The organism is Krasilnikovia sp. MM14-A1259 (assembly GCF_047159535.1).
GTDB lineage: Bacteria > Actinomycetota > Actinomycetes > Mycobacteriales > Micromonosporaceae > Actinoplanes.
Genome location: NZ_BAAGAJ010000002.1, coordinates 3,933,191 through 4,047,508, shown reverse-complemented (window position 1 = coordinate 4,047,508; position 114,318 = coordinate 3,933,191). Strand labels below are relative to the sequence as shown.

Annotated in this window: 103 protein-coding genes, 2 tRNA genes and 3 pseudogenes (2 of these 108 only partly in view); 73 read left to right on the top strand and 35 right to left on the bottom strand. The window is 71.7% G+C overall.

Features of this window, described 5'->3' with window-relative positions; all coding sequences use genetic code 11:
• From ACMCNK_RS18155 to ACMCNK_RS18145, 3 genes are all read right to left on the bottom strand, one after another.
• Positions 1 to 323 carry the beginning of an Mrp/NBP35 family ATP-binding protein gene (locus ACMCNK_RS18155; RefSeq protein ID WP_412737594.1) on the bottom strand. It extends 832 nt beyond the left edge of the window, so the window shows 323 of its 1,155 coding nt (coding positions 1–323); the start codon lies at positions 321 to 323; its stop codon lies beyond the left edge, outside the window.
• A gap of 248 nt (positions 324 to 571) precedes the next feature.
• Positions 572 to 1,087 carry a DUF1003 domain-containing protein gene (locus ACMCNK_RS18150; protein ID WP_412737593.1) on the bottom strand — a complete coding sequence of 172 codons (516 nt, stop codon included), beginning with the start codon at positions 1,085 to 1,087 and terminating at the stop codon, positions 572 to 574.
• On the bottom strand, positions 1,080 to 2,393 hold the full coding sequence (locus ACMCNK_RS18145) for a magnesium transporter MgtE N-terminal domain-containing protein (protein WP_412737592.1): 1,314 nt from the start codon (positions 2,391 to 2,393) through the stop codon (positions 1,080 to 1,082). The genes ACMCNK_RS18150 and ACMCNK_RS18145 overlap by 8 nt, the downstream gene beginning before the upstream one ends.
• A 27-nt stretch (positions 2,394 to 2,420) precedes the next feature.
• Between ACMCNK_RS18145 and ACMCNK_RS18140 the strand changes: the two genes are divergently transcribed.
• Entirely contained in the window at positions 2,421 to 3,293 is an 873-nt protein-coding gene (locus ACMCNK_RS18140; protein WP_412737591.1) for a PhzF family phenazine biosynthesis protein, read from the top strand.
• Position 3,294: 1 nt separating this feature from the next.
• Here the strand turns inward: ACMCNK_RS18140 and ACMCNK_RS18135 are convergent, their stop codons facing one another.
• The gene (locus ACMCNK_RS18135) at positions 3,295 to 3,789 is read right to left on the bottom strand and encodes a hypothetical protein (RefSeq protein WP_412737590.1); all 495 of its coding nucleotides are present in this window, start codon (positions 3,787 to 3,789) and stop codon (positions 3,295 to 3,297) included.
• A 12-nt stretch (positions 3,790 to 3,801) separates the two neighbouring features.
• The gene (locus ACMCNK_RS18130; protein WP_412737589.1) at positions 3,802 to 4,518 is read right to left on the bottom strand and encodes an HAD family hydrolase; all 717 of its coding nucleotides are present in this window, start codon (positions 4,516 to 4,518) and stop codon (positions 3,802 to 3,804) included.
• 133 nt (positions 4,519 to 4,651) lie between these two features.
• Between ACMCNK_RS18130 and ACMCNK_RS18125 the strand changes: the two genes are divergently transcribed.
• The gene (locus ACMCNK_RS18125) at positions 4,652 to 5,626 is read left to right on the top strand and encodes a DMT family transporter (RefSeq protein ID WP_412737588.1); all 975 of its coding nucleotides are present in this window, start codon (positions 4,652 to 4,654) and stop codon (positions 5,624 to 5,626) included.
• A 163-nt stretch (positions 5,627 to 5,789) separates the two neighbouring features.
• On the opposite strand, the gene ACMCNK_RS18120 is transcribed toward ACMCNK_RS18125, so the two are convergent.
• A complete protein-coding gene (locus ACMCNK_RS18120) occupies positions 5,790 to 6,518 on the bottom strand; it encodes a DUF4190 domain-containing protein (protein WP_412737587.1) in 729 nt (242 codons plus the stop codon).
• Between the two features lie 158 nt (positions 6,519 to 6,676).
• Between ACMCNK_RS18120 and ACMCNK_RS18115 the strand changes: the two genes are divergently transcribed.
• Positions 6,677 to 7,618 (top strand): SDR family NAD(P)-dependent oxidoreductase, encoded by a 942-nt coding sequence (locus ACMCNK_RS18115; protein ID WP_412737586.1) that lies wholly within the window; start codon positions 6,677 to 6,679, stop codon positions 7,616 to 7,618.
• A gap of 69 nt (positions 7,619 to 7,687) precedes the next feature.
• On the opposite strand, the gene ACMCNK_RS18110 is transcribed toward ACMCNK_RS18115, so the two are convergent.
• The 4 genes from ACMCNK_RS18110 to trxA form a co-directional block, all read right to left on the bottom strand.
• On the bottom strand, positions 7,688 to 8,167 hold the full coding sequence (locus tag ACMCNK_RS18110) for a DUF4190 domain-containing protein (RefSeq protein ID WP_412737585.1): 480 nt from the start codon (positions 8,165 to 8,167) through the stop codon (positions 7,688 to 7,690).
• A gap of 115 nt (positions 8,168 to 8,282) precedes the next feature.
• Positions 8,283 to 8,690 (bottom strand): CoA-binding protein, encoded by a 408-nt coding sequence (locus tag ACMCNK_RS18105; RefSeq protein ID WP_412737584.1) that lies wholly within the window; start codon positions 8,688 to 8,690, stop codon positions 8,283 to 8,285.
• A gap of 20 nt (positions 8,691 to 8,710) precedes the next feature.
• Positions 8,711 to 9,838, bottom strand: a complete 1,128-nt coding sequence (locus ACMCNK_RS18100; protein ID WP_412737583.1) for an Rv2578c family radical SAM protein — start codon at positions 9,836 to 9,838, stop codon at positions 8,711 to 8,713.
• Between the two features lie 109 nt (positions 9,839 to 9,947).
• Entirely contained in the window at positions 9,948 to 10,310 is a 363-nt protein-coding gene (gene trxA, locus ACMCNK_RS18095) for a thioredoxin (RefSeq protein ID WP_412737582.1), read from the bottom strand.
• A gap of 505 nt (positions 10,311 to 10,815) precedes the next feature.
• Between trxA and ACMCNK_RS18090 the strand changes: the two genes are divergently transcribed.
• The 7 genes from ACMCNK_RS18090 (at position 10,816) to ACMCNK_RS18060 (ending at position 15,968) form a co-directional block, all read left to right on the top strand.
• On the top strand, positions 10,816 to 11,439 hold the full coding sequence (locus ACMCNK_RS18090) for a TrmH family RNA methyltransferase (RefSeq protein WP_412737581.1): 624 nt from the start codon (positions 10,816 to 10,818) through the stop codon (positions 11,437 to 11,439).
• A 161-nt stretch (positions 11,440 to 11,600) separates the two neighbouring features.
• The gene (locus ACMCNK_RS18085) at positions 11,601 to 12,272 is read left to right on the top strand and encodes a DUF6758 family protein (RefSeq protein ID WP_412737580.1); all 672 of its coding nucleotides are present in this window, start codon (positions 11,601 to 11,603) and stop codon (positions 12,270 to 12,272) included.
• 118 nt (positions 12,273 to 12,390) lie between these two features.
• Positions 12,391 to 12,549, top strand: a complete 159-nt coding sequence (locus ACMCNK_RS18080) for a hypothetical protein (RefSeq protein WP_165449439.1) — start codon at positions 12,391 to 12,393, stop codon at positions 12,547 to 12,549.
• A 9-nt stretch (positions 12,550 to 12,558) separates the two neighbouring features.
• On the top strand, positions 12,559 to 13,404 hold the full coding sequence (locus ACMCNK_RS18075) for a PH domain-containing protein (RefSeq protein WP_412737579.1): 846 nt from the start codon (positions 12,559 to 12,561) through the stop codon (positions 13,402 to 13,404).
• 43 nt (positions 13,405 to 13,447) lie between these two features.
• Positions 13,448 to 14,299, top strand: a complete 852-nt coding sequence (locus ACMCNK_RS18070; protein WP_412737578.1) for a PHP domain-containing protein — start codon at positions 13,448 to 13,450, stop codon at positions 14,297 to 14,299.
• Positions 14,300 to 14,351: 52 nt separating this feature from the next.
• Positions 14,352 to 14,963 carry a MarC family protein gene (locus ACMCNK_RS18065; protein WP_412737577.1) on the top strand — a complete coding sequence of 204 codons (612 nt, stop codon included), beginning with the start codon at positions 14,352 to 14,354 and terminating at the stop codon, positions 14,961 to 14,963.
• Between the two features lie 189 nt (positions 14,964 to 15,152).
• The gene (locus tag ACMCNK_RS18060; RefSeq protein WP_412740898.1) at positions 15,153 to 15,968 is read left to right on the top strand and encodes a RecB family exonuclease; all 816 of its coding nucleotides are present in this window, start codon (positions 15,153 to 15,155) and stop codon (positions 15,966 to 15,968) included.
• Here the strand turns inward: ACMCNK_RS18060 and ACMCNK_RS18055 are convergent.
• Entirely contained in the window at positions 15,965 to 16,828 is an 864-nt protein-coding gene (locus ACMCNK_RS18055) for an oxygenase MpaB family protein (protein WP_412737576.1), read from the bottom strand. The two genes, ACMCNK_RS18060 and ACMCNK_RS18055, sit on opposite strands and share 4 nt — an antisense overlap.
• A gap of 235 nt (positions 16,829 to 17,063) precedes the next feature.
• On the opposite strand from ACMCNK_RS18055, the gene ACMCNK_RS18050 reads away from it, so the two are divergent.
• A complete protein-coding gene (locus tag ACMCNK_RS18050) occupies positions 17,064 to 17,540 on the top strand; it encodes a DUF2231 domain-containing protein (protein WP_412737575.1) in 477 nt (158 codons plus the stop codon).
• Positions 17,541 to 17,593: 53 nt separating this feature from the next.
• Here ACMCNK_RS18050 and ACMCNK_RS18045 read toward each other — a convergent pair whose 3' ends face one another.
• Positions 17,594 to 17,914 carry a translation initiation factor 2 gene (locus ACMCNK_RS18045; protein ID WP_412737574.1) on the bottom strand — a complete coding sequence of 107 codons (321 nt, stop codon included), beginning with the start codon at positions 17,912 to 17,914 and terminating at the stop codon, positions 17,594 to 17,596.
• A 63-nt stretch (positions 17,915 to 17,977) separates the two neighbouring features.
• Here ACMCNK_RS18045 and ACMCNK_RS18040 point away from each other — a divergent pair, with 63 nt between their 5' ends.
• Complete coding sequence (locus tag ACMCNK_RS18040; protein WP_412737573.1) at positions 17,978 to 18,157, top strand: hypothetical protein; 180 nt, start codon at positions 17,978 to 17,980, stop codon at positions 18,155 to 18,157.
• 60 nt (positions 18,158 to 18,217) lie between these two features.
• Here the strand turns inward: ACMCNK_RS18040 and ACMCNK_RS18035 are convergent, their stop codons facing one another.
• The 3 genes from ACMCNK_RS18035 to ACMCNK_RS18025 form a co-directional block, all read right to left on the bottom strand.
• On the bottom strand, positions 18,218 to 18,472 hold the full coding sequence (locus ACMCNK_RS18035) for a hypothetical protein (RefSeq protein ID WP_412737572.1): 255 nt from the start codon (positions 18,470 to 18,472) through the stop codon (positions 18,218 to 18,220).
• A 720-nt stretch (positions 18,473 to 19,192) separates the two neighbouring features.
• Positions 19,193 to 19,549, bottom strand: coding sequence for an FmdB family zinc ribbon protein (locus ACMCNK_RS18030; RefSeq protein WP_412737571.1), 357 nt, complete (start codon positions 19,547 to 19,549; stop codon positions 19,193 to 19,195).
• An 83-nt stretch (positions 19,550 to 19,632) separates the two neighbouring features.
• A complete protein-coding gene (locus tag ACMCNK_RS18025; protein WP_412737570.1) occupies positions 19,633 to 20,286 on the bottom strand; it encodes a 5-formyltetrahydrofolate cyclo-ligase in 654 nt (217 codons plus the stop codon).
• 79 nt (positions 20,287 to 20,365) lie between these two features.
• Between ACMCNK_RS18025 and ACMCNK_RS18020 the strand changes: the two genes are divergently transcribed.
• The 6 genes from ACMCNK_RS18020 to ACMCNK_RS17995 all read left to right on the top strand — a co-directional run bounded on the left by ACMCNK_RS18020 (position 20,366) and on the right by ACMCNK_RS17995 (position 26,466).
• Positions 20,366 to 22,432, top strand: coding sequence for a diguanylate cyclase (locus tag ACMCNK_RS18020; protein WP_412737569.1), 2,067 nt, complete (start codon positions 20,366 to 20,368; stop codon positions 22,430 to 22,432).
• A 50-nt stretch (positions 22,433 to 22,482) separates the two neighbouring features.
• Complete coding sequence (locus ACMCNK_RS18015; protein WP_412737568.1) at positions 22,483 to 23,397, top strand: UTP--glucose-1-phosphate uridylyltransferase; 915 nt, start codon at positions 22,483 to 22,485, stop codon at positions 23,395 to 23,397.
• On the top strand, positions 23,394 to 24,695 hold the full coding sequence (glp, locus tag ACMCNK_RS18010; RefSeq protein ID WP_412737567.1) for a gephyrin-like molybdotransferase Glp: 1,302 nt from the start codon (positions 23,394 to 23,396) through the stop codon (positions 24,693 to 24,695). The genes ACMCNK_RS18015 and glp overlap by 4 nt, the downstream gene beginning before the upstream one ends.
• Positions 24,692 to 25,333 carry a GNAT family N-acetyltransferase gene (locus ACMCNK_RS18005; protein ID WP_412737566.1) on the top strand — a complete coding sequence of 214 codons (642 nt, stop codon included), beginning with the start codon at positions 24,692 to 24,694 and terminating at the stop codon, positions 25,331 to 25,333. The genes glp and ACMCNK_RS18005 overlap by 4 nt, the downstream gene beginning before the upstream one ends.
• A gap of 152 nt (positions 25,334 to 25,485) precedes the next feature.
• The gene (locus ACMCNK_RS18000; protein WP_412737565.1) at positions 25,486 to 26,280 is read left to right on the top strand and encodes a hypothetical protein; all 795 of its coding nucleotides are present in this window, start codon (positions 25,486 to 25,488) and stop codon (positions 26,278 to 26,280) included.
• A gap of 109 nt (positions 26,281 to 26,389) precedes the next feature.
• Positions 26,390 to 26,466: transfer RNA gene (locus ACMCNK_RS17995), tRNA-Ala, on the top strand.
• Positions 26,467 to 26,505: 39 nt separating this feature from the next.
• Here ACMCNK_RS17995 and ACMCNK_RS17990 read toward each other — a convergent pair.
• Positions 26,506 to 27,094, bottom strand: a pseudogene (locus ACMCNK_RS17990) (hypothetical protein); the annotation flags it as partial.
• A 129-nt stretch (positions 27,095 to 27,223) separates the two neighbouring features.
• Here ACMCNK_RS17990 and ACMCNK_RS17985 point away from each other — a divergent pair.
• Positions 27,224 to 27,488: pseudogene (locus ACMCNK_RS17985) on the top strand (cation acetate symporter); the annotation flags it as partial.
• A gap of 88 nt (positions 27,489 to 27,576) precedes the next feature.
• Complete coding sequence (locus tag ACMCNK_RS17980; protein WP_412737564.1) at positions 27,577 to 28,473, top strand: hypothetical protein; 897 nt, start codon at positions 27,577 to 27,579, stop codon at positions 28,471 to 28,473.
• 1,081 nt (positions 28,474 to 29,554) lie between these two features.
• On the opposite strand, the gene ACMCNK_RS17975 is transcribed toward ACMCNK_RS17980, so the two are convergent.
• On the bottom strand, positions 29,555 to 30,106 hold the full coding sequence (locus tag ACMCNK_RS17975) for a hypothetical protein (protein WP_412737563.1): 552 nt from the start codon (positions 30,104 to 30,106) through the stop codon (positions 29,555 to 29,557).
• A gap of 315 nt (positions 30,107 to 30,421) precedes the next feature.
• On the opposite strand from ACMCNK_RS17975, the gene ACMCNK_RS17970 reads away from it, so the two are divergent.
• From ACMCNK_RS17970 to ACMCNK_RS17960, 3 genes are all read left to right on the top strand, one after another.
• Positions 30,422 to 31,105, top strand: a complete 684-nt coding sequence (locus ACMCNK_RS17970; protein ID WP_412737562.1) for an alpha/beta fold hydrolase — start codon at positions 30,422 to 30,424, stop codon at positions 31,103 to 31,105.
• Positions 31,106 to 31,400: 295 nt separating this feature from the next.
• Positions 31,401 to 31,676, top strand: coding sequence for an excalibur calcium-binding domain-containing protein (locus ACMCNK_RS17965; RefSeq protein ID WP_412737561.1), 276 nt, complete (start codon positions 31,401 to 31,403; stop codon positions 31,674 to 31,676).
• Between the two features lie 85 nt (positions 31,677 to 31,761).
• Positions 31,762 to 32,271, top strand: a complete 510-nt coding sequence (locus ACMCNK_RS17960; protein WP_412737560.1) for an NUDIX hydrolase — start codon at positions 31,762 to 31,764, stop codon at positions 32,269 to 32,271.
• 192 nt (positions 32,272 to 32,463) lie between these two features.
• Here the strand turns inward: ACMCNK_RS17960 and ACMCNK_RS17955 are convergent, their stop codons facing one another.
• Positions 32,464 to 32,865, bottom strand: a complete 402-nt coding sequence (locus ACMCNK_RS17955; RefSeq protein WP_412737559.1) for a hypothetical protein — start codon at positions 32,863 to 32,865, stop codon at positions 32,464 to 32,466.
• A 43-nt stretch (positions 32,866 to 32,908) separates the two neighbouring features.
• Positions 32,909 to 33,412 (bottom strand): SSI family serine proteinase inhibitor, encoded by a 504-nt coding sequence (locus tag ACMCNK_RS17950; RefSeq protein WP_412737558.1) that lies wholly within the window; start codon positions 33,410 to 33,412, stop codon positions 32,909 to 32,911.
• Between the two features lie 202 nt (positions 33,413 to 33,614).
• On the opposite strand from ACMCNK_RS17950, the gene ACMCNK_RS17945 reads away from it, so the two are divergent.
• From ACMCNK_RS17945 to ACMCNK_RS17930, 4 genes are all read left to right on the top strand, one after another.
• Positions 33,615 to 34,004, top strand: a complete 390-nt coding sequence (locus ACMCNK_RS17945; protein WP_412737557.1) for a VOC family protein — start codon at positions 33,615 to 33,617, stop codon at positions 34,002 to 34,004.
• A gap of 103 nt (positions 34,005 to 34,107) precedes the next feature.
• A complete protein-coding gene (locus ACMCNK_RS17940) occupies positions 34,108 to 34,473 on the top strand; it encodes a VOC family protein (RefSeq protein ID WP_412737556.1) in 366 nt (121 codons plus the stop codon).
• 87 nt (positions 34,474 to 34,560) lie between these two features.
• Entirely contained in the window at positions 34,561 to 35,790 is a 1,230-nt protein-coding gene (locus ACMCNK_RS17935) for an ATP-binding protein (protein ID WP_412737555.1), read from the top strand.
• Between the two features lie 423 nt (positions 35,791 to 36,213).
• Positions 36,214 to 36,633, top strand: a complete 420-nt coding sequence (locus tag ACMCNK_RS17930) for a VOC family protein (protein WP_412737554.1) — start codon at positions 36,214 to 36,216, stop codon at positions 36,631 to 36,633.
• A gap of 154 nt (positions 36,634 to 36,787) precedes the next feature.
• Here ACMCNK_RS17930 and ACMCNK_RS17925 read toward each other — a convergent pair whose 3' ends face one another.
• Positions 36,788 to 38,362 (bottom strand): dolichyl-phosphate-mannose--protein mannosyltransferase, encoded by a 1,575-nt coding sequence (locus ACMCNK_RS17925; RefSeq protein ID WP_412737553.1) that lies wholly within the window; start codon positions 38,360 to 38,362, stop codon positions 36,788 to 36,790.
• 74 nt (positions 38,363 to 38,436) lie between these two features.
• Here ACMCNK_RS17925 and rsmI point away from each other — a divergent pair, with 74 nt between their 5' ends.
• Complete coding sequence (rsmI, locus tag ACMCNK_RS17920) at positions 38,437 to 39,285, top strand: 16S rRNA (cytidine(1402)-2'-O)-methyltransferase (RefSeq protein ID WP_412737552.1); 849 nt, start codon at positions 38,437 to 38,439, stop codon at positions 39,283 to 39,285.
• A gap of 30 nt (positions 39,286 to 39,315) precedes the next feature.
• Here rsmI and ACMCNK_RS17915 read toward each other — a convergent pair whose 3' ends face one another.
• The gene (locus tag ACMCNK_RS17915) at positions 39,316 to 40,062 is read right to left on the bottom strand and encodes a hypothetical protein (RefSeq protein WP_412737551.1); all 747 of its coding nucleotides are present in this window, start codon (positions 40,060 to 40,062) and stop codon (positions 39,316 to 39,318) included.
• 1,454 nt (positions 40,063 to 41,516) lie between these two features.
• On the opposite strand from ACMCNK_RS17915, the gene metG reads away from it, so the two are divergent.
• On the top strand, positions 41,517 to 43,319 hold the full coding sequence (metG, locus tag ACMCNK_RS17910) for a methionine--tRNA ligase (protein ID WP_412737550.1): 1,803 nt from the start codon (positions 41,517 to 41,519) through the stop codon (positions 43,317 to 43,319).
• Between the two features lie 4 nt (positions 43,320 to 43,323).
• On the opposite strand, the gene ACMCNK_RS17905 is transcribed toward metG, so the two are convergent.
• Positions 43,324 to 44,229, bottom strand: a complete 906-nt coding sequence (locus tag ACMCNK_RS17905; RefSeq protein ID WP_412737549.1) for a hypothetical protein — start codon at positions 44,227 to 44,229, stop codon at positions 43,324 to 43,326.
• A gap of 234 nt (positions 44,230 to 44,463) precedes the next feature.
• Here ACMCNK_RS17905 and ACMCNK_RS17900 point away from each other — a divergent pair, with 234 nt between their 5' ends.
• The 6 genes from ACMCNK_RS17900 (at position 44,464) to ACMCNK_RS17875 (ending at position 50,163) form a co-directional block, all read left to right on the top strand.
• The gene (locus tag ACMCNK_RS17900; protein ID WP_412737548.1) at positions 44,464 to 45,375 is read left to right on the top strand and encodes a TatD family hydrolase; all 912 of its coding nucleotides are present in this window, start codon (positions 44,464 to 44,466) and stop codon (positions 45,373 to 45,375) included.
• Between the two features lie 30 nt (positions 45,376 to 45,405).
• Positions 45,406 to 46,296, top strand: a complete 891-nt coding sequence (gene rsmA, locus ACMCNK_RS17895; RefSeq protein ID WP_412737547.1) for a 16S rRNA (adenine(1518)-N(6)/adenine(1519)-N(6))-dimethyltransferase RsmA — start codon at positions 45,406 to 45,408, stop codon at positions 46,294 to 46,296.
• A complete protein-coding gene (locus ACMCNK_RS17890) occupies positions 46,293 to 46,868 on the top strand; it encodes a Uma2 family endonuclease (RefSeq protein ID WP_412737546.1) in 576 nt (191 codons plus the stop codon). Before rsmA ends, ACMCNK_RS17890 begins: the two co-directional genes overlap by 4 nt.
• On the top strand, positions 46,865 to 47,794 hold the full coding sequence (locus tag ACMCNK_RS17885; RefSeq protein ID WP_412737545.1) for a 4-(cytidine 5'-diphospho)-2-C-methyl-D-erythritol kinase: 930 nt from the start codon (positions 46,865 to 46,867) through the stop codon (positions 47,792 to 47,794). Before ACMCNK_RS17890 ends, ACMCNK_RS17885 begins: the two co-directional genes overlap by 4 nt.
• Before the next feature lie 7 nt (positions 47,795 to 47,801).
• Complete coding sequence (locus tag ACMCNK_RS17880) at positions 47,802 to 49,619, top strand: ABC-F family ATP-binding cassette domain-containing protein (protein WP_412737544.1); 1,818 nt, start codon at positions 47,802 to 47,804, stop codon at positions 49,617 to 49,619.
• A gap of 82 nt (positions 49,620 to 49,701) precedes the next feature.
• Positions 49,702 to 50,163 (top strand): DUF4383 domain-containing protein, encoded by a 462-nt coding sequence (locus tag ACMCNK_RS17875; protein WP_412737543.1) that lies wholly within the window; start codon positions 49,702 to 49,704, stop codon positions 50,161 to 50,163.
• A gap of 46 nt (positions 50,164 to 50,209) precedes the next feature.
• Here ACMCNK_RS17875 and ACMCNK_RS17870 read toward each other — a convergent pair whose 3' ends face one another.
• Together ACMCNK_RS17870 and ACMCNK_RS17865 are read right to left on the bottom strand one after the other, a co-directional pair.
• The gene (locus ACMCNK_RS17870; RefSeq protein WP_412740897.1) at positions 50,210 to 50,812 is read right to left on the bottom strand and encodes a TetR family transcriptional regulator; all 603 of its coding nucleotides are present in this window, start codon (positions 50,810 to 50,812) and stop codon (positions 50,210 to 50,212) included.
• Positions 50,813 to 50,967: 155 nt separating this feature from the next.
• Positions 50,968 to 51,930, bottom strand: coding sequence for an acyl-CoA desaturase (locus tag ACMCNK_RS17865; protein ID WP_412737542.1), 963 nt, complete (start codon positions 51,928 to 51,930; stop codon positions 50,968 to 50,970).
• A 428-nt stretch (positions 51,931 to 52,358) separates the two neighbouring features.
• Here ACMCNK_RS17865 and ACMCNK_RS17860 point away from each other — a divergent pair, with 428 nt between their 5' ends.
• The 18 genes from ACMCNK_RS17860 (at position 52,359) to ACMCNK_RS17775 (ending at position 81,866) form a co-directional block, all read left to right on the top strand.
• A complete protein-coding gene (locus ACMCNK_RS17860) occupies positions 52,359 to 59,459 on the top strand; it encodes an SDR family oxidoreductase (RefSeq protein ID WP_412737541.1) in 7,101 nt (2,366 codons plus the stop codon).
• A gap of 4 nt (positions 59,460 to 59,463) precedes the next feature.
• Positions 59,464 to 64,116, top strand: coding sequence for a beta-ketoacyl synthase N-terminal-like domain-containing protein (locus ACMCNK_RS17855; protein ID WP_412737540.1), 4,653 nt, complete (start codon positions 59,464 to 59,466; stop codon positions 64,114 to 64,116).
• 21 nt (positions 64,117 to 64,137) lie between these two features.
• Complete coding sequence (locus tag ACMCNK_RS17850) at positions 64,138 to 64,434, top strand: acyl carrier protein (protein WP_412737539.1); 297 nt, start codon at positions 64,138 to 64,140, stop codon at positions 64,432 to 64,434.
• Positions 64,431 to 65,201: an alpha/beta fold hydrolase gene (locus ACMCNK_RS17845; protein WP_412737538.1), complete on the top strand. Its 771-nt coding sequence runs from the start codon at positions 64,431 to 64,433 to the stop codon at positions 65,199 to 65,201. The genes ACMCNK_RS17850 and ACMCNK_RS17845 overlap by 4 nt, the downstream gene beginning before the upstream one ends.
• Before the next feature lie 12 nt (positions 65,202 to 65,213).
• The gene (locus ACMCNK_RS17840) at positions 65,214 to 66,161 is read left to right on the top strand and encodes a sulfotransferase domain-containing protein (protein ID WP_412737537.1); all 948 of its coding nucleotides are present in this window, start codon (positions 65,214 to 65,216) and stop codon (positions 66,159 to 66,161) included.
• Between the two features lie 74 nt (positions 66,162 to 66,235).
• Positions 66,236 to 67,933, top strand: coding sequence for a hypothetical protein (locus ACMCNK_RS17835; protein ID WP_412737536.1), 1,698 nt, complete (start codon positions 66,236 to 66,238; stop codon positions 67,931 to 67,933).
• A 138-nt stretch (positions 67,934 to 68,071) separates the two neighbouring features.
• On the top strand, positions 68,072 to 69,946 hold the full coding sequence (locus ACMCNK_RS17830) for a hypothetical protein (RefSeq protein ID WP_412737535.1): 1,875 nt from the start codon (positions 68,072 to 68,074) through the stop codon (positions 69,944 to 69,946).
• A gap of 86 nt (positions 69,947 to 70,032) precedes the next feature.
• Positions 70,033 to 71,001: an alpha/beta hydrolase family esterase gene (locus tag ACMCNK_RS17825; protein ID WP_412737534.1), complete on the top strand. Its 969-nt coding sequence runs from the start codon at positions 70,033 to 70,035 to the stop codon at positions 70,999 to 71,001.
• 34 nt (positions 71,002 to 71,035) lie between these two features.
• Entirely contained in the window at positions 71,036 to 71,896 is an 861-nt protein-coding gene (locus ACMCNK_RS17820) for a resolvase (RefSeq protein ID WP_412737533.1), read from the top strand.
• 39 nt (positions 71,897 to 71,935) lie between these two features.
• Positions 71,936 to 72,006 (top strand) — tRNA-Gln (locus ACMCNK_RS17815).
• A gap of 64 nt (positions 72,007 to 72,070) precedes the next feature.
• Entirely contained in the window at positions 72,071 to 73,519 is a 1,449-nt protein-coding gene (gene glmU / locus ACMCNK_RS17810; protein ID WP_412737532.1) for a bifunctional UDP-N-acetylglucosamine diphosphorylase/glucosamine-1-phosphate N-acetyltransferase GlmU, read from the top strand.
• Between the two features lie 118 nt (positions 73,520 to 73,637).
• Complete coding sequence (locus tag ACMCNK_RS17805; RefSeq protein WP_412737531.1) at positions 73,638 to 74,618, top strand: ribose-phosphate diphosphokinase; 981 nt, start codon at positions 73,638 to 73,640, stop codon at positions 74,616 to 74,618.
• Between the two features lie 457 nt (positions 74,619 to 75,075).
• Positions 75,076 to 75,705, top strand: coding sequence for a 50S ribosomal protein L25/general stress protein Ctc (locus ACMCNK_RS17800; protein ID WP_412737530.1), 630 nt, complete (start codon positions 75,076 to 75,078; stop codon positions 75,703 to 75,705).
• Positions 75,706 to 75,791: 86 nt separating this feature from the next.
• Entirely contained in the window at positions 75,792 to 76,379 is a 588-nt protein-coding gene (gene pth, locus ACMCNK_RS17795; RefSeq protein WP_412737529.1) for an aminoacyl-tRNA hydrolase, read from the top strand.
• A gap of 872 nt (positions 76,380 to 77,251) precedes the next feature.
• Positions 77,252 to 78,652 carry a sugar transferase gene (locus ACMCNK_RS17790; RefSeq protein WP_412740896.1) on the top strand — a complete coding sequence of 467 codons (1,401 nt, stop codon included), beginning with the start codon at positions 77,252 to 77,254 and terminating at the stop codon, positions 78,650 to 78,652.
• A gap of 59 nt (positions 78,653 to 78,711) precedes the next feature.
• The gene (locus tag ACMCNK_RS17785) at positions 78,712 to 79,611 is read left to right on the top strand and encodes a 3'(2'),5'-bisphosphate nucleotidase CysQ (protein ID WP_412737528.1); all 900 of its coding nucleotides are present in this window, start codon (positions 78,712 to 78,714) and stop codon (positions 79,609 to 79,611) included.
• A gap of 45 nt (positions 79,612 to 79,656) precedes the next feature.
• Entirely contained in the window at positions 79,657 to 80,568 is a 912-nt protein-coding gene (gene cysD / locus ACMCNK_RS17780) for a sulfate adenylyltransferase subunit CysD (RefSeq protein WP_412737527.1), read from the top strand.
• Positions 80,568 to 81,866 (top strand): sulfate adenylyltransferase subunit 1, encoded by a 1,299-nt coding sequence (locus ACMCNK_RS17775; protein ID WP_412737526.1) that lies wholly within the window; start codon positions 80,568 to 80,570, stop codon positions 81,864 to 81,866. The genes cysD and ACMCNK_RS17775 overlap by 1 nt, the downstream gene beginning before the upstream one ends.
• Here the strand turns inward: ACMCNK_RS17775 and ACMCNK_RS17770 are convergent.
• From ACMCNK_RS17770 to galE, 4 genes are all read right to left on the bottom strand, one after another.
• A complete protein-coding gene (locus ACMCNK_RS17770; RefSeq protein WP_412737525.1) occupies positions 81,850 to 82,686 on the bottom strand; it encodes an ATP-binding protein in 837 nt (278 codons plus the stop codon). The genes ACMCNK_RS17775 and ACMCNK_RS17770 overlap by 17 nt on opposite strands.
• Positions 82,687 to 82,768: 82 nt before the next feature.
• Entirely contained in the window at positions 82,769 to 82,972 is a 204-nt protein-coding gene (locus ACMCNK_RS17765; protein ID WP_412737524.1) for a hypothetical protein, read from the bottom strand.
• A 36-nt stretch (positions 82,973 to 83,008) separates the two neighbouring features.
• Positions 83,009 to 84,184 (bottom strand): galactokinase, encoded by a 1,176-nt coding sequence (gene galK / locus ACMCNK_RS17760; RefSeq protein WP_412737523.1) that lies wholly within the window; start codon positions 84,182 to 84,184, stop codon positions 83,009 to 83,011.
• Positions 84,185 to 84,196: 12 nt separating this feature from the next.
• Positions 84,197 to 85,174, bottom strand: a complete 978-nt coding sequence (galE, locus tag ACMCNK_RS17755) for a UDP-glucose 4-epimerase GalE (RefSeq protein ID WP_412737522.1) — start codon at positions 85,172 to 85,174, stop codon at positions 84,197 to 84,199.
• A gap of 177 nt (positions 85,175 to 85,351) precedes the next feature.
• Between galE and trpS the strand changes: the two genes are divergently transcribed.
• The 12 genes from trpS to ACMCNK_RS17695 all read left to right on the top strand — a co-directional run bounded on the left by trpS (position 85,352) and on the right by ACMCNK_RS17695 (position 97,050).
• Positions 85,352 to 86,377: a tryptophan--tRNA ligase gene (trpS, locus tag ACMCNK_RS17750; protein WP_412737521.1), complete on the top strand. Its 1,026-nt coding sequence runs from the start codon at positions 85,352 to 85,354 to the stop codon at positions 86,375 to 86,377.
• Positions 86,378 to 86,381: 4 nt separating this feature from the next.
• Positions 86,382 to 86,957, top strand: a complete 576-nt coding sequence (locus ACMCNK_RS17745) for a 2'-5' RNA ligase family protein (RefSeq protein ID WP_412737520.1) — start codon at positions 86,382 to 86,384, stop codon at positions 86,955 to 86,957.
• A 22-nt stretch (positions 86,958 to 86,979) separates the two neighbouring features.
• Positions 86,980 to 87,900, top strand: a complete 921-nt coding sequence (locus tag ACMCNK_RS17740; RefSeq protein WP_412737519.1) for a YihY/virulence factor BrkB family protein — start codon at positions 86,980 to 86,982, stop codon at positions 87,898 to 87,900.
• A gap of 7 nt (positions 87,901 to 87,907) precedes the next feature.
• Complete coding sequence (locus ACMCNK_RS17735; protein ID WP_412737518.1) at positions 87,908 to 88,282, top strand: hypothetical protein; 375 nt, start codon at positions 87,908 to 87,910, stop codon at positions 88,280 to 88,282.
• A 23-nt stretch (positions 88,283 to 88,305) separates the two neighbouring features.
• Positions 88,306 to 88,539: an SCO4848 family membrane protein gene (locus ACMCNK_RS17730; protein ID WP_412737517.1), complete on the top strand. Its 234-nt coding sequence runs from the start codon at positions 88,306 to 88,308 to the stop codon at positions 88,537 to 88,539.
• A 243-nt stretch (positions 88,540 to 88,782) separates the two neighbouring features.
• Positions 88,783 to 89,874, top strand: coding sequence for a BMP family lipoprotein (locus tag ACMCNK_RS17725; RefSeq protein WP_412737516.1), 1,092 nt, complete (start codon positions 88,783 to 88,785; stop codon positions 89,872 to 89,874).
• A gap of 182 nt (positions 89,875 to 90,056) precedes the next feature.
• Positions 90,057 to 91,658: an ABC transporter ATP-binding protein gene (locus ACMCNK_RS17720; protein ID WP_412737515.1), complete on the top strand. Its 1,602-nt coding sequence runs from the start codon at positions 90,057 to 90,059 to the stop codon at positions 91,656 to 91,658.
• Between the two features lie 146 nt (positions 91,659 to 91,804).
• A complete protein-coding gene (locus ACMCNK_RS17715; RefSeq protein ID WP_412740895.1) occupies positions 91,805 to 93,007 on the top strand; it encodes an ABC transporter permease in 1,203 nt (400 codons plus the stop codon).
• Between the two features lie 4 nt (positions 93,008 to 93,011).
• Entirely contained in the window at positions 93,012 to 94,280 is a 1,269-nt protein-coding gene (locus ACMCNK_RS17710; protein WP_412737514.1) for an ABC transporter permease, read from the top strand.
• 43 nt (positions 94,281 to 94,323) lie between these two features.
• The gene (locus ACMCNK_RS17705; protein ID WP_412737513.1) at positions 94,324 to 95,037 is read left to right on the top strand and encodes a cytidine deaminase; all 714 of its coding nucleotides are present in this window, start codon (positions 94,324 to 94,326) and stop codon (positions 95,035 to 95,037) included.
• 46 nt (positions 95,038 to 95,083) lie between these two features.
• Positions 95,084 to 96,364, top strand: coding sequence for a thymidine phosphorylase (locus ACMCNK_RS17700; protein WP_412737512.1), 1,281 nt, complete (start codon positions 95,084 to 95,086; stop codon positions 96,362 to 96,364).
• A gap of 5 nt (positions 96,365 to 96,369) precedes the next feature.
• Positions 96,370 to 97,050: a DUF4272 domain-containing protein gene (locus ACMCNK_RS17695; protein WP_412737511.1), complete on the top strand. Its 681-nt coding sequence runs from the start codon at positions 96,370 to 96,372 to the stop codon at positions 97,048 to 97,050.
• Here ACMCNK_RS17695 and ACMCNK_RS17690 read toward each other — a convergent pair.
• A complete protein-coding gene (locus ACMCNK_RS17690) occupies positions 97,047 to 97,973 on the bottom strand; it encodes a methyltransferase domain-containing protein (RefSeq protein WP_412737510.1) in 927 nt (308 codons plus the stop codon). The genes ACMCNK_RS17695 and ACMCNK_RS17690 overlap by 4 nt on opposite strands.
• 26 nt (positions 97,974 to 97,999) lie before the next feature.
• Here ACMCNK_RS17690 and ACMCNK_RS17685 point away from each other — a divergent pair, with 26 nt between their 5' ends.
• The 6 genes from ACMCNK_RS17685 to ACMCNK_RS17660 all read left to right on the top strand — a co-directional run bounded on the left by ACMCNK_RS17685 (position 98,000) and on the right by ACMCNK_RS17660 (position 105,584).
• Positions 98,000 to 99,130: an adenosine deaminase gene (locus ACMCNK_RS17685; protein WP_412737509.1), complete on the top strand. Its 1,131-nt coding sequence runs from the start codon at positions 98,000 to 98,002 to the stop codon at positions 99,128 to 99,130.
• 450 nt (positions 99,131 to 99,580) lie between these two features.
• Positions 99,581 to 103,171 carry a nitrate- and nitrite sensing domain-containing protein gene (locus ACMCNK_RS17680; RefSeq protein ID WP_412737508.1) on the top strand — a complete coding sequence of 1,197 codons (3,591 nt, stop codon included), beginning with the start codon at positions 99,581 to 99,583 and terminating at the stop codon, positions 103,169 to 103,171.
• Complete coding sequence (locus ACMCNK_RS17675) at positions 103,168 to 103,569, top strand: roadblock/LC7 domain-containing protein (RefSeq protein ID WP_130509239.1); 402 nt, start codon at positions 103,168 to 103,170, stop codon at positions 103,567 to 103,569. Before ACMCNK_RS17680 ends, ACMCNK_RS17675 begins: the two co-directional genes overlap by 4 nt.
• Before the next feature lie 92 nt (positions 103,570 to 103,661).
• Positions 103,662 to 104,042, top strand: a complete 381-nt coding sequence (locus tag ACMCNK_RS17670; RefSeq protein ID WP_412740894.1) for a DUF742 domain-containing protein — start codon at positions 103,662 to 103,664, stop codon at positions 104,040 to 104,042.
• A gap of 1 nt (position 104,043) precedes the next feature.
• Entirely contained in the window at positions 104,044 to 104,631 is a 588-nt protein-coding gene (locus ACMCNK_RS17665; RefSeq protein ID WP_130509238.1) for a GTP-binding protein, read from the top strand.
• A gap of 83 nt (positions 104,632 to 104,714) precedes the next feature.
• On the top strand, positions 104,715 to 105,584 hold the full coding sequence (locus ACMCNK_RS17660; RefSeq protein ID WP_412737507.1) for an arylamine N-acetyltransferase family protein: 870 nt from the start codon (positions 104,715 to 104,717) through the stop codon (positions 105,582 to 105,584).
• Positions 105,585 to 105,591: 7 nt separating this feature from the next.
• Here ACMCNK_RS17660 and ACMCNK_RS17655 read toward each other — a convergent pair.
• From ACMCNK_RS17655 to deoC, 5 genes and pseudogenes are all read right to left on the bottom strand, one after another.
• A pseudogene (locus ACMCNK_RS17655) lies at positions 105,592 to 107,827 on the bottom strand (transposase).
• Between the two features lie 24 nt (positions 107,828 to 107,851).
• Positions 107,852 to 108,859 (bottom strand): DNA primase, encoded by a 1,008-nt coding sequence (locus ACMCNK_RS17650; protein ID WP_412737506.1) that lies wholly within the window; start codon positions 108,857 to 108,859, stop codon positions 107,852 to 107,854.
• 114 nt (positions 108,860 to 108,973) lie between these two features.
• Positions 108,974 to 109,846, bottom strand: a complete 873-nt coding sequence (locus ACMCNK_RS17645; protein ID WP_412737505.1) for an aldehyde dehydrogenase family protein — start codon at positions 109,844 to 109,846, stop codon at positions 108,974 to 108,976.
• On the bottom strand, positions 109,839 to 111,272 hold the full coding sequence (locus ACMCNK_RS17640; protein WP_412737504.1) for an aldehyde dehydrogenase family protein: 1,434 nt from the start codon (positions 111,270 to 111,272) through the stop codon (positions 109,839 to 109,841). Before ACMCNK_RS17640 ends, ACMCNK_RS17645 begins: the two co-directional genes overlap by 8 nt.
• Before the next feature lie 4 nt (positions 111,273 to 111,276).
• On the bottom strand, positions 111,277 to 112,248 hold the full coding sequence (gene deoC / locus ACMCNK_RS17635) for a deoxyribose-phosphate aldolase (RefSeq protein WP_412737503.1): 972 nt from the start codon (positions 112,246 to 112,248) through the stop codon (positions 111,277 to 111,279).
• 82 nt (positions 112,249 to 112,330) lie between these two features.
• Here deoC and upp point away from each other — a divergent pair, with 82 nt between their 5' ends.
• Positions 112,331 to 112,963, top strand: coding sequence for a uracil phosphoribosyltransferase (gene upp / locus ACMCNK_RS17630; protein WP_412737502.1), 633 nt, complete (start codon positions 112,331 to 112,333; stop codon positions 112,961 to 112,963).
• Between the two features lie 12 nt (positions 112,964 to 112,975).
• Here the strand turns inward: upp and ACMCNK_RS17625 are convergent, their stop codons facing one another.
• Positions 112,976 to 113,464, bottom strand: coding sequence for an NUDIX hydrolase (locus tag ACMCNK_RS17625; protein ID WP_412737501.1), 489 nt, complete (start codon positions 113,462 to 113,464; stop codon positions 112,976 to 112,978).
• A gap of 92 nt (positions 113,465 to 113,556) precedes the next feature.
• Here ACMCNK_RS17625 and ACMCNK_RS17620 point away from each other — a divergent pair, with 92 nt between their 5' ends.
• Positions 113,557 to 114,318, top strand: partial view of a CDP-glycerol glycerophosphotransferase family protein gene (locus tag ACMCNK_RS17620; RefSeq protein WP_412737500.1) — the 5' portion only. It continues 2,757 nt past the right edge of the window; 762 of the gene's 3,519 nt are visible here — the first part of the coding sequence; it begins with the start codon at positions 113,557 to 113,559; the stop codon falls past the right edge of the window.

The following is a 114,318-nucleotide window of genomic DNA, read 5'->3' as shown; positions in this document are numbered from 1 at the left end:
ACCGGCTCCGCGGCCGCGCTGCCGCCGCGAAGAGTGGCCTGCAACTGCTGGCGCTGCTCGGCGCTCATCACCCCGAAGTCGATCTCGACCGTGGTGATCCCCGGGATCCGGGTGAGCGCCGCGGTGATGTCGGTGTTGAGTTTGTCACGCAGGGGGCATCCGGCGACGGTGAGCAGCAGCTCCACCCGCACCCGCCCGTCCGCGACGGTGAAGCCCTTGACCATGCCGAGATCGGTGATCGGACGGCGGATCTCGGGGTCGTCGACCGTGGCGAGGGCGGCCTGAATGGCCTCTTCGAGCGTTGCTGCAGCGGGCGTTGCCATGGCGACGATGTTACTGCTCGGTCAGCCCCGGTCGTCCTCCCAGCCCGTGTGATGTGTCCGGGCCTTGCGCTGACCGGTCACGGGGCGTCGGCTGGGCGTGCCCTCGTGGCCCTCGCTTCGCTCGGTGCGCTCGGTCACGCGGTGTTGGCTGGGCGTGCCCTCGTGGCCCTCGCTTCGCTCGGTGCGCTCGGTCACGCGGTGTTGGCTGGGCGTGCCCTCGTGGCCCTCGCTTCGCTCGGTGCGCTCGGTCACGCGTCCTGGTCGCGGCGTTCCAGCTTCGCCCGGCGGGCCGCGGCCTCGTCCAGCTCGTCCGCGAGCCGGGCCAGCTCCGAGCGCAGGAAGTCGCGGGTCGCCACCTCGCCCAGCGCGATCCGCAGCGCCGCGATCTCCCGGGCCAGGTACTCCGTGTCGGCCTTCTGCATGGCCGCCCGCCGCCGGTCCTCCTCCATCGCCAGGCGATCCCGGTCGGCCTGCCGGTTCTGCGCCAGCAGGATGAGCGGCGCCGCGTACGACGCCTGCAGCGACAGCACCAGCGTCAGGAACGTGAACGTGTACGGGTCGAACCGCAGCGGCTTCGGGGCCAGCGTGTTCCAGGCGAACCAGGCCCCGATCACCACGGTCATGTAGACGATGAACTTCGCCGTACCCATGTACCGGGCGATGCTCTCCGACCAGCGCCCGAACGCCTCCGGGTCGAACCGGGGCAGACGCACCCGGCCCGGCTCGACGGGCTGGTCGAGCCGGTCGCGCCGCGGCTCACTCATCGCTGAGCCTCGGCAGGATCACGGCGGTCTCGCCCGTTGCGTGCTCGTCGTCCGGGGCGTCGCGGTCGCGCCAGTCCCGCGGCAGCGAATGGTCGAGCACGTCGTCGACCGTCACCGCGCCGAGCAGCCGGTGCGCGGGATCCACCACCGGCATGGCTACCAGGTCGTACGTCGCCATGCGCTTGGTGATCTCCGGCAGGGTGGCCTCGGGGCGCAGCGGGTCGAGATCGTTGTCCACGATGCCGCCGAGCAGGGAGGCGGGCGGTTCGCGCAGCAGACGCTGGAAGTGCACCATGCCCAGGTACTTACCCGTCGGGGTCGCCGACGGCGCCCGGGCGACGAACACCTGGGCCGCAACGACCGGCGACAGCTCGGGGTTGCGGATCCGGGCCAGTGCCTCGGCCACGGTCGCGTCGGGGGTGAGGATCACCGGCTCGGAGGTCATCACGCTGCCCGCGGTGCCGGGCCGGTAACTCATGAGCTGCCGGACCGGGGCGGCCTCCTCGGGCTCCATCAGATCGAGCAGTACCACCTGCTCCGCCTTGGGCAGCTCGGCGAGCAGGTCGGCCGCGTCGTCCGGGTCCATCCGTTCCAGTACGTCGGCCGCGCGCTCCCGGTCCAGCCGGGCCAGGATCTCCACCTGGTCGTGCTCGGGGAGCTCCTCCAGCACGTCGGCCAGCGTGCGGTCGCTGAGGGCGGCCGCCACCTCGTTGCGCCGGGAGTCGGACAGGTCCTGCAACGCGTTGGCCATGTCCGCCGGGCGCATCTGTTCCAGCAGGGCGAGCAGGTTCGACGTGCCCTGGGCGTCCGTGGTGCCGATGAGGCTGCGCACCCGGTCGTACTCGACCTGGTAGACGTGTCCGCGGCGGGTGAGCCGCCCGGCGTGCTCGCGGACCGCGACGCGGGTGACCAGCCATTCGTTGTTGCGGTTCAGTTCCATGCCGAGATCCACGACAGTGCCGGACTGGCCGGAGCCCTCGCCGTCCTCAGGCAGCACGGTCACCCGGCGGTCCAGCAGGTCACCGAGGACCAGCAGTTCGTTCTGGCGCTTTTCGAACCGGCGCAGATTCAGGGTGCCTGTACCGAGCACGACCGCCTCGGCGTCCATCGAGGTCACCCGGCCGATCGGCAGGAAGATCCGCCGCCGCAGGGCCATCTCGGCGACCAGGCCGACCACCTGCGGCGGTCGGTTCGTGGTGCGCAGGCGCACGACCGCGTCGCGGACCCGGCCGACTCGGTCGCCGTTGGGATCGAACACGGGCAGCGCGGCCAAGCGCGCGAGATACACCCTCGTCCCCATGGTCACGGGTTCAGCCTAGGTTAGCGTCGGGGCATGTCTACCGTGGTGTACGAGATCGTGGACGTGTTCACAGACCGGCCGTTCGCGGGGAACCCGTTGGCGGTCGTCTTCGGAGCCGAAGGGCTCGCCGGTGATCAGATGCAGGCGCTGGCGCGCGAGTTCAATCTGTCCGAGTCGGTGTTCGTGCTGCCCGCCGAGTCCGGCGGCAGCTACCGGGCGCGGATCTTCACCCCCGAGGCGGAGTTGCCGTTCGCCGGGCACCCGAGCGTCGGCGCCGCGGTGACCTCGGTCCGCCGCGGTCTGGCTGAGCCGGGCGTCCTCGTTCAGGAGTGCGGAGCCGGTTCGCTGCCCATCGAGGTCACCGGGGACGGCACCGCCACGCTCACCGGGGGCACCCCGACCCTGGGCGAGATGATGGACCCGGAGCCACTGCTGGCCATGGCCGGGCTCACCGCGGACGACCTGGCCGGGAAGGCGGCGCCGCGGCCCGCCGGGTGCGGTCTGGAGTTCGTCTTCCTTCCGGTACGCCACGACGCCCTCGCCCGTGCCCGCGTGGACCAGGCCGCGGCGGAACGGCTCGGCGTGTCGCAGATCAGCGTGTTCGCCTGGGACGAGACGCAGCGGACCGCGTATGCCCGGGTGTTCTGCCCGGGGGTGTCCGTGCCGGAGGACCCGGCCACCGGCTCGGCGGCACTCGGGCTCGGGGTGTGGCTGGTCGCGGCGGGGTGGCTGCCCGGTGCGGGCACCGCGGCGTACACCGTGCACCAGGGGATCGAGATGCGCCGGCCCTCGCTGCTGGCCTGCACGGTAACGGCCGCCGACGGTGCCGCGACCCGGGCCACGGTTGCCGGTCACGTCGTGCCGGTGGCGCGCGGCGAGATCGCCGTGCCGCCGTTTCGTGGCTGAGTCAGCGGCGGCGGACCCGATGCAACCGGAACGGGCGGCGGACCGGCACCCGCGCCGGCGTTTCCCGCGGCGGCGCCGCCTGGGCGTCGTCGGGCAGGGCCGGTGCGGCGGCCGGCTGGTCCGTCGCGGGCGTGAGCCGGACGATCGCGCAGCCGTCGTTCTCCCAGCGCGCGACCAGGTCATCAGCCGTGCCGGATGCGTTGAGGCGCTTCGCGGCGAGTTGCGGCGCGAGCGCAGCCCAGTCTTCCGAGCCGGGCGCGATCCGCGCGACCGCCGTCTCACAGATCACGATCAGCCCACCGGTGTCGCCGCGCAGCCGCACTGTCGCACGGGTCGCCTCGGGCAGCTCGGGGGCGGTCTGCTCACCGGGACCGCTGACCACGATCAGCGTGCCGTCCACCGGCAGGCACCACAGGGCGCGCGCCGGGCCGGCTCCCACGTTGATCCAGGCGACGGCCGCCTTCTTGACGGCTTCCTCCACGAGCGCAGCGGTCACCGGCCCATCCTGTCACGCCGCGGCGGACGATCCGGCCAGGGCAGGCTGACGGTCGATCAGGTGCACGACGTCGGTCAGCGAGGACACGGTCGCGCCGGTGAAGCCGTCGTCGCGGTCGAAGACGAGGTGGTCGGCCAGGTCGGGGGCGGCCAACCGGACCGCGGTCATGCCGACCGCCTCGGCGCCGGTCAGCTCGTGGCTGCCGCCGTCACCGACGTACAGGCATTCCCGCGGCGCGATGCCGAGCCGGGCGCACGCGGCCAGGTAGATCCGCGGATCCGGTTTGCAGATCCCCAGCTCGACCGAGAAGACCTGGGTGTTCAGCAGCCCGGCCACGGGCAGGGTGGGCAGGAACGCGGGCAGCTCGTGCGTGCAGTCGCTGATCAGTGCGGTGGCGAGGCCGCGTCGGCGCAGGGCGGTGAGAGCGCTCACCGCGTCGGCACGCAACCGGGTGTCGGCCCGCATCGCATTGATCCTGGCGGGCATGGCGGCCGCCAGCTGGCCCGGCCGGGGGTGGCCGCCGGCCTGTTCGATCACCCAGCCCAGGGTGTCCTCGGCGGATCCGAAGAGTCCCCGGGCCCGGGCCCGGAACGACCGATCGAGCACGCCGACGACGACGTCAGGGTCGCACCCGAGGAACCGGGCGATGGCGGCATGCTGGGGTCCGCGCCGGACGGAGCGGGTCAGCGTGCCGAAGAAGTCAAACACGACCGCACGGTATGCGGGCATGCCGATCAGCCTCCGGGCATCGAAAGAGTTACATCGAAAGAACGAACAGGGGCCGGAACCGTCGGTGAGCGTAGCCACCGATTCACTCTGCGCTCAATGGAGGTTCACAAATTGTGACGCGGTTGGCCGGGTCATGTCAGCGGCGGGATTGACCGTGTCGTCCACACGCCGGGGATCGCCGCTGCCCACGATTGCCGCACTTGTCGTGGCGGTACTGGCGGTCTCCTCCTCCGCGCCACTGATCAAGTTCGCGGCGGCGCCCGCGCTCGCGGTGGCATTCTGGCGCAACGGTCTCGCCGCCCTCGCACTCACCCCCGTCACTGTCGGCCCGCGCCGCGCCGAGCTGCGCGACGTACTGCGCGGGACGCACCGGCGCGACGGGATGTTCTGCGTGCTGGCCGGCATCGCGCTGGCGGCGCACTTCGCCAGCTGGATGCCCAGCGTGCAGCTCGGTACGGTCGCCACGGCCACCGCCCTGGTCGCCACCCAGCCCGTGTGGCAGGGCCTCATCGCGGCCGCTCAGGGGCGTCGCCCCACCGTGGCCGGCTGGGTCGGTATCGCACTCGCCGTGGCCGGTGCCGCCTGGGCGACGGGCGTGGACGTCGGCGTCTCCGGCAAGGCGGTCGCCGCGGACGTGCTGGCCCTGCTCGGCGGGATGTTCGCCGCGGCGTACACCGCGCTGGGCGAGCGGGCCCGCGTCCGGCTGACCACCACGACGTACACGTGGATCTGCTACGGCACCTGCGCGCTGCTGCTGCTCGTGGTGTGCCTTGCGGCGCGGCTCCCGCTCGGCGGGTACAACACCGGCACCTGGGCGGCGATCCTGGCCCTCGTAGCGGGCGCGCAGCTGCTCGGACACTCGATGTTCAACTACGCGCTGCACCGTACGTCGGCCACCACCGTCAGCGTACTGATCCTGCTGGAGGTGCCCGGCGCGGCGCTCCTGGCCTGGGTGTGGCTCGGTCAGGCGCCGAACGCCGCGGCCCTGCCCGGCCTCGCCCTGCTGCTCGCCGGCGTCGCGGTGGTCGTGCTCGGTGCGGGCCTGCGCCGGGACCGGCGCGACGCCACGGCGTCGCTCGCCGATGCCGCCGACCCGTCGCCCCGCTGAGCGATGCCGCCGACCCGTCGCCCCGCTGAGCGATGCCGCCGACCCGTCGCCTCGCTGACCCGTCTGCTCCCCGGCCACGTGGCCCGGCCGGTGCTCTGTCCCTGCGATCCGCACCGCGGCCGCGGCCCGGTGCTACGTCGTTGGTGAACCTCCCCGGGGCCGGCTACGCCGGGCCGGTGGTGGTGTCGATGGCCGCAAACGCCACCAGGACGACCATGATGAGCGCACCGATCGCGGCGCTGATCCAGCCCACGATGACCCCGGCGAGCGCCAGCCCCGCGCCACCGCCGCCGGTCGTGTGGATGCGGCGGCGGGACACGTGCCCCGTGACGGCGCCGACGACGCCGAGCAGGCCGGTGAATCCCCACGCGCAGAGCCCGCTGGCGGCCAGGCAGGAGATGATGATCGACGCGATGGCCAGCCCGTCCGTCGGCTGCTGTGGTGCGCCGTGGGCGTACGGGTGCCCGGATACCCGAGCGGGGGCCCACCCGTCCGGGGCGGGCACATACGGTCCGGGCGCGCCGAACCAGGCGGGCGCCGCCAGTGCGGGCAGCGCGGACACGGGTGGCGCACCGTCGTCCGCGGTCGTGGCGTTCATGCGCAGTGCGGATGCCGGTGGGGCGCTGCCGTCGTGCGGCGCCGTGTCGTCGATGGGCCGCGCGGATGCCGGTGGCGCGCCGCCGTCGTGCGGCGCCGTGTCGTCGATGGGCCGTGCGGTCACCGATGGTGCGCTGCCGTCGGGTGGCGTCGGGGCGTCCAGGGGCCGCGCGGATGCCGGTGGCGCGCCGTCGATCGATGTGGCGGGCGGGTTCGGTCCGGCGGCGGGAGAGGGGACGCCGGGCGTCGCCACCGGGCCGGTGCCGTCGGGGCCGGGGGGTGCGGGATAGGTCATGGGGAATCTCCGGGCGGGGGATGTCGCGGTCAGGGTAGACCGGTCGATCACGACCTCATGCGGTTACGCAGGGTGATCGAATTCTCGTGCGTCACTTCTGGCGCGCCACGGTGACGTCGATGTTTGCCCCAGAAAGCGCGAGCGGGCAGGATCGCCGCATGGTCTATGACGCACGTTCGGTCAGCGGCAGCCGGTCGAGGCGCGATGCCACCCGCCCCGCGGCCGGCCGCCGACCCCGTGCCGCAGCGTCCGCCGCCGACTCCGAAACGGACGCGGCCGTGGAACCCCCGGCCGTGCTCGTCGCGGACGAGCCGACCGCCGACCCGGACGAGGCGCCGGTGACGCTGCGGCTCGATGGCAAGGTCGCGCTGGTCACGGGTGCGGGCAGCCCGGACGGCATCGGGTACGCGACGGCTCGGCGCCTCCGGGACCTCGGGGCCCGTGTGGCGATCGTGTCCACCACGCGGCGTATTCACGACCGGGCTTCGGAGCTGGGGATCACCGGCTTCGTCGCGGACCTCACCGACGAGGCGGAGGTCGGCGCGCTGGCCGACGCGGTCGCCGATCAGCTCGGCGACATCGAGGTGCTGGTCAACAACGCCGGTCTCGCGAGCCGGACCAGCCCCGAGGTACTGCGCCCGGTGGCTCAGCTGACCTACGACGAGTGGCGCGCCGAGATCGACCGGAATCTGAGCACCGCGTTCCTGTGCAGCCGGGCGTTCGTCGGGAGCATGTGTGAGCGCGGGTGGGGGCGGATCGTCAACCTGGCCGCCACGGCCGGGCCGATCAACGCCCTGCCCACAGAGGCCGCGTACGCCGCCGCGAAGGCCGGCGTGCTCGGGTTGACCCGGGCCCTGGCCATGGAACTCGTCGCCGACGGCGTCAACGTCAACTGCGTCGCACCCGGGACGATCTACACCGCGGCGTCCACGGTGACCGAGATCAAGCAGGGCCTCGGCACCCCGATCGGACGGCCCGGCACCCCGGACGAAGTGGCCGCGGCGATCGCGTTCCTGTGTTCGCCCGCCGCGTCGTACATCACGGGCCAGATGCTCGTCGTGGACGGCGGCAACAGCGTCCGCGAGGCCGAGTTCCGCTGATCCAGCCCGGTCGGCCGGGGTTGTGCCCGGCCGACCGGTTCAGAAGATCACGGCATCGGCTCCGCAGGGTCAGTACGTCGTGGTGCTGCCGTTTGCCGCCGCGACGATGACCAGCACGATCCAGCCGACGCAGAACAGCAGGTAGAGGCCGGTGAAGATGTAGCCGAGCCACAGCCCGGCCGTAGCCAGGCCTTCACCGCCCTCACCGGTCTGCCGGATCTGCTTCTTCGCCACGTGACCCATGACGATCGCGGCCGGCGAGAAGATGAACGCGAAGACCAGGGCCAGGATCGCCATGGTGTTGGTGCTGGGGGCGGCCGCGTAGGGCTGCGCGTACTGCGGCGTCCCGTACGGCGACTGCCCGTACGGCTGCCCGCCCATCGGCGGGTACGACGGCTGTCCGCTGGTCGGCGGCAGGTACGGCTGCCCGCTGGCCGGTGCACCGCTCCCGGGGGCCGCGTACGGGTCCGAGGAGTAGGGGTTCGGCTGCTCGTAGGGCTGTTGCGGCTGGTATGGGTCCGGCGTGCCGCCGGGCGGCGGATAGGTCATGTCAGGGTCCTCCTTGTGTACCCGGCACCGTACTAGTCGCCACGTAGCCGCCGACATCCGCGCCGGGTGTCGGGACCCTGGTGGCGGCCCTGCACGTGCTCGTCGGCCCGGTGCCTCAGACCGGCCCGGTGAGCCCTGCGGCGGCGCGTTCGACCATGACGCAGCTGTCCTCGACATAGTCGAGCCCTGCTTCGGTGGCGATCCGGCGTGCCTCCGCGGACACGATGCCGCTCTGCAGCCACACCGCGGACGCCTTGATGGCGACCGCCTGCCGGACGATGTCGATCGCGTCCACAGCCGGCCGGAACACGTCGACCAGATCGACGTGCTCCCGGATGTCGGCCAGCGTCCGGTAGGCCCGTTGCCCGAACACCTCGTCGACGAACGGGTTCACCGGGATCACGTGCCAACCGTGTCGGAGCATGTGCAGCGGCACCGAGTGCGCCGGTTTCGCGGGGTCGCGGGACGCGCCCACCACGGCGATCACCTTCGCGTCGGCCAAGATCTGCCGTGCACTCCTCATGCTCAGACTCTATCGACGGATCACAGCAGGGTGAGCTGTTCGGCCTGCGCCCGGGCAGAGGCTGGGAGCGCCCGGCGGTCGCGTGGCGGGTCGCCGCGCGCGAGCGCATCGGATGCCGGGCCGCCCGACGGACGGGCGCTTTCGGTTTCCTGCACCCGGCGGGTCTCGACCGGGTCGCGCCGGTGCAGCCCGTGCCGGCGGGCGGCCAGCCGGACCCGGGCGCCGATCTCGGCCTGGAACGGCTGGGACAGGTACGGCCCGCGGCGGTACAGCTCGCGATACCGGGGCGCCAGCTCCGGGTGCTCGCGGGTGAGCCAGGCGGCATACCACTCGCGGGCGCCGGGGCGCAGGTGCAGCGGCAGGGGTGTCACGCTGACCGCTCCCGCCGCGGCGATCGCCGCGACCGTCTGCTCGATCGACTCGTCCGTGTCCGTGAGGCCGGGCAGGATCGGGGCCATCAGCACGCTCACCGCGAATCCCGCATCGGTGAGGGCGCGAACCGCCTCCAGGCGGCGACGCGGGCTGGGCGTGCCCGGCTCGACCGCGCGCCAGACCTGCTCGTCGACGAAGCCGACCGAGAAGGTCAGCCCGACCGCGGTCACCTCGGCGGCCTGCTTGAGCAGCTCCAGGTCGCGCAGGATGAGGGTCCCTTTGGTGAGAATGGAGAACGGGTTGGCGACGTCGCGCAGGGCGGCGAGGATCTGCGGCATCAGGCGGTACCGGCCTTCGGCGCGCTGGTAGACGTCCACGTTGGTGCCCATCGCGATCGGCTCGCCGCGCCACGTGGGAGCGCTCAGCTCACGCCGGACCAACTCGCCCGCATTCACCTTGACCACGATCTTGGTGTCGAAGTCGTGGCCGGCATCGAGGTCCAGGTAGGTGTGGGTGTTCCGGGCGAAGCAGTACGTGCACGCGTGTGAGCAGCCCCGGTACGGGTTGATCGTCCACTGGAACGGCAGGCGGGATGCGCCGGGGACGCGGTTGATGATCGACTTGGCGCGGATCTCGTAGAACGCCATGCCGGCGAAGGACGGGGTGTCGAACGTGCGGACCGTCGCGCCGGGCAGCGCCAGCGGCAGGGGTGGGGCCACCGGCGCTGCCCGGTCGGACGGGTCGCCCCCGGCGGCGGCGAGATGGGACCAGCGCATGGAGTCGATTCGAACACACGTTCGACCCCGCTGTCCATCGCCGGCCCGATGGTCGTACGAAACGGCGAAGGCCCGGCGCGCGGGCGCCGGGCCTTCGTGTGGCAGCGGATCAGTGCTGGTGTGCCGCGAGCTGCTTGCGGACGTCGTCCATGTCCAGCTTCTCGACCTGGTCGATGAGGGACTCGAGCGCCGACTCCGGCAGTGCGCCGGGCTGCGAGAAGACGATCACGCCGTCCCGCACCGCCATGATCGTCGGGATGGAGCGGATGTCGAACTTCGCGGCCAGGGCCTGCTCGGCCTCGGTGTCCACCTTGCCGAACGTGATCTCGGGGTGCTTCTCCGACGAGCGCTCGTACGTCGGCGCGAAGCGCACGCACGGGCCGCACCAGCTGGCCCAGAAGTCGACCAGAACGATGCCGTCCTTGCCGGTGACCTCGTCGAAGTTCGCTGCCGTCAAGTTAACGGTCGCCATGATCTCTCCGTCCATGGGAAAAGTCGTTCGTGCCGTGAAACCCATCGTCCACCTCGGCAATTCCCTTGGCGAGCGCGGTGCAACCGTGGGCTGCGGCACTGTTCCGCGAACAGCGACGACAGGCGACATCACCGATCGTAGGGAGAGCGCTCCCGAGCGTTTACACCTTTCGCGTGACTGTTGCCGCGTTGTGTGCGCGCCGTCTGTCGGAGTTCCGACACTTCGCTGCTCATTGTGTACGTGACCTGCACAGAAGGTAATTGGAAACAAAGTTTCTTGTGACTTGAGTCACGCGTGAGGGCTCTTCACATCGATACGTACGGTGAGGCACACTTTTCCGCAACAGAGCGTGGGCGGCGGGTGCCGGGGAGGGCCCCGCCGCTCATTGCGTCCGCACCCGATTCGGCCGGCGCCGCCGCGACAGTATGGCCGCCCCGAGGTGCGAAGATCGTGGTCCGGAGCCCGTGGGCAGCCACCGGAGATCCCCGCCGTAGCCTGATCGCCCATGACCGAGGACGACGCCGAGATCGGGGTGGGCCCGTGGCCCGGCCCCTGGCCGGACGGCGAGCACTACGACCCCGAGCTGCTCGCGACCGGTGACCGGCGCAACGTGGTCGACCGCTACCGGTACTGGCGCCGCGAGGCGGTCGTCGCCGACCTCGATCACCGCCGCCACGAGTTCCACGTCGCCATCGAGAACTGGCAGCACGATCTCAACATCGGCACGGTGGTCCGCAACGCCAACGCGTTCCTCGCTGCCGAGGTGCACATCGTGGGCCTGCGCCGGTGGAATCGGCGCGGTGCCATGGTCACGGACCGCTATCAGCACGTCCGGCACCACGCCACGATCGAGGACTTCGTGGCGTGGGCTCGCGCCGAAGGACTGCCGGTCGTGGGCATCGACAACCTGCCCGGATCCCACCCGATGGAGACCGTCACGCTGCCGCGCCGGTGCGTGCTGCTGTTCGGGCAGGAGGGGCCGGGGCTGTCCGGAGCCGCCCGCCTGGCCTGTGACCAGGTCTTCTCCATCGCCCAGTACGGCTCGACCCGGTCGATCAACGCGGGCGTCGCGAGCGGAATCGCGATGCACGCCTGGATCCGCTCGCACGCGGGACCGCCGCCCGGGTGACCCGAGTGACCCCAGCCGACCCGACTGGCACCGGGCAGACCCGAGTGACCCCGAAGTGACCGGACTCTGCCGAACCGCCTTGGACGGGGCGAATCCGCACGCGGCGACCACGTTCTGCCGATTCGCTTGACGGAGGCTCGCCCTGCCTCCACGGTAGGGGGGTGGGTGTCACAGTGAGTTGCCCCCGATGCGGTGCGCATGTCCGGCCGCCGGACCTGATGCACAGCGACTGGCGTTGCGACAACTGTGGCGAGGTCCCGCCGTTCCATGTCGCCCAGCACATCGGCGCCGAGATCATCGAGAGCGTCCTGCGCCGGATGGTTCCGCCGGCCGACCGGATCCCGCTGTGGTGCCCGTGGCCGCTCCCGGCAGGCTGGATGGTCACCGGGGTCGGCTGGGCTGGCGACGACCGCAGCGGCGTACGGGCGACCGCGCTCGCCTGCAGTGGGCCCGATCCGCTCGGCGGCGGCCCCGCCGATCTCGTGCTCATCGCGGAGCAGCCCGGCGTCGGCCTCGGCACGCGCTTCGCCGGCATTCCCGGAATCGATCCCGGCAACCTCATCAGCGAGGCCTTGTCGGACTCCGGTCCACAGGGCCCGCACGCCAAGGTCAAGGCGGGTGGCCACCCCACTCCACTGTGGTGCGTCAAGTCCCCGGAGGATAGAAGCGCCTACGTGAGTGAGGCGAAAGGAATGTGGCTCTATGCGGTAGCGTGGCCCGCAAGCGCGGGCTACTTCCTTGCCGAGCACGTCGTCCTGCACGATCTGTCCGATGGGGTGCCGCCCGAGCTTGTGTACGGAGCGCCGTCACCGTACCTGCACGGGAAAGCGTGACCTGCGGGAACGGAATTGGCGATTCGGCCACAATGTTCACACGGAGCGACCAAGCTGATACCGTCGGTACTGTCGCGGCGCTGACCGTCACCCGCACCGGAGGAGAAGAAGGCAGGCCATGATCAAGAAGGTTCTCACCTGGCTTGGCATCGCATTCTTGATCTTCTTTATCGCCTTCAATCCGAACTCGGCGGCCGCGGTGTTCGCATCGCTCGGCAGCACGATCGGCGACATCGCTGAGGGCTTCGGGACGTTCTTCACCAACCTCGTCGCATAGCATTGCCAGATGGGTCCTGATGAGCCGCGTCAGCCCGACGACGAGGGTGCCCGCCGTCCACATCCACACGACGACGACACGTTCGGGTACAACGATCCCGCCTTCAACTCCGGCCCGGGGTACAACCCCGACGCCGCCTATTCGGACGGACCCGGCTACTCGCCGGACGCGGGCTACTCGCCCAGCGCCGGCTACGGCACGTCCGGCGCCGACGAGTACCCCGACGAGTACGAGTCCCCGATCTTCACCGCGGAGGAACTGGAGGGCCTCGACGGCGCCGGTGCCGGTCCCCGCCGCGTCCTGCCGCTGGAGGACGAGCCGACCACGCTGGTCGCGAAGTACCTGTTCCCCACCGAGCGCTACCGCGGCGAATGGAAGCGGCACTGGATCCACCTGACCACCCCGCTCCTCGTCGGCGCCGGCGGCACGCTTCTGCTCGGCTACCTGGCGGGCTTCCTCACCCGGCAGCAGATCGACGGCCTGGTGACAGCCGCGGTCCTGCTCTGGCTCGCCGTGATCGGGTGGGTGACCTGGCGAGTCTTCGACTGGTATTTCGACCGCTTCATCCTCACCAACAAGCGGGTCATGGTCGTCAACGGCATGGTCACCCGAAAGGTGGCCATGATGCCGCTGCTCCGGGTCACCGACATGAAGTACACCCAGTCCCCGCTCGGCCGCATTCTCAACTACGGCACCTTCGTGCTGGAGTCCGCGGGCCAGGACCAGGCCCTGCGCGAGGTCAAGCACCTGCCCAACCCCAACGAGCTGTACCTGCGCGTCGTCGAGGAGATGTACGAGCCCCAGGCGGTCGAGGCGCGCCTGGGCAAGGACGGTGACGCGGGCGACGACGCCTGACGTTCCCGGCCACCTCGGTGCACCCACCGGCTAGCGTCGTCGGGTGACCAGAATCGACCTGCACTGCCACTCGACGGCCAGCGACGGCACCCTGACCCCGGCCGACCTGATGGCGGCAGGCCGCGATGCCGGGCTCGACGTCATGGCGATCACGGACCACGACACCACGGGCGGCTGGGCCGCGGCCGAGGCCGCCCGTCCGGCCGGCCTCGTCCTGGTCCGCGGCGCCGAGTTGTCCTGCCGCTGGTACGGCGTACAGCCGGCGATCCCGCTGCACCTGCTCGCGTACCTGTTCGACCCGACCGAGCCCCGGCTCGCCGGCGACCTGGCCCGACTCCGCACCGACCGGGAACAGCGCGCCGAACGCATCGTCGAGCTGCTGCGCGCGGACGGGGTGGACATCACCTGGCCGGAGGTGCAGGGCTACGCGGCCGGCGGTTCGGTGGGGCGCCCGCACATCGCCCAGGCGCTGATCCGGGCCGGTCTGGTGCGCACCACCAACGAGGCGTTCGCGTCCCGCTGGCTCGGTACGCGGTACTTCGTACCCAAAGCAGACCTGGACGTCTTCGAAGCGGTCCGTGCGGTCCGGGCGGCCGGTGGTGTGCCGGTCTTCGCGCACCCGCGGGCCACCCGCCGGGGCCGGGTCGTGCCGGACAAGCTCATCGAGGAACTGGCCGCGGAGGGCCTGTTCGGGCTGGAGGCGGACCACGAGGACCACTCGCCGCAGGAACGCGAACACGTCCGCGCGCTCGCCGACCGCCTCGGCCTGGTCGTGACCGGGTCGTCGGACTTCCACGGCACGCACAAGACCGTCCGGCTGGGGGCGTTCACGACCGCGCCGGAGGCGTTCGAGCGGATCGCCGCGGCCGCCACCGGCGTTCCCGTGCTGGGGTGACGATCCACCCGGTCGGCTGTCGCAACCTCCCGCCGACCCCTAGGTTGATCTCGTGAACCTCAAGCTGTTCGGCGAGGTCTTCGTGACCCTCCTGGTGATCGTCGACCCGCCGGGCATGGTGCCGGTCTTCCTCGCGCTGACCGGCACCATGCCGGCCAAGCAGCGCACCCGGGCGGGCACCCAGGCGGTCGGGCTCGCGCTCGGCGTCATCGTGGTGTTCGCCGTGGCCGGCCAGACACTGCTCGACTACCTGCACGTCCAGCTGCCCGCGCTGCAGGGCGCGGGCGGGCTGCTGCTCATCCTGGTCGCGCTGCAACTGCTGACGGGCAAGACCGACGAGCCGTCCGAGCAGGGCGGCACGACCAACGTCGCCCTGGTGCCGATCGGCACCCCACTGCTGGCCGGGCCGGGCGCGATCGTCGCCACGATGCTTTTCGTACGGCGGGCCGACGGCGTGGCGGACCACGTGGTCATCGGTCTCGCCATCCTCGCCGTCATGTTCGCGGTGTGGCTGGTCCTGCGGTTCTCCGGTCTCATCGTCCGGCTGCTGCGCCCCGGTGGCATCGAGGTGCTGACCCGCATCGCCGGCCTGCTGCTGGCGGCCATCGCGGTGCAGCTCATCGCGGACGCGGTGGCCTCGTTCGTGCGGCTCTACACGGCCTGACGTTCATCCGTCGGTGGACGCTGAGTCCATTCTGTCGGCGGGTGCTGGCAGGATGACCGCGTGTCTTCGACGAAGTCCCAGCGCGCCCTGCCCGGCCAGCCCGGTCCGCGCCAGCCCGGTCCGGGCCGGCGCGCTCCGGCAAGGTCCGGCCCCGGCAAGCCCGATCACGAGCAGCTCGGCTTCGCCGGCATGCCCGAGCGCCTCTTCGTGTGCACCCCGAGCAAGCTTTCGGCGTACGAGGACTGCCCGCGCCGCTACCGGTATGCGTACGTCGACCGGCCCGCCCCGCCGAAGGGTCCGCCGTGGGCGCACAACTCCCTCGGCGCGAGCGTCCACACCGCCCTGAAGAACTGGTATGCCCTGCCCACGGCCCGCCGCGCTGCCGAGACGCTGCCCACGCTGCTCACCGCCACCTGGGTCGGGGAGGGATATCGCGACTCCGATCAGGAGCGGGTGGCCTACCGGCGCGCGCTGGACTGGCTGGAGTCCTACGTGGCCACCCTCGACCCGGCCGACGAGCCACTGGGCGTGGAGCGCGTGGTCGCGGCCCGGACCGCGGTGCTCGCGTTCAACGGCCGCGCGGACCGGATCGACGCCCGGCCCGGCCCGTCCGGCCCCGAGGCCGTCATCGTGGACTACAAGACGGGCCGTTCCGAGCTCGGCCCCGACGACGCCCGCGGCTCCCGCGCCCTGGCGCTGTACGCGTTCGCGGCGCAGCGCGTGTTCCGCCGCCCGTGCCGCCGCGTCGAGCTGCACCACCTGCCGACCGGGACGGTCGCCGTGCACGAGCACACCGACGATTCGCTGACCCGGCACCTGTCCCGCGCCGAGGACACGGCCCGCGACATCGTCGCCGCCGAGAAGGCGGTCGCCGACGGCGGTGACGCCGACACCGAGTTCCCGGTCCGCCCGGGGGCGTTGTGCGCCTGGTGCGACTTCCGGCGTACCTGCCCGGCGGGTGCCGCCGCACCGGCCAAGGAAACGTGGGCCGCCTTCGAGGGCTAGGCGGCGAGCCCGGCCCGTTCGAGCGCGGCCCGGCGCGTCGGTGAGACCCTGTAACGGCCCGGCGCGGCTGCCAGTACCGCGCCGATGAGCAGGCGCATGCTTCGTACGGACAGGCCCGCGGTCAGGTCCGTCGTCGGCCAGCCGAGCCCGCCGTACATCCGGCGGGCCCACGGTGGCAGCAGCCCGAACGCGGTCGCGGCGACGCCGAGGTACGCCCACCGGGTCGGGCCGAGCGTGAGCCCGAGCCGGAACGCCCGGCTGCCCCAGTCATCCGGGATGGGCGGCACGGTGAGGAACAGCCCGGTCTCGGCGCTGTCCCGGGTCAGCCCCAGCTCCGGCCGGATCGCCTCGTAGTACCGCGCCGTCTCGGCGACCGTACCGGGGACGGTTGCCGGGTCGAGGCCCACCACCTCGGCGGCGCGCCGTTGTTCTGAGTAGTACGCGTCGGCTTCCGCGTCGCTCAGCCTCACCCCGGCCCGCCGGGCGGTGGTGAGGAACGACTCGACCTCGGTGACGTGCACCCAGCGCAGCAGTTCCGGGTCGTCGATCCGGAACTGCTCGCCGGTGCGCGGGTCAACTGCGGTCAGCCGGGAGTGGATGCGGCGCACCCGCCGTCCGGCGGCCGCCACCTCCGCGGTGCTGCCGTAGATCACCGTGCCCACGAAGTCGGTGGTGCGGGTCAGACGCCCCCACGGGTCCGCGCGGTAATCGGAATTCTGCACCACACCGGCCACCGCGCGGGGGTGCAGCGCCTGCAGGTACAGCGAGCGCAGCCCGCCGAGCAGCAGAATCGGCTCCTTGTGCAGCTTCCAGGTGACCGAACCCGGTCCGAAGAGCCCGACATCGTGACGGCTGTCCATGCCCCACAGCCTGCCATGCGGCGGGGACCGCCGGTGGAACGCGTTCGGGCCGCCGTCTCGCGGGAAGATCCGTGGCCCGGTCGCCGTCCCGAGATGCCGGCCGGGGCGCGCGGTGTGACAAACCCGCCCGGTGCGGTGAACCGGATCGTGGTCCGGCGCGTGTGCGCAGACAAAGGGGTTTGCGGTCCCACCTGCCCCTAAGCTGGCGCGGGGGTCCGATGATCAAGGAGTTGCCGTGTTCGATCAGATAAACGGGCTGCCGGTACACGCCCTGGTGCTGCACGCGGCCGTGGTGCTCGTACCGATGCTGGCCCTCGTGTCCGTGATCTACGCCTTCGTGCCGCGCTGGCGTCCGTACGTCGGCTGGGCGGCCGCACTGCTCGCGGTCGCCGCGCCGACCACCGCCTGGGTGGCGGTCAAGTCCGGCGAGCACCTGTACGACCGGCTGGTCGGGCAGGGCATGCAGGGGCCGGTGCTGGGGATCCTCGCGAACCACATGAATTTCGGCCGGCGCACGCTCTGGTTCACCGTGGCGCTGGGGGTGGCCACCCTGGTGATGCTCTTCTTCACGGTCGCCCGTACCGGCCGCAGCCTGCCGCGACCGGCCGAGCTGGTCCTGGCGGTCGTCATCGTGGTGTTGGCCGCGATCTCCGCGTACTACGTCTTCCGCACCGGTGACTCGGGCGCTCACGCGGTGTGGGGCGCGGCGTAAGGACCCGGCTGCCGTTCCGGCCGGCATGTGGGGTGCCGGCCGGGACGGTGCCGTCAGACGAGCGCTCTCGCGCAGAGCAGGCACATCAGGATCAGCCCGATCGCGCCGGCCACCAGGCCGACGCCGTAGGTCACCGTCCGTGCCGATCCTTCCGCGTCGTCCAGCGCGTCGATGTCCTGCGCGGGCATGGAGCGAGGCGGGGGTGGCTGGGCGACCGTGGGCGGGCGCCAGTACGCGGGCGGCGGGTCCGTGCGTGGCGGCCCCGGGTACGGCGGCTCCTTCGCCGGCCCAGGTTGCCCGGGGCGGGCCTGCTCGGGCTCCTGAGCGGGGCGCTGCCAGTAGGCGTCGTCCTCATTACCGGTCGGGGCGCTCACGTTCACCGACGCTACATGCCCGGCGGACCGACGATCGGGACGGCGCGGCTTACCCTCGTATCCGTGGACATCCTGGAACAACCTGAACACGATTCCGACGGTGAGCGCACCGTGGACTTCGAGTCCGAGGAGGCGCCACTGCTGCCGGAGCAGACCCGCGACGACACGGAGCGCGGCTGGGGCGATCGCGAGTACACGAACGACGCACGCCTGCTCGAGGACCGCCCGCCGCACTGGGACTGAACCCCACCGCCCCCCGGCTCGGAGGGGCTGGGTGGCTTGATGGCCGGGGTGGTGGGGTCGCTACTCCGGGCGGATGACGACGGCATAGCCCGCGCCGGCCGGCGCTGCCGCGGCGCGCTCGGCCACCGCCGGGTCGAGCGCCACCAGGAGGCTGCCGCCCGCCGGATCGTCCGGCGCGGTCACCTCGAGCACCAGGACGCCGCGCGCCACGGCAGACCCGCCCGCCCGGGGCGGCTCGTGGCCGCCGACCCGGAACAGGTCGACCCGGTCACCCGGCCGCACCAGCGCGAGCGTGGCCGGGTCAGCGAGCCGCACCGGCAGACCGGCCGCCCCGCTCGGCACACCGGATTGCCCGCTGCCGGACGTGCCCGGAGCGGGCGAGAGCCCGGAGCGCGCGGGCGCGGCGCCAGGCCCGGTGGGGCGGTCGGGCGCGGGAGCGCCATCAGGCCGGGCGGAGTCGGGCGACGGCCTGGAGTCGGGCGAGGGCGTGGAGTCGGGCGAGGGCGTGGCGCCGGGCCCGCCCCGTGCGGGCGGCGACGCGCGGGAGGATGCCGGCGTTCCCGGTGTGATTTCACGCCTGAGAGGTGACGCCGACGGGCAACCCGGCGTCGGGCTGGACCAGATCGTCAGCGCCGCCGTCACCAGCAACGTCGCCACGGCTGCGAGCCGGATCAGGGTGCCCCGCCCCGGCCGCCGCCAGCGCTTCGGGTCGAGCCGCGGCTCGGTCACGCGGCCCCGGACATTTCGCCCAGCGGCACCCGCGGATGGGCCGACGCGCGGGCCGAACAGCCGCGCTGCCCAGCCGCCCGGGCGCGGTGTGCTGCCCGTGGCAGGTGCGGTGCTGTGGGGCAACTGCCCGCTGCCGTGTCCCGTGCTCGCCACATCGCCCTCCCCGCCGGACCGAGGCTGTGCTCGCCGTCGTGAGCGAGCGCCGGTCCGCACGTTAGGCGGGAAGCCGGGATGGGCCGCGGAAGCCCTGTGGACGGCGCGCGGATGTGGATAGCGCGCCGGGCGGGGGTTGACCTGCTACGGGGGTCAGGCGGAGGCGGCTGCGGGCGTGCTGGTGCTGGAGGACGAACCCGAGGAAGCGGTCGAGGAGGAGGTGCTCGACTTCGTGGAGTCCGACTTGGCGGAGTCCGACTTCGCCGCGTCCGGCTTCGTGCCCCCGGACTTCTGCTCCGGCGCGCTGGTCGACGCCGAGGCGGCGCCGTTGCCGGAACGGGAGTCGTTGCGGTAGAAGCCCGAGCCCTTGAACACGATGCCGACGGAGTTGAAGACCTTCCGCAGCTTGCCCTGGCACGCCGGGCACTCGGTCAGCGCGGGGTCGGAGAAGGACTGGACCGCCTCGAGCTGCTCGCCACATTCGGTGCAGGCGTACTGGTACGTGGGCACGGATCCTCCGCGTTGCTCGATAGCCGGACTCTCGCGGCGCTGGCACTCGCCGTCACCGAGTGCCAATGCTGCGTCATCGGACCTTATTTCGTCCACTCCGCGCCCGCGCTGAGGATCAGGCCACCGCTCGGGTTGATGACCGCGCGGACCCGCCGGTCGTGCGGTTCGCTGGGTACGGCGTCCAGTACCTCCCCGTCGTGCAGCAGGGCCACGGTCCAGGTGGCGGCGGATACGCGTGTGAGCGCGCGGTCGTACGACCCGCCGCCGCGGCCCAGGCGCCGCCCCGCCCGGTCGACCGCCAGGGCGGGGACAACGACCAGGTCGGCGGTTGTGACAGCAGTCACGCCCAGCCGTGGCCCGGCCGGCTCCCGCAGGCCGCGCGGGCCGGGGAGCAGCGAGTCCGGCCCCGTGTACCGCGCCCAGTCCAGATCGCCGTCGTCGAGCAGGACCGGCAGCAGGAGCAGAGCGCCGTCGGGCAGAGCGCGGACGATCTGCTCGGGCAGGTCCGGACCGCCGGGCTCGGCGCCCATCGGCACGTACGCCGTGACCGTCGGAGGTTCCCGCCGTGGCGTCGGGGTCAGCTCCCGGCGTACCAGAGACATGAGTTCCGTCTGGACCGCGACCGCCGCCCGGCGGCGCGCTTCGTCGGTCAGCGAGCCGCGCGCCTGCAGTAGCTGCCTGCGCAGCGCAAGCTTCTCGGACCTAGATCTTTCCGCTTCCAGGGCGAAATCTGCCATGCAACCTCCTCCTCGAAACGGGCAAACGGTGCACACTATGTCAGCATCGCTCCAAACCGGGCCACCTCCAGGAGGACGTGTGACGCTACGTGGGCGGCTCACGACCGCCTTCCTGGTGGTGGTGCTGGGCCCGGTCCTGCTGGGCTCGCTGTTCGTCGGCACGACCGTGGCCACCGTGCGCCGTGACCGCGCGGTCGAACGGCTCGATCATGCCGCCACCACGGTGCGCACCGCGATCGGCGCGGTGTGCCGCCAGCTTCAGGCGGTCGCCGATGCCGTCGCCGTACTGTCGGCGGCCGACCGGCGTGCCGCGGCGGACCAGCTCGTCGCCCGCGGCCTGGCCACCGAGATCACGATCGGCCGGTCCGGTAGCGGCGGGCCCGCGCGGTGGCGCGACTGCGCCGCCCCGGCCGACGTCGGGGTGGCCGCGATCGTGGCCCGGGCTCGGGCCACCAACGTCACGATCTCCGTCGCACAGGCGCTGGACGCCGCGTTCGTGGACCGGCTCGCCGCATCCAGCGGCGCCGACGTCACGCTGCTCTCCCGGGACGGGGCCGGCGCCGCCCCGACCGAGAGCACCGAGGCCCCCAACGCCAGGCCCGACGTGGCCGCGCTCGCCGCCGCCCTGCTCTCATCCGACCAGGTCCGGCGCACCCCGGACGGCGGCCGGTACGTACGCCGGATCGCGGTCGCCCCCGGCCAGCCGCTGCCGCTGGCCGTCTCCGTGCCGGGCGGCACCCCGACCGGCCTGTACGCCCTGCTGGTCATCGCCGACCTGGCCGTGGCAGCCGTCGCGGTCCTGGTGGCGCGGTGGCTGGCCCGGTCCACCACCCGCCCGCTCGCCGACCTGGTCTGGGCCGCGGGCCAGGTCGCGGACGGCGAGCTGGACACCCGGGTCCCGGTGTTGCGGCACGACGAGCTGGGCCGGCTCGCCAGCACGTTCAACCGGATGACCCGCGAACTGCAGACCTATGTGCAGGCACTGACCGCCAGCCGGGACCAGTTGCGCGGGCACCTCGCCATCCTCGGCGACACCCTGTCCAGCACCCACGACGTGCACCGGATCCTGCGGGTCATCCTGCAGTCCGCGCTGTCCGCGACCGGAGCGCGGGCCGGCGTCGTGCTGCTCATCGACCCGGCCGATCACGTTCTCGTGGCGCGCTGCGCAGAGGGGCTGACCGGCCGCTGGGACGTGCCGGAGGCGGACCTGCCCGGGCTGCGGGTGCCCGTCGGCGAGGGGGTGCTCGGCGCGGTGGCCGCCACGGGCGAGGCGCGTCGCGGATCCGACCCGGGCGGGGAACCGCACTGCCGCACGTACGTGGCGGTGCCCATCTGTGCGCCCCCGACCGCCGGTGATCCGCTCGTGCCCGGGGAGGCGCCCGCCTCCACCGCGCCGGCCGTGCTGGGGGTGCTCGCCCTCTACGACCGGCTCGGCACGGACGAGTTCGACGACGCCGACCTGCTGACGCTGCGGACGTTCGCGGGGCAGGCCGGGGTGGCGGTGCACAACGTACGGGTGCACGAGGAGGCGCAGCGGCTGTCGCTCACCGATCCGCTCACCGGCCTGTGGAACTACCGGTACCTGCGCGAGTCGCTGCGCCGGGAGGTGGAGCGGGCCAGCCGGTTCGGGCGCATGCTGGCGGTGCTGGTGCTGGACCTGGACCACTTCAAGAAGGTCAACGACACGTACGGGCACGCGGCGGGCGACACCGTGCTGGGCGAGTTCGCCCGGCGCATCCGGCTCGGGCTGCGCGAGGTCGACGTGGCGTTCCGGCAGGGCGGCGAGGAGTTCGTGGTGCTGCTGCCGGAGACCGACGGGTTCGGCGCCGCGACCGTCGCCGAACGCCTCGGCGCGGCCATCCGGGACATCCCCGTACCCATCGATCCGCGTCGTGCCGGCCCCGCCGTGGACCGCATCCCGGTCAGTGTCTCGATCGGCATCGCCGTCTATCCCGACCACGGTGGGACCGCCCAGGAGGTGCTCGACGCGGCCGACGACGCCCTGTACGCGGCGAAGAACGCCGGCCGTGACCGGTACCGGATGGCATCCCCGGGGGTTTCCCCAGGCCCGCCACGCTGCCCGGACGACCGGCCCGCCACCCGGCCGGGTGGCCCGCAGCCGCCGCGCCAGACCCGCGGCCGATAGTCTCGCCAATGTCGGGACACGATGCGAGTGAAGGTGTGGGGGGCTCAGAGATGACGACGAACGCGCACGAGAACGGCCGTCGGGCGGTGAAGGCCGTCATTCCGGCGGCCGGCCTGGCGACCCGGTTCCTGCCGGCGACCAAGGCCGTACCGAAGGAGCTGCTGCCCGTCGTCGACCGTCCCGTGCTGCAGTACATCGTGGAGGAGGCGGCCGCCGCGGGCATCACCGACGTGCTGCTGGTGACCGGCCGCGGCAAGACCTCCATGGTCGACCACTTCGACCGTCGTCCCGACGTCGAGGCGCGCCTGGAGGAGAAGGGCGACACCGAGCGCCTGGCCGCGGTGCGCCGCACCAGCGAGCTCGCCGACATCTACACCTGCCGCCAGGGTGAGCCGCTCGGGCTGGGCCACGCCGTCGGCACCGCCGCGTCGCATGTGGGCGACAACGCCTTCGCGGTGCTGCTCGGCGACGAGTTCGTGGACGAGGACCAGCCGCTGCTGCCGGCAATGCTGGAACTGCAGGCCCGCACCAACGGCATCGTGCTCGCGTTCATGGAGGTCAAGCCGGAGGAGACGTCGCGCTACGGCATCGCCTCGGTGCGGCCCAGCGAGTTCGGCGAGGACGTCGTCGAGGTCACCGGCCTGGTCGAGAAGCCCGCGCCCGACCAGGCGCCGAGCAACCTGGCCGTGCTCGGCCGCTACATCCTGCCGTCGGCGATCTTCGGCGCGATCCAGAACACCAAGCCCGGCAGCGGCGGCGAGATCCAGCTCACCGACGCGATGGCCACGCTGCTGGCCGAGGGTACGCCGGTGCACGGCATCGTCTACCGCGGCCACCGCTACGACACCGGGATGCCGCTGGGCTACCTGCAGGCCGTCGTTCAGCTCGCTGTCAAGCGCCACGACCTGGGCGCGGAGTTCCGGCAGTGGCTCACCGAGTTCGTCGCCGGGGGTGCGCAGGGATGACCGCGACGGCCGATGCCGAGGCGGCCGCCAACGAGCTGATGCCGCTCGCCGAGTACCTGGGCAGGGTCCTGCGCAGGTTGCGGGCGCTGCCCCCGCTCGACCTCGACCTCACCCAGGCCCACGGCAACGTCCTCGCCGGCGATGTGTACGCCCCGCACCCGTATCCCGCCTTCGACCAGGCGGCGATCGACGGGTACGCGGCCCGCTGGGAGGACCTGGCCGCGGCTGGGCGGATCGGCGCGCACCCCGCGTCCGAGGGTGGTCCTCGCTCGGTCCGCCTCAACGTGGTCGGCGACCTGGGTGCGGCGAGCTGGCGGCCCGTACGGCTGACCCCGGGCACGTGCTTCTCCGTGGCTGCCGGTGCCCCGCTGCCGGTCGGCGCGGACGTCGTCGTCCCCGTGCACTGGACGGATCAGGGCATGGCGACCGTCGAGATCCTGCACGCCCCCAAGCGCGGCTCCGGGGTCCGCCGCTCCGGCGACGAGCTGCCCGTGGGCCGCCTGCTCGCCCCCAGCGGCGCGTACGTGACGCCCCCGATGGTCGCGGTGTTCGCCGCGGCCGGAATCGGGCACGTGGTGGTCCGCCCCAGCCCTCGGGTGGTGGTCGTGGCGACCGGCGACGAGTTGGTCGACGTGGGCCGCCCCAGCCAGCCCGGCCAGGTCGTCGACGCCAACTCCCACGCACTGACCGCCGCGGCGGTCGAGGCGGGGGCTCTCGCGTACCGGATCGGGATCTGCGACGACGACCCCGAAGGGCTGCGGGGGCTTCTCGAGGACCAGACCCTGCGCGCCGACCTCATCATCACCACCGGCGGCACCGGCACCGGCCCCGGCGACATGCTGCGCCGCGTGCTCGCCCGCCGCGACCCCGGCCGCGGCGCGGTCGAGTTCACCGACGTGGCGCTGTGCCCCGGCACCGCGCTCGGCTTCGGCACGGTCGGCGGCGAGGAGGTCCCGGTCGTCTGCCTGCCCGGCGAGCCCGGCGCCGCGCTGATCGGCTTCGAGGTGCTGGCCCGCCCGGTGATCCAGATCCTCGCCGGGGCCGAACCGGTGTTCCGGCCCAGCGTCAAGGCACACCTGCTGGAGACCGTGTCGTCGCCGGGCGGCCTGCGCGAGTTCCGGCCGGCCCACGTCGCCGAGCGGCGCGGCGGCGGCTATACCGTGCAGCCGCTCGCCGGTGGGCCGTACACTCTCTCGGGCCTCGCCGAAGCCAACGGGCTGCTGGTCCTCGGCGAGCGGGTCACCTCGGCCGCGGCCGGGTCGACCGTCGACGTGCTGCTGCTCGACCGGAGGCGATGATGCTGGGGTCCGCGCCCGGATGGCCAGCCGTCCTGGCGGACGGGCCGGTGCTGCTGCGGCCGTACCGGCGCGGCGACGCGCGGGCGTGGTCCGAGGTGCGGATCGCCAACCAGCAGTGGCTCGCCCCCTGGGAGTCCTCGCCCCCGGGGCCGTGGGCCGAGATGAACTCCACCCGGGCGTACGCGTTCGTCTACCGCGACATGAAACGGGCCGCCCGGCGCGGCGACAGCATGCCGTTCGCGGTCTGCCTGCGCGACGGCGACGACCGGGAGCGGCTCGTCGGCCACCTCAACCTCGGCAACATCGTGCGCCGGGCCTTCAGCTCCGCGTACGTGGGGTACTGGGTCGATGCCCGGGTCGCGGGTCGCGGCATCATCCCGACCGCGCTGGCGCTCGCGGTCGACCACGCGTTCGGTGCGGGCCAGCTGCACCGCGTCGAGATCAACATCCGCCCCGAGAACGGGCCCAGCCGGCGGGTCGTGGAGAAGCTCGGCTTCCGCGAGGAGGCCTACCACCAGCGCTACATGCACATCGACGGTGCGTGGCGCGACCACCTCGGCTACTCCATGACGAGCGAGGAGGTCGCCGCCGAGGGAGGCCTGCTGGCCCGCTGGCGAAGACTGCGCGCTGTCACATAGCCGACCACCGATGATCAACTTAGCGTGGCGCGACCGGCGCGCCGCGCGAATTTCCGCAGCTTGCGCCCGTAACCTCGGGGCGATGGGGACATGCGGTGCCTGGTCGTGCCTGAGCTCGGGCCGACCCTGGACCGCTACGGCTGACGGGAGGGGTGAGGGTGCCGACATCGGTGCTCCTCGCCGTCCTCGCCGCGGCCGGGCTGCTTGCGCTCGCACCGGCACTCGTACGCCGATACGACGCGACCGAGCGCCTGGCGGCGGAGCGGGCGTCGTCGACGGCACGGGTGCTTTCGCGCCGCCGTCGACGCCGTACCGTGCCCGGACGCCGACCGGTCAACCCGCCGCGCCAGTTCACGGTTACGGTCACGCCCCCGGCGGGTGAACCGCGCACTCCCGGGGCGGTACCTGCGGGGACGCCGCTGCGGCTGGTGACTGCCCGCCGTGGCGGCTCGGCCGGACGCCACCCGCGCGCCCGCCGGCCGGAACCCCGGCACACCCCGGCGGTGATCCGGCGCCGCCGCGTCTTCGCCGCGCTGCTGCTGCTCAACGTCATCGAGCTGGTCGGCGTCGTCGCGGTCGGCCCCGGCTTCTGGATCGGGTTTGCGGTCACCGGAACGCTGCTCGGGGTGTACCTGGTGCACCTGCGTAACCGCGCCATCGTCGACCGGCGCCGCCGCCGCACCGAAGCCCGCGAGGCGGCCTGGCTCGCCGCCCGCCAGGCCGAGGTACGGCGGGAGCAGGCGCGCCGGGCAGCGGCGCGCCGGGAAGCTCAGCGCCGGCTCGCCGCCCAGCGGGAGGCGGTCCGGCGCGCCGCGATGGGTCTGGACCGCGACCCGGCCGACCTCCCGGCGGCGGCGAACGGGGGCTCGGTGTCGTACCGGCGTACCGGTGGGCTGCGTGGGCGGGCCTACGAGGCGGGGGGCCGAGGAGCCGGGTACACGGCCTGATCGATGGGCCCGCGGCGGGCCTTGTCGATGGGGACGCGGCGCGCCGGGAGGGGTGGTTCGCGAGCCGGGCGGGGAACCTGTTAGCCTTGCTGCGGTCCTACGGGGCCAAGGGGCTGTGGCGCAGACCGGTAGCGCACCTCGTTCGCATCGAGGGGGTCAGGGGTTCAAATCCCCTCAGCTCCACCACGATTAAGGCCCTGACCAGGACGAATGCCGGTCAGGGCCTTAACGTTTGTCTATGCGATTTTGAATCACCCCCCGAAACCCCTCACAAACGCCTAGGGCGACCACGTTCGCCGGTCGGGACTTGTGTGCCCGCTGCGCGGTCGTTCGTCTATGTCGGGTTACGTCGCCGGGACGGCCCGCAGTCGCCGCGTTCGGGTCCGGTCGTCGTCGAACTGCGAAGACCGCATCGTGGAGGTTGTCGACAGCAGTGATCTTGCGGGCGATCAGCATCCCGACCGCGAACTGGGGAAGAACAACCGCCCGGTAGCCTGCGTCGGACTTCGTCCACTCCTGTCTGAAGAAGCCCTTGCCTCTCAGAAAGACGATGGTGGCGCAGATGGTCACCGTCGGGTGTTCGGCTCCAAGATCGACGTCCTCCCCACCGCACGGCCAGTACCTCGCCGATGCGGACGCCGGTGGCGAGCATGAGATCGACGACATCGGCCAGGTCGCCGGTGTGCCGAGGTCCCGGCTTGCCGGGAGTGGGCTGCTGCCATTGGCGGATCGCCGCGCGGACGGCTTCCAGGTGTTCGGGTTCGAGGGCCCGCACGGTGCGGCGTGGCTTGCGAAGGCGACCGGTCTCACGAAGGTCTGCAACGGCTCGGCCGGGTTGGCTGACAACAGTACAGATTGGACCTTCCGGGCCCGTGCTGAGGCGCGGGCCCGGATCGTGCTGTCGGCCCGAACGGCGCCGGTAAGACCACGACGCATCTGGTAGCGCGGGCTCACGGACACCGGGGCGGCCTCGGGCGTGCCGACCGGTGGCGGCGCCGCGATGGCCGCGGTGCTGGTCACGGTGTTCGGGCCGACGCTGTCCGGCTGGCAGACCGAGCTGCTCGCGCAGCCGGCCGTGTGGACGGTGCCGCTCGCGTTCACGGTGATGGTGGCGGGCTCGCTGCTGACCCGCGGCCGGGTGCCCGCGGACGTGGGCGCGACGATGCTGGCGGCTGCACGCCCCGGGAGTCGCGTTAAAGAAGCTTTAAGGAACGCTTGCTCAGCGTCATGAACTGCTGCCACATCATTGCTCGTATATCTCGGTGCAAGCAGGACCGAGACGAAGAGGGGCCGTGCATGTATCGACGCGGAGTCAGCAGCCGGACGCGCAAGCTGGTGATTGGAGGTGCCGCCGCAGCGCTGCTCGGCTCGGCGCTCGCGGTCGGCACGGGGATGAGCCAGGCCTCCGAGTCCGGAGCCGGCTCCGGTAACATCAACGCTTTGGTGCCGGCGCTGGGTTTCAGCCCGGGCAATCCGAACGCGACGGCCGACCGCGTGGGTCCTACCGGGGTAAAAGTTCCGGGTCGCTGCCCACCCACTCAAGCCCAAGTGAACGCGCAGGTAGCGCTCAAGAATGCGAACTTCCCGAGTGGAACGGACCTTGAAAGTCGCATCCAACGTTTTGAAAAAACCTTGTCGGCGATTCAAGACTTGAAATGCCCCGCATCTTCCACGACTTTGCTGGGCCGCTTGAATTCCTTGACCGCGCTGCGCGGAAACGCGAACCGCGATAACATCCTGCGTGGTTTGGGTTTGAACGAAACGCCAGCGGATAAAGCCGCCGCCAGAGGATCCGGTGACGCGGCCGCGAGTGGAGCGACGGGGAACGCCGGAGCCAGCTCCGGTAACATTAACGCTTTGGTGCCGGCGCTGGGTTTCAGCCCGGGCAATCCGAACGCGACGGCCGACCGCGTGGGCCCTACCGGGGTAAAAGTTCCGGGTCGCTGCCCGCCCACTCAAGCCCAAGTGAACGCGCAGGTAGCGCTCAAGAATGCGAACTTTCCGAGTGGAACGGACCTTGAAAGTCGCATCCAACGTTTTGAAAAAACCTTGTCGGCGATTCAAGACTTGAAATGCCCCGCATCTTCCACGACTTTGCTGGGCCGCTTGAATTCCTTGACGGCGCTGCGCGGAAACGCGAACCGCGATAACATCCTGCGTGGTTTGGGTTTGAACGAAACGCCAGCGGGATAAGCCGCGGGAAATGCGGCGCCGCAAAACGCGCCAGCGAAACAAGCGGTTCGCAGAGCGGCGCCGCGGACAACGGCAACCTGATCCTTCGCGGATCCTGATCCACCGCACGGAACCGCCTCGCCGGAGGCCCTCGCACCACGGGGGTCTCCGGCGCGTCCGTGTGTGGGCCATGCGCGCGGTGATCTTCGGCTACTTCGGCACGCTGACCGACCCCGGCGCTGAGGAGTATCGCGAGCGGTAAGTGGGGGTCAGGGGTTCAAATCCCCTCAGCTCCACCCACAAAACCGCAGTTCAGAAGGCCCAGCCGCAACTAGCGGCCGGGCCTTTCTCCGTTAGGTGTCCGATTTTGGGAGCCATCTGGGAGCGGGACCTGCCGTCGGCGGCCCGATGATGTCGCAGAGCAGCGCGCCTATCGATGACCGGGGCGACACCGCCGCGCGTTGACGCAGGACGTCCTCCCAAGCCAACCTCCACTCACCAATGGTTCCAATCTGAACACCATGAGTAGTTACGTCCAGGGGCGAACGGGACCGCCGCCACCTCGCCACGCCACTGTCCGCCGCATGCGAAACGAAGCAGCACTGCCAATCCAGATCAACTGATGGTTCGCTGCCGATCATTGATGGTCCGGGTGTCGATCCACAGACATCGGCCGGGCGGGTATCGCGGTGGTGCTGCCGGACGTGGCCACTATTCGAGAGGCCCGATGGGCGGGAGGTGGGCGCGCCTAGCTCGGCCGAGGAGCCGGCCCCGGTCTGCGCGGCGACGCTCACCCAGTCGACCGCTCCCGTGGTCGGTGGCCGGGGGAGTGGGACGATTTCCGGCACAGATTCAGCGCCGGGAGATGTCGTCAGGCCGCCCGTTGTCGATGGGCTCCGGCGTCCCGCGGGGCTGAGCCGACGACATTGCGACTGCGGTTCTTCTTCGGCCACCAATGAACGTAGGTTTCCAACGTGATCCGCAGGTTGGAGTGCCGTTAGCGCGTTCTGCACATCGGGGGGATCGAGGTTCGCGCTGATCGGCGCGTGGCGAAGAAGTGCCGCAGCGAGTGGAGGGTGCCCTCCTGCGGCCACGAAGCGCCCTAATACTCCACGAAAACGAAAACACCCTTACCCTCTGCACCGGCAGATTGCAGTGCCTCGATGATCTCGTCTATTTCGTCTTCTCCGAGGTATTCCTCGTCGGATGAGCCACTGGAACGCAGTTCCTCGAAGGCTGCCAAGTACCGCGTCGTCCTGGCGGGCCCATGCCAGGTGACGGCCGGAACGCCATGCGGCGAGAGGGGGAGCTCCAAGGTGTCGTCGCCATCCCACTCGTCCCAGATGAAGTTCCAGAGCAGTGGCGACTCCTCCTCGTCGTCGTACATTTCTACCGTTACGCTCGCGGAGCTCGAAATCGCACATACGCGTTCGAACGCTCGTATTACCGCAGGCCCGGTCTCATGCTGGAACGTCTTTGGGTCGCGGCTGTAGCTTCGTTCGACCAACGCATGGATGGCGTGTTCCATGGACGAGGTGAGCGGTTCATCGGCAGTCTCGATGAGACTCCGCGCAACGGCCTGGTCTCGGCACCCTACGGCTCGGCTGACCTCGTCCATGTCGCAGACATAGATACTCATGAAATTCGAGCCCACGTTTGCTCCTCGTGGTCGTCAGGGTCCGGATGAGCTCAGAAAGGACTGGATGAGCTCGGGAGAGAATCGAAGGTGCCGGGACCGTACCAACCGGAAGTGGGCATGATCAACCTTCGCGCGACCTCCCCGGTCGTTGGATCCGCTGGTGACGGGTGGTGCCTTGATGTCGACTCCGGCCCCGTGAGCGCCGTGATGTGACGGGCTCGGGTGTTCGGGCCGGGTGGCGGGCAGTGGTTGGGCTGAGTCCGGGCCTTTTGCCCATTCGCATCTGCGTCCAGCACCGCCGATGTCGGTGCCCGGGGCTAGGTTGGCCCCATGACCACGGAACAGATCGTGCTTCTGGGCGGCCTCTGGCTCGATGCGTCCGCGTGGGACGGCGTCGTTTCCGACCTGGTGAAGAGGAACCGCCGCGCGGTCCCGGTGAGTCTGCCGGGTCAGGGTGACGGCGACACGGCGGCGACGCTGGCCGATCAACTGGCCGCCGTGCTGGCCACCGTTGACAATGCGCCCGGCGGGTCCGTCGTGGTGGGCCACTCGGCTGCCTGCACTCTGGCCTGGATGGCGGCGTCCCAACGGCCTGACCGGGTGACCAAGGTGGTCCTGATCGGCGGCTTCCCGTCTGGCGACGGACAACCGTACGCCGAATTCTTCGACATCACCGACGGCGTGATGCCGTTCCCGGGCTGGGAGCCGTTCGAAGGGGCCGACGCGGCCGACCTGGATGAGTCGGCGCGCCGGGCGTTCGCCGCCGCTGCGATCCCGGTCCCGGAGGGCGTCGCCAGGGGAATCGTGAGGCTGACCGACGAACGGCGTTTCGATGTCCCGGTCGTGATGGTCTGCCCGGAGTTCACGCCGGCCCAAGCTCAGGAATGGATAGCCGAAGGCCACATCCCGGAGCTGGCCCGGGCGAAGGACGTCACGTATGTCGACATCGATTCCGGCCACTGGCCGATGCTGACCCGCGCGGCCGAACTGGCCCGGATGCTGGCGGAGATCTGACCCGCTGTGCCGGATCAGGGCGGCGCACGGGATGTCGGCCGGCGCCCGAGTCCTCAGGACGGCCGTGAGGAAGGCGACGACCGGGTGCGGAACGTGCCCATGTCGCTGCGGGAGTGGTCCGCCCTTCATGGATTGATGTCCGCTCGTGGAATGTTCCCCGGCCTTGCAAGGCCAATAGTTTGAACGCGTGCAGCGGTCCACTGTAGGTCTCGCAGCATTCGTGAGTGGTGGTTGCGACTCTCACGGGCCCGCGTGGCGCTGTCACTCAAAGTTGTCAGCGGAGACTGGGAGAGAAATGATCGACGTACTGGTGCGTGGCGCGGCGCTGGCCGGTCTTGTCGTCGGAGGTTCCTTCGCGGTGGTGTTGCCGGCCGAAGCTGCCGTCCCGACCTACCGGAACTGCACCGCCCTCAACCAGAGGTACAAGCACGGTGTCGGCAGGGCGGGTGCACGGGACAAGGTCAGCGGCAGCAGCAGGCCGGTCACGACCTTCACCGTGAACACCGCGCTGTACAACGCGAACAAGAGGATGGACCGCGACAAGGACGGCGTCGCCTGCGAGAAGCGCTGATCGGAGCGGCCTGGACGCCGGCCACCACGCCGTTTGTCGGACCGATGACGGGATCGTCGCGATCCTCGGCGGTTAGGGTGAGCCGATGCCCGTCTCGCCGTACATCGCTCGCCTGCGCGCTCACATCGGTCACGACCTTCTGCTCCTGCCCGGGGTCAGCGCCGTCGTGCGCAACGCCTCCGGGCACCTGCTGCTGGCCAGGCGCAGCGACAACGGGCGCTGGTCGATCCCGGCGGGCATCATCGACCCGGGCGAGCAGCCGGCCGATGCGGTCGTCCGCGAGGTGTTCGAGGAGACCGGTGTTCGCGTCGAGATCGAACGGGTCGGCGGGGTAGCTACGCACCCCGTGGTCTACCCCAACGGCGACACCTGCGAATACCTGAACGTCTGGTTCCGGTGCCGCGCCGTCGGCGGCGCGCCGCGCACGGATGGCGACGAATCGCTGGAGGTCGGCTGGTTCACGCCGGACGACCTGCCAGATCTCGACGACTGGGCCCGGTTGCGCATCGACACCACCCGAGATGCCGACGAACCCGCCTGGCATGCCCAGCCTGGCGAACGGCACCCGGCTCTCGGCCAGCCCGACGCGCTGTAACTCCCGGCTCGCCCGCGGGAAGCCGCCTCGACGGCTTCGCGGGGTGTCCGCGGACCCCTCGGCGAACTGATCATCCGGCTCGGCGGCCGCCTCGAGACGGAGACGGGCGGCCCGCAGGCGCCTGGCCTGCGGACCGTGAAGAGGTGCGGGGATGCGGGCCCACGACGGTTTCGCGGACCCGGATCGGTGTCCTTACGCCGGAGCTCCGGTGTTCGTCACGAGGTCGATGACCTCCAGGAGGACCGGCGGAGTGCCGGGGACGCCGTCCATCGTGACGACGGTCTTGTCCGTACCGTTGCTGTAGTGGGTGACGACCTCGTAGCGCTGGCGGTCGCAGCAGGGGTTGGTCGGCAGGTAGACCGGCGCCAGCGTGCGGTACTGCGGGGTGGCTGTCAGGCTCAGCGCCTGGGCCGCGCGGTCGTCGCGGGTCGTCGTATCCACCGAGAACAATTCGGTACGGCCGGCGAGGCCGCCGGACTGGGTCACCGAGATGGACTCGGTGTACGGGGCCGAAGCCGCAGCGGCCGGGTCGGCGGCGATCAGGGCGGCCACCAGGGCTGCGGCAACGGTCAGGGCACGGAACATCTGCTTCATTGCATTGTCCTCTTCTGCGTGTGAGATATCTCGGGCGGATGGATCAGAAATCGAATACGTCGCCCGTGGCATGCAGCAGGACGCAGTTGTTCGAGAATGTCTTCCGGTACGTGACGGGATTTCCCTCCCAGGTGCCGACCGCGATGGCCGTCACGGGCTGGTACTCCCGGGTGCAGATGCCGCCGTTGTCGGCGATCGCGGTGATGTCACCGCCGACCGCGCGAAGATCGTTGCAGGCCGAGCCTGACGCTGCGTGGCTGCCGCCGTCGGGATCGCACTCGAGCGTGGCGAACCGAGGGGGGACACCGCTGTGGTCGGCGGGAAGGACGGCGAGCACCATCGCGCTGTCCGAAGCCGGGACCGCCGGCGCCGCGGCAGCGGGGGTGCCCGGGGCGATCAATGCGGCGGTGGTGGACAGGCCGGTGGCCAGAATCCCGATGTGGTGAATGGGGACCACAATTTCCTCCTTGTGGAAGGCGTGGCTCATCGGGGTGCATCCTTCTTGTGGAGGGCGCGCCCACGAATCGCTTGATTGGATCGACTTCACGCTATTCTTTTCCGGAGTGGGCGTCAACTTGATCGGTTTATATTCGTCAATACAATGAGACTTTTTAATGACATGGCGGCGCTGTCGCAGTGCGGGCGCGGGGTGGGTTCAACGGAACTTCACATCGGCCCGATCGCCCGCGGCCGCCCGTGGGTGTGCGGTGCAGCATGCGAGCGCCGGCAAACTGGGGCAGAGTGCTCACATGCTCGGACGTACCTCTAGGCACTGGTGGGGCGTGGTCCTCGACGCGCCGGACCCGCACGCGCTCGCCCGCTTCTACGCCGACCTCATGGACTGGAAGATCGTGAAGGACGAGCACAACTTCGTCGGCGTCGCGCCCCTCGGCGAGCACGTCGAGTACATCGCGTTCCAGCGGGCGACCGCGTACGAGCCGCCGGCGTGGCCGGCGCAGCCCGGGCGCCAGCAGATGATGCTGCACCTCGACATCGAGGTGCCGGACCTGGACGCGGCGGTCGCGGCCGCACAGCGCGCCGGTGCGCGGCTTGCGGATTTCCAGCCCCAGGAGACTGTACGGGTCCTGCTCGACCCGGCCGGCCACCCGTTCTGCCTGTACGTCGATCCGGACGCGTAGCGCACCCGTCGGCCCGTCATCGTCGTACCCCGGTTATACGGTCGTGGGGTGCCATCGCCGGGGCGGCCCCGGCCGGGGCGCCTCAAGGGCGGGGAGGACAACGATGATCGACCATGTGGTGCTGGGTGTGCACCATCTCGACGCGAGCCGGGTCTTCTACGAGCGCGCCCTCGCTCCCCTCGGCATCACCGTGGTGATCGACGGCGGCGAGGTGCTCGGCTTCGGCGACCAGCCCGGCAAGCCGTTCTTCTGGCTCGCCGTCCGCGAGCCCTCACACCGGGTGCACGTGGCGTTCACCGCGCCCGACCGGGCCACGGTCGACGCGTTCCACGCCGCCGCCTTGGGCGCGGGCGGGGTCGACAACGGGCCGCCGGGCCTGCGCCCGCACTACCACCCGAGCTACTACGGCGCCTTCGTCTTCGATGCCGACGGCAACAACATCGAGGCCGTCTGCCACCGGCCGGAGTAGCCGGGGCCGGCACGCGCCAATACGGAGAGATCCGCGAATGCTGCTACTTTCCGATGGTATGTCTTGGGTCTGCCCTGGAGGTGACCCATGCATGCCCCTCTTCCCGCCAACGAAGCGGACCGGCTAGCCGCGCTCTACGGGCTCGGCGTCCTCGACAGCGCACCGGAAAAGGATTTCGACGACATCGTGGCGTTGACCGCGTCCGTGTGCGAGGTCCCGACAGCACTGGTCTGCCTGGTCGACGCCGACCGGCAATGGTTCAAGGCCCAGGTCGGCAGCGACATCGCCGAGACGTCCCGCGACCTGTCGTTCTGCGCCCATGCGATCCTCGGCGACGACCTGATCGTCGTGCCGGACACCCGGCAGGATCCTCGGTTCGCCGACAATCCGGCCGTCCTCGCGGCGGACGGTGTCCGTTTCTTCGGCGCTGCCCCGCTGATCACCACCGACGGCTTCGCGGTGGGTGCGCTCTGTGTGTTCGACACCGCACCGCGCGGGCTCGACGCGGACCAGACGGAGGCGCTGCGCGCCCTCGCCCGCCAGGTCACCAGTCAGCTGGAACTGCGCCGCTACGCGATCGCGCTCGCCAGCACCACCGCCCGGCTGCAGGAGCTGGAGCGGCGCAAGGACGACATCACCGGGCTCGTCTGCGGGCCGCTACGGGCACCGATGCGGCGCATGGGGGAGTATCTTGCAGAGCTCGGGCGCACCGGGCGGCACGATCCGGCAATGGCCGAGGTGGTGGCCCGCGCGACGGCCGCACATGTACGCGGATTCAGCGACCTGCTGGAGCATCTCACCACGCTGGCCCAGGTCGGCAGCGAGAACGAGAGCCTGCACATGCGCCAGATCGACCTGACCAGGCTGACCCGGCGCGCCGTCGAAGCGGTCCGGCCGATCGCGGCGACCAAGCACATCGGCATGCTCGACCAGTCCGACGGTGCCGCGCTGCCGATCGTCGCCGACCCCGTGCGTCTGGAGCAGGTCCTCACCCACCTGCTGTTCGCGGCCGTGAAATACACCCCGCCCGGTGGGCGGGTGCGCGTCGGCACGGAGGTGGAGTCGGGTCCGACGGTCCGGATGGATGACATGGACCTGCCGGACGGCATGCGGCCCGAGCTGTTCCCGCACCTCTTCTACGGTGCTATCGCCAACCCGACAGAACTGCCCGGGCCGGACCACGGGCTGGCGGTCGCGAAGCGGATCCTGGACGCGCACCACGCCACGGTGGCGCTCTCGGACCGGCCCGGCGACGGCACGTCTCTGCACGTCGTGTTCCCGTTCGCCGAGCAGGAGGCCGATCTGTTCGTGGCCTGAGGCAACCAGCGCGCGGCGCCGGCATCGCGGCCCCGACGACCGGTGCGCGCGATGAATTTCCGCAACGCGGCGGGGCCACCCGTTGTGCCGGTCAACGCGTGTCGTTAAGCTTCTCCGTGCGCGCCCCTATCGCCCGCTTCCCCCGTGGCAGGCGATCGGGGCGCGCGTTTCTGTTCCTGGCCCTTTCAGATCGGGTCGGCCTCTGCTCAGGCCAGGTGCTTCGGGCGCCGTCATCCGCGGCCAGAAGCATCGGCCGGACACGCTGCACTCGTGACCGCTGCCCAGGCGTTCGAATGCCAACCCCACTGTGGACTCCGGTTCCACGCCGGCGCAGACCGGCGGTTCAGCACCCCTCAGGTTCGCGGCGGGGCTGGGAATTCCGTGGTGGGATGGCCTGGCTGGGATCCCCACGAGGAGGCGGAGATGTCTACCTATCCCGTGCTGATGCACACCGCACTGGACGCGACAGACGTCCGAGCCCTCGCCGAGTTCTACCGCGAATTGCTGGGGCTGCGGTATCGACCTGGTGATGAGCCCCCAGCGGACAGCAGCACGGACAACGAAGACTGGCTCGTCTTGACCGACGGCGAGGGAAAACGCGTGCTTGCCTTCCAGGAGGTGCCCACGCTGGCGCGACCTACCTGGCCTTCGCCCGACGTTCCCCAGCAGATGCACCTGGACTTTCGCGTGCCGACCATCAACGAACTGGAGCGACACCGTCGTCGAGCCGAGCAGCTGGGAGCAAACGTGCTCCTGGATCGCACCGGAGAATCCGGAGAGCCCCTCTATGTTCTCGCCGACCCAGCAGGACATCCCTTCTGCATCCTCGTAGGTTCGCACTGAACCAGTGCACGGACCCAGCCGCGATCCGGGCGGCAGCCCACGTCCACCGCCTACTCGTCGCGAGTAAGCGACGAGCGCCGCCGGAGCGGACCGCGTCGCAGCGTTCCCGGGTGCTGCCGGCCCCGGCCTCTGCACGTTTGTGTTCCCGCCGGTTCTAAATCCAGCGGCTACCCAGCCACATCCGCGCCGACCACGAGTCGTACGGGATCGACTGCCCCACGAAGATCGGGTGGAAGTAGGCGAAGCACACCGCCACGAGCAGCACGTACACCCCGGCCATGATCGTGCCGACGAGCTGCCGGTCCGTCCGCGCCGCCCCGCTGGCCATCCCGGTCGGCGGGGTCATGATCGCGCCCAGGGCGTAGACGACCGCCAGGATGAGGAACGGCAGCGCCGGCAGCACGTAGAACGAGAACATCGTCCGGCCGTCCGCCACCGCGTAATAGAACCAGGGCAGCATGCCGGCGACGACGCCCGTACCGATTGCGAACGCCCGCCAGTCGCGGCGCGCGATGCCGAACCAGACCAGCGCGCCCAGCGCCGGAATGAACGACCACCACAGGATCGGCGTACCCAGCAGCAGGATCTCGGCGGCGCAGCTCGGCGAGCCGCAGCGCGCGTCGCCGGACCAGTAGAACGCCACCGGCCGGCCCAGCAGCAGCCACTGCCACGGCCAGGACTGGTACACGTGCCGGTCGGTCAGGCCGCTGTGGAACCGGTACGCCTCGGAGTGGTAGTGCATGAGGTTGAGCAGCGCGCCCAGCACCGGTGGCTCGCTCATGCCGTTCGCCTGCCGGTAGTGGCGGAAGTAGCCGGTGTTCGTGACGAACCAGCCGGTCCACGTCGCCAGGTAGAAGATCATGGTGAGGACGAAGCTCAGAATCAGCCAGCCGAGGTCGCCGATCAGACCTCGCGTTGCGTGGCGTACTCCTGCCGAGCGGCGCGCCCCGACCCGCCACACCACCACCAGCATGGCGAAGAACGGCGCGAAGAACAGCGCGCTCCACTTCACGCCGCAGGCCAGCCCGAACAGCACTCCCGCGGCGAGCAGCCACCACGGCACCGCCGCCCCGGGTAGCCGTCGCGCCCCGGCGGGATCGAAGCCGCCCTCCAACGCCCGCAGCCATCGCCGCCGGTACGCGTCGCGGTCCAGCACCATCGCCGCGAACGAGGCCAGCACGAACAGGCCCAGGAAGATGTCCAGCAGCGAGGTGCGCGACAGCACCATCTGGAACCCGTCCAACGTCATCAGCAGCCCGGCCGTGCCGGCGAGCACGATCGAGTGGAACAGCCGGTACGCCACCCGGATCAGGATGAGGATCATCAGCGTGCCGGCGATCGCGGCCGGAACCCGCCAGCCCCGCTCGTTGTTGCCGAACACTGCCTCGCCCAGCGCGATCAGCCACTTGCCCAGCGGCGGGTGCACCACGTACGCGGGGCCGTTGGTCTTCTCGTCCCACTCGACCCCGTGATGCAGCATGTCCCACGCGTCGGTCGGGTAGTACACCTCGTCGAAGATGTAGCCCTTGGGTTTGCTGATGCCCTGCAAGCGCAGGATCGCGGCGACCGCCACGATCACGACGGTGACCACCCACGAGTACGGGTTGAGCCAGTCGTCCAGCGTCGCGAGCCGGCGCCGAACGGCATCGGGCACCCGGCGGGCGCTCCGGGGCTCGGCCTCGTCCACGTCCGGGCGAATGTCGGTCTCAGCAGTCGGCGCCGCAGTCACCCCGCGATCGTAGGCTGCGTACCCGCGCCGCGGTGCCCGGAGGCGGCGCGTCGGACGTGTGGTGCACTTTCGGAGTGACGGACGAAGACACCGGACGCGTCGTGCTCGTCGGCGCGCCGCTCGGCAACATCGGCGACGCGTCCACCCGGCTGCGCGAAATCCTGGCGACCGCGGACGTGGTCGCCGCGGAGGACACCCGACGCCTGGCCCGGCTCGCCCGCGACCTCGGGATCAGCGTCGCCGGGCGGGTCGTCTCGTACTTCGAGGGAAACGAGGAACGCCGCACCCCCGAGCTGGTCGACGCGCTGAGTTCCGGGGCGGTGGTCGCGGTGGTGACCGACGGTGGCATGCCCAGCGTCTCCGATCCCGGCTACCGGCTCGTCCGGGCGGCTGTCGAAGCCGGCTTCCCGGTCACCGCGGCGCCCGGGCCCAGCGCGGTCACCACGGCACTGGCCCTGTCCGGCCTGCCCAGCGACCGGTTCGTCTTCGAGGGCTTTCTGCCGCGTACCCCGGCCGGTCGCCGGTCCCGGCTGCGTGAGCTGGCCGCCGAGCCGCGCACGCTCGTGTTCTTCGAGGCCCCGCACCGGATAAAGGGCGCGTTGGACGATCTGGCTGCCACGTTCGGGCCGGACCGGCCCGCCGCGGTCTGCCGTGAGCTGACCAAGACGTACGAGCAGGTGCGTCGCGGGGAGCTCGGCGAGCTGGCGGCCTGGGCGGCCGAGGCGGAACCCCGCGGCGAGATCACGCTCGTGGTGGCCGGAGCGTCCGCGGCGCCACCGGCGCGCCCCCCGGACGCGGAGCTGCGCGCGGCGGTCGCCCGGCGGGAGGCGGAGGGCACGTCGCGCCGCGATGCCATCGCCGCGGTCGCCCAGGAGTACGGCCTGCGCAAGCGCGAGGTGTACGGGCTGATCCACGCCGAGTAGCCCACGGCAGCCGGGCCGTCCGGGGTGGGGTCAGTAGGCCGCGGCCAGGAAACCGGCGAGCAGCAGGAGCGGGCACGCCAGGCTGAGCAGCAGTGCACCGTGCCGAGCCCGGCGTGCCGTGAGCCGACGTGCCCCGGTCAGCCCCGCGATGCCGAAGCCGCACATCAGCACCAGCACGAAGCCGAGCACCCAGCGCAGCTGCACCAGCAGGCTGGTCTCACCCACGTACGCCTGACCGCTGTCCAGGTTGACCATCCGTGCGGGGGCGACGGTGCCGCCCGCCCGCTGGTCGCCGGTCACGCCGAGCACGGTCACCCGGTCCACCCGGGAGAAGCCGTCGCCGGTGCTGAACTGACCGATGCAGCGCTGGGCGACCCCGTCGCCGGTGCACTGGGTGACCCTCACCCGTCCGCGTACGTCGTGTCCGGCGGCGAGCCAGAACGGCTCGGCGCTGACCCAGGCGAAGAACGCGGCGACCATGGCCAACGCGAGCAGCGCGAGGAGCCCGGGAAGTGGACGCCGTGGCTCGCGCTGCCGGTGCTTGGGCGGTACACCCACCAAGGGTGGGGCCGGATCGGCCGTCGCGCCCCGCTTGGCGCGCTCCTCGTCGGACAGCCAGAACGTCGACGTCTCCAGCAGGACGGTGGCCCGGCTCTCCGGTATGTCCCGCCCTTCGGCCCGCTTGCCGGGCAGCGCACCCGGGCCTGCCGGCTCCGCCTGGGCCGGGGCCGGCGCGCCCTGGGCCGGGGCGGGCGCGCTGTGGGTCAGAACCGGCATGCCCTGAGCTGGAGTTGGCGCGCCCTGGGCTGACTCTGGGGCGCTGTGGACCGGAGTCGGCATGCCCTGGGCCGGGGCGGGCGCGCCGTGGGCCAGAACCGGCATGCCCTGGGGCGGAGTTGGCGCGCCCTGGGCTGACTCTGGGGCGCTGTGGACCGGAGTCGGCATGCCCTGGGCCGGTGTCGGTGTGTCCTGCGCGCGCCCGGCGTGCGCAGGTCCGCCCGGCGCGGGTCCGTCCGACATCGGATCACGGGGAAGCGACCCGCTGGGAGCCAACCCGCTCGGATTCGGTCCGCCGAGAAACGACCGGCTGGGAATCGGTCCGCCGGGTGCCGGCCGGCTCGAAATCGGGCCGCCCGGAGCCGGCGCTGTCGGGTCGGGTTGCCGGGAAGACGCGCCCCGGCCAGGCTCGCCACCTGCGCGGGGCGACTCGCCCGGCGCCGGCATGGTCGGCCGTGGGCCGGATCCCGGCTGCCCGACCGGCTGCGCGACCGGGGTCTGTCCGCCGCGTCGTGGGTCGGACCGTGGTGTCGCGGCCGGTGGCTGGCTGGGCACCGCAGGCGCGGTCCGGCTGCCGCCGGGCTCCGGCAGGAGCATGATGTCGTCCCCGGGACCGGCGTCGGCGCCGTCGGCGTTCCGCGCCCCGGCGACCGTGGCCGGCGGAGGGGTCTCGCCCGGTGGGGCAGCCGCGTGGGCCGGTGCGGGAATCCTGGGTGCCGTCCGGGCCTCGTACCGTTGGGGTGAGCCGGCCGTGTTGAAACGGACCTTGTCCACCACGTCGTGATGGCGCTCGACAACGACCCGGGGCGCGGCCCCCGTGACCGTGGGGAATTCTGCGGTCGCCGCGTCCAGGGCGCCGGGTGGCTCGGCGCGTGTCGGGGCCGCGGGCACCCGCGGCCCCCGCGCCGGCAGGGGCACAGGCGCGGCGGTCGACGCGGGGACCGCCTCAGCGGCACCCGGCGAGGCGACCGCAATGTCCCCGGCGACCGGCTGCGCCGAGCCGGCAGGTTCCCGGGCGGCGGTCGCCGCCGAGCCGGCGGACGCCGGATCCGGGGCGGCACCGGGCGCTGAGCCGGCGCCCGCGGACGGGGCGGCACCGGGCGCCGAGCCGGCGCCCGCGGACGGGGCACCGGGCGCTGACCCTTCCGGGGACGGGTCCGGGGCCGCGTGCCGGGGCGGCGGGGGCCACAGCGGCGGGCGCGGCGGCGCCGCGGTGGGGGCGGCGGTGCGCCCGGAATCGCGGTCGGTCGTGGCGTGCCGCCGGGCAGCGTCGTCCGAGGCCGCCCTCTTCTCGCTGCGCGGTGTTTCCCCTGGCTGCGGCGCGTCTGCGGTCACCGGTCCATTGGACTACGCGGCCCCGCGGCGAGCACGCTCCTGATGGGGCGTGTCGGGACAAATCAGACCACTGCTATCCGTTCGCGCGGCGCATGCGGCGGTCACTACGCTGGAGAACCATGAGTCACGTTCTCGCCGCGGTTGCCTGGCCCTACGCCAACGGCCCGCGCCACATCGGTCATGTCTCCGGCTTCGGGGTGCCCTCCGACGTGTTCAGCCGGTACATGCGGATGACCGGTCACGACGTGCTCATGGTCTCCGGGACGGACGAGCACGGCACCCCGATCCAGGTGCAGGCGGACGCGGAAGGCGTCACGCCGCGCGAGCTGGCCGACCGGTACAACCGGGTGATCGTCGAGGACCTGCACGGCCTCGGTCTGTCGTACGACCTGTTCACCCGTACCACCACGGGCAACCACTACGCCGTGGTGCAGGAGTTGTTCAGTGGGCTGCTGGACAACGGGTACATCGTGCGTAAGACGACGCTGGGCGCGATCTCCCCGTCCACCGGCCGGACGCTGCCCGACCGCTACATCGAGGGCACCTGCCCGATCTGCGGGTACGAGAGCGCCCGCGGCGACCAGTGCGACAACTGTGGCAACCAGCTCGACCCGGAGCAGTTGGTCCACCCCCGGTCGCGGATCAACGGGGAGACCCCGGAGTTCGTCGAGACGGAGCACTTCTTCCTCGACCTGCCCGCGTTCGCCGAGGCGCTGGCCACCTGGCTCGACGCCCGGGAGGGCTGGCGGCCCAACGTCCTCAAGTTCTCCCGCAACCTGCTCGACGACCTGCAGCCGCGGGCCATCACCCGCGACCTGGAGTGGGGCGTACCGATCCCGCTCGACGGCTGGCGGGAGCGCAACGACAAGCGCATCTACGTCTGGTTCGACGCGGTGATCGGCTACCTGTCCGCGTCCATCGAGTGGGCTCGGCGCACCGGCGACCCGGACGCGTGGCGGCAGTGGTGGTCCGCCGACGGCGAGGGCAAGGACGCGAACGCGTACTACTTCATGGGCAAGGACAACATCGTCTTCCACTCGGTGATCTGGCCCGCCCTGCTGCTGGGCTACTCCGGCGCGGGTGACAAGGCCGGGGAGCCGGGGCGGCTGGGCAAGCTGAACCTGCCGACCGAGGTCGTCTCCAGCGAGTACCTGACGATGGAGGGCCGCAAGTTCTCCTCGTCGCGCCGGGTGGTCATCTACGTGCGCGACTTCCTGGAACGCTACGACGCGGACGCGCTGCGGTACTTCATCGCCGCGGCGGGCCCGGAGAGCAACGACACCGACTTCACCTGGGCCGAGTTCGTGCGGCGCAACAACGACGAGCTCGTCGCGGGCTGGGGCAACCTGGTCAACCGGTCGATCTCGATGGCGGCGAAGAACTTCGGCGCCCTACCCGAAGCAGTCGAGCTGACCGACGCCGACCGCGACCTGCTCGCGGTCGCCGAGGCGGGTTTCGCCACGGTCGGCGACCTGATCGGCCGGCACCGGCAGAAGGCCGCGATCGGCGAGGCGATGCGGGTCGTGGCCGAGGCCAACAAGTACCTGTCGGAGCAGGCGCCGTGGCAGCTCAAGGACGAGGCGTCCAAGCCTCGGATGGGTACGATCCTGCACGTCGCGCTGCAGGTGGTGCGCGATGCGAACACGCTGCTGACGCCGTTCCTGCCGCACTCCGCGCAGAAGGTGCACGAGCTGCTCGGCGGTACGGGCGTGCACGCGCCGATGCCGTCCATCGTGGAGGTCGAGGACCTCGACGGCGGACCCGGCTACCCCGTGCTGATGGGCGACTACACCGTGGGCGCGAAGTGGGAGCGTGTGCCGCTCGTGGCGGGCACGCCGCTGGCCGCACCGAAACCGGTGTTCCGTAAGCTCGATCCGTCCGTCGTGGACGAGGAGCTGGCCCGCCTGGAGGGCGCCGAGTAACGGCTCAGATCGCGTACGGCAGGTCCTCGATGTGGTGGCCCTCCAGCTCCCGCATCGGGGCCCACGCCTCGTACACGCCGCGCTCGTAGCCACGGGCGCCGGTGTCCACGAGCGCATCGGCGTCCGGGCGGATCAGCCGCAGGCGTGCCCAGCTCTCGTCGCGCTGCAGCACCCAGCACGGCACACCGCGCCAGCTTGCCTGCTCAGCGCGGCGGCTCAGCGTGGTGACCGGATACCGGGCGGCACGGGTCAGCGCCCGCACCCGGAACTCCCCGGGCGGGTCCGCGACCGCCTCGTACTCGTGCTCCTCCAGGCCCGCCTGGCCGACCAGGCGGGCCGACGGGGTGTCGGTGCACGGCACGTACTCCCGGTCGGGACTCACGCCCGGCACGCCGTCGAGCAGGTGCCGCCACCGTGGCCCGGCCAGCCGCAGCCAGCCGTGCTGCTCGGGCTGGTACGTGTACAGCACGACCTCCTCGCCGCCCGGCGCGTACGCGAGAAGCTGCGCGTTCGCAGGCAGCGGCAGGTCGGCGAAGCCCGCGGTGACGAACTCGGGGATCAGGTCGTCGTCTGCGGGCGTGAAGCCGGTGCCCAGCACCAGCGCCCCGACCCGGCCGTGCGCGGGCAGTGTGGACAGACCCGGCTGGGCGGGCGCGCAAGGGATCTCGTAGTCGCTCGGATCGACCGCCCGCCAGCGCAGCGCGTACGTCACCGTGGTGTCCGTGGTGCCGTCCGTGCGCAGCAGCGCCAGGTCCTCGGGGCCGGGCAGGTGGGCGATGTCGCAGGCCCGGTAACAGAAGCCGTACGGCAGCCAGCCGCCCAGGTGGCCGGCGAGCTGCGCGGCCGACAGGACCTTCACCATGCGCGTGCCGCGGCGCACCGCCGCGGTGGCGCGGATTCTTTGCAGCATCGGGTCGTCCCGATGCGCCGCGGATTGACTCATTCTCTGCACCGCTGCCCAGCTCAGGTCCCGCAGAAGCGGCGCCATCAGGGGCGGCTCCAGGGGATCGGCGCTGACAGCGCTCTCCTCACCCGTCACGGTCACGCGGGCACACTAAGTGATGATCATTGATTCCGGGTTAATTTCCGGTTGCTTGCAGTGCGGGTGAAGGAAGTCTCACCCGGATGTGTGATGCTGGGCCGGATGGACACCACCTCGCCCGCCGAGTCCCGCCGTGCGCGCGCCCGTCGCCGCGCCGGCGAGTTCCCGCCCGCGCCCGAGCCGCTCGCCGTGCCGGTCTTCGACAGCCACACCCACCTCGACATCACAGTGCACGAGGCGGGCGTCCCGGGCGGCTCCGCCGGGGATCCGGCCGAAGCTGCGGATCAGGTCGAAGCCCTCATCGACGCGGCCGCGAAGGCCGGCGTGGACCGGCTCGTCCAGGTCGGGGTGGACGTGGCGTCGTCGCGGTGGGGCGCGCAGCTCGCCGCCCGCCACCCGGCCGTACTGGCCACGGTGGCGCTGCACCCGAACGAGGCGCCGGTCCTCGCGGATCTCGACGAGGCGCTGCGCGCCATCGAGGCGCTGGCCGCCGAGCCGCGGGTCCGCGGGATCGGGGAGACCGGGCTGGACACGTTCCGCACCGGCGCGGACGGTCGGGCCGCGCAGGAGGAGAGCTTCCGCGCCCACATCGCGATCGCGAAGCGGTACGGCAAGCCGCTGATCATCCACGACCGGGACGCCCACGACGACGTGCTGCGCGTACTGGACGCCGAGGGCGCCCCGGACACCGTCGTGCTGCACTGTTTCTCCGGCGACGCCGGCTTCGCCGCCGAGTGCGTGCGCCGCGGCTACCTGCTCAGCTTCGCGGGTGTCGTCACGTTCGCCAGCGCAGGGGACCTGCGGGCGGCCGCCGCCCTCACCCCGCCGGAGCAGATGCTGGTGGAGACGGACGCGCCGTACCTGACGCCGATGCCGTACCGGGGGCAGCCGAACGCCTCGTACCTGATCCCGCTGACCGTGCGGGCCCTGGCCGAGGCCGCGGGCGCGGACCTGGACACGCTGTGCGCCACGATCTCGGCCACCGGCGACCGGGTGTTCGGCCCCTGGCGCTGACCCGGCGCAGCCGCCGTAGGCTGTGGTCTCATGGCGGACGCACTGCTCGGCCCGGCGGACATCCGGGAACTCGCGGCGCGCCTCGGCGTCACGCCGACCAAGAAGCTCGGTCAGAACTTCGTGCACGACCCCAACACCGTGCGCCGGATCGTGACCGCCGCGGGACTCACCCACGACGACGTCGCGCTGGAGGTGGGCCCGGGGCTCGGCTCGCTCACGCTCGGCCTGCTGGCCGAGGCGGCGCACGTGCACGCCGTGGAGATCGACCCGGTGCTGGCCGCCGCGCTGCCGGTGACGGTCGCCGGGCGCGCCGGCAACGCCCGGCTGACGGTGCACCGCGCCGACGCCCTGCGGATCACCGCCGCGGAGCTGGACCCGGCGCCGACGATGCTGGTGGCGAACCTGCCGTACAACGTGGCCGTGCCGGTCGTGCTGCACCTGCTCGCGATCCTGCCCACGCTGCGCGGCGGCCTGGTCATGGTGCAGAAGGAGGTGGCGGACCGGCTCACGGCCGGTCCCGGCTCCAAGGTGTACGGCATCCCGTCGGTCAAGCTGGCCTGGTATGCGTACGCCAAAGCGGCCGGCCGGGTACCGCCCGCGGTGTTCTGGCCCGTACCGAACGTCGACTCCGGGCTGGTCGCGTTCACCCGGCGCGACCCGCCCGCGGACGTCGACCGGCGCGCGGTCTTCGCGGTGGTGGACGCGGCGTTCGCGCAGCGCCGCAAGACGCTGCGGGCGGCGCTGAACGGCTGGGCCGGCGGGGCCGATCAAGCCGAGAAGGTGCTGGTCGCGGCCGGGATCAACCCGCAGGCCCGGGGGGAGTCGCTGACCGTCGAGCAGTTCGCCGCGATCGCGGCTGCCGGAATCCGGCACGGGTACGGCGGTAAGCTCAGCGGGACGCGCGAGGAGGTGGACCGATGACCGCCGAACCAGCCGGCCATGTCAGGTGGTCGCCCGATCCGATCCGGCAGCGCCTCGCGATGTACACAATTGAGGACGTCCTTCTCCTGCCCGATGACGCCCCCCGCGTCGAGCTTCGCGACGGAGTCATGATCGTGGTCCCTTCCCCCACGGCTGGGCATCAGAAGATCGGCAATCTGCTGTGGCTGTGGTTCCACCAGCACGCCCCTGAGATTTTTGAGCCGTCGACCGCGGTCGGCGTCGCCGTCGATGTCGGCGACACCCTTGAACCTGACGTGTTGCTGCTGCGCCGGCCGGTTCCGGAGGGTCGGCACTACTTCCTGCCGTCGCAGGTTGCCATCGTGGTCGAGGTGGTGTCGCCGAGTACGAAGCGCCGGGACCGGCTGGAGAAGCCCGCCGCGTACGCCGCCGCCCGCATCCCGCACTACTGGCGCATCGAGCAGGACCCGCTGCACGTCTTCGCGTACGACCTGATCGACGGGCGGTACGAGCTGGCCGCCGACTCGGACACCGAGCTCGTGCTCACCGAGCCGTTCGAGATCACGTTGCCGATCCGGGACATCGCTCCGTGACCGAGGCGTGGGGGCCGGACGACGACAAGCCGCGCCGCTCCGCCGGTCCGGTACGGGTCCGGGTGCCCGCGAAGATCAACCTGCACCTCGGGGTGGGGCCGCTGCGGCCCGACGGCTACCACGAGCTGAACACCGTTTACCACGCGATCAGCCTGTTCGACGAGCTGACCGCCCGGCCGGGGGACACGCTCACGCTCACGATGGAGGGCGAGGGCGCCGGTGAGCTGGACCTCGACGAGACCAACCTGATCATCCGGGCGGCCCGCGCCCTGGCCACCGAGGCCCGGGTGCCCGCGCACGCGCGGTTGCATCTGCGCAAGTCGATCCCGCTCGCCGGTGGCCTGGCGGGCGGCAGCGCGGACGCGGCCGCCACGCTGCTCGCCTGCGACCTGCTGTGGGGCACCGGGCTGTCCCGCGACGAGCTGGGCGAGATCGGTGCCACGCTGGGCTCCGACGTGCCGTTCCTGCTGCACGGCGGCACCGCGCTGGGTACGGGGCACGGCGAGGCGGTCAGCCCGATCCTGGCCCGCCCGACGACCTGGCACTGGGTGGTGGCCATCGCGGACGGCGGCCTCGCCACCCCCGAGGTCTACCGCGAGCTGGACCGGCTGCGCGAGGGTTCCTCCGCGCCCGCCCCGCTGATGTCGGCGCTGCGCCAGCGTGATCCCGAGGTGCTCGGCGCGGCGCTCGGCAACGACCTGCAGCCCGCCGCGCTGTCGCTGCGCCCGCACCTGGCCGACGTGCTCAAAACCGGGGCCGAGGCGGGCGCTCTCGCGGGGCTCGTGTCGGGCTCCGGGCCGACCTGCGTCTTCCTCGCGGCCGACGGCGCGCACGCCCAGACCGTGGCGGCGGCGCTGGCCGACGCCGGGGTGTGCCGGGAAGCGGTCACCGCGCGCGGGCCGATGCCGGGGGCGCGGGTAATCTAGTCGGATCGTGGCCAACATCGTCAATCTGGACCGGGTCGGCAAGGGGTATGGCGCCGCCGGTCAGCTGCTCACCGACGTCTCCCTCGGGCTCGACGACGACGCCCGCGTCGGCATCGTCGGCCTCAACGGCGCGGGTAAGTCGACCCTGCTGCGGCTGCTCGCCAAGGTCGAGGAGCCCGACTCGGGCCGCGTCACCCACCGGCGGGACCTGCGCGTCGCCGCGCTGCCGCAGACGCTGAATCTCGCCGCCGAGGCCACGGTCCGCGACGTCGTGCTGGGCACGGCCTGGCTCGCCCAGGGGATGGGCGCGGAGCACGAGTGGGCGGGCGACGCCGGGGTCCGGGCGATCCTGGACGGGCTCGGCATGGCGTACCTGGGGCTGGACACCCCGGTGGGGCCGATGTCGGGTGGGGAGCGTCGCCGGGTGGCGCTGGCCGCGCTGCTGGTCCGCGAGGCGGACCTGCTGATCCTGGACGAGCCGACGAACCATCTCGACGTGGCGGGCGTGGACTGGCTGGCCCGGCACCTGCTGTCCCGTCGCGGCGCACTGGTGGTGGTCACCCACGACCGCTGGTTCCTGGACGCGGTGTGCACCGCGACCTGGGAGGTCGTGGACGAGGCGGTGCACACGTACGAGGGCGGGTATGCGGCATGGACGCTGGCCCGGGCGGAGCGGCAGCGGGTCGCGGCGGCCGTCGAGGCGCGGCGGCAGAACCTGCTCCGCAAGGAGATCGCCTGGCTGCGCCGGGGCCCACCGGCGCGTACGTCGAAGCCGCAGTTCCGGATCGACGCGGCGAACGCGCTGATCGCGGACGTGCCGCCGGTGCGCGACACGGTCAGCCTGCAGCGGCTCGCGGTGTCCCGGCTCGGCAAACAGGTGTACGACCTGGACAGCGTCGCGCTGCAGGCCGGGGAGAAGACGATCCTGTCCGGCCTGACCTGGCAGGTGGGCCCAGGGGATCGGATCGCGATCCTGGGGGCGAACGGGGCCGGCAAGACCACGCTGCTACGCCTGCTGGCCGGGGTGCGCACCACGGACGGCGGCCGGCTGGTCACGGGCGCCACCGTGCGCCCGGCGTTCCTGTCGCAGGAGCTGACCGAGCTGCCGGGGCACCTGCGCCTGCTGGAGGCGGTCGAGGAGGTCGCGAAGCGGGTCCGGCTGGGCGACCGGGAGATGTCGGCTGCGCAGCTCGCCGAGGTGTTCGGGTTCACGGACAAGCGGATCTGGACCCCGGTCAGCGACCTGTCCGGCGGTGAGCGCCGCCGCCTGCAGCTGCTGCGGCTGCTGGCCACGGAGCCGAACGTGCTGCTGCTCGACGAGCCCACCAACGACCTGGACACCGACACCCTGGCGTCGCTGGAGGACCTGCTCGACTCGTGGCCGGGCACCATGATCGTCGCCAGTCACGATCGCTACCTGGTCGAACGGGTGACCGAGACGGCGTACGGGATGTTCGGCGACGGGCGGCTGGTGCACCTGCCCGGCGGTGTCGACGAGTACCTGACCCGGACCGCGGCACACGGTGCGGCGTTGGCGTCCGCCGCGCCGGCAGGGTCCGCGCCCGTCCCGTCCGCGCCGGGCCAGTCCGAGCCGGGGCTCTCGGCGGCTGAACTGCGGGCGGCCCGTAAGGACCTGGCCAAGCTGGAACGCCAGCTCGGCAAGCTGGAGCAGCGCATCCTCACGCTGAACGAGAGCCTCGCCGTGCACGGCGCCGACTACGACAAGATCGTGGAGCTGGACACGCAGCTCCGGGCGGCTCAGTCGGAGCGGGCGCAGGTCGAGGAGGCCTGGCTGGAGCTGGCCGAGCGCATCCCGGACCACTGATCCGGGGGTGCCCCTGCGCGCCGGTGGGCGATACGCGAGAATCGGCTGGCGAGAACGACACCCGAGCTGGAGAACTGACACCATGGCGCACACCCCGGTCAACCACCCGCTGCGGCCGCTCTACCGCGCCATCGGCGCCCTGATGGGCGCCTACCTGGTCGTCTTCGGGGTGGTGGGTTTCATCGTCACCTCGGACGAGGGTCTGTTCGGCACCGGCGGTGACCGGGTGCTCGGTCAGGACACGAACCTGTTCTGGTCGATCGTGTCGCTGGTGCTCGGCGTCGTGGTGCTCGGCGCGACCGCGCTCGGCAACAACCGGGACAGTGCCGCGTACACGTTCGTCGGGTGGGCGCTGGTCGGCGTCGGCGCGTACTCGCTGGCGGTGCAGCGCACGGACGTGAACGTCCTGGACTTCAGCATCGCGACCGTGGTCGTGACCTGGCTCGTCGCGCTGGTGCTCATCATGTGCGGCCAGTACACCAAGGTCGCGCGGCCCGAGCAGATCGCCGCGCCGCGCCGGGCCGAGGAGCGCGCGGTCGCCTGATCGCCCTCCGGCGCCGCAGGCTGACCTGCGGCGCCGTCGCTTCGCCTCAGCGGGGCTTGCGGGTGCGCAGGGCGGGCTTGGCCTCCAGATGCGACAGCCCGTTCCAGGCGAGGTTGACCAGGTGCGCGGCGACCATGTCCTTCTTCGGCTTGCGGGCCTCACGCCACCACTGACCGACCAGCGCCACCATGCCCACGAGGGCCTGGGAGTACAGCTCGGCGAACTTCGGGTCGAAGCCGAGCCTCTTGAACTCGTCACCGAGTATGTGCTCGACCTGGTGGGCCACGTCGTTCATGACGCTGGAGAAGTTTCCGCCGGGGGAGAGCACGGGCGACTCGCGCACCAGCACGCGGAAGCCGTGCGGCTCCTGCTCGATGTAGTCCAGTAAGGCCAGGGCCGCCTGTTCCAGCAGCTCGCGCGGGTGCCCGGCGGTGAGTGCGGTGGCGATGCGGTCCAGCAGGGACCGGACCTCCCGGTCGACGACGACCGCGTACAGCCCTTCCTTGCCGCCGAAGTGCTCGTAGACGACCGGCTTGGACACCTTCGCCCGGGCGGCGACCTCCTCGACGCTGGTGGCGTCGAAGCCGCGCTCGGCGAACAGCTGCCGGCCGATCGTGATGAGCTGCTCGCGGCGCTGCGCGGCGGACATGCGGACGCGGGAGGTCGGGGGGCTGCCCGCCGCGGGCCGGGCGCCGCGGGCCCGCCGGCCCCGGGGCTCGATGGTGGTGTCGTCCTGGTCGGTCACCCGGACATCCTGCCAGTCGGGGCCGACTTCCACCGGCCCCGAACGGCCGGTGGCCGGGCTTACGATGACGCGGCCTTGACCATCTTGGCGGCAAGCCGCTCCGCGCGCGGCCATTTGACGTCGTACGCGGCACCGGCCTTCTCCAGGGCCCAGATGACCCGGGCGGAGATGTCGATCTGTCCACGCAGCACGCCGTGGCGGGCGCACGTCGGGTCGGCGTGGTGCAGGTTGTGCCAGCTCTCGCCGAAGGAGAGCAGGGCCAGCGCCCAGACGTTCGAGGCCCGGTCACCGGCGCGCATCTCGAACGGGCGCTCGCCGTACACGTGGCAGACGGAGTTGATCGACCACGTGATGTGGTGCAGCACGCCGATGCGCACGATGCCGGCCCAGAAGAACGCGGACAGCGCGCCCTGCCACGACCACGTCACGAGGCCGCCGATGAGCGCGGGCCCGAGCGTCGAGAAGATCACGAGCGGCAGGAACATCTGGTCGACGCGGCGGATGTCGCGGTCGGCGAGCAGGTCGGGGGCGAACCGGGACCGGTTGGACAGCTCGCGGCTGAACATCCAGCCGAGGTGGGCGTGCCACAGCCCGCGGGTCAGCGCCCAGTAGCCGGTGCCGAAGCGCCACGGCGAGTGCGGGTCGCCCTCCAGGTCGCTGAACGCGTGGTGCCGGCGGTGGTCGGCCACCCACTGGATGACGTTGCCCTCGATGGCGAGCGAGCCCGCGATCGCGAGCGCGATGCGCAGCCAGCGCTTGGCCTTGAACGAGCCGTGCGTGAAGTACCGGTGGAATCCGACCGTGATGCCGAGACCGGACACGATGTAGAAGACCGACCCGATCGCGACGTCCGTCCAGGACAGCCAGCCGCCCCACGCGACCGGCACCGCGGCGACGATCGCCAGGAACGGGATGATCACGAACGCGTACAGGGCGATGAGCACACCGCGCTGCTGCGGGCCCTCGGTCAACGGCTTGGGGCCGGCGGCCTGGGGTGCGGGCTCGACGAGCACGGAAGTCATGGCACCTCACACGGGGGGAAAGAGAAGCTCGGGGGAGGGAGCTAGATCAAGAAGCTACGGCTACGTCACCGTAACCTACGCAACCGTAGCTCGCCCAGGGTCGCCAGCCCACGAAATGGGGGAAGCGCTTCCCGATTTCGACGCGTTTGCAACGGGCTTGCACCCGTACGGCACAGTGGTGGAAATTCTGATGAACGTCGATATGTATCCCGACAAGCTGACCGGTCAGGTGCAGCCCCGACGGAAGATCTGCACCTTGTCCATCGACATGGTGTAACCCCGTTGTAATCAGCCGCCGATAACTTCCTTGCCGAAGTAGATTCATGTATTGAGATGTATCGAATTGTTGTCCCCGTCTCAGCCGCCCCACCGACCTCGCACCTCTCAGGCACCTCGCCCTGCCGCCGCGCCCACGAAGCGGGAGTCCGATGAGTACTGCCCTCGATCAGCACCGGCTCGTCATCGCCGTCACCGGCGGAGCGGGCCTGGAAGCCAGCCCCCACGCCCTCGCCGCCGCACTGCGCGCAGGCGCGCTCGGCGTCCTCGACCTCGGCACCGGCGACCCCTGGTCGCTGCGGGTGCTGTCCCAGGCCGCCCGCCGGGCGACCGGGAGCTTCGGCGTCCGGGTCACCGCGGCCTGCGCCGCCACCCCCGCCGACCTGGCCCAGCACGCCGGGCCGGCGGTCGACTTGATCATCCTGGCGGCCGACAGCCCGTGGCCGGTGGCCGACCTGGCCCGCCGCTGCCGGGTACTGGTCGAGGTCACCGACCTCGCCGAAGCGCGGGCCGCGGTGGCCGCCGGCGCGCACGGACTCGTCGCCCGCGGCATGGAATCCGGCGGCCGGGTCGCGGAGCTCAGCGCGTTCATCCTGCTCCAGCAGCTCGTGGCGGAGGTCGAGCTGCCGGTGTGGGTGGCGGGCGGCATCGGCCCGGCCACCGCCGCGGCGGCCGTCGTGGGCGGAGCATCGGGCGTGCTGCTGGACACCCAGTTCCTTTTGCTCCCAGAGTCCACATTGGTCGATGATGTTGCGATTCTGTTGCGCCGCATGGACGGCACCGAAGTCGTCACCGAAGGCGGTCACCGGGGACTGCGCCGCGGCGCCGACCTGCTGCCCATCGGCCAGGACGGCTGGCTCGCGGCCGACTTCGCCCGCCGCTGGCCGGACACCGCCGCCGCGGTGCACGGCATCCGCGCCGCCATCCTCGACGCGGTGCAGCACCCCGACGCCGGGGCGGCGCTGCGGCCCGGCGCGCCACTGGCCCGTACGCTCGGTGTCGGCCTGCCGGTCGCCCAGGGGCCGATGACCCGGGTCAGCGACGAAGCCGGGTTCGCCGCCGCGGTGGCCGACGCGGGCGGCCTGCCCTTCATCGCGCTTGCCCTGGCCGACGCGGCGCAGTCCCGCCGGATGCTCACCGAGGCCGCCGCCGCACTCGGCGACCGGCCCTGGGGCGTCGGCGTGCTCGGCTTCGCCCCCGAAGCGTTGCGGGCCGCCCAGATCGAGATCATCCAGGAGATCAAGCCCGCCGTCGCGATCATCGCAGGCGGCCGCCCGGCCCAGGCCAAGGGACTCGAAGCGGAAGGCATCAGCGCGTTCCTGCACGTGCCCTCGCCCGGGCTGCTGCGCCAGTTCCTGCAATCCGGCTCCCGCAAGTTCATCTTCGAAGGCGCCGAGTGCGGCGGGCACGTCGGGCCGCGGGCCAGCTTCCCGCTGTGGGAGGCCCAGCTCGCGGTGCTGAGCGACTTCCTCACGGACAAGCCCGACGCCGCCGCCGAGCTGCAGATCTTCTTCGCCGGCGGGATCCACGACGAGCGCTCCGCGGCGATGGTCGCCGCGCTCGCCGGGCCGCTCACCCGCCGCGGCGCCCAAGTGGGCGTGCTCATGGGTACGGCGTACCTGTTCACCGCGGAAGCGGTCACCCACGGCGCGATCCAGCCGCAGTTCCAGCGGCAGGCCGTGGCGGCCACCGGGACGGCGCTGCTGGAGACCGCCCCCGGGCACGCCACCCGGTGCCTGCCGTCGGGGTTCGTCGACGACTTCCACCACCTGCACGACGAGCTGGAAGGCGCGGGCGTGGAGAACCGCGTCATCTGGGAACAGCTCGAACTGCTCAACGTCGGGCGCCTGCGGATCGCCAGCAAGGGCCTGCGCCGCGACGGCGACGCCCTCGTCCATGTCGACGAGCCCACCCAGGCCGCCGAGGGGCTGTTCATGGCCGGGCAGGTCGCCGTGCTGCGGCACGACACCACCACGGTCGCCACGCTGCACACCCAGGTCACCACCGGTGCCGCCGCGCTGCACGCCGGGCGGATCCGCGCGGCCCGTACCGAGCTGGGGCTCGACGACCTCGCCGAACGGGCGGTCGCCGCGCCGCTGGACGTCGCGATCGTCGGCATGGCGTGCGTCTTCCCCGGCTCACCCGACCTGCCCGCGTTCTGGAACACCGTGCTCGGCGGCAAGGACGTCGTCCGCGAGGTCACCCCCGACCGGTGGGACCCGGAGATCTACTACGCGCCCGAGGTCGGCCCCGGCCAGGCCGGGCGGATCACGGTCAGCAAATGGGGCGGGTTCATCGACCCGGTGCCGTTCGACGCGATCCGGTACGGCATCCCGCCGGCCGCGCTGGCCAGCATCGACCCCACCCAGCTCCTCGCGCTGGAGATCTCCCACCGGGCGCTGCTCGACTCCGGGTACGCGTACGACTCCGGGGCGGACCACTCGCGGACCGGGGTGGTGTTCGGGGCCGAGGCCGGCAGCGACATGAGCCAGACCCAGACGCTGCGCACCCTGCTGCCCGGCTATCTCGGCGACGTGCCGGAACAGATGGAGGGGCTGCTGCCCACGGTCACCGAGGACACGTTCCCCGGGGTGCTCGCCAACGTCATCGCCGGGCGGGTCGCCAACCGGCTCGACCTGGGCGGCCCCAACTACACCGTGGACGCCGCCTGCGCCTCCTCGCTGGCCGCCATGGACGCCGCGTGCAAGGAGCTGATCACCGGCGCCAGCGACCTGATGATCTGCGGCGGCGCCGACCTGCACAACGGCATCAACGACTACCTCATGTTCACCTCGGCGCATGCGCTGTCCCCGACCGGGCGCTGCCGCACGTTCGACAGCACCGGTGACGGCATCGCCCTCGGCGAAGGCGTCGCGGCGGTCGTGCTCAAGCGGCTCGCCGACGCCGAACGCGACGGCGACCGCATCTACGCGGTCGTCAAGGGACTCGGCGGCGCCAGCGACGGCCGGGCCCTCGGGCTCACCGCCCCGCGGGCCGAGGGGCAGCGGCGGGCGCTGGACCGGGCGTACGCGTCGGCCGGGGTCACCCCGGACCGGATCGGGCTCGTCGAGGCGCACGGCACCGGAACCGTGGTCGGTGACCGTACCGAGCTGGAGACGCTGACCCGGATGTTCACCGAGTCCGGGGCGCGCCCCGGTACGGCCGTACTGGGCTCGGTGAAATCCCAGATCGGGCACACCAAGTGCGCCGCCGGGATGGCCGGGGTGATCAAGGCGGCGATGGCCCTGCACACCGGGGTGAAGCCGCCGACCATCAACCTCACCCGGCCCAACCCCGCGTGGAACGCCGAGACCAGCCCGTTCGCGTTCCACACCGAGGCGCGGCCGTGGGCCGCCCCGGCCGCCGAACGGCTCGCCGGGGTCAGCGCGTTCGGCTTCGGCGGCACCAACTTCCACGTGGTGCTGTCGGCGCACGCCCCGACCGCCGACCCCCGGCACACCCGCGACGAATGGCCCGCCGAGCTGTTCTGCTTCCGCGGGGCGGACCGGGAGGCGGCGCGGCGCGGCGTACAGAAGATGCTCGACCGGCTGGCCGCGGCGCCGGACGCGCGGCTGCGTGACCTCGCCGCCGCCGCGTCGCGCGAGTCCGACCCGCGCACCGGCGCGGTGCGCATCGCGGTCGTCGCCTCCGACACCGCCGACCTCGCCGACCTGCTGCGCCGGGCGCTCGACGGCGAGCACGACCCGCGTACGGGGCTGCACCAGCCGCCGGAGTCCGACGGCCCGGGCAAGGTCGCGTTCCTGTTCCCCGGGCAGGGCAGCCAGCGCCCCGGCGCGCTGGCCGAGCTGTTCGTCGCGTTCCCCGAGCTGCGCGACTACCTGCAGCTCGGCCGCGAGTACGCCGACCTGCTGTTCCCGGCCACCGCGTTCGACGAGGCGGCCGAGGCGGCCCAGGCCGACCGCGTCCGCGACACCCGGGTCGCCCAGCCGGTGCTCGGCATCGGCGGGCTCGCCGCGGACCACGTGCTGCGCCGCCTCGGGGTGCGCCCCGACATGGCGGGCGGGCACAGCTACGGCGAACTCGTCGCACTGTGCACCGCGGGAGCGTTCGACCCGGCCACCCTGCTGGACCTCAGCCGGGAACGGGCCGCCGCCATCCTCGGCGCCGCCGGCGACGATCCCGGCGCGATGGCCGCGGTCGGCGGCACCGCCGAGCAGGTCGCCGCCGGGCTGGACGCGGCCGGGCTGACCGGCGAGGTGGTGCTCGCCAACCACAACGCCCCGACCCAGGTGGTCGTCTCCGGCCCCACCGACGCGGTCGAACGGGCCACCGCCGCGCTCAAGGCGGCCGGGCTGCGGGCCCGCGCCATCCCGGTCGCGTGTGCGTTCCACAGCCCGGTTGTGGCCGCCGGCGCGGACACGTTCGCCGCGGTACTCGCCGGCCGCCCGGTCGCGGCGCCGACCCTGCCGGTGTACGCGAACCGCAGCGCCGAGCCGTACCCGGCGGACGCCGAGGCGGTCCGTGCCGGGCTGGCCGCGCAGATCGGGGCGCCGGTCCGCTTCGTGGAGCAGATCGAGGCCATGTACGCCGCGGGCGCCCGCACGTTCGTGGAAGCAGGTCCCGGCCGGGTCCTCGGCCGGCTCGTCGCCGCCATCCTCGGCGAGCGCCCCCACCAGGTCGTCGCGGTCGACGGCCGCCCCGGCCAGGGACTGCCCGCGCTGCTCACCGCGGTCGCCGAACTGGCGTGTGCCGGGGTGCCCGTGCAGACCGGCTGGCTGTACGCCGGGCGCGACGTCGCGCCCGTCGCGCCCACCACCTCCGACAGCCGTCCCATCTGGACCATCGACGGCCAGGTGGTCCGCGACCGCAACGGGGACTGCCTGCCCGGCGGAATGACCCCCGCTCGACGAATCGAGGAGTTCACGATGACCGCAGCAGGCGGGGCCGACGCCGGCCGCGACGCCAGGGACGAGCTGGTCAGCGAGTTCCTGCGGACCAGCCGTGACCTGATCGCCAGCCAGCGCGACGTCCTGCTGGCGTACCTGGGTGACGGGTCCGGGGGGCGGCTGGTGTGGCAGCCCGACGAGGCGACCGTCCTGGCCCGGCCGGCGGCTGTGCTCGCGCCGGCAACCGTCGTCCCGGCGGCCGCCGCCGCGCCGTCGTACGTCGCTGCGGTTCCGGCCGCGTCCGCCGCCGCGCAGGTGGCGGTGGCCGCACCGGTCGCGGTCGTGACCGCGCCTGCGCTGGATGTGCAGGGTGCGGTGCTGGCGGTGATCAGTGAGCGGACGGGGTATCCGGAGGAGCTGATCGAGCTTGATCTGGATCTGGAGGCGGATCTGAGTGTCGACTCGATCAAGCGGGCGGAGGTGGCCGGGGAGGTGGCGAACCGGCTGGGGTTGTCCGTGGAGGGCGACGAGTCGGAGCTGGAAGACCTGGTGAAGGCACGTACGGTCCGGGCGATGGTGTCGTGGCTGGACACTCGCATCAACGTGACGGCGCCGACCGCCCCGGCCCCGATCGCCGCCACGGCCGCCGCGCCTGCGCTGGACGTGCAGGGTGCGGTGCTGGCGGTGATCAGTGAGCGGACAGGGTATCCGGAGGAGCTGATCGAGCTTGATCTGGATCTGGAGGCGGATCTGAGTGTCGACTCGATCAAGCGGGCGGAGGTGGCCGGGGAGGTGGCGAACCGGCTCGGGTTGTCCGTGGAGGGCGACGAGTCGGAGCTGGAAGACCTGGTGAAGGCACGTACGGTCCGGGCGATGGTGTCCTGGCTGGACACTCGCATCAACGGCGCCCCGACATCGAACGCCGCCGCGATCGAAGCACCCGCCACGGCGGCAAACCCGGGCATCGCGCCGCAGCGCCTGATCGGCGTCGTCGAACCCGCCCCCGCCGCCGGTGGCGCCCCCGCCCTGGCCGGGGCCCGTTTCCTCATCACCGGCGGTGCCGCCGCCGGGGCCGCGCTGGCCGAGCAGCTCGCCGAGTGCGGCGCGGCCGGGGTGTCCGCGAGCACGGACGCCGACCCGGCCGGGATGGACGGCGTCGTCCTGCTCGACGGGCTCACCGACGGCGCCGGGCCGCTGCTGCCGGACGCGTTCGGCTTCGTCAAGCGGGCGGTCGCGGCCGGGCCGCGCTGGCTGATCGCGGCCGGCCCCGAGCCCGGCGGCCCGCGTACCGACGGCCTGCCCGGCCTGTTCCGCACGCTCGCCCGGGAGTACCCCGAGGTGGTCGCCCGGTACGTGCGGGTGCCCGCGGACGCCGCCGCCGACGAGGTGGCCCGGGGCCTGGTCGAGGAGCTGCACGACGCCACCACCACCCCGGTGGTGCACCGGCGCGCCGACGGCCGCCACGCGGAACAGCTCGTCCCCACGGGGCTCGGGGCGCTCGCCGCCGGTGGCGCCGGCCCGGCCGGGGAAGGGGTCGCCGAGGCGCAGGCGATCGGGCTGGACGCCGACTCGGTGGTCGTGCTCGTCGGCGGCGCCCGCGGCATCACCCCGTGGTTCGCCCGTACGCTCGCGGGCGGGGCGCGGTGCCGGATCGAGCTGGTCGGGCGTACGCCGCTGCCGCAGACCGACGAGGACCCGGAGCTGGCGGCAGCGGCCGACAAGGCCGCGCTGCGCGCGACCCTGGCCCGCCGCGGCATGCGCTCGCCCGCGGACATCGACCGCACCGCGTCGGGCATCCTGGCCGCGCGCGAGGTCGCCGCGACCGTCGCCGAGCTGACCGAGCTCGGCGCGGACGTCCGATACCACTCGCTGGACGTCCGCGACGACGAGGCCACCCACCGGCTGATCAAACGGATCCACGACGAGTACGGCCGCATCGACGGCCTGGTGTACGCGGCCGGGATCATCGAGGACAAGCTGATCGCGGACAAGGACCCGGAGTCGTTCGCCCGGGTGTTCCGTACCAAGGTCGACGGCGCGCAGTCCGTGCTGGACGCGCTCGCCGGGTGCGGGGCCGAGCCGAAGTTCGTGGTGCTGTTCGGCAGCATCGCCGCCGCCTACGGCAACCGGGGCCAGAGCGACTACGCGGCCGCTAACGACGCGCTCGACACCATGGGTGCCCGCTGGTCCGCGCAGACCGGGCACCGCGCGCTGACGGTGCACTGGGGACCGTGGGCGCCGGTCGGGCTGCACGCCGGGATGGTCTCGCCGGCGCTGACCGCGGAGTACGCCCGCCGCGGCATCGGCCTCATCGACCCCGAGGAGGGCGCGCTGAGCCTGCTGCGCGAACTGGCCTGGGGCGAACCCGGCACCACCTCGGTCGTCCTCACCGCCTCGGGCTGGTAGGCGCATGCAGCCCATCGCGATCGTCGGGATGGCGGCGCTGTTCCCCGGCGCCGCCGACCTCGACCAGTACTGGCAGAACCTGATCGCCGGCAAGGACCAGATCACCGACGTCCCGGCCGACCGGTTCGACGCGCTGTTCTACGACCCCGCCCACGCGGACCGCCCGGACCGGCTGTACTGCCGGCGCGGCGGGTTCCTCGACGGCGAGGCGGTGTTCGAGCCGCTGAAGTTCGGGATCATGCCGAACTCGGTCGGCGACATCGAACCCGACCAGCTCATCGCGCTGGAGGTGGCCGCCGCGGCGGTCGCCGACGCGGGCGGCCCCGACCGGATGCCGGACGCCGACCGGGTCGGGGTCATCCTCGGCCGCGGCGGCATCCTCAGCCCCGCCGCCGCCCGGTACGCCCAACGGGTCCGCATGTCCAGCCAGGTCATCGGCATCCTGCGGGAGCTGATCCCGGACCTCGACGAGGACCGCCTCGACCTGGTCCGGGCCCGCTTCGACGAACGGCTCGGCAAGCACCAGCCCGAAGGCACGATCGGGCTGGTGCCCAATCTGGCCGCGTCCCGGGTGGCGAACCGGCTCAACCTGCGCGGGCCCGCGTACACGATCGATGCGGCGTGCGCGTCGTCGCTGCTCGCGGTCGACCAGGGGATGACCGAACTGGCCGCCGGGCGGCTCGACGCCGTGCTGGCCGGCGGCACCCACCACGTACACGACATCAGCTTCTGGTCGGTGTTCAACCAGTTGCAGGCGCTGAGCCGCAAGGGCGGCATCCGGCCGTTCGACGCGGATGCGGACGGCGTACTGATCGGCGAGGGCACCGGGATGGTCGTGCTCAAGCGCCTCGCCGACGCCGAACGCGACGGCGACCGCGTCTACGCGGTGATCCGCGGCAGCGGCACGTCCAGTGACGGCCGGTCGGCCAGCATGTTCAACCCGGCCAGCTCCGGGCAGGCCCTCGCGATCCGCCGCGCGTGGGAGGCGGCCGGGCTCGACCCGACCGCCCCGGACGCGCTCGGCCTGCTGGAGGCGCACGGCACCGCCACCCCCACCGGCGACGCGGCCGAACTGGTCACGGTCGCCGAAGTGTTCGGCCCGCACACCGGCGGGCAGCGGCCGGTGATCGGCTCGGTGAAATCCATGATCGGCCACGCCATGCCGGCCGCGGGCATCGCCGGGCTGATCAAGGCCACGCTCGCGGTGTACCACGGGGTGCTGCCACCGACCCTGCACTGCGACAACCCGCGCGCCGAGATGGCCCGGACCCGGTTCCAGCCGATCGACACCGCCCGACCGTGGCAGGGCAGCGGCCCGCGCCGCGCCGGGGTCAACGCGTTCGGCTTCGGCGGCATCAACGCCCACGTGATCATCGAGCAGCATGCGGGCGCGGCACCGGTCGAGGTCAGCGAACCCGACAAGGTCATGTGGCTGGCCGCGGACACCCCGGCCGCCCTGGCCGACCTGCTGGCCGCACCGGACGCGATCGTGCGTGGTCTGGAACAGGCCGGGACCACCGACGGAGGAACGGTCCGGATCGGCATCGTCGACCCCACCGACCAGCGGCTCGCCGCCGCCCGCCGGATGGTCGCCCGCGGCGAGCCGTGGCGCGGCGGACGCGACATCTGGTTCACCCCGCGACCGCTGCTCGGTCCCGGCGGCGGGCAGCTCGCCTTCGTCTACCCCGGGGTCGAGGCCGAGTTCGCGCCCCGGGTCGCGGACGTCGCCGCCCACTTCGGACTGCCGTACCGCGAGTACACCGCGGACGACCTCGGGCAGCACGGCACCGGCCTGGTCGAGGTCGGCACGCTGCTGGACGCCGCGCTGCGGCGGATCAACGTACGGCCGGACGCGGTCGCCGGGCACAGCATCGGGGAGTGGACCGCGGCCGCGGTCAGCGGGCAGATGAGTACGCAGGGGGTGGACGCGTTCCTGAGCATCTTCGACGCGGACACCGTCGAGGTGTCCGGGTACGCGTTCGCCGCGATCAGCGCCGCCGCCGAAACCGTGCTGCCGCTGCTGAAGGACTACCCGGGGGTGCTGTTCACGCACGACAACGCGCCCGCGCAGTGCGTCGTCAACGGGCCGCGGGAGCAGGTGCAGCGGCTCGTCGACGACCTGCGCGCCCGCAACGTGCTGTGCCAGCTCCTGCCGTTCCGGTCCGCGTTCCACACGCCCGTGTTCGCCGAGGGGCTGCAGGCCATCGGGGCTGCCCTGGGCCGCTGGGAGGTGCACCCGACCGAGGTGCCGGTGTGGTCCGGCACGCTGGCCGCGCCGTTCCCCGACGACCCGGACGAGGTCAACGCGCTGTTCATCCGGCACATGATCGAACCGGTCCGGTTCCGGCAGATGGTCAACGCCATGTACGACTCCGGTATCCGGGCGTTCCTGCAGGTCGGGGCCGGGCAGTTGGCCACGCTCGTCGATGACAACCTGCGCGACCGGGACCACCTGGCCATGCCGGTCAACGTCTCCCGGCGCAGTGGCCTGGACCAGCTTCGGCGGGTCGCCACCGCCCTGTGGGTGGACGGTGCCACGCCGGACCTGCGGGCCCTCGATCCGGCCCCGGCCGCCGTGCCCGCGCGGCCGGCCCCGGAGCGGCGCGTCGCCGGTCCGGCGCCGCGGCGCGGACCGGCGGTCCGCCTGGACCTGGGCGGCACGCTGGTGAAACTCGGCGAGGGCGCGGCGGACCTGCTCGGCATCCCAGCCCACGCCGCCGGGCCGACCTCACAAGCCGGACCCGTTGCGCCGCCCGCGCCTGCCACGGCCCGTACGCATACGCGCCAGGCGGAGCCCGATGTGGACGCTCATCAGGCCGCATTGTCGGCGCTCGACCGCCTCGCCGGGAACTCCAGCGCGGCCCGGGAACTGGCCGCACTCCTGAAGGAGACCGCGGACGACGCGGTGACCGTGCTGAGCGCCGCAGCCGTGGCGCCCGCCCCGAAAGCCGCCACGGGTGCTGCCCCGAAAGCGGCCACGGGTCCTGCCCCGAAGGCGGGCACGGGTCCTGCCCCGAAGGCGGGCACGGGTCCTGCCCCGAAAGCGGCCACCCGGCCCGCGCCGGAAGCGGCTGCGGTTGGGGCGGCGGCACCGGCTGCTGCGGCGGTGCCCGGGGCGAGGGCGGTGGACGTACCGAAAACCGCCGCGACCCCGGCGGACGACGGCGTCGTGTTGCGGACCTCGCTGGACGTGTCCGTCGAACGGATGCCGTACCTGCGCGACCACTGCTTCTTCGTGCAGCCGGACGACTGGCCGAAGGTCGAGGACCGGTGGCCGGTCGTGCCCGCCACCACGGTCGTGCAGCACATGATGGACGCCGCCGAGCAGGCCGCACCCGGGATGCGGGCGATAGCGGTCCGTGACGCCAGGTTCAACCGCTGGCTCATCGCGGCGCCACCGCAACGCGTCGACATCACGGTCCGCAGTGCCGGGCCGAACGAGCTGACCGTCGTGTTCGGCGGGTACGCCCGCGCCACGGTCGAGATGGCCGCGAACTACCCGCAGCCGCCCGGGGGTGCGTGGACGCACGACCCGGCCACGGAACGGCCGCCGACGATCAGCGCCGAGCAGATGTACGCCGAACGCCTCATGTTCCACGGCCCCCGGTTCCAGGGGGTCACGGCGGTGCACGCACTGGGCGACATGCACGTGCGGGGCGTCGTCACCGCCCCGGTCCCGCCGGGTGCCCTGCTCGACAACGCGCTGCAGCTCATCGGGAACTGGCTCATCACCACCCAGCCGTTCCGGACCGTGGCGCTGCCGGTGGGGCTGCGGCACGTCCGGTTCTTCGGGCCGCCCCCGGCGCCGGGGACCGCGTTCGAGTGCGTGGCCCGGGTCCGGTCCATCACCGACGGTGAACTGATCGCCGACACGCAGCTGTCGATCGGCGGCCGGGTGTGGGCGCAGATCGACGGCGCCACGGACCGGCGTTTCGACAGCCATCCCACCGCTCGCGCCTGCGAGCGGTTCCCGGAGCGGTACCCGATGTCGCAGCGCCGCCCCGACGGCTGGACGGTCGTCTTCGACGCCTGGACCGACCTGGTCACCCGCGGCATGGCGGCGCGCGGCATTCTCGGCGGCGACGCCGCGACCGAGTACGAGCGGATGCCCGGCGCACGCCGCATGCAATGGATGCTGGGGCGGATCGCCGCCAAGGACGCAGTGCGGTTCCGGCAGTGGGACGCCGGGCACACCGACGTCTACCCGATCGAGCTGACCGTCCGCAACGAGCCGTCCGGCCGGCCGTACGTGGAGTTGCGGCCGGGCCGCGGTTTCCTGCCCAGCGCGGTGTCGATCGCGCACGCCGAGGAGGTCGGTGTCGCCATCGCCGGGCCGGCGGGCGCCGAGGTCGGCATCGACGTCGTGGAGATCACCGCCCGCGACGACAGCACGATCCGGTACGCGCTGTCCGACGCCGAACGCGCCCAGCTCGGCACGGACCCGGACGCCGATGTCGCCCGCATCTGGGCGGCCAAGGAAGCCGTCGGCAAGGCGTTGGGCACCGGCCTGGACGGGGCCCCGCGCCGTTTCGCGGTCTCGCTGGCGGACGGCACGGTCACCGTGGACGGCCGGACGTTCCCGGTCGCCTTCAGCGAGATCGAGAACCCTCCCGAACTCCCGCCGCGCCGCTACGTGGTGGCGTGGACCCACCCCTGAGCAGTGAAGGAGAGCACCGCCATGCCCTCGAACACGACCGCCGTCCTGGCCGACGTCGATGCCCTGCTTCGCAGCGTCCTGGGCGACTTCGGCCCGGACGCCGAGATCACCATGGAGACCACGTTCCGCGACGACCTCGGCATGGAAAGCCTGGACGTGGTGTCGCTGGCCGGCCGCTTGCAGGCCCGGTACGGCAACTCGGTGAACTTCGCGCTGTTCGTCTCCTCGCTCGACGTCGCCTCGGTGGGTGAGCTGCGCGTCGGTCAGCTCGTCGACTACATCGCGAAGTCCCTGGACGAGCTGCCGGCCACGTCATGAGCCACGCGACCGTCAACGGGGTACGGCTGCACGTCCAGGAGGTGCCGCCGGTCGGGGAGCGGCGCGGCACCGCCGTACTCATCCACGGCATGACCTCGGACAGCATGGCGAGCTGGTTCCTCACGCTCGCCCACCCGCTGGCTGCGGAGGGCCTGCGGGTACTGCTCTACGACCTGCGCGGGCACGGCCACAGCGACCGGCCGCCGACCGGGTACGCGCTGGACGACTTCGTCGACGACCTGGCCGGGCTGCTCACCCACTGGCAGGTGGACGAGCCGGTGCACCTGTTCGGCAACTCGTTCGGGGGCACCATCGCGTTCGCGTACGCGGCCCGGCACCCCGACCGGGTCGCCGGGATCGTCGCGGTCGAGTCGGCGCCGCCCACCGCGGCCTGGTTCGGCCGCATGGCGCGGCGGCTGGCCCGCGCCGCCGAGACACTCGCGGACGCCGACTCGGTGGCGCACAGCCGCCCGCTGATGGCGCGCCGCGTCCGGGACGCCTCCGCCCTGCTCGCCGACACCACGGTCGGGCAGGAACTGCCGGCCAGCGCGCTGCCCGACCCGGCGCGGCTGGCCGCCATCGCCTGCCCCGTGCTGTGCCTGTACGGCGCGGAGTCGGCGGTCAAGGACCTCGCCCCGCTCACCCAGCGGCTGATGCCGCAGTCCGGCCACGTCATCGTCGACGGCCAGAAACACACCCTGCTCGTCAAAGCCCCCGACCAGGTACGGGCGCACGTGCTGCCCTGGCTCGCCGCGCCTGTCCACTAAGGAGTCCGGTCGATGGACCGCGCCATCATCATCAGCAACGGCCGCTGCGGCTCGACGCTGCTCTCGGATCTGATCGCCGACGAGCCGCAGACCTGCTCCGCGCAGGAGTTCTTCATGTCCGTGGCACCGTGGAACCGCAGCAGCGAGATCATCACCGGGCCCGCGTACTGGGATGTGCTCAGCGGGCCCAAGGAGGAACTGTCCGTCCTGTTCCGCATCGGCGTGCCGCCCAAGGAGGTGCGGTACCCGTCGACCGGCCGGTTCGCCGGGGACATGCTGACGTTGCCGCGCATCCTCGCGATCACGCTGTCCAAACTGACCGACGACCCGGACACGCTGTTCGACGCGCTCGGCGAGCGGGTCCGGCAGTTCCCCACGCAGCGCGTCGGCGCACACCACCAGGCGTTCCTCGACCTGCTGGCAGAGCTGACCGGCAAGCAGCGCTGGGTGGAACGCTCCGGCGGGTCCAGCCAGGTCACCCCGTCGCTGCTGGAGAACTACCCCACCGCCAAGATCGTGTACCTGACCCGGGACTGGACCGCCACCGCCCGTTCGATGAGCCGGCACTCGTCGTTCCAGCTCGTACAACTGCGGGTGGAGGCGGTCGGCCGGTTCGGCCTGGACCCGTTGACACTGCCCGCGGGCACTCCCGTACCCGACGAGGTCGCCCAGTACCTGCCGGACCGCCTCACCGCCGACTTCCTGCGCGAACGCGGCAACGACCTCAAACGCTTCATGGCCCTGTGCGCGTTCATGAGCAGCCAGGCCGAACAGGCCCTGGCCGACAATCCGCCCGCCCAGCTCCACCGGATCGCCTACGAGGACCTCGTCGCCGACCCGGCCGGGCAGCTCACCACGCTCGGCGAATTCCTCGGCTTCGCCGACCCCGGCGGCTGGGCAGCCTCGGTGGCCGACCGGGTACGCAGGCCGGAGCCGGTCCCCGTCCCCACCTCTTCGTGAACCGTCCCCACCTCTTCGCGAACCGTCCCACCTCCTCGTGAACCGTCCCCACCCCTCGTGAAAGGGACCTTCCCGTGAGCGGAACCTTGCGCCGGCTGGGCACCACGCTCGCCGCGCTGCTGCTTACCTGCGGTGCCGTGGCCGCCCCGGCCCACGCCGCCAACCCCGACCCGTACACTTTGCATCTGCTCGCCAAGGCCAAGCCGGACGAATGCTTCAACGGCATCGGCCAGCCCTACCCGGTGGGGCCGCCCTGCGCCCAGGGCCAGGCGAAGGTCAACCAGGCGTACGTGTGGGGCCTGACCCGGGTCGCCAACTGGATCTGGTTCGGCACCGGCGCCAACGTGCACTGCCTGGTCAGCGGCGCCACCCTCGGCATCGCGGTGCCCGTGGTCAACTCCGACTACGTCTGCGAGTACGGCGAAAGCCAGAACGTCCGCAACGACCCCGACTTCCCCGCCGAGATCGGCGACCAGCGCCCGCCCCAGGTGTGGCTGTACGACACGCTCACCAAGCGGCTGACCGACAAGAGCGCCGAGATCCGCGCCAAGAGCCCCGACGACGCAAAACGGCTGAACACCACGATCGGTCTGCGCGCCGCCGGAAACCTCGACAACGTCGTCCTGCTCGGCGGCCCCGCGCTGGGTGACTCGCTCAACCTGTTCGCGTTCGACGCCCGCACCAAACGGTTCCTCGGCTCGGTCAACCTGCCCCAGTACGGCAACATCCGCACGTTCCTCGTCGCCGACGGCGCGCTCTACCTGGGCGTCGGCATCGGCGCCAACGGCTCCAACGGCGGCGCGGTGCTGCGCTGGACCGGCAACGTCCGCAACCCGTTCGCGCTCGAAACCGTCGGCACGCTGCCGGTGCAGGCCGCCGACCTGGCTTACTACGACGGGCGGATCGCCACCACCACGTGGCCCGCCGAGCAGCCGAGCAGCCCCGCCATGCTCGCCGGGGTCTGGCTCAGCCCGCCGCTGGCCGATGGGCAGCCCGGCCTCAACCCCGAGGACGCCGACGGCTGGAAACAGGTCTGGCACGCCCGCATGTACGAGCCCGACCGGCTGACCGCGGCCACCTACGGCGGCGGTGGCGTCGCCGCGTTCGGCGGCTACCTGTACTGGGGCACCATGCACGTGCCGCTCAAGGCCACGAAGGTGCACCAGACGGTGTACCCGCAGACCACCGACGACGCGAAGGCCGCACAGGTCAGGAACACCCAGCGCGGCATCAGCATCTGGCGCGGCAAGGACCTGGGCCTGCCCACCCAGCAGATCGAGCTCCTGTACGGCGAAACCACGCTGCCCGCGTACGACCCGGGGACCGCCACGTGGAAGGCCGTGTCCACCGGATGGACTCCGAAGTACGGCAGGTCCGGCTTCGGCTACCCGTTCAACAACTACACGTGGCGGATGGCCGTCGCGGGCGACCGGCTGTACGTCGGCACGATGGACTGGAGCTACATCGCGGCCGACATCATGAACCAGCCGTCCGGATTCAGCGCCCGCGACCGCGCGGCGATCCTGCAAGACATTGACCCCGATGCGTATGGTGGCGACCTGTGGACGTTTCCGTCCACATCGGAGGCTGCGACCCCGGTGAACATCAAGGGCCTCGGCAACTACCTCAACTACGGCATCCGCAACATGATCCCGAACGGCAACGGGCTCTACCTCGGCATGGCCGACCCGATGAACCTGCGCACCGACCCCACCGACGACGTACCCGAGGGCGGCTGGGAGCTGATCCGGCTCGACCGACACTGCCCGTAACCCCCAGACGTGGGCGGGCGGCGACCCACGACGCCGCCCGCCCACCCCGGCCCCGCACCCCCGCGAGGCCCGAACCGCCAGCGCCTGCCGCCGCCGCGCCAGGCGCTCGTTTGCGCTCCGCGGAAAGGAACGATGTTCATGAAATTAGCTCCGACCGCCACCCTGCGCCGGGTGGCGGCGGCGGGCACCGTGCTCGTGCTCGCCGCGGGCTGGACGGCACACCCGGCCGCCGCCGCACCCCCCGCAGCCCACACCGCGAGCCCCGTCGCCGCCGCCGACGCCCAGAACCGGTACCTCAAAGCCATCGCCGACATGATCCACCGCGCGATCGTCAAGCAACTGCACCCGCCCGCCGCCCCGCAGAAGCCCACGCCCGCCAAACCCCGGTACCAATTCGACCTGCTCGCCAAGGCCAAGCCCGACGAGTGCTTCAACGGTGTCGGCCAGCCGTACCCCGCCGGGCCGCCGTGCAAGACCGGCAAACCCAAGGTCAACCAGGCGTACGTCTGGGGCCTCACCCAGGTCGGCCAGACCATCTGGTTCGGTACGGGCGCCAACGTGCACTGCCTCGTCAGCGGCGCCACCCTCGACTACGTCAAGCCGACCGCCAACGACAACTGGACCTGCGAGTACGGCGAGAGCCAGACCCACAAGGCCGACCCCGCGATCCCCGACTACCTCGGCGACATGCGCGCACCCGAGGTGTGGACGTACGACACCGCCACGAAGAAGTCCGTCAACAAGTCCGCGGAGATCCGCGCCAAGTCGCCCGACGACGCACTGCGCCTGAGCCACACCGTCGGCCTGCGCGCCGCCGGCACCCTGGGCGACGTCGTCCTGTTCGGCGGCCCCGCACTCGGCGACACGCTCAACATGTTCGCGTTCGACGCCACCACCCAGCAGTACCTCGGCTCCGTCAACTTCCCGAACTACGGCAACATCCGCACGTTCCTCGTCGCCGACGGCGCCCTCTACCTCGGCGTCGGCATCGGGCGCAACGGTTCCGCGGGCGGCGCGGTGCTGCGCTGGTCCGGCGACAAGACCAACCCGTTCGCGTTCACCACGGTCGCGTCGCTGCCCGTCCAGGCGGCCGACCTCACGGTGTACGACGGCCGCATCGCCGCCACCAGCTGGCCCGCCGAGCAGCCCACCAGCGCGCTCATGCTCGCCGGCCTGTGGATCAGCCCGAAACTCGCCGACGGCGCCCCCGGCCTCAACCCCGAGGACGCCACCGGCTGGAAGCAGATCTGGAACGCCCGCCAGTACGAGCCCGACCGCATCGTGTCGGCCACCTACGGTGGCGGCGGCATCGCCGCGTTCGACGGCTACGTCTACTGGGGCACCATGCACGTACCGATGAAGTCCAGCATGGTGCACGCCAAGGTCTACCCGCCCGCGGACAAGGAGGCGGCCAAGACCCAGGACGTCAACACCCAGCGCGCGGTCAGCATCTGGCGCGGCAAGGACCTGGGCCTGCCCACCCAGAAGATCGAGCTCGTGTACGGCGAGAAGACGCTCCCCGCCTGGGACCCCGCCACCGGCACGTGGTCGCAGAAGTCCACCAACTTCACCCCGCTGTACGGCAAGTCCGGCTTCGGCTACCTGTTCAACAACTACACGTGGCGCATGACCGTGGTCGACAACAAGCTGTACGTCGGCACCATGGACTGGAGCTACCTCGTCAAGGACCTGCTCCAGGGCGCCGCGCCCACCGCGCCGGTCAACAAGTTCGCCAAGCAGGCGCTCGCCGACCCGGACTCGTGGGCCAAGCCGCTCATCAAACCCGGCCAGTTCGGCGGCGACCTCTACATGTTCCCCGACAGCAACTCGCCCGCGATCGCGGTCAACACCCGCGGCCTCGGTAACTACCTCAACTACGGCGTCCGCAACATGATCCCGGACGGCTCCGGGGGTCTGTACATCGGCATGGCCAACCCGATGAACCTGCGCACCAAGCGCCTGGACGCCAAACCGCAAGGCGGCTGGGAACTCATCAGGATGACCAGCCGATAGTCGCTGCCGCAAGGGCTGGGCGGATCCTCGCCCAGCCCTTGCGGATCCCTTACCCGGCCCGAACATCCACAGGAGACGATGCAACGGTGAGAGCCCGAGTCCTGCTCCTGATCGCTGTGCTCCTCGTCGGCGGCTGCACCGCGCACCGCGCCGACCGCGGCCGGCCCCCCGCGCCGCCCGCCACCACCGGCACAGGTACCCCGCCCTCCACCCCGCCGGTCGGCCAGTCGTCGGGCACCATGACCGTCGGCGGCCAGGACCGCACCTACCGCGTGTACCGCCCCGCCGGACTGCCCGACCCCGCCCCGCTGGTCATCGTGCTGCACGGTGCCGCCGGCACCGGCGAACAGGCCGAGAAGTCGTACGGCTGGGACGCCCAGGCCGACACCGGCAAGTTCCTCGTCGCCTACCCCGACGGGATCCGCCGCACCTGGAACGTCGACCCGGACTGCTGCGGCGTGGCGGCCCGCGACAACGTCGACGACGTCGGGTTCATCACCCGGCTCGCCGCATCGTTCGGCAGCCTCGTCGACCCGAAACGGGTCTACGCCACCGGCATCTCCAACGGCGCCATGCTGTCGTACCGGCTGGCCTGCGACACGGACGTCTTCGCCGCCATCGGCCCGGTCTCCGGCACGATGATCAACGAGTGCAAGCAGCCCCACCCACTGTCGATCATGCACATCCACGGCACCGCCGACCACACCATCCCGTACGGGGGCGGGCCCGGAAAGCGCGACAACGCCGGCGCCGGCAGCCGCCTGCCCGTCAAGATCGATGGCCCCTCGGTCCCGGACCTCAACGCCCACTGGCGCGAGATCGACAAGTGCGCGACGCCGGTGGTCAAGGTCTCCGGCACGGTCACCACGTCCACCGCGGCCTGCGCCGACGGTCGCGCGGTCGACCTGATCACGATCGCCGGGGCGGGACACCAGTGGCCCGGGTCCCGGCCGGCGCCGCTGGCACAGCGGTTGCTGGGGCTGGACGCGCCGTCTGCGGCGCTGCAGGCCACGCCGACACTGTGGACGTTCTTCGCGGCGCATCCACGGGCGTGAGTTCCTGTCGTACCCCCGTTCTAACGTACCGACCATGGATGACCCCCGTCGCACCCAGGCGCGCCAGCTGCGCGTCGAGACCCGCATGTCACTCGCTCAGCTCCGGAACCGTTTCGGGGTGAGCCGCGACACCATGGCCGACTGGCTGTGGGGGCTGCCCGTGCCCGAGTGGACCCGCCGGCCCAACGCCAAGGACGAGCTGCGCGACCGGGCCGTCGCCCTGCGGCGTGCGGGCCGGACGGTGCCCGACATCGCCTCCGAGCTGTCCGTGTCGAGGTCCACGGCGTATCTGTGGACCCGGCACCTGCCGCTGGAGCCGAGCCCCGAGCGGGCCACCGAGCGACAGCGCCGCCACATGGCGGAGATGCGCGAGGCGCGATGGGGGCCCTATAGGGTGGCCCGCGACGCCGAGCGGGCCGCCACATGGGGCCGCGAGTCGGACTGGGTCGGCGCCTTGTCGGAGCGTGAGGTCCGCCTGCTGGGTGCGGTCGCCTACTGGTGCGAGGGCACGAAATCCAAGCCGTGGCAGCCGAACCGGTGCCGAGTGACGTTCATCAACAGTGATCCGGTTCTGATCCGGCTCTTCCTGCGTTTCATGGACTTGTTCGGCCTCGATCGGGCCGCGCTGAAATACCGGATCAGCATCCACGAGTCGGCGGACTGGGATGCGGCGGGTCGGTGGTGGGCAGTCGTGGCCGAGGTGCCGTACGAGATCTTCTGCCGGCCGACGCTGAAGAAGCACAATCCGACGACCGTCAGGCACAACGTCGGTGCGCCGTACCGTGGTTGCCTGATCATCGACGTGCCGCGGTCGCGGGAGTTGTACTGGAGGATCGAAGGCATCATGCAAGGGATCGGTCTGGCTGCCGGTTCGGCTGATGGCGCTAGGATGTGACGCGCGCACAATGACATAGTCATTGTGTCCGCTTTGCCCTCCCGAGTCGTCTAAGGGCAGGACGTCACATTTTGGTTGTGATTATAGGGGTTCGAATCCTCTCTCGGGAGCTTCAACACCGCGGCTGACGAGGCGCCGCACGTCTGCATCGCCAATGTGAACAATGGAGTCCGCGTGAGCCACGCTCAAAGCCGTACCGTTGTCGTCCTTGCCGCCGGTGAGGGGAAGCGGATGAAGTCCGCGACGCCCAAGATGCTGCACCGGTTGCTCGGCCGCACGCTGCTCGGCCACGTCCTGGTCGCTGCCGAGGCCGCCGAGGCCGACCGCACGATCGTGGTCGTCGGTCACCAGGCGGACGTGGTTCGCGCCCACCTCACCGAGATCGCCCCCGCGGCCGTCCCGGTGCTCCAGGCCGAGCAGAACGGCACCGGCCACGCGGTCCGCATCGCCCTGGAGGCGGTGCCGGACGGCGCCGGCACGGTGGTGGTGCTGAATGCGGACGTCCCGCTGCTGCGCCCCGCAACCGTGGCGGCGCTGATCGAGGCGCACGAGCAGTCCAAGGCCGGCGCAACCGTGCTGGCGGCCGAGGTGGCCGACCCGACCGGGCTGGGCAGGGTGGTCCGCGACTCCGCGGGCAACCTGGAGCGCATCGTCGAGGAGCGCGACGCCACCGCCGAGCAGCGCGCGATCCGGGAGATCAACGCGGGGATCTACGCGTTCGACGCGGCGTTGTTGCGGGAGGCGCTGGGCAAGTTGTCGACGGACAACGATCAGGGCGAGGAGTACCTGACGGACGTGTTCGGCCTGCTGGCGGCGGTGGACCATCCGGTCGGGGTGTTCGTGGCGGCCGACGCGCAGGAGACGCTGGGCTGCAACGACCGGGCGGAGCTGGCCCGGTTGCGGGCGCTGCTGCGCGACCGGGTGAACACCGCGTGGATGCGGTCCGGTGTGACGATCATGGATCCGGCGACGACGTGGATCGACGTGACCGCGACCGTGGAACCGGACGCGGTGATCGACCAGAACACGCAGTTGCTGGGCGTGACCCGGGTGGCCGCGCAAGCGGTCGTGGGGCCGGACGTGACGTTGGTCGACACGGAGGTGGCCGAGGGGGCGGCGGTGCTGCGGGCGCATTGCGTCGGCGCGCAGGTGGGCCCGGAGGCGACCGTGGGCCCGTACTCGTACCTGCGGCCGGGGACGCGGCTGGGTCGTAAGGCGAAGGTGGGCGGCTTCGTGGAGACGAAGAACGCCGAGCTGGGTGATGGGGCGAAGGTGCCGCACCTGTCGTACGTGGGGGACGCGACGATCGGCGCGAAGGCGAACATCGGCGCGGGGACGATCTTCGCGAACTACGACGGGGTCGCCAAGCATCAGACGACCGTGGGTGAGGCGGCGTTCGTGGGCAGTGACACGGTGCTGATCGCGCCGGTGGAGATCGGCCCGGGGGCGTATGTGGCGGCGGGCAGCGCGGTCGCCAAGGATGTGCCGGCGGGGAATCTGGGGGTGACCCGCGCGCCGCAGCGCAACGTGGAGGGGTGGACGGCGCGCCGCCGGCCCGGTACGCGGTCGGCGGAGGTCGCGGAGCAGGCCGAGCGGGAGGCGGGCGGCACCGCCGCTTCGTGATCTTTCGCGGCCCGCGCCGTGAGCCATCCCACCCCGTAGACGCGGCGTGTGGCGAGAAACTTGTCGCGGGGGATACTGCACGGGACACACCCCCTCGACCACGGGAGCGGACGAGCCGATGGGCAGCATCGTCGCGGAGAACCGCAAGAGTCTGATGCTTTTCTCCGGGCGGGGCTTCCCGGAGCTGGCCGAGGAGATCGGGCAGGTGCTGGGCATCGCCCCGACGCCGTCGGATTCGTACGAGTTCGCGAACGGCGAGATCTTCGTCCGGTTCAAGGAGTCGGTGCGGGGTTCGGACGCGTTCGTGGTGCAGTCGATGTCTGAGGGCGTGAACCGCTGGGTCATGGAGACCCTGATCATGATCGACGCGCTGAAGCGCGGTTCGGCCAAGCGCATCACGGTGGTGTTGCCGTTCTATCCGTACGCGCGGCAGGACAAGAAGCACCGTGGCCGTGAGCCGATCTCGGCGCGCCTGATGGCCGACCTGTTGAAGACGGCGGGGGCGAACCGGATCCTCACGGTGGATCTGCACACCGCGCAGATCCAGGGGTTCTTCGACGGGCCGGTGGATCACCTCTTTGCGATGGACACCCTCGCCGAGCACGTGCAGCGCAAGTACGAGGGCCGGCCGATGACGGTGGTCGCCCCGGATTCGGGCCGGGTGCGGGTGGCGGAGCGCTGGACGGACCGGTTGGGTGGTTGCCCGCTGGCGTTCATCCACAAGACGCGTGATCCGCTGAAGCCGAACCAGGTGGTGGCGAACCGAGTGGTCGGCGAGGTCGAGGGCCGGGTGTGCCTGATCGTCGACGACATGATCGACACGGGTGGCACGATCGCGAAGGCTGCGGACATCCTGTTCGATTCGGGCGCCGCGGACGTGATCGTGGCGGCGACGCATGCGCTGTTGTCGGACCCGGCGACGGAGCGGCTGAAGAACAGCCGGATCAGCGAGCTGGCGGTAACGAACACGTTGCCGTTGCCGCCGGAGAAGAGCCTGGACAAGATCACGGTGTTGTCGATCGCACCGCTGCTGGCGCGGGCGATCCGGGAGGTCTTCGACGACGGCTCGGTGACGACGCTGTTCGGCGGTCTCAGCTAGATTTCCGGCCAACGACGGCCAACGACGGCCAACGACGACGTGATCGCCGCGGCGTTCTGCGTCGTCTCCTGGGCCTGGTTCGCCGGAATCGCGGCGCGCCCCGGTCTGCGTGTGCTGTGATCGTTTGAGCTGGAACGTCGGGTCGGAGCCGGACGTTGGCAGTGGTTTCGGGGTCGTGCAAGTTGCATCGGCCGGGTGAAGTTTTCGCAGAGAACGGACCCGGTGGGTTGTGGCCGATCGCGGAAGGTAAGCTGGCACGGTTGCCACGGCGAGGGTGCCCCGCGGGCTGCTGACGTTCGCAGTCGGCTTGGAGGCACCGTGATCGACGCGGTGCTCCGGGCGTGTGCCCTGGCGCGCCCCCTCGCCCGGCAGCGCCCGACGATGGCCCGCTCCACCGCCGACCGCCCGCAGCCCGCCGACTTCATGCAGCCGAGCCAAGAGTTTCAGGAGTATCCCTGTGTCCGAGGTAAAGATCAGCGCCGAGCCCCGCACCGAGTTCGGCAAGGGTGGTGCCCGCCGCACGCGCCGGGCCGGCAAGGTGCCCGCCGTGCTGTACGGGCATGGTGAGAAGCCGCAGCACATCGCGCTGCCGGCGCGGGAGTTCGCCGCCGCGATCCGGCACGGTGGCCTGAACCAGGTGTTCACGATCGACATCGTGGGTGGCACCGGCGCGACGCTGGCTCTGCCGAAGGCGATCCAGCGCGACCCGATCAAGGACACGTTCGAGCACGTCGACCTGATCATCGTGAAGCGTGGTGAGAAGGTGCAGGTCGACGTCCCGGTGACGCTGACCGGTGACGCCGCCCGCAACACGCTGGTGGTGCACGAGAGCAACACGCTCGCGGTGGTCGCCGAGGCGATGCACCTGCCGACCGGCTTCGAGGTCTCGATCGACGGCCTGGAGGCGGGTGCGCAGGTCACTGCTGCCGACGTGACGCTGCCGGCGGGCGCGGAGCTGGCCGTGGAGCCCGACTTCGTGATCGCGGTGGTGACGGCCGCGCAGACGGCCGAGCAGCTTGAGGGCGAGACCGGCGAGGCGCCGGCTGCCGAGGGCGCCGAGGGTGGCGAGGCCGCCGCCGCGGAGTGACCGCGGCCGCGCAGCGAGCCCAGTAACAACGACGTCAGGGAAAGTGCCGATGGCACTTTCCCTGACGCATATCCGGAGACGAGACGATGAGCGACGACGCGCCCTGGCTGGTGGTCGGGTTGGGCAACCCGGGCCGGGAGTACGCCGGTAACCGGCACAACGTGGGCTTCATGGTGGCCGACCTGCTGGGTTCGCGGGTGGGTGCGAAGTTCGGGCGGCATCGGCGGGCGCACGCCGAGGCGGCGGAGGGCCGGCTGGGCCTGGGCGGGCCGAAGCTGGTGCTGGTGAAGCCGCTGACGTACATGAACCTGTCGGGTGCGCCGGTGTCGGCGCTGGCTCAGTTCTACAAGGTGCCGCTGGCGCATGTGATCGCGGTGCACGACGAACTGGACGTGCCGTTCGGGCAGGTGCGGGCGAAGCGCGGTGGTGGCGAGGGCGGCCACAACGGGCTGCGTTCGATGTCGAAGTCGCTGGGGGCCAAGGAGTACGCGCGGGTGCGGTTCGGCATCGGGCGGCCGCCGGGGCGTCAGGACCCGGCGGATTTCGTGCTGGCGGACTTCTCCTCGGGTGAGCGCAAGGAGCTGGATTTCCTCGTCGACCGGGCGGCTGACGTCGTGGAGGCGGTCGTGCTGGAGGGGGTCGAGTGGGCGCAGAACAAGTACCACGGCGGATGATCCCGGCCGACCCGAACGGGTAGAAATTCAGTCCGTTTTGTCCCTCTCGCTGGCCCGTGACCCGACGCTCGACCTGGGCGTTGGTCACATATAGCCGCACCACACACGGGGTGCGCGCGACGGGGCGGGGACAGGGAGGGTCGGTGACGCAGGACCTGTCCGAGGAACATGGGTCGGCATTGCCCGCGATCGGCGGGACCGGGGTCACCCCCGGATCATCGGCGTGGGCGGACGGTGATCGGGCCGGACCTCCGGTACGGGCGACCCGCGGCCGCCAGCCCGCGAACGCCCGCGAGCCCAACACTCGGGCGTTGCTCCCGCCTGCCGGCGCCCGCGCATTCCCCGCGGCAGGGTCACGGCCCCAACCGGAACGTGCCCGCCCGGACGCGACCGGCCGGCTGTACGTGGCGTCCAAGGGTGGCCAGCCGGCGCCTGGCGAGCCGGGCGCGGGCCGTTCAACCCGTGAGCTGAACGTTCCGCCGGAGGCGTCGGGCCCGAGGGCTGCCCAGGCGGACGGGCCACGGCCGTCCGGGACGGGCGCGGTGAGCGAACCGGAACTCCACGGCCCGGCCAACCATCTGCCCGCCAACCACGGTCCGCGGGCGCACCGGACCGTGCCACGTAAGGGCAAGCCCAACCACGGCCCGGTGCGGCCGGTGGACGACCCGGCGCCCGCGGGTCCGGAGAACGGGGGGCGGGCAACGCGGGCCGAGCCGAACTCGGCCCCCCTGGCGGGCGGGGGCGGCACCAGCGCCGCCGAGCGGGCCCGCAATCAGGCGATCCCGCGCCACTGGTCGACCGCGCCGAACCGCTCCGTGGTGGTGCGGCCCACGCCCAGGCCGTTCGTACGGGTCCGGGGCAAGCATGCGGCGATGTCGCGGCGGCAGCGCTGGGAGCGCCGTTACGTGTGGGCGCTGATCGCCGGTGACCTGCTGGCGGGGGTGGTGGCCGGGGCGGCCACGTTCGCGTTGCGCTTCGGCCACCAGGTGACCGCGTACAACCGGGGGTATCTGCTGCTGTCCGCGCTGCTGCCGGTGGCGCTGCTGGCGGTGCTGGGGGTGAGCCGGGCGTACGAGCGGCGCTACCTGTTCGTCGGCACGGACGAGTACCAGCGGGTGCTGCGCGGCGGGCTGGGCCTGATCGCGGGCGCGGCGATGGTCTCGTACGCGCTGGATCTGGACCTGGCCCGCTCGTACGTGCTGGCCGCGCTGCCGGCCGTGATCGCGGCCGTGGTGGTGTTGCGTTTCCTGTTGCGCAAGCGGTTGCACCTGGCCCGGAACCGGGGTGAGGGGTTGCGCCGGGTGCTGGTGGTGGGGCATGAGATGTCCGTCATCGGCCTGACCCGGCAGTTGCGCCGGGAGCGATACCACGGCCTGGAGGTGGTGGGTGCCTGCCTGCCGCCGGACCACGACGGCGCGGTGGACCTGCCGGTGTACGGCTCCTTCGACGACGTGGCGAACGCGGTGGACGCCGCGGACGCGGACACCGTGGTGGTGCTGAGCTGTCCGGAACTGGACGGGGCGGCCCTGCGCCGGCTGGCCTGGCGGCTGGAACGCGACGAGGTGGACCTCATCGTGGCCAGTTCCCTGATCGACGTGGCCGGCGCCCGCACGACGATCCGCCCGTTCGACGGGTTGCCGATGCTGCATGTGGAACATCCGCGACTGCACGGCGGCGCCCGGGTGGTCAAGGATGTGGTGGACCGGGTCGGGGCGGTGCTGCTGCTGGTCCTGTTCGGGCCGCTGCTGTTGTCCGTCGCACTGTGTGTCCGGTTGACCTCGCGCGGCCCGGTACTCTTTCGGCAGGTCCGGGTCGGGCGTGACGGGCGCCTGTTCCGCATCTTCAAGTTCCGCAGCATGTACGTGGACGCCGAGGCCCGGCTCGCCGAGCTGAAACATCTCAACGAGCACGACGGCGTGCTCTTCAAAATCCGGGAGGACCCGCGGGTGACCCGGGTCGGGCGGTGGTTGCGCCGGCTGTCGCTGGACGAGCTGCCGCAGTTGCTCAACGTGCTGGCGGGGCAGATGTCGTTGGTGGGCCCGCGCCCCCCGCTGCCGGTGGAGGTGGCGGCATACGCTGACGACGTTCGCCGCCGACTTGCGGTCAAGCCGGGCATGACCGGCCTCTGGCAGGTTTCCGGACGTTCGGACCTGCCGTGGGAGGAGGCGGTCAGGCTGGACCTTCGCTATGTGGAGAACTGGTCGCTGAGTTTGGATCTGGTGATCCTTTTGCGGACCATGACCGCGGTGCTGCGGTCATCGGGCGCATATTGATGGGGCCTTCAGTCCGCCCGACGGCGGCGGGTGGGGCGGTCGGATGGAGGAGCGAGGACGTGGGCGATCGGACTTCGACGTCGGCGCGGACGGATCAGTCTCACATCGCGGGCCAACGTGACGGCGGCGACAGCGGATCCCCGCCGGTCATCGACGCGGCGTTCGCGCGCTGGCTCGCGGACCGCGCCGGCCAGGTGCTGCTCGCGGTCCGCGACGAGCTCGGGTACGCCGACCCGAAGGCGCTCAAGGCGGCCGGCGACAAGGCCGCCCATGACCTGCTGCGTACGGAGCTGGCCCGCTGGCGCCCGGCGGACGCGGTGCTGTCGGAGGAGGACGAGCACTCCCGTACGGCGTGGCAGGACGGCGAGCACGCCGCGCTGCGCCCGGAGCGGCTGGGCGCGTCCCGGGTGTGGATCGTCGACCCGCTGGACGGCACGCGGGAGTTCTCCGAGCAGGGCCGGGCGGACTGGGCGGTGCACGTCGCGCTCTGGACGGCGGACAGCTCCAGCCCGTTCCGGCTGGCCGCGGGCGCGGTGGCGATGCCCGCCCAGCACCGGACGGTGGCCACGGACGCGCCGCCCGCGTACCCGCCGATGCCGCTGTCCGCGGCGACCGGCGGGGCGATCCGGATCGCGGCGAGCCGGACCAGGCCGCCCGCGTTCGTCACCGCACTGGCCGAGGACATCGGGGCGGAACTGGTGCCGATGGGCTCGGCCGGGGTGAAGATCGCCGCGGTGATCAGCGGGGAGGCCGACGCGTACGTGCATGCGGGCGGGCAGTACGAGTGGGACAGTGCCGCGCCGGTGGCTGTGGCGTCGGCCACTGGACTACACGCTTCCCGGATCGACGGCAGTGAGTTGAAATACAACCAGGCCGATCCGAAGCTTCCCGATCTCGTGGTCTGTCGTAAGGATCTCGCTCCTCGGTTACTTGCAGCGTTGCAGCGTCACCTCCCGTAACCTGACTCCCGCACAGCTCGACCCGAAAGGTCTGGGGATCCGCTCATGAGCCAGACGATGCCCTATCGCGTCTCGCATCTGGATGCTCTCGAAGCCGAGAGCATCTTCGTCATGCGGGAGGTCATGGCCGAGTTCGAACGCCCCGTGCTGCTCTTCTCGGGTGGCAAGGACTCGATCGTGATGCTGCGGCTCGCCGAGAAGGCGTTCGCTCCCGCACGCGTCCCGTTCCCGGTCATGCACGTCGACACGGGCCACAACTTCGCCGAGGTGATGGCGTACCGCGACGCCCGGGTGGCGGAGCTGGGCCTCAACCTGGTGGTGGCCAGCGTGCAGGAGGCGATCGACTCCGGCCTGGTGCGCGAGCTGCCCGACGGCACCCGCAACCGCATCCAGACGCCGGTGCTGCTGGCCGCGGTGGAGAAGTACCGCTTCGACGCACTGTTCGGCGGGGCCCGCCGCGACGAGGAGAAGGCCCGGGCGAAGGAGCGGATGTTCAGCTTCCGCGACGAGTTCGGCCAGTGGGACCCGAAGAACCAGCGTCCCGAATTGTGGGCGCTGTACAACGGCCGGCACCACCCGGGCGAGTCGATCCGCGTATTCCCGCTGTCCAACTGGACCGAGCTGGACGTGTGGCACTACATCGCCAAGGAGCAGATCCCGCTGCCGAGCATCTACTACGCACACGACCGGGAGGTCGTCGAGCGCGACGGCATGCTCTACGCGGTCAACGAGTTCATCCGGCCCCGGGCGGGGGAGACCCCCTCGGTGCAGCGGGTGCGCTACCGCACGGTCGGCGACGCGTCGCAGACCGCCGCGGTCCGCTCGGACGCCGACACGGTGGAGAAGGTCATCGACGAGGTCGCCGCCACCCGGATCACCGAGCGCGGCGCCACCCGGGGTGACGACAAGGTCAGCGAGGCCGCGATGGAAGACCGCAAGCGGGAAGGGTACTTCTGATGAGCCAGGCAGTGGTGGAGGCCGATACGGCCGCGGCCCGGGGCATGGACCTGCTGCGGTTCGCCACCGCGGGCAGCGTGGACGACGGCAAGTCGACGCTGATCGGGCGGCTGCTGTATGACACCAAGTCGCTGTTCTCCGACCAGCTGGAGGCGGTCGAGGCGGTCAGCGCCGCCCGCGGCGACGAGTACACGAACCTGGCGCTGCTCACCGACGGCCTGCGCGCCGAGCGGGAGCAGGGCATCACGATCGACGTGGCGTACCGGTACTTCGCGACGCCGCGGCGCAAGTTCATCATCGCGGACACCCCGGGGCACATCCAGTACACCCGCAACATGGTGACCGGCGCGTCCACGGCCGACCTGGCGCTGATCCTGGTCGACGCGCGCAAGGGCCTGGTGGAGCAGTCGCGGCGGCACGCGTTCCTGTGCTCGCTGCTGCGGGTGCCGCACCTGGTGTTGTGTGTCAACAAGATGGACCTGGTCGACTGGGACCAGACGGTGTACGAGCAGATCCGCGACGAGTTCACCTCGTTCGCCGCCAAACTCGACGCCCCCGACCTCACGGTCATCCCGATCTCCGCGCTCAACGGCGACAACATCGCCTCCCGTTCCGAGAACAGCCCGTGGTACGAGGGCCCGTCGCTGCTGCACCACTTGGAGCACGTGCACTTCGCCAGCGACCGCAACCTGGTCGACGTGCGTTTCCCGGTGCAGTACGTGATCCGCCCGCAGTCCACCACGGTCACCGACTACCGCGGCTATGCCGGGCAGGTGGCCAGCGGCGTGCTCAAGCCGGGCGACGAGGTGATGGTGCTGCCGTCCGGGCTGACCAGCACGATCGCGAGCATCGACACCGCGGACGGGCCGGTCGACGAGGCGTTCCCGCCGATGTCGGTGACGGTCCGGCTCACCGACGAGATCGACATCTCGCGCGGCGACATGATCTGCCGCCCGCACAACGCGCCCCGGCCCGTGCAGGACGTCGAGGCGATGGTCTGCTGGATGGACGAGACCGCCCCGCTGCGGGTCGGCGGCAAGTACGCCATCAAGCACACCACGCGCAGCGCCCGCGCGGTCGTGCGCGGCCTGCAGTACCGCCTGGACGTGAACACTCTGCACCGCGACGAGAACCCGTCCGGGCTGGCCCTCAACGAGATCGGCCGGGTCCGGCTGCGGACCACGGTGCCGCTGCTGGCCGACGAGTACCGCCGCAACCGCACGACGGGCGGCTTCATCCTCATCGACGAGACGACCAACCGTACGGTCGGCGCCGGGATGATCATCGAAGCGTCGTAGCGGTCCGGGGCCGTCGGCGGCGCGCCGTCTGCGGCCCCCGTACGGCGCACCACACGATTTTGCCGTCGTCGGTGGACACGGCGCCCCACGCGAGCGCGGTGGCGTGCACGAGGCGCAGGCCCATGCCGTGCTCGGGTAACCGCGGTCCGGGGGTGCGCGGGTGGAGCTGCGGCATGTCCGGGCAGCGGTCCTGGACGGCCACGTGCAGCACGGACACCCGCCGCGACACCGTCACGGTGATGGGGGTCCCGGCGTGCTCGACCGCGTTGTTGACCAGTTCGGAGACGACGAGGCGGGCGGGTTGCCGCAGGGCGGTCAGCCGCCACGAGCGGCACGCGTCCTCGACGAGGCGCCGGGCGAGGGCGGGGGCTTCCGTGTCGGGGCGCAGCTCCAGTTGCATCCGGTCGGTGTGTGGCAGGCGGCCGGTGATCGCCACGTGGGCCTGGTCCACGGTGGCGTAGACGGGCAGGAACCGTCCCGCGCCGAGGTGCTGCAGCCGGTCGGCCAGGATCTGCTCGGGCGAGGCGCAGAGTGCGAGTTGCACGGGCGGCTGCTGACGGGCGGCGAGGGCGCGCGCGCCCATCCAGGTCGGTGCGCTGTTCGCGCGGGGGTCGTCGAGCCGGGACAGGTCGATGATCAGCCCGGTGGTCTGCTCGGCGAAGAACCTGCGCAGCGCGGCGGCGACCTGGGCGGACAGGCCGGCGTTCCACTCGCCGCGGACGGCCAGCACGGCCAGCGAGCCGCCGGCGTCGTACCGGATCCGGACCGGGGCGCCGAGCGGTGAGTGGTCCGGCCACAGGAACGGGGGATCGATTCCCATGTCAGGTCCTTCGCAGGGGCGCGGGGCCTCGTCGCCCCGCGCGTCGGGTGCCGGGGCCTCGCCCCTGGCTCGGCGGGGGAGGTCACTCCTCCGGTTCGTGGTCGTGAGGGGTTACCAGCTCTTCGAGGGCGTGGGTGACCGCGCCGGTGATGTCGCCCGCGGGTACGGCGACGTCCCCGCCGGGGGCGTCCTCGATGAGGTGCTTGAGGTGTTCCGGTGAGGGCCCGGTGCCCGCGCCCGAGAAACCGAACTCGTTCGGCTCGTTGCCTTCAGCTTCGACGGTCATGGCAGGTGCATACCCGCGAACGCCGCGGCTGATGCGTCACAGCCGGGTCGCTCCGGGACCGGGTGCGGCCACCCAGGCGGTCGGGGCGGGGAACCCGCGCGCCCCGTACGCCGCTTCGACCGCCGCGGCGGTCTCCTCCGCCCGGGCGGCGTCGACCAGGGCGAGCACACAGCCGCCGAAGCCGCCGCCGGTCATCCGGGCGCCGTACGCCCCGGCGGTCAGCGCCGCCTCGACAGCGACGTCGACCTCCGGCACGGTGATCTCGAAATCGTCGCGCATCGAGGCGTGCGAGGCGGTTAGCAGCGGACCGATCTCCCGGATCCGGCCGCCGCTCAGGCGGGCGACCGTGTCCAGTACCCGCTGGTTCTCCGTGACGATGTGCCGGACCCGGCGGCGCATCACCGCGTCGGCGCACCGGTGCAGGGCCTCGTCCAGCCCGTCCGGTGTGATGTCGCGCAGCGCGGGCACGCCGAGCAGCCGCGCGGCGGCCTCGCAGGAGCTGCGGCGGGCGCCGTACTCGCCGTCGACGTGGCGGTGCGGCGCGTTGCTGTCGACGACCAGCACGGCCAGCCCGTGCGCCGCCACGTCGAACGGGATGTGCTGCACCTGCTGGGTGCGGCAGTCCAGGAACAGCGCGTGCCCGGCCCGGCAGCGGATCGACGCGGCCTGGTCCATGATTCCGGTGGGCGCACCGACGTACGCGTTCTCGGCCCGTTGGGCGATCCCGGGACGCCGCTCCACCGGAAGGTCCAGGCCGCCGAGGCCGATCAGCGCGGTGAGCACCGCCGACTCCAGGGCGGCCGACGAGGAGACACCAGCTCCCACCGGCACGTCCGAGGCAATGGCGAGCCGGGCGGGCGGCACGGGCAGGCCCGCGTCGCGCAGTGCCCACACGACCCCGGCGACGTACGCGGCCCAGCCGCCCAGCACGCCCGGCCGGGCCACCTCGGCGTCGCCGAAGGACACCGGGTCGGGTTGGGTGTCGGAGCTGACCTGCCAGCCGGCCCGGGCCGGCCCGGCGGCCACGACGACGCGCTGTGGCAGCGCGAACGGCAGGACGAAACCGTCGTTGTAGTCGGTGTGCTCGCCGATCAGGTTGACCCGCCCCGGCGCGGCCCACAGGCCGGCCGGGGCGGTGCCGTACCTGGAGGCGAATCCGGCCGCGGCCGTGGCGGCCGGATCGAGGGCCGCCACATCGATGTCTGTCGCCATGGGCCGATCAGATCACGCGACGTGGTCGCGATAGAACTCCCACGCGTCGGAGATCATGGCCTGCAGGGTGGCTTTCTCGGGCGTCCAGCCGAGCTCGGTGCGGGCCTTGGCGGACGAGGCAACCAGGGCGGCCGGATCGCCGCTGCGCCGCGGGGCCATCTCCACCTGCAGGTCGACACCGGTGACCTCGCGGACGGCCTCGACGACCTGGCGGTTGGAGAAGCCGTTGCCGTTGCCCAGGTTGTAGATGCGGTGCTCGCCCGCGGTGGCCGCATCGAGCGCGAGCAGGTGGGCGCGGGCCAGGTCCTCGACGTGGATGTAGTCGCGGACGCACGTGCCGTCCTCGGTCGGGTAGTCGTCGCCGAACAGCTGCAGCTTGTCCCGCTTGCCGGCGGCGGCCTGCAGCGCGATCGGGATGAGGTGGGTCTCCGGGTCGTGCCGCTCGCCGACCGCGGTGCCGTCGGGGCGCAGGTACGCGCCGGCCACGTTGAAGTAGCGCAGCGAGACCGCGGCCAGCCCGTGGGCGAACGCCTCCGAGGTCAGCGCGTGGTCGAAGGTGAGCTTCGTGGCGCCGTACGTGCTGGTGGGGGCCTTGACCGCACCCTCGGTGATGGGCAGCTCGGTAGGGTTGCCGTAGACGGCGGCGGTGGAGGAGAAGACGATGCGCGGCACCCGGGCGGCGCGCACCGCGTCGAGCAGGGCCAGTGACCGGGTGACGTTGTGGTCCCAGTACAGCTCGGGCTTGGCCATCGACTCGCCCGCGGCGATCAGGCCGGCGAAGTGCAGCACCGCGTCGAACCCGGCCTCCGGGGTCAGCACCCGGGCGGCGTCGCGGATGTCGGCCTCCACGAACGTGGCCCCCGGTGCGACGGCCTCGCGGAATCCGGTGCTGAGATTGTCCAGGACGACGACCTCGTGCCCGGCTTCCAGCAGGAGGCGGGTGGTGATGCTGCCGATGTAGCCGGCGCCTCCGGTGACGAGCAGTTTCACGATCTGGCCTCTCGGTTGCTGGCGGTCCCTACGGTCAGCGTAGGAGGCCGCCGGGACGGTCCCGATGCCACCTCAGATTTCACCATGACCGCTCATAAGTCAACACGATCAAACATCGGACCTTTACGCACAGGAGGGTTTGACGGACGGTCGGCGGGTCCTGACACAATGGCGTTCATGTCCGACCCCGCCCGCCGCCCGCGAGTGCTCTCCGGTATCCAGCCGACCGCCGACTCCTTCCACCTCGGCAACTACCTCGGCGCGGTGCGCAACTGGGTCGCCATGCAGGAAACGGCCGACGCGTTCTACTGCGTCGTCGACCTGCACGCCATCACGATGGGGCACGACCCCGATGCGTTGCGTAATCGCACCCGGCTGTCGGTGGCGCAGCTGCTCGCGGTCGGTCTCGACCCCGAGCGGTGCACGCTGTTCGTGCAGTCCCACGTGCCCGAGCACGCGCAGCTGGCCTGGGTGCTGAGCTGCATCACCGGGTTCGGCGAGGCGGGCCGCATGGTCCAGTTCAAGGACAAGTCCGCCAAGCAGGGGTCGGACTCCACCAGCGTGGGCCTGTTCACGTACCCGATCCTGCAGGCCGCGGACATCCTGCTCTACCAGGCCGACGCGGTGCCGGTCGGCGAGGACCAGCGGCAGCACCTGGAGCTCACCCGCGACCTGGCGCAGCGGTTCAACACCCGGTTCGGGCACACGTTCACCGTGCCGTCGGCGTACATCGTCAAGGACACGGCGAAGATCACGGATCTGCAGGAGCCGACGGTCAAGATGAGCAAGTCGGCGTCGTCGCCGAACGGCATCATCGAGCTGCTGGAGGACCCGGCCCGGTCGGCCAAGAAGATCAAGTCCGCGGTGACCGACACCGGCCGGGAGATCCTGTACGACGAGGAGAACAAGCCCGGCGTCAGCAACCTGCTCACGATCTACGCGGCGCTGACCGGCCGCACGATCGACGAGCTGCTGGAGGAGTACGACGGCAAGGGCTACGGCGACCTCAAGAAGGACCTCGCCGAGATCGTGGTCGAGTTCGTCAAGCCGCTCCAGGAGCGCACCCGCGCCTACCTGGACGACCCGGGACACCTCGACAAGCTGCTCGCGGTCGGCGCGGACAAGGCCCGTGCCGTCTCGGCCGACACGCTTGCGACCGCGTACCGCAACGTCGGCTTCCTGCCGCCCGCCCGCGGAGCCTGACCGGGTGGTGGGCGACGACGGCCTGGCGCAACCTGACCGGTTGGTGGGCGACGGCGGTGCCGCGACGACCCGGATCGGCGTGGCGATCGACATCCCGCAGCCGTGGGGGGCCGCGCTGACGCGGCGTCGGGCGCAGACGGGCGACCCGCAGGCGGCGTACACACCGGCGCACGTCACGTTGCTGGGGCCCACCGAGGTGGCCACGGACACGCTGGCCGCGATCGAGAAACACCTGGCGGCGGTCGCTGCGGCGCAGCAGCCGTTCACGATCCACCTGCGCGGCACGGGTACGTTCCGGCCAGTCACCGAGGTGGTCTTCGTGACCCTGGCGATGGGGATCAGCGAGTGCGAGCTGCTCGCCGAGGCCATCGCTGCCGCGGACGGTGTGCACAGCGACGCCCGGTTCCCGTACCACCCGCACGTGACGGTCGCGCAGGACGTGCCGGCCGACGCGCTGGACGCGGTGTTCGAGGACCTGTCCGGGTTCTCGGCCCGTTTCGAGGTGCCCGCGTTCACCCTGTTCTCGCACGACGGTGAGGGCCCGTGGCGGCCCCGGCGCGACTTCCCCCTCGGCGGGTGAGACCGCCGGGTACGGTCGGCCCGTGAACCCGATCGACCGGCTGTACGGCGCGGCCGAGTCGCGAATCCTGGCCGGCCGACACCGTTCCCGCACCTTCGACCACCTGTGCCGGGCGCTGCTGCGCTACTGGGAGGTCCAGGGTGGTCGCCTTGCCGCAGCCATCGCGTACTACGGGTTCTTCGCCATCTTCGCGTTGCTCCTCATCGGCTATTCGGTGTTCGGCATCCTGCTCAGCAAGAACTCGGAGCTGTACGACATCGTCTACGAGTTCCTGGAGCAGAATCTGCCGTTCCTGGACCTGCAGCAGATCCTCGACAGTGGCCGTACGGTCGGCATCGTCGGCATCGTCGGCTTGACCTTCACCGGTATCGCCTGGGTGGAGGCGATCCGCTCCTCGCAGCGGCTCATCTGGCGCCTGCCCGAGCAGCCCGGCTACGTCGTCCTGCGCCAGCTTCTCGACCTGGTGGTGCTGACCGCCATCCTGGTGCTGCTGGCGGCGTCCCAGCTCGCCGCGTACGGGCTGGAGCAGTTGTTCGAATGGCTCGCCCACGGCGGTTTCCAGGGTGCACTGTCGGCGGCCGGGGTGGTGCTGACGGTCGTGGTGAACATGGTGTTCGCGGCTGCGCTGCTGGCCGCGGTGCCCCGGCTGCACATGACGGCCCGGCGGATGGCTCCGCCGGTGTTGCAGGTCGGCATCGGCATCACGCTGCTCAACACCGTGGGGGAGACGTTCGTCCGGCTGGTTCAGCGCAACCCCGCGTACGGGCTGGTGGCCAGCGCGGTCGGGGTGCTGGTCTACCTGTACGTCTTCAACCAGCTCCTGCTGTTCGGCGCGGCGTGGGCCGCGACCAGTCCGCATGGGCGGGTCGTGGACCTCGCAGCCCGGGACAAAAGTACACCTGTAGGGCAAAATACCTGGATTCGCCATCACCGCCCGCAATGATGGGCGCGTGGGCACTCTGGTGACGCTTGACCTGCCGAAAGACTCTCCGGTGGCCGACCTGCCGTGGGTCATCACGATCGGGGCGCTCGGCGACGAGGAGGACTGGGAGCCGGTGGTCTGCGGGCCGTACGAGCGCCCGCACGCGCTCGCGCTGGCCCGGGCGGTCGTCGCCGACGAGGACCTGCTGGCGGTCGTCGAGCCGTTGCTGCCCCTGGTCGACGCGAACGCGATCCGCGACGAGATCGCGCTGGCCCGCGCGGCGTCGGACAACGGACCGGCCGAGGAGGAGGATTCCGCGTTCGACCTCGGGGACGAACCCACCGCGGCACAGGTGCGGGCGGCGTTCGCCCGCATCGCCGCGAACCTGCCCACCTCCGGCTGACCGGGCGCACGCATACTGGCCCGATGGTGATCTCGCGGCGGTGGGCGGCGTTCCTCATCGGAGTCGGCGTGTGGACATGGCTGATCTGGCCACGCTTCGGCCTGGCCATCTGGAAGGACGACCGGTCCTTCGCCGGTGGCTCACCCACGTCGTTCCTCTGGGTGCACGCCCTGCTCATCGCGGCCTCGCTGGTCATCGGCACCACGGTCGGCGTCCTCGGCGTGCAGGCCTGGCGCGCAGGTGGGCCGCGCTCCTGACCGCTTGACGGAAGAATGGATGTGCGCCCCGATGCGTACGCAAAGATTGCCGGGGTGTCGTGGCTACCGGCGGACAATTTGCGGCGCAATAGGGCTAAACCGGCGTTCAACACGCCGCGCGATTGCGGCGAGGTAACGGTGCGCAAACAGTCCGGGTGATTTCCTCCCACGGCGATGGCCTGGGGATACGCTCCCGACCTGAGATCACCGACGGGGGTCGGTGTCGAGCGGAAGGAGGGCGTCTTGCGCCCAGTACGTGGGAAGCGGATCGTTGCGGTTCTCGCGGCGGGTGGGCTGACGCTCGCCGCTGCGGCCTGTGGCAGCGCCCCCGACAAGACCCCGAGCGGTGGCTCCAGCGCCGCCGCGGCCTACAAGGCATGCATGGTCACCGACACCGGTGGCATCGACGACCGGTCGTTCAACGCATCGGCCTGGGCCGGCATGCAGGCAGCCAAGGAGAAGGCCGCCAACGTCGACCCGAAGTACGTGGCGTCGACCGCCGAGGCGGACTACGAGCCGAACCTGCGCCAGTTCGTCAACCAGAAGTGCAACTTCATCCTGGCCGTCGGCGGCCTGATGGGTGACGCCACCAAGAAGGTCGCCACCGAGAGCACCAGCTCGCAGTTCGGCATCGTGGACAGCGCGATCCCGGGTCTGAACAACGTGTACCCGATGCAGTTCGCCACGAACGAGGCCGCGTTCCTCGCCGGCTACCTGGCGGCGGGCTACTCCAAGTCGGGCAAGGTGGCCACGTTCGGCGGCCTCAAGATCCCGCCGGTGACGGTCTTCATGGACGGCTTCGCCGACGGCGTGGCGTACTACAACAAGGCCAAGAGCAAGAACGTCCAGGTGCTGGGCTGGGACAAGGCCAAGCAGAACGGCACGTTCTCGGAGAGCTTCGGCGACCAGAACAAGGGCAAGGCCATCACGAACACGTTCGTCGCCCAGGGCGCCGATGTGGTCATGCCGGTCGCGGGTGGCACCGGCCTCGGCACCGGGGACGTCGCCCTGGCGTCCGGCGGCAAGGTCTCGGTCATCTGGGTGGACCAGGACGGCTGCGTCAGCGCGCAGAAGTACTGCGCCGTCTTCCTGACCACGGTCGTCAAGAACATCAAGGACGCCGTGCAGCAGGCCGTGGTGACCGGCGCCCAGGGCGGCAAGCTGGAGGCCACGCCGGGCTTCCTGGGCACGCTGAAGAACAACGGTGTCTCGCTGGCGCCGTACAACCAGTTCGACAGCAAGGTCGACCCGGGCCTGAAGGCCGAGGTCGACAAGCTCAAGCAGGACATCATCGCGGGCACGGTCAAGGTCGAGTCGGCCAACGCGCCGAAGTGACCCGCCACTAGCAGGTACGCATTGCCGGCCGCCGCACGGCCGTGGGGATGACTCCTCGCGGCCGGGCGGCGGTCCTGCTCCCGAATTGTTACGGTCCACGCGTTGGCCCCCCACGTGATCGCTGTCAGGAGACTCCGCTGAGACTTGAACTGCGCGGCATCACCAAGCGCTTCGGCGACCTGGTGGCCAACGACCACATCGACCTGACCGTCGAGCCCGGCGAGGTGCACGCCCTGCTGGGCGAGAACGGCGCCGGCAAGTCGACCCTGATGAACCAGCTGTACGGCCTGCTTCAGCCGGACGAGGGTGAAATCCTCGTCGACGGCGAGGTCCGGACGTTCCGCAGCCCGCGCGACGCCATCGCGGCCGGCATCGGCATGGTGCACCAGCACTTCATGCTCGTGCCCGTCTTCACGGTCGCGGAGAACCTGGCGCTGGGCGCGGAGAAGACCGTCGGCGGCCCGCTGGGCTGGCTCGACCGGCGCCGGGCCCGCCGCGAGGTCATCGAGGTGTCCCAGCGCTACGGCCTGCCGGTCGACCCGGACGCCCTGGTCGAGGACCTGCCGGTCGGCGCGCAGCAGCGGGTGGAGATCATCAAGGCGCTCACCCGCGACGTGGACCTGCTGATCCTCGACGAGCCGACCGCGGTGCTCACCCCGCAGGAGACCGAGGAACTGCTCACGGTCATGCGCGGGCTCTCCGACTCCGGCAAGTCCATCGTGTTCATCACGCACAAGCTCAAAGAGGTCAAGGCGATCGCGGACCGGATCACGGTCATCCGCCGCGGCCGTACGGTGGCCAGCGCCAGCCCCCAGGCTCCCGAGGAGGAGCTGGCCTCGCTGATGGTCGGCCGGGCGGTCAGCCTGGAGGTGTCGAAGACACCGGCTGATCCGGGCCGCGAGGTGCTGAAGATCTCCGGGCTGGTCGTGGACGACGACCGCGGGGTGCGCGCGGTCGACGGCGTCGACCTGGAAGTTCGCGCGGGCGAGGTGCTGGGCATCGCCGGGGTGCAGGGCAACGGGCAGACCGAGCTGGTCGAGGCCGTGATGGGCCTGCGTGAGGCCCGGGCCGGGGCGATCACGGTCGACAACGAGGACCTGATCGGCATGGGCACCAAGCAGATCCTGCGCTCCGGCATCGGCTACGTCCCCGAGGACCGCAGCGTCGACGGCGTGGTCAAGGAGTTCTCCGTCGCGGAGAACCTGATCCTCGACACGTACGACCGGCCGCCGTACGGCAACGCGTTCCGGCTCAACCCGGCGGCGATCGCGGAGTCCGCGCGGGAGCGGATCACCCAGTTCGACGTGCGTACGTCGTCGGCGGACGCCGCCGTGAGCACGCTGTCCGGCGGTAACCAGCAGAAGGTCGTCGTGGCGCGGGAGATGTCCCGCCCGCTGCGGCTGTTCATCGCGGCCCAGCCCACCCGCGGCGTGGACGTCGGCTCGATCGAGTTCATCCACAAACGGATCGTGCAGGAGCGCGACGCCGGCACCGCCGTGCTGGTGATCTCCAGCGAGCTGGACGAGGTCGTCGGTCTCGCGGACCGCATCGCGGTCATGTACCGCGGCCGGGTCCTGGCCACGGTCTCTCCGGACACTCCGCGCGAGGAGCTCGGCCTGCTGATGGCCGGCATCACGGGCGGCTCCGCCGGGAAGCCCGCCGCCGGGGGACCCGACAGGGCGGAGTTGCTGCCCACCGACGAGGACCTGGTCGAGGGGTCCGTCGAGGACGCGGTCATGGCGCCCGGCGAGGAACCCGACGCCGACGAGAAGGGGACGAAGTGAGCACGGACGGACCGGCCGGCGCGGCGCAGACACCGGAGGAGCCGACCGCCGAACCGGCACCGGACGCCCCCACCAAGACCGCAGCCGCGGCGACCACGACCCCGGCGGACACGAACCCGGAGCAGGCGGGCGGCGGTGACTCGTTCCTGCGGAACTTCCTGACCAACCTGTGGTCGGCGAACACGGTCACCGTCACGGTGCTGTCCATCTTCCTGGCGCTGGTCATCGGCGCGGTGCTGATCATCGTGTCCGACCCGGACGTGATGGCCTCGTTCGGCTACTTCACCGCTCGCCCCGCCGACGCCCTGCAGGGCAGCTGGGACCTGGTCAGCAACGCGTACGCGGACCTGTTCAAGGGCGCCATCGTGGACCCGGCCGCGGTGTCCGCGGCGATCGACGGCACCGGCACGTGGCAGCAGGTGTTCGCCCCGATCTCCGAGACCCTCACGTACGCGGCGCCGCTGATCTTCACTGGGCTCTCCGTGGCGCTGGCGTTCCGCGGCGGCCTGTTCAACATCGGCGGCCAGGGCCAGGCGATCATGGGCACGATCTGTGCCGCGGTCGCCGGGTTCACGTTCCAGCTGCCGGTCGTGCTGAACCTGATCGTCGCGTTGCTCGCCGGTCTGCTCGGCGGCGCGCTGTGGGGCTTCATCCCCGGCATCCTCAAGGCCCGTACCGGCGCCCACGAGGTCATCGTCACGATCATGCTGAACTACACCGCCGCGCTGTTCCTGACCTGGCTGATCCTGCAGGACGGGGTGCAGGACCCGAACCGCAGCGACGCGATCAGCAAGACCGTGCCGCCATCGGGGCAGCTGCCCGCGCTCGGCGGCGAGTTGCGGGTGCACCTCGGCGTCCTGCTCGGCGTGCTGGTCACGGCCGGGGTGGCGTGGCTGCTCAACCGGTCCGCATTCGGCTTCGAGCTGCGCGCGGTCGGCGCCAACCCGGCCGCCGCCAAGACCGCGGGGATCAGCGTCGGCAAGACGTACACGCTGCTCATGGCGGTCGCGGGCGCGCTGGCCGGGCTCGGCGGCGCCACCCAGGTGCTGGGTACGGCGCACGCGCTGACCCCGGCGGTCGCGGGCAACATCGGCTTCGACGGCCTGCTTGTCGCGTTGCTCGGCCGCAACAAGCCGTGGGGCACGCTGATGGCGGCGTTCCTGTTCGGCGCGCTGCGCGCCGGCGGCAACCGCATGCAGTCGTTCACCGGCATCTCGCTGGAACTGGTCACCGTCCTGCAGGCGCTGATCGTCATCTTCATCGCCGCGCCCGCCCTGGTGAAGGCGATCTTCCACCTGCGCGCCGCCCGCTCCGCGCGGCTCGGCACCTCGATGGCGAAGGGCTGGTAGTCACGTGTCGACGGCGACAGTGCAGGAACCGACCGAGGTCAGCGCCCCGACGCGGTTCTGGAATCGGCAGCGGCGCCTCGGGGTGGCCCTGATCGTGCTGGGCGCGGTGGCGGCCCTGGTGTTCGGTCCGCTGGCGCATTCCGAGACCGCCCGGTTCACACTCAGCGAGGACGCCCAGGGCGCCGCGCTGAGCATCAACGGGCAGTTCGGCACGATCCTGTTCGGCCTGCTCACCGTGGGCGCCGGGGTGGCGCTGATGGCCGGGGTGGCGAAGCGGTGGCAGACCACGCTGCTCGCGGTCGGCATCGTGGCGTTCCTGCTGTCGTTCCTGTGCTGGCAGGTCGCGGGCAAGTTCCTGCCGCTGGTGGACACCGCGGACGGCACGCTGCAACTGGCCCTGCCGCTGATCCTCGGCGCCCTCGCCGGGGTGCTCGGCGAGCGGTCCGGCGTGGTCAACGTGGCGATCGAGGGCCAGTTCCTGATGGGCGCGTTCTTCGCGGCGCTGGTCGGCACGATGGCCACCAGCGTCTGGGCCGGGCTGCTCAGCGCGGCCGTCGGCGGCGTACTCATCGCGGCCATGCTGGCCGTGCTCGCCATCCGCTACCTGGTGGACCAGGTCGTGGTCGGCATCGTGCTCAACCTGCTCGCGGTCGGCATCACCGGCTTCCTGTACGAGCGGCTGATGCAGCCCGACGCACAGAGCTACAACCAGCCGCCGGCGCTGCCGACCTGGCGCATCCCCGGCCTGGCCAACATCCCGGTCGTCGGGCCGGTGCTGTTCGACACGAACATCCTGGTCTGGCTGGCGCTGATCCTGGTCGTGGTCATCCACTTCGGGCTGTCGCGGACCCGGTGGGGGCTGCGCACCCGCGCGGTCGGCGAACACCCCACCGCGGCGGACACGGTCGGCATCCGGGTACGCGGGCTCCGCTACCTCAACGTGCTGCTGGGCGGCGTCATCGCGGGCGCGGGCGGGGCGTACTTCACGCTGGTCGCCACGGGCAGCTTCAACAAGAACATGACCTCCGGTGCAGGCTTCATCGCGCTGGCCGCGCTGATCTTCGGCCGGTGGACCCCGATCGGGGCGCTCGGCGCGGCGCTGTTCTTCGGCTTCGCGCAGAAGCTGGCCACGTACCTGAGTGCGGTCGGCAGTCCGGTGCCCAGCCAGTTCCTGAACATGCTGCCGTACCTGGCCACGATCGTGGCGGTGGCGGGGCTGGTCGGGCGGGTCCGGGCCCCGGCGGCCGACGGCCAGCCGTACATCAAGAGCTGACGTCCGGCGCGGCGCCGGACGGGCGGTGGGGCAGAATCACCACATGGAGATCGACTGGCCGGGGCTGCGGGCCGCCGCGATCGAGGCCATGCGGCACGCGTACGCGCCGTACTCCGACTTCCCGGTCGGGGTCGCCGGGCTCGTGTCCGACGGCCGGGTCGTGGTGGGCTGCAACGTGGAGAACGCGTCGTACGGCCTGACGCTGTGCGCCGAGTGCGGCCTGGTCTCCGCGCTGCACGCCAGCGGCGGCGGTCAGCTCGTCGCGGTGAGCTGCGTCGACGCCACCGGCACCCCGTTGATGCCGTGCGGGCGGTGCCGCCAGCTGCTGTACGAGCACGGCGGCCCGGACTGCCTGGTGGAGGCGTTGCCCCGTCCGCTGCGGATGGCCGAGCTGCTGCCGCACGCGTTCGGCCCGGACGACCTGGACGCGCTCACCGGCCCGGCCGCGTTGCCGGAGGTGCCGCCCCGGCTGGCCCGCTACCGGGGCCGGGGCACGGTGTTCGTGCACCCGGACCTCTCCGGCGGCGAGCAGGTGTGGACCGGGTACTGGGAACGCTCCGCGGGCAGCTCCGACGCCGGCGACGCGGAGGTGGGCATCCTCGAGGAGGGGCCGGTCCTGCCGTCCGCGGCCGCCGTGGTGCGGTGGGGCCGGGTGCGTACCCCGCGCATCGTCGTGGTCGACGCGGCGGGTGGGCTGTCCTGGGCGGGCGAGGGCGATCCGCCGGAGGGCATCGGCAAGCGTTGGGAAGCGTCATAAGCTCGGCCACGAAGCCGCAAGGGCGCGGCGGATCGGGAAGGAACCCATGAGCGGCGAGTTCGCGGCAGTCGACGTCATCACCGCCAAGCGGGACGGGCACGCCCTGTCCGACGCGCAGATCGACTGGGTGGTCGACGGGTACACCCGGGGGGTCGTGGCGGACGAGCAGATGTCCGCGCTGGCCATGGCGATCCTGTTACGCGGCATGACCGGCGCCGAGATCGCCCGGTGGACCGCGGCGATGATCGCCAGCGGCGAGCGGCTGGACCTGTCCGCGGTGTCGCGGCCGACGGTCGACAAGCATTCCACGGGCGGGGTCGGCGACAAGATCACGCTGCCGCTGACGCCGCTGGTTGCCGCGTGCGGGGCGGCGGTGCCGCAGCTTTCCGGCCGCGGCCTCGGGCACACCGGCGGCACGCTGGACAAACTGGAGTCCATTGCGGGCTGGCGGGCGCGGCTGTCGAACGCGGAGTTCGTCAGCCAGCTCCGCGACATCGGCGCGGTGATCTGCGCGGCCGGCGACGGGCTCGCCCCCGCCGACCGCAAGCTGTACGCGCTGCGCGACGTCACCGGCACGGTCGAGGCGATCCCGCTGATCGCCAGTTCGATCATGAGCAAGAAGATCGCCGAGGGCACGGGCGCGCTGGTGCTGGACGTGAAGGTCGGCTCCGGCGCGTTCATGAAGGACGTCGGCCAGGCCCGCGAGCTGGCCCGCACCATGGTCGAGCTCGGTGGCGCACACGGGGTCCGTACGGTCGCGCTGCTCACCGACATGTCGACCCCGCTGGGCCTGACGATCGGCAACGCCATCGAGGTCGCCGAGTCCGTCGAGGTGCTGGCCGGTGGCGGTCCCGCCGACGTGGTGGAACTGACCCTCGCGCTGGCCCGGGAGATGCTGGACGCGGCGGGCGTCGACGCTGACCCGGTGAAGGCGCTGGAGTCCGGCGCCGCGATGGACGCGTGGCGCGCGATGATCCGCGCCCAGGGCGGCGACCCGGACGCGCCGCTGCCGGTCGCCAAGGAGACCGAGGTGCTGCGCGCGAGCACGGACGGGGTGGTGGCCGGGCTCGACGCGTACGGGATCGGCATCGCGGCCTGGCGGCTCGGCGCCGGGCGGGCCCGCAAGGAGGACCCGGTCAGCGCGGGGGCGGGCGTGGTGCTCAAGGTGCGCCCGGGGGACCGGGTGCGCGCGGGCGACCCGCTGCTGGAACTGCGTACGGATGAACCGGCCCGGATCCCGGCGGCCCGGGCGGACGCCGAGGCGGCGATCCGGATCGCGGACGCCGCGCCCGAGTCCGCGCCGCTGCTCATCGATCGCATAGCCTGACGTCGATGACCAAGGCCGCTCCCGATCCCCGCGCGGTCCGCGAGGCCAGCCTCGACGAGCTGGAACGGCTCGCCCTGCCGCTGCCGCCGCAGTCGTTCCCGCTGGTGTGGGAGCCGGGCGACGGGGTGGAGCTGCGCCGCACCACGGAGATCGAGGCGCGGGCGGCCGTGCTGCACGTGGTCGTGGCCCGCTGCTTCGGCATGCCCACCGAGCTGGCGATGGGCTGGCTGCTCGGCTCGCACCTGGTCGAGGAGGTGACGCCGCCGGAGTGGCAGTTCGTGACCGGGGCCAAGGGCGACCACCGGTCGTTCGTGCTGCACCACGACGCGGTGTTCGCGCTGGCCTGGCTGCTCGGGCTGAGCCGCCACCTGGATCCGACCGCGCGCCCGGAGGACCGGCTGATGCGGGTCATGCCGGACCTGCCCAGCGGGGAGACGTTCCGCGAGTGGCGTTCGCGCACGCTGGTCGCGCCGCGCGACGCAGTTGAGGCGGCCGTCCTGCTCGACCTGTACTACTGCCTGGACTGGGCGTTCCAGGAGGCGGAGCGCGACGGGCAGCCGCTGCCGGGTGAGGTGGGCAGCAACGCGATCGGGCAGCGCCGGTGGGCGCTGGAGTGGGCGGTGGTGTTCCGCGGGCCGTACCACGACCGGCCGCCGGACTGGGAAGAGGTCGACCTGTCGGTCTAGCTCGGTCGGTAGACCGTGAGCTCGACGGCCGCCGTGACGCTCACGTCGCCACCGGGCAGCGCGTCGGGGGTTCCGTGGCGGGCACTGGGGGTCATGCCGATCAAGGTGCGGGCCTCGTCGCCGCTCAGCCGCAGGCTCCGGCGCAGCACCTGGCGGCGTACTTCGACGAAGTCGGCGCTCAGGCTGCCCGCGACCCGTTCGGCCTTGTCCGGGTCGACCTGGACCAGGCCGTACTCTTTGACCAGCTCGGCCAGGTGGTCCGGAGCAGGGGTGACGACCAGCAGCGCGCCGCCGGGGCGCAGCACCCGGCGGAATTCCGGGCCGTTGCGCGGGGCGAACACGTCGAGCACGAGGTCGGCGGCGTCGTCGGCCAGGGGCAGCGGCCGCCACAGGTCCGCGCGCACGGCCGCGGCCCGTGGGTGGGCCCGGGCCGCGCGGCGCAGGGCCGGCTTCGACACATCCAGGCCGAGTCCGGTCGCGGCAGGCAATCTTTCGAGTACGGCCGAGAGGTAGCGGCCGGTGCCGGTGCCGGCGTCGACCACGAGCCGCGCCCCGACTCTCGCCCCGGGCTCGGCGCGCGGGTGTCCGGTGCCGGCCTTCCTGGCTCCCGTCGTCCCGGCGGTTGCCGTTTCAGCGCCGACGTTCCCCGCCTGCGCCGTCCCGGCGGTTGCGGTTTCCGCGGCTGCTGCCAGGGCGTCGGCGATGAAGTCGTAGTGGCCGGCGGCCAGGAACGCCTCCCGGTCAGCCACCATCTCGGCGCTGTCGCCCGGGTGCGGGCTGCGGCCCGCGGTCAGGCTCGCGTACCCCTGACGGGCGAGGTCGAAGCTGTGTCCGTGTGGGCAGCGCAGCGCCCCCGGAGCGGCCCGTCGCAGTGGTCCCGCGCACACCGGGCACCGCAAGTACGGCAGTGCTGCGTCGATCATCCGGGGCATCCCTCTAGGCTCTGCTGATGGTCGCCATCTCGTACTCCGACATCGTCAAGGCCCCGAAAGCGTTGCTGCACGACCACCTGGACGGGGGTCTGCGCCCGGCGACGGTGCTGGAACTCGCCGACGCCGTGGGGCATGAGCTGCCGGAACGCGACCCGGACCGGCTGGGGCAGTGGTTCGTGGCGGCGGCCGATTCGGGCTCGCTGGAACGCTACCTGGAGACGTTCGCGCACACGGTGGCGGTCATGCAGACCGAGGAGGGCCTGCACCGGGTGGCCCGCGAGTGCGCCCTCGACCTGGCGGCCGACGGGGTGGTCTACGCCGAGGTGCGCTACGCCCCGGAGCAGCACCTGGAGCGCGGCCTGCGCCTGGAGCAGGTGGTCGAGACGGTGGAGGCGGGTTTCCGCGACGGTGCCGCCGAGGCCGCGGCGCAGGGCCGGGCGATCCGGGTCGGCACGCTGCTGACCGCGATGCGCCACGCCGCCCGGTCCCAGGAGATCGCCGAGCTGGCGGTCCGGTACCGGGACGCCGGTGTGGTCGGCTTCGACATCGCCGGGGCGGAGGCCGGTTTCCCGCCCACCCGCCACCTGGACGCGTTCGAGTACCTGCAGCGGGAGAACTTCCACTTCACGATCCACGCGGGTGAGGCGTTCGGGCTGCCGTCGATCTGGCAGGCGATCCAGTGGTGCGGCGCCGACCGGCTCGGCCACGGCGTACGCATCGTCGACGACATCACCGGCGCGGCGCCGTCGGCCGGTTCGGCCACCCCGACCGGCGGGTCGGCGTCGGCCCCGTCCGGGCAGCCGGTGTTGGGGCGGCTCGCCGCGTACGTGCGCGACAAGCGCATCCCGCTGGAGCTGTGCCCGTCGTCGAACGTGCAGACCGGGGCGGCGTCGTCGATCGCCGAGCACCCGATCGGGCTGCTGCACGACCTGCGGTTCCGGGTCACGGTCAATACGGACAACCGGCTGATGAGCGGGACGTCGATGTCGCGGGAGCTGTCGCTGCTGACCGAGGCGTTCGGCTGGGGCTGGAGTGAGCTGCAGTGGCTCACGATCAACGCGATGAAGTCGGCGTTCATCCCGTACGACGAACGGCTGGTCATCATCAACGAGGTGATCAAGCCGGCGTACGCGAAGTTGCTGGGCTGAAGTCCGGTTTTTCCGGCATGGGGGACTCGGGGGTACGTTCGCGGGCCGAAATCTGGCGATTCAGCCGGGTGGGCCGCCCGAATGGGCAGTCCCCTGTAAACGAAGACTGCACAATCTGGCATCTTGCCTTGCGGACCGTGCGTTCTGCGGGCCATCGTCTGTGCTGCCCCGATCCTCGTGGATCGGGTCGGTTCGGTACGGGCAACCGCCTTCGCCGGACCAATCGAAACGAGTGACCGTGAGGAACGCAGGCATATACGGACAGTGACGTCTGTTGGGTGGATCCCACCACGTGGCCCCCAGCAACCCGTCACACAATCGGTCCGTGTCCGCCTGCTCTTTCTCTTTGACACTCGTCGTGATGGAATCTCGGGGGCCCGAACGCGGTGAGTCAGTCGTGTGCGGGGCCCGGCCCCACAAGTGGCCGGGTCGAAACAGGAGGACGGTGACGTGAGCAAGCGCCCCAAGCCGGCGAACGCGGTCATGTCGCGTCTCCGACGGCCGGCCGGCCGACTGCGGGATCTCCCCATCTGGTCGAAGCTCGGCCTGATCATGCTCGTGCCGACGCTGGCGACGGTCGTCGTCGGCGTCAGCGGCCTCGTCGACCACATCAGCGAGTCCAACAACGCCGAACGCGCCCGTACCCTCTCGGTGCTGGCGCAGGCCGCCGGTGGTCTGGTCGACCAGCTGCAGAACGAGCGCGCCTACGGCGTGATGATCACGCAGGCCAAGGGCCCGGCGAAGGACGACGCCAAGTCGCTGTACAACGACGAGCACGCCAAGGTGGACACCGCCCGGCTGCCGTACGCACAGCAGAAGGCCAATCTCGAGAACCTGCCGGACAAGGTCAACGTGCTGCTGCTGCGCCTCGACCGCAACCTCGAGGACCTGCCCGCGGTCCGCAGCCAGACCGCCAACGACAAGCTCACCGTCAGCGACGTCGAGCAGGCGTACGGCGCCCTGATCAACGACCTGCTCAACGTCCGCGACGTCTCCGCGCAGCTGGCCCTGGACCCCAACCTCAGCGACAGCATGCGCGCCGTGGCCGCGGTCGCCCGGGCCAAGGACGACGTCGCCCAGCAGCGGGACATCGGTCACGAGGTGCTCGGTGCGGCGGATTTCACCCCCAACCTGCGGCAGGAGTTCCTGCTGACCAACGCAGGCCTGTCCCTCTCCGACTCGACCCTGCGTACCGTCGGCACGGACGCGGAGGTCGCGCTGTTCGACCAGATCATCAACGGTCCCGACCAGCGCGCCGCCACCAACCTCACCGTGCCGCTGCTCGCCCGGACCGGCCCCAACACGAAGGACATCCCCTTCGACACCGCGTCGTGGGAAACCGCGATGACCGGGTACAACAAGCTGTTCCGCCAGGTCGAATCGCGGATGGACGCCAACATCGTGCAGGAGGCAACCGGCCTGCGCGACGACGTGAACCGGCGGGTCTTCATCGAGACCAGCCTGCTGCTCGGCATGCTGCTGCTCGCCATCACGTTCGCCTGGTTGGTCGCCCGCTCGATGGCCCGCTCGCTGCGTGAGCTGCGCCAGGGTGCCCTCTCGGTCGCCCAGTACGGCCTGCCGCACGCGGTCGAGCGGCTGCGTGACCCCACGCTCACCAGTTCGCTCACCCCGGCCCAGGTCGCCGACCAGGTCGCCGAGCCGCTGCCGGTGCGCAGCCGGGATGAGTTCGGGCAGGTGACCGAGGCGTTCAACGCGGTCCACCTGGAGGCGGTCCGTACCGCGGCCGAGCAGGCCGCACTGCGCTCCTCCGTCGCGACGATGTTCGTCAACCTCGCCCGCCGTTCGCAGATCCTGGTCGACCGGCTCATCGGTCACCTCGACCGGCTGGAGCGCGGCGAGGAGGACCCGGACCGGCTGGCCGAGCTGTTCCAGCTCGACCACCTGGCCACCCGAATGCGCCGTAACGACGAGAACCTGCTGGTTCTCGCGGGCGCCGACTCCACGCGTGTGCAGCGCGAGCCGGCCGCCCTGATCGACGTGCTGCGCGCCGCCCAGTCCGAGGTGGAGCACTACACCCGCATCGAGTTCGGCATGATCGACCGGGACATCGAGGTGTCGGCGCACGCCGTCAACGACATGGTGCACCTGGTGGCCGAGCTGTTCGACAACGCGACCGCGTTCTCCCCGCCGAACTCGACCGTGCTGGTCGAGGCACGGCGGCTGGGCGACGGTGCCCTGCTCTCGGTCGAGGACCGCGGCATCGGCATCAGCCGCGAGCAGCTGCGCGACCTCAACGAGCGGCTTGCCAGCCCGCCGATGGTGGACGTGGCGGTCTCCCGGATGATGGGCCTCGTCGTGGTCGCCCGGCTGGCCAACCGGCACAGCGTGTCGGTGCAGCTCCGCCCGGCGGACGACGAGCGCGGCACGATCGCCGAGGTCGGACTTCCGCTCGGCGTGCTGGCCTCCTCGCAGGGCGTGGCGGCCCGCACGAGCAACGGGATCAGCGCGGCGCCGTTCGGCGGTGCGCCCGAGCAGCCGCAGCGGTCCCCGTTCGCCGAGCCACTCGCGCTGGAGAGCGCGGGCCCCGGCCAGGGCTTCCCGGTCGGTCGCCCGTTCGACCCCAACCCGCCGATGACCTCGGGCGGCCTGCTCGGTGCCGGTCGCTCCGTGCCCGCCTGGTCCGACCTGACCGGTGCGCCCGCCAACGGGTACGCCAACGGCAGCGGCGGCCTCAACGGCACGAACGGCTTCCACGGGCCCCGGTCCGGCGAGGCGTTGCCTCCGCTGCCCCACAGCCCGGCCCCGCAGAGCCCCGCTCCGCAGAGCCCCGCCCCGCAAGGGTTCGGCCCGCAGGGCTTCGGCCCCCAGGGGCCGCAGGGCGCCGGTCCGCAGGCGTTCAACGGCGACCTGCCGCAGCGGCGCAACGGCGAGACGTTCCGCGGCGAGGACGGCGGCGCGTACGGCGCAACCATCCCGCGGCAGCTGCCCGCCAACCCGGAGAGCCAGGCGCGCAGCCCGTTCGTGCCGCCCGTCTCGGCCCCCCCGGTGCCGCCGACCTCCGCCCCGCCGTACGGTGGTGCCCGGCCGGTCTCCGGGATGCCGGTCTCGGGTTCGCCCAGCTCGGCCCCGCCGATGCCCAGCTCGGCCCCGCCGGCCCCGCCGGCGTGGCCGCCGGTCGCGGGCGACACCCCGAACGTTCCGGAAAGCCTCGCCGCCGCGCTCGACATGACGGCCGAGATTCCCCGGTACCGTCCAGCCGCCGGCCCGTCGACGGCGTCGCCCACCCCGGAGCGGCAGACCGACGCGGAGCGCGCGGTCGCGGCGCACGAGGCCGCCGCCGCGCAGGCGGCCGCCGCCCACGCGACCGCCGCGGCGCAGATCGCGGCCGCGCAGCAGCGCGCCGCCGAGACCGACACGCGGTACGCCGACGAGACGATGGAGCTGCCGATCTTCCGGGAGCTCGAATCGGCCTGGTTCACCACGAACCGGCGCAGCAGCGTCGTGAAGTCGCCGGAAGGTGATGGCGAAGCGGTCACCGCGCAGCGGTTCTCGACCGCCGAGACGACCCGCCCGGCCAGCGTGCCGCAGCCGGCGGTGGTGGCCGAGAGCCGCACCGCCGACAAGCCGCGCGACACCGCCACTGTGGGGGCGGTCCCGACCGCCGCCAGTGCGGTGACGACCGCCGGGGCCGGTCTGGGCGCGCCCACCAACGGAAAGACCACGGGCAACGGGACAGCCATGGGCAACGGAACGGGCACCGGTCCCGCCGCAGGAAACGCCGCCTGGCAGACCGCGGCCGACGAGGGCTGGCAGGCTGCCCGGGCAGCCGCCGAGGCTCCCGTGGAGACCACCACCTCAGCCGGTCTGCCGAAGCGCACGCCGATGGCTCAACTCGTCCCCGGCGGTGTCGATCGGGGCGGTACGTCCGTCCAACGCCGTACGCCGGAGGCCGTGCGCGGGCTGCTGTCCGCGTACCACCGCGGGGTACAGCGGGGTCGCACCAAGGAACAATCGACCAACCCGGAGGAGACTCCGGGAGGGCAGCAGTCCTCGCAGGCTGGCAAGGAGCATGACGCATGACATCTACGCAGGATCTGGGTTGGCTTCTGGCCAACTTCGCCGACCGCGTTCCCGGGGTGGCGCACGCCATCGCGGTATCCGCCGACGGTCTGCTTCTCGCGGCGTCACGGGACCTTCCGCGTGACCGCGCCGACCAGCTGGCGGCCATCGCCTCCGGCCTGGTCAGCCTGACCCAGGGCGCCGCGCGGTGCTTCGAGGGCGGGGCGGTTCTGCAGACGGTCGTCGAGATGGACAACGGGTTCCTGTTCCTGATGTCGATCTCCGACGGCTCGTCGTTCGCGGTGCTCGCAGCGCGCAGCTGCGACGTCGGCCAGGTGGGCTACGAGATGGCCCTGCTGGTGGACCGGGTCGGCGAGGCGCTGACGCCGGCTCCACGTTCGGCCGCCGTACTGGGCTGAACGACCGTGGCTGGGATCACAACCGGTCACTGTCCAAAAGATGAAGAACAAGAGACACTTCTAAGGGCCTAGGGATGGGGTGAACGGTGACGATGCCCGAACGCGATGAGCCGACCGGCGCACTGGTCAGACCGTACGCCGTGACCCGTGGCCGAACCCGGCCGAAGCTTGAGATTGCGCTGGAAGCGCTGGTCGAAACAACCGTCCGTGGTCGTTCCGCCGGAACGGGCAGGGGCGGGCAGGGCAGCGAGCATCAGTACATCGCGGCGATGTGTGACGGCGGCAGGGTTCAGTCGCTGGCCGAGATCGCCGCGCGCATGCAGCTGCCGCTCGGTGTGGCTCGGGTACTCGTTGCGGACATGGCCTCCGATGGCCTGGTCGCGGTGTACGAGCCGACGTCGCTGGAGGATGAGACCGATGCGGTGGGCACGGAACTGCTGGAAAGGGTGCTGAGTGGACTTCGCAGGCTCTGACATGTCGCGCCGGCAAGCCGCCGGACGCGTTACGTCGGCGAAGATCGTCATCGCCGGCGGGTTTGGCGTCGGCAAGACGACGCTGGTGGGTTCGGTCTCAGAGATCACCCCGCTGACCACCGAGGCGATCATGACTTCCGCCGGTGTGGGTGTCGACGACAACCGGCAGGTGCCGGGGAAGACGACGACCACGGTGGCCATGGACTTCGGCCGGATCAGCATCGATCGCGATCTGATCCTGTACCTGTTCGGCACGCCGGGCCAGACGCGTTTCTGGTTCATGTGGGACGAACTGGTCCGCGGCGCCATCGGCGCGGTCGTCATGGTCGACACCCGTCGCCTCGCCGACTGCTTCGCGGCGATCGACTTCTTCGAGCACCGGCGGCTGCCGTACCTCGTGGCGATCAACTGCTTCGACGGGATGCAGTACCACAACGCCCAGGACGTGCGGGACGCGCTGGCGATCTCCAGCGAGGTCCCGGTCGTGAGCTGCGACGCCCGTAACCGTGAGTCGACCAAGAACGTGCTCATCTCGCTGGTCGAGTACGTCCTGACGATGCGCCGCTCACGCGCGGTCGCCCCGGCCTGACGTTCGCGAGGAAACCCCGCTCCGCGGCCGGAGCGGGGTTTCCTGCTGCTCTCGACCGTACGCATGTTCGATAGGGTGGGCGGATGCCTGATCCCATCGACGTCTCCGGCTATCTGCGGCGGCTGCGCCTTGCCCACCTGGCGGGGCACGACCCCAGCGTGGAGTCTCTGCACGCACTGCACCGGGCGCACGCCGAGCGGGTGCCGTACGAGTGCTTGGAGATCTGGCTCGGCCGACCCACCTCGATCGACCCGGCCGAGTCGGCTCTGCGCATCGTGCAGGGCCGTGGCGGCTACTGCTACCACCTCAACGGGGCCTTCTCCGCGCTGCTGGACGCCTTGGGCTACCGGGTGACCCGGCACGTCGGCGGGGTGCAGGGCACCGCGGAGGTTCCGGCCGGCGCCAGCGCGAACCATCTCGTTCTCACGGTGTCCGGCCTGCCGTCGCCCGCCGCCCCGGGCGGGCGGTGGCTCGTCGACCTCGGCATGGGCGACGGTCTGCACGAGCCCGTTCCGCTGACGGCGGGAGACCACCGGCAGGGGCCTTTCCGGTACGGGCTACGCCCGTCGGTGGCCGAGCCGGGCGGGTGGCGGTTCGACCACGACCCGCGCGGCTCGTTCCTGGGCATGGACTTCCGTGCGGCCGCCACCCCGATGGCGGCCTTCGCCGCGAAGCACGCACACCTGTCCACGTCACCGGAGTCCGGATTCGTCCGGGTGGCCACCGTCCAGCGGCGCGACTCGTCCGGGGCGGACGTGCTGCGGGGACTGGTGCTGACCCGGGTCGGGGATGCCGACACCCGGACCGTTCTGGATGACCCCGGCGACTATTTCGCCGCGCTGGCGGACGTCTTCGGGCTGACCCTGGACGACGTCACCCCGGCCGAGCGCGGCGCGCTGTGGCGACGCCTGAGCACCGCCCACGAGCGGTGGCTGAGCGAGCAGGAAGCCTGACGAGACGTCAGCTGCTGCGGTAACCGGCGTTGTTGCCGTACGCCTCGCTCTGGCCGTCGCGGGTGAAGTCCCATCCGCCCGCCGACTCGCGGCCCGGACGTCCGCCGATCGCGTACCCGCCGATCTCCTGGCCGCGACGCCAGCCGCGGAAGTAGCCGGTGGTGTGCGCGGCGATGCTGGCCGGGTCGCGCACGATGCGCAGTGGCCGCTCGTCGCGCAGCGGAGAGCCGGGGACCAGGTTCTTCTGCGGATCCCGCTTGGGCAGGCCGGCCGCCGTCATCGTCGCCACGGCGGGGCTGGCCGCCTTCTCGGCCGCCTGCCAGCCGGTGTCCGCCGGGTTGGTCCAGTCCAGGTCGGTGCTCGTGGCCTCACTGTGGCCGGTGAACCACGCGGACCGCGCAGCCGCGAAGATCAGCAGGTCGCCGTCGTTCTCCGCGGGCACGGGCGGGGTGGAGCTGCGGTCGAGCGCGGTGAGCGTGACGCCCGGGCTGGTCCGGCGCGACGGCCGTCCGTTACGGCCGATGCGCTCGGCCGTTTCGCCGTCCACCAGACGCAACGAGGGGGGCTCCGAGCCACCCGGCAGGTCGCCGAGGCCACCGTCGGTCCGGCCGAGCGCGGGCTCGACCAGGCGCAGCGCCGGTGGCTCCGCGGGCAGGTCGTCGGACTGCCACGGCGGGCGGACCCGGCCCTCGGCCGTCACGCCGGACGTCGGCGTGACGGCCGGGCGGTCGTCGCCGTTGACCAGCGGCCAGTTGGCCCGGGAGCCCGGGTCGGGACTCTCCGGCCGGGGCGCGGGCAGGGGCAGCGTGTAGTCCGTCGCGCCGTTCGCCGTGCCGTTGGTCGCGCCGTTCGTTGCGGCGGGGGCCGGTGGGCGGGTGGTGGCGCGCGGCGGGATCACCGTGCGCTGCCGCTCGGCGCGGGCGCTGCTGAGCGCAGCATTGGTCAGGGTCGGCCGGAACGGCTGGCCCGAATCGGCGGGCGCGACCGGGCCACGCGAGCCCGGCATGATCGGCGTCATCCCGGGCGGGGGCGGCGGCACGGAGACGGGCCGGTTGCCCGGGGTCCGGGACGGCAGGGAGGCGGCCGGGGCCGCCGGCGGCGGGGTGACCGGGCGGGGCGCCAGGGGCGGCGGAGCGATCGGGTCGGGGGCCACCGGCGGGGTGGTCAGCGGGCGCGGCGTGACCGGGGCGTTCTCGGCCGCCGGCTCGGGCCTGGTACGCCGGCCGACCCGCCCGGCCGCGGTGGGGCGCACCGACTGCAGCGGGGTGACGACCGGCTCGGCGGCCCGCCGAGCGGCGCGGCGCCCGGGCAGCGGGGGTGGCGGCCTGCGGGGTCACCCGGGCGGCCAGCGTGCCGACCAGGGACTCGCAGGCGGCGTCGCAGGAGCGGACCGCGCCGATGGCCTGGCGCACCGCGTCCGCGGCGGCCGGGGCGAGCGACTTGTTGACCCCACCGCGGCGCGGCGACTCGCTGATCGCCACGACCAGCGCGGTCACGGCCGCGGCGACCTGGTCCTCGGTGCCGGCGCCGGCCCGGATCAGCTCCGCGGCGACGGCCTCGGCGGTGTGCTCCGCGTCGGTGCCCGCGGTCAGACGTCCCGGCTCGGGCAGCGCGTCCAGGACGGCCAGGGCGAGCGGGTGCGCGGGGTCGGGATATGCCCGCAGCGCGGCCGGGTACAGCTCGCGCAGCACCTCGCGCAGCGCGACGGCGGCCGCGTGGCGGCCGTTGAGCAGCGCGACGTGCGCGGCCAGTACGGGCTTGTAGCTGACCAGTTCGCGGGGGGCGGGCAGGTTGACCGCGGCGATCGCGCCGGCCTGCAACGCCCGGGCCAGGCCCACGGCCCGGCGGGCGGCCTGCGGCGCGGCGAGCTCCTCTGGGGAGTCGTCGTCGGAGAACCGGTCCGCGTAGTCGTCGGCGGAGTCGTCGTCGGCCACGACCAGCGGGCGCCCGGCAGCGGTGAGCAGCGAGGTGATCATGTGGTCGTCGCTGTCGGCAGCGACCGCGGCGTCGGCGAAGCCGCTGGTCCGCTCCACGAGCAGCGCACCGAGCCGGGCATACCCGGTCGGGTCGTCGCTGAGCTCGCGCACTTCGAGCAGTCGCCCCGCGTCGTCGACTACGGCGATGGTCAGCTGCGCCACGGCGGAGGCCGAACGCACCGATTCATCAGCCGACGCCAGACCGCAGTACACGCGCACGAGCGCCACGGCGTCGTCCTCCTCCCCGGGACTGCTGTCGTGTGCCAAGGACTGATGGTCCCTGGTGAGGGGTCACTCGCGCCAGTCCACGGCGGCAGAGATCTTGCCTATTATCGAGCGCCAACCGAGGCTTGCCTGCTGTGCCCCGATTTTCCGGAGCTTCCGACGCCCGAAATACCCGCCCATACCGCCGCTTTCGGCCTTGCGCAGGGACTCGTCCAGGTCGTCGAGCGGCGAACCCGGCGACAGTGCCAGGATCACCGGCTTGAGCCGGAGCGCGTACCCCAGATCCCGGGCGGCCTCGCCCGCGGCGATCAGCAGCGGCAGGTCCCAGGTGTCGTGACCGCCACGCAGGTTCTCGACGACGAGGTCCAGCTCGTAGCGGTCCTCCGGCAGCGGGTCGACGTCGGACGACTGTACCCGCTCGGCGACCGTCGTCCAGGTGTCCACCTGGGCAAGATCATGGGGTGCACCCGAACGGATGAAGGACACCAGGGACTCTGGGCTCTTGAACAGCAGCAGCCGGCCCTTGTGGCTGAGGAAGACGGGCACTTCCTCGTCGGCCGCCTTGTCCGCCGCCTCGTCCGCGTCGTCGGCGAAGTCGGCCGGATCGGGCTCCTCGGCCTCCTCCTCGTCCCCCGCCTTCGCGTCCTTCGCGTCGCCCTCGGCGAGCAGGGCCGCGAACTCCTCGTCGACGATGACCTCTTCGTCCTCGGTGGCGGCAGCCTCGGCCGCCCGGCGGCGCTCCTCGAACGGGTCGTCGTCGTCCGTGGCCAGCTCGGTCGGCGTGATGCCACCCGCCGTCCGGAACGCCCGCAACGTGTAGCCGACGCCGGCCGGTAGGGCGATCTCCACCGGGGACAGCTGCGTCTCGTCCCACAGCGCGCGATCCGCGGTGCCGGCCGTGGCGGCCGGGGACTCGCCGGTGTCGTCGGTGTCGTCGGCGGACGACTCGTCGGTGGGCTCGTCGGCGGGCGCGGAGCTGTCGGCGGCCGACTCGTCGACGGGCTCGGTGCCGTCGGCGGGCTGGTCGCCCAGGGGCTCATCGGCCTCGGGCCGGTTCGGCGACTGGCGGGCCACGGTGACCTCCGGGATCAGGTTTCGGCTGAGCGGGCACGTCTAGCAGCGGGTGACTCTGCGCACACACCCTAGTGGGCGTCCCTGGGCGCGCGTGGTGGTCCCCCGCCCGCCGGGTCAGAAGCCCTTCGGGTGCCAGACCGTCTTCGTCTCCAGCAGCGCGGTCATGGCCTCGATCCCGGGGTCTCCGGTGAAGTCGGTCGGGTCCGCCGGCGGGCGCACGACCCGCTTGAGGTTCTCCGCGGCCGCGCGCTCCAGGTCGGCGGCGAGCGCCGGATCGGAAACCCCGGTCAGGACCAGCGCATTGACGTCGTCGTGGGAGGCGAGCCACGGCGCGGTCTCGGCCGGGTGACCGGTGAGGACGTTCACCACGCCGCCGGGCAGGTCCGACGTGGCCAGCACCTCGGCGAGCGTGATGGCGACCTGCGGGCCGGGGGCCAGCACGACCGTCGAGTTGCCCGTGACGATCGCCGGGGCGACGACGCTGACGAGCCCGAGCAGCGAGGCCGGGGCGACGATGCCGACCACGCCCGTGGGCTCCGGCGCGGACAGGTTGAAGTACGGCCCGGCCACCGGGTTGGCGCCGCCCACCACCTGGGCGATCTTGTCGGACCAGCCCGCATACCAGACCAGGCGGTCGATCGCGGCGTCCACCTCGGTGGCGGAGACGCCCAGGGAGACGAACTCGGTCCGACGGCCCTCCAGCATCTCCGCGGCGCGGTAGAGGATCTGCCCCCGGTTGTACGCGGTCGCCGCCGCCCACTTCGGCTGGGCCGCGCGCGCCGCAACCACCGCGTCGCGAACGTCCTTGCGGGAGGCGAGGGCCACGTTGTCGCCGTCCACCAGATACGTCCGTCCTGACTCGCTGCGCGGGAATGCGCCACCGACGTAGAGCTTGTAGGTCTTGCGGACGGTGAGCCGCGTACGCGTCGCGGGCGCGGCGGTCTCGGTGTCGGAGTGCTTGTGCTTGGTGGCCGATGACTTAGCCAAGGTACGCCTCCAGGCCGTGCCGGCCGCCCTCCCGGCCGTAGCCGGATTCCTTGTAGCCGCCGAACGGCGACGTCGGATCGAACTTGTTGAACGTGTTGGCCCACACCACGCCGGCGCGCAGCTTGTCGGCGACGGCGAGGATGCGCGAGCCCTTCTCGGTCCACACCCCGGCGGACAGCCCGAACGGCGTGTTGTTCGCCTTCTCGATGGCCTCCGCGGGGGTACGGAAGGTGAGCACGGACAGCACCGGGCCGAAGATCTCCTCCCGGGCGATCCGGTGCGCCTGGGTCACCCCGGTGAAGATGGTGGGGGCGAACCAGTAGCCGTGCTCCGGCAGCTCGCAGGCGGGGGACCAGCGCTGTGCCCCTTCTGCGTCGCCCACCTCGGACAGCGCGCGGATGCGCTCCAGCTGGGCCGCGGAGTTGATGGCGCCGATGTCGGTGTTCTTGTCGAGCGGGTCGCCCACGCGCAGGGTCGCCATGCGGCGCTTGAGGGCGGTCAGCACCTCGTCGTACACGGACTCCTGGACCAGCAGCCGCGACCCGGCGCAGCAGACGTGGCCCTGGTTGAAGAAGATGCCGTTGACGATGCCCTCGACGGCCTGGTCGATCGGGGCGTCGTCGAAGACGATGTTGGCCGCCTTGCCGCCCAGCTCCAGCGTGAGCCGCTTGCGGGTGCCCGCGACCGCGCGGGCGATCTGGCGGCCGACCTCGGTGGAGCCGGTGAACGCCACCTTGTCCACGCCCGGGTGCTCGACCAGCAGCCGGCCGGTGTCGCCCGCGCCGGTGAGGATGTTCACCACGCCCGGGGGAAGCTCGGCCTGGCGGCAGACGTCCGCGAAGAACAGCGCGGACAGCGGGGTGGTCTCGGCGGGCTTGAGCACCACGGTGTTGCCGCAGGCCAGGGCGGGCGCGATCTTCCACGCGAGCATGAGCAGCGGAAAGTTCCACGGGATGACCTGGGCGGCGACCCCGAGCGGGCGGGGGTCGGGGCCCAGGCCTGCATGGCGCAGCTTGTCGGCCCAGCCCGCGTAGTAGAAGAAGTGCGCGGCGACCAGCGGCAGGTCGACGTCGCGGGACTCGCGGATCGGCTTGCCGTTGTCCAGCGACTCCAGCACCGCGAGCTCGCGCGAGCGCTCCTGGATTATGCGGGCGATCCGGAACAGGTACTTGGCGCGCTCCGCGCCGGGCAGCGCCGACCAGGGGCCGAACGCGCGGCGGGCGGCGGCGACGGCCCGGTCGACGTCCTGCGGGCCGGCGCTGGACACCTCGGCCAGCACCTCCTCGGAGGCCGGGTTGACCGTCTTGAAGACGCCGCCGTCGGCGGACGGCGGGTCGAAGGAGCCGTCGATGAACAGGCCGTAGGAGGGCGCGAGGTCGACGATCGACCGGGACTCGGGCGCCGGAGCGTACTCGAAAAGGGTCATGGGCTCAGTCCAGCGTGAAGTAGTCCGGGCCGGCGTAGTGGCCGGAGGTGAGCTTGGTGCGCTGCATCAGCAGATCGTTGAGCAGCGAGGAGGCGCCGAAGCGGAACCAGTCCGGGTCGAGCCAGTCGGTGCCCGCGGTTTCGTTGACCATGACCAGGTACTTGATCGCGTCCTTGGTGGTCTTGATGCCGCCGGCCGGTTTCACACCGACCTGGCGGCCGGTCTGCTCGCGGAAGTCGCGGACCGCCTCCAGCATGATCAGGGTGACCGGCAGGGTGGCCGCGACCGGCACCTTGCCCGTGGAGGTCTTGATGAAGTCCGCCCCGGCGTGCATCGCGAGCCAGGACGCCCGCCGGACGTTGTCGTACGTCCCCAGTTCGCCGGTCTCCAGGATGACCTTGAGGTGGGCGGGGCCGCACGCCTGCTTGACAGCGACGATCTCCGCGAACACGTCGTCGTAGTGGCCCGCCAGGAACGCGCCCCGGCTGATCACCATGTCGATCTCGTCGGCACCGGCCTCGACCGCGTCGCGGGTGTCGGCGAGCTTGACCTCCAGCGGGGCCTGGCCGGACGGGAACGCGGTGGCCACGCTGGCCAGGTGCACGCCGGAGCCGGCCAGCACCTCGGCGGCGAACGGCACCATCGCCGGGTAGACGCAGACCGCGGCGACCTGGGGGCAGGTCGGGTCCGCCGGGTCGGGGCGCAGCGCCTTGGCGGACAGTGCGCGCACCTTGCCCGGGGTGTCGGCACCCTCCAGGGTCGTCAGGTCGACCATCCGGATCGCCAGATCGATGGCCTGGGCCTTGGCCGTGGTCTTGATCGACCGGGTGCTCAGGGTCGCGGCACGCGCCTCGAGCCCGACCTTGTCGACGCCCGGCAGGCCGTGCAGGAACGACCTGAGATTGAACGCCGGTGCCGTCGGGGTCGCCGCGGGACCGGAAACGCCGGGCAGCCCCGACGTCACTGTCGCAGTCATGCGGTCAGTCTACGCGTGGGTCCGACAATGGATCTTGGGATGCCGTCGCGTGCTGCCTGACCTTTGCCGATAGGTTGACCGCGTGGACGTACTCGTTGTTGATCATCCTCTGGCCCAGTCCCGCCTGACCGCCATGCGCGACGCGGCAACCGACTCGGGCGCCTTCCGCGCCGCGCTGCGCGAACTCGCCAGCATGCTGGTCTACGAGGCCGCCCGCACGTTCGAGATCGAGCGGTTCCCCGTGACCACCCCGGTCGCCCCGGCGCTGGGCACCCGGCTCGCCAACCCGCCGCTGATCGTGCCGGTGCTGCGGGCCGGGCTGGGCATGACCGAGGCGGCGCTGGGCCTGCTGCCCGGGTCGCACATGGGCTTCGTCGGGCTGGCCCGCGACGAGCACACGTTCGAGCCGCGGGCGTACATGGAGTCGCTGCCGGGCGACCTCAGCGGCCTGCCGGTCCTGGTGCTGGACCCGATGGTGGCGACCGGCGGCTCGCTGGTGCACTGCTGTCAGCTGCTGGTCGACCGCGGCTGCACCGACATCACGATCTGCTGCGTGCTGGCCGCCCCCGAGGGCATCGCCCGGCTGGAAAGCTCGGGGCTGCCGTTGCGGGTCGTCACCGCGGCCGTGGACGAGGGGCTGAACGAGAAGATGTTCATCGTGCCCGGCCTGGGCGACGCGGGCGACCGCCAGTTCGGCGGCATGCCCCGCTTCTGAGGACGGCCGCCCTCAGATCTCGCTGTACGACCAGGACACCGCCCGGCCGTCGCGGAACGGCATGACCCCGTGGAACGGGCGCGGCTCGGCCGCGAACACCAGCGGCAGGAAGTGCCGGTCGGATTCCCACATGGGCACCCGGCCGGCCAGCATGTCGGCGACCGCCACCCAGTGCAGGCTGCCTTCGGGGTTGGCAGTCAGCGGGGTGCCGGTCCAGGCGGGTATGCGGAACAGGAAGCCGAACCAGTTCTGCCCCGCGCGGCCGAAGCCCGGCCAGGAGATCGTGCCGGCGAAGTCCAGCCGGAGGCAGTCGAGCCCCGCCTCCTCGCGGATCTCCCGGCGCATCCCGCCGGTCACGTCCTCGTCCGGCTCCAGCTTGCCGCCCAGGCCGTTGTGGTAGCCGAAGTGGATGTCGTCCGGGCGGGCGTCCCGGCGGATCATGAGCACGTGACGGCGGTCGGCGGAGAGTACGTAGCCCAGCGTGGCGAGAACGGCCTGCACCCCCCGAGCCTAGGGTGCCGTACCGGCGAACATGCACACGGTTTCGCCTACTCCGTGGGGATCATGACGGTGACCGTCATACACTTCGCGGCGTGCCGGACCAGAACCCCTCACTGAGCGTCGTCGTACCCGTCTACAACGTTGCCCTTTATCTTGATGAATGTCTCGATTCGATCGCCATGCAGTATTACCGCGATCTTGAGGTGATCATGGTCGACGACGGGTCGACCGACGAGAGCGGTGAGATCGCGGCGCGATGGGCGGACCGGGACCCCCGGTTCCGCCTGGTGACGAAGGCGAACGCGGGCCTCGGCGCGGCCCGCAACACCGGTGCCGAGCACGCCGTCGGCGAGTTCCTGATGTTCGTCGACAGCGACGACGTCCTGCCGCTGTACGCGACCGAGGTGCTGATGGCCTCGCTCGCCGAGACGGGTTCCGACTTCGCCACCGGCAACGTCATGCGGCTGACCAGCCGCGGCGTGCACCAGTCCGGCCTGCACACGACCGCGTTCGCCACCACCGCGCTGAAGACCCACGTACACAAGCGGCCCGCCCTGCTGGACGACCGGACCGCCTGGAACAAGATCTTCCGGCGCACCTTCTGGGACAAGCACAAGCTGAGCTTTCCCGAGGGCGTCCTGTACGAGGACACCCCGGTCATCGTGCCCGCGCACATCCTGGCCAAGTCGGTCGACGTCGTCGACGTGGCGGTCTACTACTGGCGCGAGCGGGAGGGCGCGAACAAGTCGATCACGCAGCGTCGCGATGAGGTCAAGGGCTTCATCGACCGGATCGCGGGCGTCTCGCACGTCAGCAAGTTCCTGGCCGAGCACGGCGAGCACAAGATCAAGAAG

Bases quoted from the DNA above. Each gene is read 5' to 3' on its own strand.
- ACMCNK_RS18125 (WP_412737588.1), top strand. From the start codon at position 4,652: ATGTCAGCGGCGGGATTGACCGTGTCGTCCACACGCCGGGGATCGCCG.
- ACMCNK_RS18110 (WP_412737585.1), bottom strand. From the start codon at position 8,167: ATGACCTATCCGCCGCCCGGCGGCACGCCGGACCCATACCAGCCGCAA.
- ACMCNK_RS18075 (WP_412737579.1), top strand. From the start codon at position 12,559: ATGGGTCCTGATGAGCCGCGTCAGCCCGACGACGAGGGTGCCCGCCGT.
- ACMCNK_RS17875 (WP_412737543.1), top strand. From the start codon at position 49,702: ATGGCGCACACCCCGGTCAACCACCCGCTGCGGCCGCTCTACCGCGCC.
- ACMCNK_RS17935 (WP_412737555.1), top strand. From the start codon at position 34,561: ATGCATGCCCCTCTTCCCGCCAACGAAGCGGACCGGCTAGCCGCGCTC.
- ACMCNK_RS17660 (WP_412737507.1), top strand. From the start codon at position 104,715: ATGCCTGATCCCATCGACGTCTCCGGCTATCTGCGGCGGCTGCGCCTT.
- ACMCNK_RS17700 (WP_412737512.1), top strand. From the start codon at position 95,084: ATGAGCGGCGAGTTCGCGGCAGTCGACGTCATCACCGCCAAGCGGGAC.
- ACMCNK_RS17855 (WP_412737540.1), top strand. From the start codon at position 59,464: ATGCAGCCCATCGCGATCGTCGGGATGGCGGCGCTGTTCCCCGGCGCC.
- ACMCNK_RS17930 (WP_412737554.1), top strand. From the start codon at position 36,214: ATGTCTACCTATCCCGTGCTGATGCACACCGCACTGGACGCGACAGAC.
- ACMCNK_RS18005 (WP_412737566.1), top strand. From the start codon at position 24,692: ATGATGCTGGGGTCCGCGCCCGGATGGCCAGCCGTCCTGGCGGACGGG.
- ACMCNK_RS17765 (WP_412737524.1), bottom strand. From the start codon at position 82,972: ATGACCGTCGAAGCTGAAGGCAACGAGCCGAACGAGTTCGGTTTCTCG.
- ACMCNK_RS17730 (WP_412737517.1), top strand. From the start codon at position 88,306: ATGGTGATCTCGCGGCGGTGGGCGGCGTTCCTCATCGGAGTCGGCGTG.
- cysD (WP_412737527.1), top strand. From the start codon at position 79,657: ATGAGCCAGACGATGCCCTATCGCGTCTCGCATCTGGATGCTCTCGAA.
- trpS (WP_412737521.1), top strand. From the start codon at position 85,352: ATGTCCGACCCCGCCCGCCGCCCGCGAGTGCTCTCCGGTATCCAGCCG.
- ACMCNK_RS17695 (WP_412737511.1), top strand. From the start codon at position 96,370: ATGACCAAGGCCGCTCCCGATCCCCGCGCGGTCCGCGAGGCCAGCCTC.
- ACMCNK_RS18015 (WP_412737568.1), top strand. From the start codon at position 22,483: ATGACGACGAACGCGCACGAGAACGGCCGTCGGGCGGTGAAGGCCGTC.
- ACMCNK_RS17905 (WP_412737549.1), bottom strand. From the start codon at position 44,229: ATGCTGCAAAGAATCCGCGCCACCGCGGCGGTGCGCCGCGGCACGCGC.
- ACMCNK_RS18055 (WP_412737576.1), bottom strand. From the start codon at position 16,828: ATGGACAGCCGTCACGATGTCGGGCTCTTCGGACCGGGTTCGGTCACC.
- deoC (WP_412737503.1), bottom strand. From the start codon at position 112,248: ATGACTGCGACAGTGACGTCGGGGCTGCCCGGCGTTTCCGGTCCCGCG.
- trxA (WP_412737582.1), bottom strand. From the start codon at position 10,310: ATGGCGACCGTTAACTTGACGGCAGCGAACTTCGACGAGGTCACCGGC.
- ACMCNK_RS18080 (WP_165449439.1), top strand. From the start codon at position 12,391: ATGATCAAGAAGGTTCTCACCTGGCTTGGCATCGCATTCTTGATCTTC.
- ACMCNK_RS17870 (WP_412740897.1), bottom strand. From the start codon at position 50,812: ATGTCCGCCGCGCAGCGCCGCGAGCAGCTCATCACGATCGGCCGGCAG.
- ACMCNK_RS17970 (WP_412737562.1), top strand. From the start codon at position 30,422: ATGACCACGGAACAGATCGTGCTTCTGGGCGGCCTCTGGCTCGATGCG.
- ACMCNK_RS17955 (WP_412737559.1), bottom strand. From the start codon at position 32,865: ATGAAGCAGATGTTCCGTGCCCTGACCGTTGCCGCAGCCCTGGTGGCC.
- ACMCNK_RS18060 (WP_412740898.1), top strand. From the start codon at position 15,153: ATGCCCGAGCGCCTCTTCGTGTGCACCCCGAGCAAGCTTTCGGCGTAC.
- ACMCNK_RS17940 (WP_412737556.1), top strand. From the start codon at position 34,108: ATGATCGACCATGTGGTGCTGGGTGTGCACCATCTCGACGCGAGCCGG.
- ACMCNK_RS17850 (WP_412737539.1), top strand. From the start codon at position 64,138: ATGCCCTCGAACACGACCGCCGTCCTGGCCGACGTCGATGCCCTGCTT.
- ACMCNK_RS18140 (WP_412737591.1), top strand. From the start codon at position 2,421: ATGTCTACCGTGGTGTACGAGATCGTGGACGTGTTCACAGACCGGCCG.
- ACMCNK_RS17830 (WP_412737535.1), top strand. From the start codon at position 68,072: ATGAAATTAGCTCCGACCGCCACCCTGCGCCGGGTGGCGGCGGCGGGC.
- ACMCNK_RS17670 (WP_412740894.1), top strand. From the start codon at position 103,662: ATGCCCGAACGCGATGAGCCGACCGGCGCACTGGTCAGACCGTACGCC.
- ACMCNK_RS18090 (WP_412737581.1), top strand. From the start codon at position 10,816: ATGACCGAGGACGACGCCGAGATCGGGGTGGGCCCGTGGCCCGGCCCC.
- ACMCNK_RS18150 (WP_412737593.1), bottom strand. From the start codon at position 1,087: ATGAGTGAGCCGCGGCGCGACCGGCTCGACCAGCCCGTCGAGCCGGGC.
- ACMCNK_RS17945 (WP_412737557.1), top strand. From the start codon at position 33,615: ATGCTCGGACGTACCTCTAGGCACTGGTGGGGCGTGGTCCTCGACGCG.
- ACMCNK_RS18115 (WP_412737586.1), top strand. From the start codon at position 6,677: ATGGTCTATGACGCACGTTCGGTCAGCGGCAGCCGGTCGAGGCGCGAT.
- ACMCNK_RS17960 (WP_412737560.1), top strand. From the start codon at position 31,762: ATGCCCGTCTCGCCGTACATCGCTCGCCTGCGCGCTCACATCGGTCAC.
- ACMCNK_RS17640 (WP_412737504.1), bottom strand. From the start codon at position 111,272: ATGACCCTTTTCGAGTACGCTCCGGCGCCCGAGTCCCGGTCGATCGTC.
- ACMCNK_RS18100 (WP_412737583.1), bottom strand. From the start codon at position 9,838: ATGCGCTGGTCCCATCTCGCCGCCGCCGGGGGCGACCCGTCCGACCGG.
- pth (WP_412737529.1), top strand. From the start codon at position 75,792: ATGAGCGACGACGCGCCCTGGCTGGTGGTCGGGTTGGGCAACCCGGGC.
- ACMCNK_RS17685 (WP_412737509.1), top strand. From the start codon at position 98,000: ATGGTCGCCATCTCGTACTCCGACATCGTCAAGGCCCCGAAAGCGTTG.
- ACMCNK_RS17865 (WP_412737542.1), bottom strand. From the start codon at position 51,930: ATGACTTCCGTGCTCGTCGAGCCCGCACCCCAGGCCGCCGGCCCCAAG.
- galK (WP_412737523.1), bottom strand. From the start codon at position 84,184: ATGGCGACAGACATCGATGTGGCGGCCCTCGATCCGGCCGCCACGGCC.
- ACMCNK_RS17860 (WP_412737541.1), top strand. From the start codon at position 52,359: ATGAGTACTGCCCTCGATCAGCACCGGCTCGTCATCGCCGTCACCGGC.
- ACMCNK_RS18130 (WP_412737589.1), bottom strand. From the start codon at position 4,518: ATGCCCGCATACCGTGCGGTCGTGTTTGACTTCTTCGGCACGCTGACC.
- ACMCNK_RS17915 (WP_412737551.1), bottom strand. From the start codon at position 40,062: ATGCCGGTTCTGACCCACAGCGCGCCCGCCCCGGCCCAGGGCGCGCCG.
- ACMCNK_RS18120 (WP_412737587.1), bottom strand. From the start codon at position 6,518: ATGACCTATCCCGCACCCCCCGGCCCCGACGGCACCGGCCCGGTGGCG.
- ACMCNK_RS17820 (WP_412737533.1), top strand. From the start codon at position 71,036: ATGGATGACCCCCGTCGCACCCAGGCGCGCCAGCTGCGCGTCGAGACC.
- ACMCNK_RS17980 (WP_412737564.1), top strand. From the start codon at position 27,577: ATGTATCGACGCGGAGTCAGCAGCCGGACGCGCAAGCTGGTGATTGGA.
- ACMCNK_RS17840 (WP_412737537.1), top strand. From the start codon at position 65,214: ATGGACCGCGCCATCATCATCAGCAACGGCCGCTGCGGCTCGACGCTG.
- ACMCNK_RS17805 (WP_412737531.1), top strand. From the start codon at position 73,638: ATGGGCAGCATCGTCGCGGAGAACCGCAAGAGTCTGATGCTTTTCTCC.
- ACMCNK_RS17690 (WP_412737510.1), bottom strand. From the start codon at position 97,973: ATGATCGACGCAGCACTGCCGTACTTGCGGTGCCCGGTGTGCGCGGGA.
- glp (WP_412737567.1), top strand. From the start codon at position 23,394: ATGACCGCGACGGCCGATGCCGAGGCGGCCGCCAACGAGCTGATGCCG.
- ACMCNK_RS17900 (WP_412737548.1), top strand. From the start codon at position 44,464: ATGGACACCACCTCGCCCGCCGAGTCCCGCCGTGCGCGCGCCCGTCGC.
- ACMCNK_RS18025 (WP_412737570.1), bottom strand. From the start codon at position 20,286: ATGGCAGATTTCGCCCTGGAAGCGGAAAGATCTAGGTCCGAGAAGCTT.
- ACMCNK_RS17705 (WP_412737513.1), top strand. From the start codon at position 94,324: ATGGAGATCGACTGGCCGGGGCTGCGGGCCGCCGCGATCGAGGCCATG.
- ACMCNK_RS17675 (WP_130509239.1), top strand. From the start codon at position 103,168: ATGACATCTACGCAGGATCTGGGTTGGCTTCTGGCCAACTTCGCCGAC.
- ACMCNK_RS17965 (WP_412737561.1), top strand. From the start codon at position 31,401: ATGATCGACGTACTGGTGCGTGGCGCGGCGCTGGCCGGTCTTGTCGTC.
- ACMCNK_RS17890 (WP_412737546.1), top strand. From the start codon at position 46,293: ATGACCGCCGAACCAGCCGGCCATGTCAGGTGGTCGCCCGATCCGATC.
- ACMCNK_RS17775 (WP_412737526.1), top strand. From the start codon at position 80,568: ATGAGCCAGGCAGTGGTGGAGGCCGATACGGCCGCGGCCCGGGGCATG.
- ACMCNK_RS17790 (WP_412740896.1), top strand. From the start codon at position 77,252: ATGTCGCGGCGGCAGCGCTGGGAGCGCCGTTACGTGTGGGCGCTGATC.
- ACMCNK_RS17665 (WP_130509238.1), top strand. From the start codon at position 104,044: ATGTCGCGCCGGCAAGCCGCCGGACGCGTTACGTCGGCGAAGATCGTC.
- ACMCNK_RS17770 (WP_412737525.1), bottom strand. From the start codon at position 82,686: ATGGGAATCGATCCCCCGTTCCTGTGGCCGGACCACTCACCGCTCGGC.
- ACMCNK_RS18105 (WP_412737584.1), bottom strand. From the start codon at position 8,690: ATGAGGAGTGCACGGCAGATCTTGGCCGACGCGAAGGTGATCGCCGTG.
- metG (WP_412737550.1), top strand. From the start codon at position 41,517: ATGAGTCACGTTCTCGCCGCGGTTGCCTGGCCCTACGCCAACGGCCCG.
- rsmA (WP_412737547.1), top strand. From the start codon at position 45,406: ATGGCGGACGCACTGCTCGGCCCGGCGGACATCCGGGAACTCGCGGCG.
- ACMCNK_RS17845 (WP_412737538.1), top strand. From the start codon at position 64,431: ATGAGCCACGCGACCGTCAACGGGGTACGGCTGCACGTCCAGGAGGTG.